The sequence below is a fragment of the Pedobacter steynii genome (assembly GCF_900103665.1).
Taxonomy (GTDB): Bacteria; Bacteroidota; Bacteroidia; order Sphingobacteriales; family Sphingobacteriaceae; genus Pedobacter; species Pedobacter steynii.
The window spans coordinates 461,370-576,712 of the sequence record NZ_FNGY01000004.1 but is presented as its reverse complement, the minus strand read 5'-3'; the positions used below and the strand labels follow the sequence as shown (position 1 = coordinate 576,712).

Annotated in this window: 73 protein-coding genes (2 of these 73 cut by a window edge); 44 read left to right on the top strand and 29 right to left on the bottom strand. The window is 43.5% G+C overall.

Annotated elements, in window-relative coordinates; all coding sequences use genetic code 11:
- The 13 genes from BLQ87_RS14410 to BLQ87_RS14350 form a co-directional block, all read left to right on the top strand.
- Window positions 1-1,208: part of a non-ribosomal peptide synthetase coding region (locus tag BLQ87_RS14410; RefSeq protein ID WP_074607851.1), annotated on the top strand (this coding region is incomplete at its 5' end). The annotated region extends 3,238 nt beyond the left edge of the window; the window shows 1,208 of its 4,446 annotated nt.
- Window positions 1,209-2,624, top strand: a complete 1,416-nt coding sequence (locus BLQ87_RS14405; RefSeq protein ID WP_083361874.1) for an FAD-binding oxidoreductase — start codon at window positions 1,209-1,211, stop codon at window positions 2,622-2,624. It abuts the gene before it with no gap.
- A gap of 130 nt (window positions 2,625-2,754) precedes the next feature.
- Complete coding sequence (locus tag BLQ87_RS14400) at window positions 2,755-4,836, top strand: aminotransferase class I/II-fold pyridoxal phosphate-dependent enzyme (protein ID WP_074607849.1); 2,082 nt, start codon at window positions 2,755-2,757, stop codon at window positions 4,834-4,836.
- A gap of 9 nt (window positions 4,837-4,845) precedes the next feature.
- Window positions 4,846-5,934: a VOC family protein gene (locus BLQ87_RS14395; protein ID WP_074607846.1), complete on the top strand. Its 1,089-nt coding sequence runs from the start codon at window positions 4,846-4,848 to the stop codon at window positions 5,932-5,934.
- 14 nt (window positions 5,935-5,948) lie between these two features.
- The gene (locus tag BLQ87_RS14390) at window positions 5,949-6,653 is read left to right on the top strand and encodes a thioesterase II family protein (RefSeq protein ID WP_074607844.1); all 705 of its coding nucleotides are present in this window, start codon (window positions 5,949-5,951) and stop codon (window positions 6,651-6,653) included.
- Between the two features lie 43 nt (window positions 6,654-6,696).
- The gene (locus BLQ87_RS14385; protein WP_172664916.1) at window positions 6,697-9,159 is read left to right on the top strand and encodes an outer membrane beta-barrel protein; all 2,463 of its coding nucleotides are present in this window, start codon (window positions 6,697-6,699) and stop codon (window positions 9,157-9,159) included.
- 12 nt (window positions 9,160-9,171) lie between these two features.
- Window positions 9,172-10,761 carry an MBL fold metallo-hydrolase gene (locus BLQ87_RS14380; protein ID WP_074607839.1) on the top strand — a complete coding sequence of 530 codons (1,590 nt, stop codon included), beginning with the start codon at window positions 9,172-9,174 and terminating at the stop codon, window positions 10,759-10,761.
- A 115-nt stretch (window positions 10,762-10,876) separates the two neighbouring features.
- Window positions 10,877-11,425 (top strand): RNA polymerase sigma factor, encoded by a 549-nt coding sequence (locus BLQ87_RS14375; RefSeq protein WP_074607837.1) that lies wholly within the window; start codon window positions 10,877-10,879, stop codon window positions 11,423-11,425.
- A 60-nt stretch (window positions 11,426-11,485) separates the two neighbouring features.
- A complete protein-coding gene (locus tag BLQ87_RS14370; protein ID WP_074607835.1) occupies window positions 11,486-12,508 on the top strand; it encodes a FecR family protein in 1,023 nt (340 codons plus the stop codon).
- 89 nt (window positions 12,509-12,597) lie between these two features.
- Window positions 12,598-15,891 carry a SusC/RagA family TonB-linked outer membrane protein gene (locus BLQ87_RS14365; protein WP_074607830.1) on the top strand — a complete coding sequence of 1,098 codons (3,294 nt, stop codon included), beginning with the start codon at window positions 12,598-12,600 and terminating at the stop codon, window positions 15,889-15,891.
- An 11-nt stretch (window positions 15,892-15,902) separates the two neighbouring features.
- The gene (locus BLQ87_RS14360; RefSeq protein WP_074607828.1) at window positions 15,903-17,273 is read left to right on the top strand and encodes a RagB/SusD family nutrient uptake outer membrane protein; all 1,371 of its coding nucleotides are present in this window, start codon (window positions 15,903-15,905) and stop codon (window positions 17,271-17,273) included.
- 81 nt (window positions 17,274-17,354) lie between these two features.
- A complete protein-coding gene (locus BLQ87_RS14355) occupies window positions 17,355-18,605 on the top strand; it encodes a YdcF family protein (protein WP_074607825.1) in 1,251 nt (416 codons plus the stop codon).
- A 98-nt stretch (window positions 18,606-18,703) separates the two neighbouring features.
- Window positions 18,704-19,390 carry a Crp/Fnr family transcriptional regulator gene (locus BLQ87_RS14350; protein ID WP_074607822.1) on the top strand — a complete coding sequence of 229 codons (687 nt, stop codon included), beginning with the start codon at window positions 18,704-18,706 and terminating at the stop codon, window positions 19,388-19,390.
- A 5-nt stretch (window positions 19,391-19,395) separates the two neighbouring features.
- Here the strand turns inward: BLQ87_RS14350 and BLQ87_RS14345 are convergent, their stop codons facing one another.
- Genes BLQ87_RS14345 through nirB form a run of 14 tightly spaced genes read right to left on the bottom strand, consistent with a single transcriptional unit; the run spans window position 19,396 to window position 35,209 of the window.
- Complete coding sequence (locus BLQ87_RS14345) at window positions 19,396-19,812, bottom strand: hypothetical protein (protein ID WP_074607818.1); 417 nt, start codon at window positions 19,810-19,812, stop codon at window positions 19,396-19,398.
- A gap of 9 nt (window positions 19,813-19,821) precedes the next feature.
- A complete protein-coding gene (locus tag BLQ87_RS14340; RefSeq protein ID WP_074607813.1) occupies window positions 19,822-20,385 on the bottom strand; it encodes a molybdenum cofactor guanylyltransferase in 564 nt (187 codons plus the stop codon).
- On the bottom strand, window positions 20,382-20,849 hold the full coding sequence (locus BLQ87_RS14335; RefSeq protein ID WP_074607809.1) for a molybdenum cofactor biosynthesis protein MoaE: 468 nt from the start codon (window positions 20,847-20,849) through the stop codon (window positions 20,382-20,384). Before BLQ87_RS14335 ends, BLQ87_RS14340 begins: the two co-directional genes overlap by 4 nt.
- A 1-nt stretch (window position 20,850) precedes the next feature.
- Complete coding sequence (locus BLQ87_RS14330; protein ID WP_074607805.1) at window positions 20,851-21,084, bottom strand: MoaD/ThiS family protein; 234 nt, start codon at window positions 21,082-21,084, stop codon at window positions 20,851-20,853.
- Window positions 21,085-21,088: 4 nt separating this feature from the next.
- Window positions 21,089-22,051 (bottom strand): GTP 3',8-cyclase MoaA, encoded by a 963-nt coding sequence (locus tag BLQ87_RS14325; protein ID WP_074607803.1) that lies wholly within the window; start codon window positions 22,049-22,051, stop codon window positions 21,089-21,091.
- Window positions 22,051-22,782, bottom strand: a complete 732-nt coding sequence (locus BLQ87_RS14320; protein WP_074607802.1) for a sulfite exporter TauE/SafE family protein — start codon at window positions 22,780-22,782, stop codon at window positions 22,051-22,053. Before BLQ87_RS14320 ends, BLQ87_RS14325 begins: the two co-directional genes overlap by 1 nt.
- 3 nt (window positions 22,783-22,785) lie before the next feature.
- Entirely contained in the window at window positions 22,786-24,270 is a 1,485-nt protein-coding gene (locus BLQ87_RS14315) for a rubredoxin (RefSeq protein WP_074607800.1), read from the bottom strand.
- Window position 24,271: 1 nt separating this feature from the next.
- Complete coding sequence (locus tag BLQ87_RS14310; RefSeq protein ID WP_074607797.1) at window positions 24,272-27,787, bottom strand: nitrate reductase; 3,516 nt, start codon at window positions 27,785-27,787, stop codon at window positions 24,272-24,274.
- A gap of 14 nt (window positions 27,788-27,801) precedes the next feature.
- Window positions 27,802-29,112: a NarK family nitrate/nitrite MFS transporter gene (locus BLQ87_RS14305; protein WP_074607794.1), complete on the bottom strand. Its 1,311-nt coding sequence runs from the start codon at window positions 29,110-29,112 to the stop codon at window positions 27,802-27,804.
- Window positions 29,113-29,162: 50 nt separating this feature from the next.
- Window positions 29,163-30,362: a molybdopterin molybdotransferase MoeA gene (locus BLQ87_RS14300; RefSeq protein WP_172664914.1), complete on the bottom strand. Its 1,200-nt coding sequence runs from the start codon at window positions 30,360-30,362 to the stop codon at window positions 29,163-29,165.
- Window positions 30,359-31,273: a bifunctional molybdenum cofactor biosynthesis protein MoaC/MoaB gene (gene moaCB, locus BLQ87_RS14295; RefSeq protein WP_074607791.1), complete on the bottom strand. Its 915-nt coding sequence runs from the start codon at window positions 31,271-31,273 to the stop codon at window positions 30,359-30,361. Before moaCB ends, BLQ87_RS14300 begins: the two co-directional genes overlap by 4 nt.
- A 3-nt stretch (window positions 31,274-31,276) precedes the next feature.
- Window positions 31,277-32,335, bottom strand: coding sequence for a HesA/MoeB/ThiF family protein (locus tag BLQ87_RS14290; protein ID WP_074607787.1), 1,059 nt, complete (start codon window positions 32,333-32,335; stop codon window positions 31,277-31,279).
- A 2-nt stretch (window positions 32,336-32,337) separates the two neighbouring features.
- Complete coding sequence (gene nirD, locus BLQ87_RS14285) at window positions 32,338-32,679, bottom strand: nitrite reductase small subunit NirD (RefSeq protein WP_074607782.1); 342 nt, start codon at window positions 32,677-32,679, stop codon at window positions 32,338-32,340.
- A 16-nt stretch (window positions 32,680-32,695) separates the two neighbouring features.
- Window positions 32,696-35,209 (bottom strand): nitrite reductase large subunit NirB, encoded by a 2,514-nt coding sequence (gene nirB, locus BLQ87_RS14280; protein WP_074607779.1) that lies wholly within the window; start codon window positions 35,207-35,209, stop codon window positions 32,696-32,698.
- A gap of 280 nt (window positions 35,210-35,489) precedes the next feature.
- On the opposite strand from nirB, the gene cobA reads away from it, so the two are divergent.
- Window positions 35,490-36,221 carry a uroporphyrinogen-III C-methyltransferase gene (cobA, locus tag BLQ87_RS14275; protein WP_074607775.1) on the top strand — a complete coding sequence of 244 codons (732 nt, stop codon included), beginning with the start codon at window positions 35,490-35,492 and terminating at the stop codon, window positions 36,219-36,221.
- Between the two features lie 40 nt (window positions 36,222-36,261).
- Window positions 36,262-36,765 (top strand): molybdopterin-binding protein, encoded by a 504-nt coding sequence (locus BLQ87_RS14270; protein ID WP_074607972.1) that lies wholly within the window; start codon window positions 36,262-36,264, stop codon window positions 36,763-36,765.
- A 25-nt stretch (window positions 36,766-36,790) separates the two neighbouring features.
- On the opposite strand, the gene BLQ87_RS14265 is transcribed toward BLQ87_RS14270, so the two are convergent.
- From BLQ87_RS14265 to BLQ87_RS14255, 3 genes are all read right to left on the bottom strand, one after another.
- Window positions 36,791-38,479 carry a sodium/sugar symporter gene (locus BLQ87_RS14265; protein ID WP_074607769.1) on the bottom strand — a complete coding sequence of 563 codons (1,689 nt, stop codon included), beginning with the start codon at window positions 38,477-38,479 and terminating at the stop codon, window positions 36,791-36,793.
- 20 nt (window positions 38,480-38,499) lie between these two features.
- Window positions 38,500-39,831 carry a xylose isomerase gene (gene xylA, locus BLQ87_RS14260; RefSeq protein WP_074607767.1) on the bottom strand — a complete coding sequence of 444 codons (1,332 nt, stop codon included), beginning with the start codon at window positions 39,829-39,831 and terminating at the stop codon, window positions 38,500-38,502.
- 152 nt (window positions 39,832-39,983) lie between these two features.
- Window positions 39,984-41,462 carry a xylulokinase gene (locus tag BLQ87_RS14255; protein WP_074607765.1) on the bottom strand — a complete coding sequence of 493 codons (1,479 nt, stop codon included), beginning with the start codon at window positions 41,460-41,462 and terminating at the stop codon, window positions 39,984-39,986.
- Window positions 41,463-41,581: 119 nt separating this feature from the next.
- Between BLQ87_RS14255 and BLQ87_RS14250 the strand changes: the two genes are divergently transcribed.
- From BLQ87_RS14250 to BLQ87_RS14215, 8 genes are all read left to right on the top strand, one after another.
- Window positions 41,582-42,616, top strand: a complete 1,035-nt coding sequence (locus BLQ87_RS14250; protein WP_074607762.1) for a LacI family DNA-binding transcriptional regulator — start codon at window positions 41,582-41,584, stop codon at window positions 42,614-42,616.
- 23 nt (window positions 42,617-42,639) lie between these two features.
- Window positions 42,640-46,800, top strand: a complete 4,161-nt coding sequence (locus BLQ87_RS14245) for a hybrid sensor histidine kinase/response regulator transcription factor (protein ID WP_074607760.1) — start codon at window positions 42,640-42,642, stop codon at window positions 46,798-46,800.
- A gap of 123 nt (window positions 46,801-46,923) precedes the next feature.
- Window positions 46,924-49,779 (top strand): glycoside hydrolase family 31 protein, encoded by a 2,856-nt coding sequence (locus BLQ87_RS14240; protein WP_074607758.1) that lies wholly within the window; start codon window positions 46,924-46,926, stop codon window positions 49,777-49,779.
- 108 nt (window positions 49,780-49,887) lie between these two features.
- The gene (locus BLQ87_RS14235) at window positions 49,888-52,992 is read left to right on the top strand and encodes a SusC/RagA family TonB-linked outer membrane protein (protein WP_074607971.1); all 3,105 of its coding nucleotides are present in this window, start codon (window positions 49,888-49,890) and stop codon (window positions 52,990-52,992) included.
- Window positions 52,993-53,009: 17 nt separating this feature from the next.
- Window positions 53,010-54,608 (top strand): RagB/SusD family nutrient uptake outer membrane protein, encoded by a 1,599-nt coding sequence (locus BLQ87_RS14230; protein WP_074607756.1) that lies wholly within the window; start codon window positions 53,010-53,012, stop codon window positions 54,606-54,608.
- A gap of 26 nt (window positions 54,609-54,634) precedes the next feature.
- Complete coding sequence (locus BLQ87_RS14225; protein WP_074607754.1) at window positions 54,635-56,047, top strand: hypothetical protein; 1,413 nt, start codon at window positions 54,635-54,637, stop codon at window positions 56,045-56,047.
- A 119-nt stretch (window positions 56,048-56,166) separates the two neighbouring features.
- Window positions 56,167-57,228 (top strand): helix-turn-helix domain-containing protein, encoded by a 1,062-nt coding sequence (locus tag BLQ87_RS14220; protein WP_074607751.1) that lies wholly within the window; start codon window positions 56,167-56,169, stop codon window positions 57,226-57,228.
- A 94-nt stretch (window positions 57,229-57,322) separates the two neighbouring features.
- Window positions 57,323-58,198 carry a CE1 family esterase gene (locus tag BLQ87_RS14215; RefSeq protein WP_074607749.1) on the top strand — a complete coding sequence of 292 codons (876 nt, stop codon included), beginning with the start codon at window positions 57,323-57,325 and terminating at the stop codon, window positions 58,196-58,198.
- 7 nt (window positions 58,199-58,205) lie between these two features.
- Here BLQ87_RS14215 and BLQ87_RS14210 read toward each other — a convergent pair whose 3' ends face one another.
- Together BLQ87_RS14210 and BLQ87_RS14205 are read right to left on the bottom strand one after the other, a co-directional pair.
- Window positions 58,206-58,724 carry a GNAT family N-acetyltransferase gene (locus tag BLQ87_RS14210; RefSeq protein WP_074607747.1) on the bottom strand — a complete coding sequence of 173 codons (519 nt, stop codon included), beginning with the start codon at window positions 58,722-58,724 and terminating at the stop codon, window positions 58,206-58,208.
- Window positions 58,725-58,745: 21 nt separating this feature from the next.
- A complete protein-coding gene (locus BLQ87_RS14205; protein ID WP_074607745.1) occupies window positions 58,746-59,351 on the bottom strand; it encodes an FMN-binding negative transcriptional regulator in 606 nt (201 codons plus the stop codon).
- Window positions 59,352-59,426: 75 nt separating this feature from the next.
- Between BLQ87_RS14205 and BLQ87_RS14200 the strand changes: the two genes are divergently transcribed.
- The 3 genes from BLQ87_RS14200 to BLQ87_RS14190 all read left to right on the top strand — a co-directional run bounded on the left by BLQ87_RS14200 (window position 59,427) and on the right by BLQ87_RS14190 (window position 63,911).
- The gene (locus BLQ87_RS14200) at window positions 59,427-60,908 is read left to right on the top strand and encodes an aminotransferase-like domain-containing protein (protein ID WP_074607743.1); all 1,482 of its coding nucleotides are present in this window, start codon (window positions 59,427-59,429) and stop codon (window positions 60,906-60,908) included.
- Window positions 60,909-61,041: 133 nt separating this feature from the next.
- Window positions 61,042-62,217, top strand: a complete 1,176-nt coding sequence (locus BLQ87_RS14195; protein WP_074607741.1) for an aldose epimerase family protein — start codon at window positions 61,042-61,044, stop codon at window positions 62,215-62,217.
- Between the two features lie 185 nt (window positions 62,218-62,402).
- A complete protein-coding gene (locus BLQ87_RS14190) occupies window positions 62,403-63,911 on the top strand; it encodes a hypothetical protein (protein ID WP_074607739.1) in 1,509 nt (502 codons plus the stop codon).
- 97 nt (window positions 63,912-64,008) lie between these two features.
- Here BLQ87_RS14190 and BLQ87_RS14185 read toward each other — a convergent pair whose 3' ends face one another.
- The 6 genes from BLQ87_RS14185 to BLQ87_RS14160 form a co-directional block, all read right to left on the bottom strand.
- A complete protein-coding gene (locus BLQ87_RS14185; RefSeq protein ID WP_074607737.1) occupies window positions 64,009-65,694 on the bottom strand; it encodes a sodium/sugar symporter in 1,686 nt (561 codons plus the stop codon).
- Window positions 65,695-65,729: 35 nt separating this feature from the next.
- Complete coding sequence (gene araA, locus BLQ87_RS14180) at window positions 65,730-67,220, bottom strand: L-arabinose isomerase (RefSeq protein WP_074607735.1); 1,491 nt, start codon at window positions 67,218-67,220, stop codon at window positions 65,730-65,732.
- Between the two features lie 34 nt (window positions 67,221-67,254).
- Window positions 67,255-68,628, bottom strand: a complete 1,374-nt coding sequence (locus BLQ87_RS14175) for a glycoside hydrolase family 27 protein (protein ID WP_083361870.1) — start codon at window positions 68,626-68,628, stop codon at window positions 67,255-67,257.
- Window positions 68,600-69,298 carry an L-ribulose-5-phosphate 4-epimerase gene (locus BLQ87_RS14170; RefSeq protein WP_074607732.1) on the bottom strand — a complete coding sequence of 233 codons (699 nt, stop codon included), beginning with the start codon at window positions 69,296-69,298 and terminating at the stop codon, window positions 68,600-68,602. The genes BLQ87_RS14175 and BLQ87_RS14170 overlap by 29 nt, the downstream gene beginning before the upstream one ends.
- Window positions 69,285-70,994 carry a ribulokinase gene (locus BLQ87_RS14165; protein WP_074607967.1) on the bottom strand — a complete coding sequence of 570 codons (1,710 nt, stop codon included), beginning with the start codon at window positions 70,992-70,994 and terminating at the stop codon, window positions 69,285-69,287. The genes BLQ87_RS14170 and BLQ87_RS14165 overlap by 14 nt, the downstream gene beginning before the upstream one ends.
- Window positions 70,995-71,076: 82 nt before the next feature.
- Entirely contained in the window at window positions 71,077-71,787 is a 711-nt protein-coding gene (locus tag BLQ87_RS14160) for an NUDIX hydrolase (protein WP_074607730.1), read from the bottom strand.
- 189 nt (window positions 71,788-71,976) lie between these two features.
- Here BLQ87_RS14160 and BLQ87_RS14155 point away from each other — a divergent pair, with 189 nt between their 5' ends.
- Genes BLQ87_RS14155 through BLQ87_RS34045 form a run of 4 tightly spaced genes read left to right on the top strand, consistent with a single transcriptional unit; the run spans window position 71,977 to window position 79,593 of the window.
- Window positions 71,977-72,936, top strand: a complete 960-nt coding sequence (locus BLQ87_RS14155) for a glycoside hydrolase family 43 protein (RefSeq protein WP_083361869.1) — start codon at window positions 71,977-71,979, stop codon at window positions 72,934-72,936.
- Window position 72,937: 1 nt separating this feature from the next.
- Window positions 72,938-74,920 (top strand): alpha-L-arabinofuranosidase C-terminal domain-containing protein, encoded by a 1,983-nt coding sequence (locus tag BLQ87_RS14150; protein WP_074607727.1) that lies wholly within the window; start codon window positions 72,938-72,940, stop codon window positions 74,918-74,920.
- Between the two features lie 54 nt (window positions 74,921-74,974).
- Window positions 74,975-77,131 carry a glycoside hydrolase family 43 protein gene (locus tag BLQ87_RS14145; RefSeq protein ID WP_074607725.1) on the top strand — a complete coding sequence of 719 codons (2,157 nt, stop codon included), beginning with the start codon at window positions 74,975-74,977 and terminating at the stop codon, window positions 77,129-77,131.
- A complete protein-coding gene (locus BLQ87_RS34045) occupies window positions 77,131-79,593 on the top strand; it encodes a BNR-4 repeat-containing protein (RefSeq protein ID WP_083361868.1) in 2,463 nt (820 codons plus the stop codon). Before BLQ87_RS14145 ends, BLQ87_RS34045 begins: the two co-directional genes overlap by 1 nt.
- A 37-nt stretch (window positions 79,594-79,630) precedes the next feature.
- On the opposite strand, the gene BLQ87_RS14130 is transcribed toward BLQ87_RS34045, so the two are convergent.
- Window positions 79,631-83,680, bottom strand: a complete 4,050-nt coding sequence (locus BLQ87_RS14130) for a hybrid sensor histidine kinase/response regulator transcription factor (RefSeq protein WP_074607723.1) — start codon at window positions 83,678-83,680, stop codon at window positions 79,631-79,633.
- A 515-nt stretch (window positions 83,681-84,195) separates the two neighbouring features.
- Between BLQ87_RS14130 and BLQ87_RS14125 the strand changes: the two genes are divergently transcribed.
- The 12 genes from BLQ87_RS14125 to BLQ87_RS14070 all read left to right on the top strand — a co-directional run bounded on the left by BLQ87_RS14125 (window position 84,196) and on the right by BLQ87_RS14070 (window position 109,464).
- Complete coding sequence (locus BLQ87_RS14125; protein ID WP_083361867.1) at window positions 84,196-87,399, top strand: SusC/RagA family TonB-linked outer membrane protein; 3,204 nt, start codon at window positions 84,196-84,198, stop codon at window positions 87,397-87,399.
- A 5-nt stretch (window positions 87,400-87,404) separates the two neighbouring features.
- On the top strand, window positions 87,405-89,366 hold the full coding sequence (locus BLQ87_RS14120) for a RagB/SusD family nutrient uptake outer membrane protein (RefSeq protein ID WP_083361866.1): 1,962 nt from the start codon (window positions 87,405-87,407) through the stop codon (window positions 89,364-89,366).
- Window positions 89,367-89,380: 14 nt separating this feature from the next.
- Window positions 89,381-90,583 (top strand): DUF5000 domain-containing lipoprotein, encoded by a 1,203-nt coding sequence (locus BLQ87_RS14115; protein WP_074607958.1) that lies wholly within the window; start codon window positions 89,381-89,383, stop codon window positions 90,581-90,583.
- A gap of 30 nt (window positions 90,584-90,613) precedes the next feature.
- The gene (locus BLQ87_RS14110; protein WP_172664913.1) at window positions 90,614-91,864 is read left to right on the top strand and encodes a DUF4998 domain-containing protein; all 1,251 of its coding nucleotides are present in this window, start codon (window positions 90,614-90,616) and stop codon (window positions 91,862-91,864) included.
- Between the two features lie 110 nt (window positions 91,865-91,974).
- Window positions 91,975-92,799 carry a glycoside hydrolase family 16 protein gene (locus tag BLQ87_RS14105; protein WP_074607715.1) on the top strand — a complete coding sequence of 275 codons (825 nt, stop codon included), beginning with the start codon at window positions 91,975-91,977 and terminating at the stop codon, window positions 92,797-92,799.
- A gap of 16 nt (window positions 92,800-92,815) precedes the next feature.
- Entirely contained in the window at window positions 92,816-94,054 is a 1,239-nt protein-coding gene (locus BLQ87_RS14100; protein ID WP_074607713.1) for a hypothetical protein, read from the top strand.
- A gap of 172 nt (window positions 94,055-94,226) precedes the next feature.
- Window positions 94,227-98,345 (top strand): hybrid sensor histidine kinase/response regulator transcription factor, encoded by a 4,119-nt coding sequence (locus BLQ87_RS14095; RefSeq protein WP_074607710.1) that lies wholly within the window; start codon window positions 94,227-94,229, stop codon window positions 98,343-98,345.
- A gap of 199 nt (window positions 98,346-98,544) precedes the next feature.
- Window positions 98,545-101,721 (top strand): SusC/RagA family TonB-linked outer membrane protein, encoded by a 3,177-nt coding sequence (locus BLQ87_RS14090; protein WP_074607708.1) that lies wholly within the window; start codon window positions 98,545-98,547, stop codon window positions 101,719-101,721.
- Window positions 101,722-101,732: 11 nt separating this feature from the next.
- On the top strand, window positions 101,733-103,430 hold the full coding sequence (locus BLQ87_RS14085) for a RagB/SusD family nutrient uptake outer membrane protein (RefSeq protein ID WP_074607705.1): 1,698 nt from the start codon (window positions 101,733-101,735) through the stop codon (window positions 103,428-103,430).
- 111 nt (window positions 103,431-103,541) lie between these two features.
- Window positions 103,542-105,074 carry a glycoside hydrolase gene (locus tag BLQ87_RS14080; RefSeq protein WP_083361864.1) on the top strand — a complete coding sequence of 511 codons (1,533 nt, stop codon included), beginning with the start codon at window positions 103,542-103,544 and terminating at the stop codon, window positions 105,072-105,074.
- Window positions 105,075-105,084: 10 nt separating this feature from the next.
- The gene (locus BLQ87_RS14075) at window positions 105,085-106,932 is read left to right on the top strand and encodes a glycoside hydrolase family 35 protein (protein WP_074607954.1); all 1,848 of its coding nucleotides are present in this window, start codon (window positions 105,085-105,087) and stop codon (window positions 106,930-106,932) included.
- 141 nt (window positions 106,933-107,073) lie between these two features.
- Complete coding sequence (locus tag BLQ87_RS14070; protein WP_074607951.1) at window positions 107,074-109,464, top strand: glycoside hydrolase family 127 protein; 2,391 nt, start codon at window positions 107,074-107,076, stop codon at window positions 109,462-109,464.
- An 80-nt stretch (window positions 109,465-109,544) separates the two neighbouring features.
- Here BLQ87_RS14070 and BLQ87_RS14065 read toward each other — a convergent pair whose 3' ends face one another.
- From BLQ87_RS14065 to BLQ87_RS14050, 3 genes are all read right to left on the bottom strand, one after another.
- A complete protein-coding gene (locus tag BLQ87_RS14065; RefSeq protein ID WP_074607703.1) occupies window positions 109,545-110,483 on the bottom strand; it encodes a hypothetical protein in 939 nt (312 codons plus the stop codon).
- A 136-nt stretch (window positions 110,484-110,619) separates the two neighbouring features.
- Complete coding sequence (locus tag BLQ87_RS33195; protein ID WP_083361863.1) at window positions 110,620-111,321, bottom strand: DUF4240 domain-containing protein; 702 nt, start codon at window positions 111,319-111,321, stop codon at window positions 110,620-110,622.
- A gap of 149 nt (window positions 111,322-111,470) precedes the next feature.
- The gene (locus BLQ87_RS14050) at window positions 111,471-113,828 is read right to left on the bottom strand and encodes a glycoside hydrolase family 127 protein (protein ID WP_074607701.1); all 2,358 of its coding nucleotides are present in this window, start codon (window positions 113,826-113,828) and stop codon (window positions 111,471-111,473) included.
- 270 nt (window positions 113,829-114,098) lie between these two features.
- Here BLQ87_RS14050 and BLQ87_RS14045 point away from each other — a divergent pair, with 270 nt between their 5' ends.
- Window positions 114,099-115,001 (top strand): AraC family transcriptional regulator, encoded by a 903-nt coding sequence (locus BLQ87_RS14045; RefSeq protein WP_074607699.1) that lies wholly within the window; start codon window positions 114,099-114,101, stop codon window positions 114,999-115,001.
- Window positions 115,002-115,139: 138 nt separating this feature from the next.
- Window positions 115,140-115,343, top strand: partial view of a DUF885 family protein gene (locus BLQ87_RS14040; protein ID WP_074607696.1) — the beginning only. It continues 1,569 nt past the right edge of the window; 204 of the gene's 1,773 nt are visible here — the first part of the coding sequence; the start codon lies at window positions 115,140-115,142; the stop codon falls past the right edge of the window.

Genomic DNA, 115,343 nt, shown 5'->3' with positions numbered 1-115,343 from the left:
TAAGAAGTTTAGTGTTGCGTCATGAAATGCTGAGGACGGTATTTAGAAGAGATGAAAGTGGAGAAGTTCGTCAATTTGTACTTTCCGGGCCCGAAGCAGGAATTAGTCTCGTTTTTAGAGATTTAAGGCTGCTGGGTGATCAACAGGAATTATTGGATGAGTTATTAGAGAAAGATGCTTTTGAAATTTTTGATCTGACAACCGGACCACTCTTGAGAACGCATCTTTTTCAAATGGAAGATCACAAATGGGTTTTTGCCTATAATATGCATCATATTATTAGAGACGGCTGGTCCATGAGCATCATGATCAAAGAAACGTTTTTATATTATAACGCCTTATTAAAAGGAGAAAACCTTCAGTTGAGCCCTTTAAGGATACAATACAAAGACTACGCGGTCTGGCAACAAGCAAAGCTGAAAGCCAATTCTTTTGCGGATCATAAAGACTACTGGCTAGAAAAGTTCTCCGGAGAGTTGCCTGTTTTCAGGCCTTCGGAAGCGGAAAACCGATCTGCGGTTAGTCCATATAACGGGGGGACAAGAAATCTGGTGATTGACTCCCCTTCGTACCATGGACTAAAGGCCCTGAGTCAGAAGAATGGGGGAAGTTTATTTATGGGAGTCTTGACTATTGTAAATGCATTGTTGAGTGCTTATACTGAAAAGCAGGACCTTATCGTCGGCACATTGGTGTCAGGAAGGGAGCATATAGATTTAGAAAACCAAATCGGCTATTATGTAAATACACTGCCACTCAGGTTCAAATTTGAGCCCGAAGATAGTTATGATGATTTGTTTAACAGGATTAGAGAAGTAACACTCGAGGGCTTTAAACATCAGGCTTATCCATTTGACAATCTTGTAGATGATTTAGCAGCGGTTGGCCGTAAGGGCAGCGCGCCCCTGTTTAATGTAATGGTGGTTTTGCACAATATGACTGGAATCGTCAGTGAACAAACAAACTTTGGAAAGCTCAAAATAACTGCCTATCCAGGTAAAATGAAGTTCAAAAGCAGATTTGATCTGACATTTGACTTTACTGAAATGCAGGATAAATTATATGTCATCATCAGGTATAACAGAACGGTTTATGGGGAAGATACTATGGATAAATATGTTGGCCATTTAATGTCTTTAATTGACCTGATCTGTGCCGATTCTGCTCAAAGAATAGACTGTTTGTATGATGTAAAAGATAGAATTTAGATGAAAATGATTCAAAAAGAAAAAATAGATTTAGCACATATCGTATCTCTTTTTAAGGAAATATCCGGAGATCAATATGTGTTGACCGATCCTGATGATTTATACCACTATGAAAGGGATCAGACGCTGAACCTTAACTTTAATTTTGACATTCTGATCAAACCGGCTTCTGCTCAGGAAATTTCAAACATCGTGCAGTTGTGCAATCAGTATTCCTTACCTATTACGCCCAGGGGTGGGGGGACTGGTGTTACAGGTGGGGCATTGCCATTGGAGGCTGGCGTTGTCCTCTCTTTGGAACGCTTAAATAAAATTATTGAAATCAATAAAACAGACAGTTATGTGCTCGCTGAGTCTGGTGTGATTACTGCAGATTTATGCGAATCCGTGGAGGAGCATGGCCTTTATTTCCCGATACGTCCCACAAGTAGTTTCAGCTCTTTTATAGGTGGAAATGTGGCTGAAAATTCAGGTAGTATAAATTCATGTAAATACGGAACCACATCAAGGTATGTTTTAAATCTGGAGGTGGTGTTACCTTCCGGGGAAATCATCTGGACAGGAGCGAATGTTTCCAAAAATGTGACCGGGCTGAACCTGACTCAATTGTTTGTCGGAAGTGAAGGTATACTTGGCATCGTCACCAAAATTGTTTATCAGTTGTTGCCCAAACCGAAATCAGAAGTAATGTTACTGGCAGGGTTTAAAAGCCTTGAAGATGCCTGCCATGCAATCCTGGAAATTAAAGGCTCCAGTGTTTTTCCTTCAGGTGTAGAGTTAATTTCTTTAAATGCAATTCAGCTCACTACCGCCTATATGGAGAAAAAATTACCGCTTACGGATCCGGATATTCAGGCCCAGCTACTGATCAGTTTACAGGAATTGAGTGATGCTGAAATGGAGCATTCCTTGCTAACCACCTCCGCCATACTGGAAAAATATACAGAGAGGGATGTCCTGGTCGCAGAGACGCTGCCGGAGAAAAAAGCGATCGCTGAACTTCGGGTCAATATTGGCAACGCATTAACGGCGGATCATAAGTATTACCGCGATATCGATGCCTGTGTACCCGTGTCGGCCTTGTGTGATTATGTGTGGGGGGTTGAACAAATCTGTATGGAAAGTAATATTGAGGTGATTTCCTTTGGTCATGCGATCGACGGAAACTTGCATACGAATTTAGTTTTTGACAAAAAATCAGGGTTGGTCGACCCGCTGATTTTAAATGAAGTTTTAACCAGGATTTATCGTTTCGCCATTAGTAAGGGAGGTGTCATTTCAGGAGAACATGGTATTGGGTTTTTGCAAAAAGAATTTTTGCCCTTACAATTGTCGAATTCTGAGCTTAATTTAATGATTAGCATTAAAAATCTTATTGATCCTAATGGAATTATGAATCCTGGTAAAATTTTTTAACTTACAAATATTTTTGGTAAGTTAGATTGTAAACTATAGGTGATCGAATTCAGATTTGTCTGTAGTAGAAATTTTTATGAATATTTTATGTAGTTAGTCAGATTAATATAACCCGTAGTAAAATTAACGAATGGAAAATCAAATTGTTTATCAAGATTACAAAACCTACTTAAGCGAGGATCATGGAACATGGGGATTACTTATAGACAGACATAAAGCGCTCTGTAGTCAGAAAATTTCAAAAGAATATCTCGAAGGTTATTTAAAACTAAATTTAGATGAAAATCAGATTGTAAATCTGGAGTCTATCAGCGCTAAACTGGAGTCCTTATCAGGCTGGTCGCTGGTGGGTGTTAACGGGTTAATCCCTACGAAGGATTTCTTTTATATGCTCATTAACAAAAAATATCCTGTAACCATTTCTATCAGGAAACCTCATGAACTGGAATTCAGTGAACAGCCGGATATTTTCCATGACATCTGTGGTCATATCCCTATGTTGACCAATGAAAAGTTTATCAAATTTCTAACGGCTTATTGTACCATTGCCTTAAAGTATGCAAATAACGATAGGGCCATTAGTTTATTGGGGAGACTTTACTGGTTTACCTATGAAATGGGGATCATTCTTGAAGATGGGGAGCGGAAGCCTTATGGTGGTGCGATTATCACCTCATCGGAGGAGATTCTGAACATGAATGATGTCAATATTCCTAAACATGCCTTTGATATTGATTTGATCTTTGCCACGGAATTTAGTCCATATAGCCTGCAGAAGGAATATTTTGTGATCAACTCCTTTGACGAGCTCTTCAATTGTCTCGATACCCTGGAGATGAAACTCATCGAACACCTCTCTTTACCTTATGCCGATTGCATGCTAAGGAACTACTCCTTAAATAAAAACATTGGTATAAATTTTAACAATGTGATCGGGTTTTTGAATGATGTACAATATAAATTCCCAAACGCAATCTCATTTGTTGCCGGTCAGCCGGATGAAGATTTTTTTGAAATCGAGAGCAACATATCAAAGTTTGAAGTCTATGTAACTCACCTCATGTCCAGGACGGGGAGAAGCAGAAAGAGCGTAGTCAATGGTATCGGGCAATACAATAAAACAAAAGGTATCATCAGTGATGTCATAGTGGAATACCTGAAGAACGACGAGAACATTGTTTTAAATACGGAAGATATCCTCATTACTGTTGGTGCTCAGGAAGCATTTTCTATCATTATTTCCACGATATGCAATCGGAGTAATGATGTGATTTTGGTGGAGGATCCCAGTTATATCGGCGTGAGTTCTTTTGCAAAAGTCTTTGACTATAACATCGCCGGAATAAAAATTGATGATGACGGAATTGATTTAAAGGAGCTGAGAAGTAAACTGATCGAACTGAATGGTCAGGGTAAACAGGTTAAACTGGTTTATGTCATTCCGGATTATCAAAACCCCTCGGGAACCTGTATGCCAATTGGCAATCGTCTGTTGTTGCTGGAAATGGCGCAACAATATAATTTCTTAATTATTGAGGATAGTGTTTATAACAGTTTTACTTATGCTCAGAAGAAAAACCCAACCTTAAAATCATTGGACCTCAATAACCGGGTGATTTACGTGGGTTCTTTCTCCAAATCTCTGTTTCCGGGTTTAAGGCTAGGGATAATAGGGGCAAATCAAAAGATTGAAAATGAATTGGGGATCACTGTTGCTTTATCTGATGAGCTGGCCAAAGTCAAAGCACAACTGACAAACAATACTTCCACAATTAACCAGGCCATACTTGGAGGCGTACTGCTGGACTTAAACTGTAGCTTAAACGAATGGAGTAAACCAAAATTTGAAAGCTATAAGCGGAAGCGGGATCACATGATTAAATCATTGAATAAATACATCAGGGCATATAAAAATGACTGGGCTTCTGAAGTCAACTGGAATGAGCCTGATGGAGGCTTCTTTATAAAAATGACGGTCCCTTTCCTAATCAACAATGAGAGTGTATATGAGAGCGCCAGCAACTTTAACGTGATTTTCTGTCCGATGAGAAATTTCTACCTGAAGTCAGGAGGGGAAAATGATTTGAGATTAACCTTCTCCAACCTGTCGCTGGATGATATTGATAAAGGCGTGGAAAAACTTGCTTCGTTTTTGAAGTCGAGAATAATGCTGAATAATGAACTGCTAAATGTTGAAAATCACCTTAATTAATCCCTAAGTATGAAAATTTTACAGGAACATCCTATAGACTATATTGAAATATACACGCCAATGGCAAAAGTTTTGGCCTACTGGCATATTCAGGCCCTCGGCTTTAAACTTTTAGCGGTAATGAACCCTGAGTCCGGTAGCCCGGGAATCTCCTCTTACGTTTTACGGAGCCATGAAATTACCTTGGTTTTAACTTCAACTTATCCGCCATATAAATCAGAATATAATGAGATTTCTTCATTTATCGCTCAGAATTACTGTGGTGTAAAACGAATTGCCTTACGTGTTCCTTCGGTAAAAGAAGCCTTTGATTACAGCATCAGCAATGGTGCCTTTCCAATAAAATTCCCGACAAAGACGGATGATGATTCCGGATATCTGGAAGAAGCAGCAATAAAACTTTATGACCATAGTGAGCTTGTTTTTATAGACAGAACTGCTTATGAAGGTGTATTCAAGCCTGGGTATAAAGCCAGTTTAAAAGCCGGTAAAGGAGGCGAATCTCTGCTTAAATCGTTTGATCATATTGCTGCCGAAGTGAGAATCAACGAAAGCCATTACTGGACCAGCTATCTGAGCAAAGCGTTGGGTACAAGTCTGGTTCAAAGCATTGAGCGTGGTGCTGATAATAAAACGGGAATGATCTTAAGCATCAATCAGTCGGCCGATAAAAAGCTAACGCTGGTCATTGCCGAGCCTGATGGATATGAAATGAAATCAAAGGTGCAGCAAAATATTGATGCATTTGGCCCTGGTATTCACCATCTTGCCTTCAGTACAGATAATTTGGTTGAAACGGCAAAATCTTTGGAGAAAAACAATGTTGACTTTGTTTCTTTCCCCCCGTCTTATTATGAGCTGCTTCGGAAAAATGATGATTTTAAGGACATCGATATCGATGAATTGCAACGTATGAATATCCTTTGTGATAAAGAAGATGATACTTATTTATTTCAAAAATTTATAAAACCAATTAGTGACCGGCCATTTTTCATCTACGAAATCGTTCAGCGAATTAATGGTTATAATGGTTTTGCATTGAAGAACATCAATGTGCTGAAAAAAGCAGAAGAACTGGAGATCATGAAAGCCGTTTAATATTTGTTCTTAAGATGAAGAAAATACAGTTGTTTTTATTACACTTTGCCGGGGGAAATTGTTACTCCTTTCAATTTTTATATCCATTATTAAATAATTTTGAAATCATTCCTGTTGAATTGCCGGGCAGGGGAATGAGGATCCGGGAAGAGCTGATCCGGGATTTTGACGAGGCTGCCGGGGATATTTACCAGCAGATTTTCAAAAAGCTAAACGGTAATGATTTTATGCTCTATGGGCATAGCATGGGTGCATCTTTGGCGCTAAGGGTCGCCCATATGCTCGAAGCGGAAAATAAAATACCCAAATCCTTATTGGTGAGTGGCAATACCGGGCCCAATACCAAGAGGTACCAGGCCAGGTACCTCATGAACAATGCTGATTTTATAGAAGAAATAAAAAAGCTGGGCGGTGCTCCGGACGAATTGTTTGAGAGTGAGGATTTATTAGATTTCTACCTGCCTATTTTAAGGGCCGACTTTGAAATCGTAGAAAACAGGGTGTCGAGTGAAGAAGCTGCTGTACTTACACCTATTTATAGCATGATGGGTGATTTGGAAGAAAATCATCAGGAAATTTCTAACTGGGGTAATTACACCAAAACTAAATTTAACAGTAAAATATTCGAAGGGGGGCATTTTTTCATTCATGATTATCCCAACGAGATTGCCGAGATTATCAATCAGGCATATGATCGTGAGCAACTAATTTATAATTAACTAAAAAAGAAGATACCCTTAATCATCCCAAACTATGTGCCTAATGAAAATCAAGAAGATGAAGCGTCAATGTTGCTTAGCCATTCCTATATTCCTGTTTTACCTGATGCTGGCTGCAAAAGATGCACATAGTCAAAGTAACGTTAGGCCTAAATCAGTCATCTCTGGGCTGGTCATTGACGAAACCCTCAAGCCTGTTCCCGGAACGGTGATCAGCCTGTTAAATCATGCAGACTCTGTGCTCGTTAAGGCAGCAATAACGGACAGCCTTGGGAAGTATTTATTTGAGGATATCGCGTTTGGAAATTACATCATATCCTCTAAAATGATGGGATACAGCACCATGTTCAGCAAGTCATTTCAGTTGACGGAAAGTAGGAGCCAGATCGCTGTTGAACAATTCCAGTTAAAAATGGACAGCAGGAGCCTGAAAGAAATCAGTATTGTTGGTCAGAAGAACCTCATTGAACGTAAAATCGATCGGCTCGTGATGAATGTGGAATCAAGCGTTCTTGCAGAGGGGAATACGGTTTTGGAGCTATTGGAAAAGGCGCCTTCGGTAAGTGTAGATCGTGACGGGAATATCTCCATGCGTGGTAAACCAAATGTATTAATTATGCTGGATGGGAAGGCAACGAATGTGAGTTCGGCTGATGTTGCCAATATCCTGCGTAACATGCAAAGTAATCAGGTGGAAAGTATTGAGTTGATCACGAATCCATCCGCTCGTTATGACGCGGCCGGAACAGCTGGGATCATCAATATAAAACGAAAGAAAAATAAAGCAGAAGGCTGGAACGGGGTAGTTCAGGCAGGGGCGGGGTACGGTGAAACTTCCAAGTATAATGGTGGAACGAGTTTGAATTACAGAAACAACCGTATTAATTTTTTCGGTAATTATGATTATGTCAATAATGGCTCAAAGGGAACGCTGGACTTAAACAGAATTGTTAATTTCATGGATACGATAACCCGGTTCAACCAATCAGGAGGGTTGGATCAGCGTAAAAAGGATAATTTATATCGGGTAGGGCTGGATTATTTTGTCAATAAAAACCATACCATTGGCGTTCTGATGACTGGTTATTCAAATCGGGAGACGATTACCAGCAAAACCAATACCCTAAGGGAAAATAATTTCGATCAGCGTGAAGACATGAATTTCCTGGGGAACAATAAGGAGAAATCCTGGAATACTTCATTCAATCTGAATTATAAAGGTATTCTGGATAAAAAGGGAAAGGAACTAAGTGCCGATGTCGATTATTCACATTATTATCACAATCATGACGAGATCATCGACAGTAAGTATACAAGGATAAATCTCCTCCCGAGAGCTCCTTCAAGTGTGATGAATTTTGCCACTTCAAAGATTGATGTCAGGTCTTTCAAACTGGATTATTCTCAGCCCATCAACAAGTCCTCAAAACTGGAAGCAGGTCTTAAATCAAGCTTTGTGAGTTCAGATAACAATTTGCTATTGGCAAGGCTTCAACAAAGTGTATGGGTGCCGGATGTAGATTATACCAATCTTTTTCTATATGATGAAAATATCAATGCTGCCTATGTTAATGTAAATAAAGCGTTTAAGAAAACGGAAATTCAGGTCGGGCTGAGGGGGGAGCAAACGGTTTCCAAAGGGAACTCTGTCACCAATAACCAAGTCGTTAAAAGGAATTATTTCGATTTGTTTCCCAGTCTTGCCATTGCCCAATCCCTTGGGGAAAATCATAGACTTGGATTTACTTATAGCAGGAGGATTGACAGACCAAATTATGGTTCTTTAAATCCGTTTCTGAATTTCGTGGATGAGTATACTTTTAACAAGGGGAATCCTTATTTAAAGCCGCAATATTCAAGCTCATTTGAACTCTCTGATACTTATAAAGGAAAAATAACGGGAGCCATTTATTTCCTGCGAACAAGGGATATCATGGCCCTGGTTACGGAACAGGATGACGCCACACAAAAAACGGTAGCAATTCAAAGAAATATTGATAGTCACCAAATGGTCGGCATGTCCTTGTTCATTCCATTTCAGCTGACTAAATGGTGGAGCATGCAGAATAACATCCAGGCCGGGTATGTGATGATTAAGTCGGAACTAAATGGAGGGCATTTAAACAATACCCAAAAAGTGGCTTCTTATTTCATGAACAGTTCTTTTATTATTGATAAATCATTGCAGGCAGAAAGTTCCCTGCAGTACAATACACCTGCTGCATTTGGCATTTTTAAAATGCGTTCTCAAACGGTATTTAATGTTGGAATGAAAAAAACATTTAACGAAAAATTACAGCTGAGTGTTAACGTAAATGATGTGTTTAATAGCCGGAGGGATCGTGTATCCACCACTTACCAAAATATGAACATCAATTTTACCCAGAAGTCGGAGAGCCAGATTGCCAGGCTGACCTTAACTTATCGATGGGGGAAAAGTACGGTGCCAGAGTCAAGACAACGGAGTACAGGGATTACAGAAGAAAGCAACAGGTTAAAAAATTAAGAACAAGTACAAATGAATCAGCAATTTTATTTAAAACCAAATGTGGTTATCGAACCTCTTGTCGACAAATGGTATGCCTGGCCACATTTAATATCTCCGGCAACAAAAGCGATGAACTTAACGGGCAGGCATTTGAAGATCATAAATTCTTATGTACAATCGCCCTTAATCCATGCATCTGCAGTACAAAATTCAAAGATGAAAGGAGGTCCTTTTATGGACTATGCGGAACCGAGGGTAGCGGAAGTACTTCATTTAAAGGAGGAAACCCTACTGAGGTGTCAGAAGTCTATGGAGTTGTCTGATGCCATAAAAGAACTGGACCAGATGTTGAAAAGACAGGCCAGGGGCTTTTCCTTAGAAAGTCTTTACGATAGGGTGCCTGAAATTCTGAGAGGTTATGTAGAGCTGGTTTACGACCTTAATCATCATCCTTCCTTTCGTTTTTTTGAAGCTTTGTTGTACCAGAGTGAATTTTATGATAAATCATCTCAGAGCATCGCATTGTGGTTAACGGAAAATGACGAACGTCCTTTTTGTTTAAGTACGCCCAAGTTAAAGGATGAAACGGTATTGGAGTTAGACATTTCTTTTGATAATGAGGCGATTGATTTGTTAAGTAAAATGAAGCATCAACCGGGTTCAATCACGGAGATTGCAACGATTTTAAAGATCAGTGAGGAGCATATGGAGCTGTTTAATTCGTTTTTCACGAGTCAGGCGCCAAAAAAATATGAAAAGTATCAGGGTTCAAAGGTAAGAATGCGTTATTTTGGTCATGCTTGTATTTTGATCGAAACCAGTGAAGTGAGTATCCTGATCGATCCCCTGATCAGTTATTATGGATACGAATCCAGCATGGAGCATTATTCTGATATAGATTTGCCGGATGTGATCGATTATGTCTTAATCACGCATAATCATCAGGATCACATTTTATTTGAAACATTACTCCCTTTAAGACATAAAATTAAACAGTTGGTGGTGCCTCGTACCACCAGCGGAGCTTTACAGGATCCCAATCTAAAATTAATGTTCAATGCCCTGGGATTCCATAATGTGGTGGAAATCGACGAAATGGAAACGCTTAATTCCCCGGACTGCAAAATAACGGGAGTTCCATTTACAGGAGAACATAGTGACTTAAACATTAAAGCAAAAATCTGTTACCATGTTTTAATCGGGAAATTTTCCTTTCTTTTTGTGGCGGATTCCAGGGTTATGGAACGTAGATTATATGAACATGTGCAGCGGGCTATCGGTGATGTTGATGTGGTGTTTCTAGGAATGGAATGCGATGGAGCGCCGCTTTCCTGGTTGTACGGGCCGCTGTTGACTGATGATTTCCCCAGAGATATGGATCAGTCCAGAAGGTTATCTGGTTCAGATTTTAATAAGGGTGTCAGTTTAGTTGACATTTTTAAACCTAAAGAAGTGTATGTATATGCCATGGGACAAGAGGCATGGGTAGAATTTATAAGTAGTATTAAATATTCCGAGGATTCTAATCCGATAGTCCAATCCAATTTTTTAATCAATAATTGTTTGGAAAGAGGGATCATTGCTGAAAGGTTGTATGGAGAAAAAGAATTGTTTTATTAAGACAGCATAAAATGTAGATGCTTAGTCGCCTTTCTCAGAAAACAACGCATATTTAAATCAGAATTAACACTATATTTAGTTTTGGCTAATATGCAACAAATAGTTTTGTGCAGAAATGTTGAACTATATCCATCATATAAAAGAAGGGGATCATGTATCTTTTGAAATAGTTTTTACACTATGTCATAAAAAGGTGTATGCCTACTTTTTAAAGAAGACAGCCTCCGAAGATGTCGCTCAGGAGTTAACTCAGCTGGCTTTTATCAAATTATGGAATTTTAAACATACCCTTTCTGAAGAACATGAGCTCGACTTACAATTGTTCCGGATTGCAAAAACAACTTTACTCGATTATTTTAAAAAGCTGAGTAACGACGAGCGGAACCTTAAGCTTTATTACCATAACCTTTCTGAAGAAGCTGTTGACCAGAATCAAAAGTTTGAAACCAATCAGCAATTAGAAGTCGCATTAAGTGTCCTTCCTCCGACACGCAAAAAGGTCTTTATTTTAAGTCGCCTGCAGGGTTACTCTTATAAAGAGATCTCCGAGCAGCTTTCTATTTCGCCGAGAACGGTAGAAAAACACATCTCTCTTGCTATAAAACAGCTTGATGGGTATGCTTATATACCCATGTTCCTCCTTCTGGGGGAACACCTGCGTTAAATTTTAAAAAATATTTTTTACCCGTTACGGGTTTATCCCTAATTCAATCGTATTAGTAGTATGAGTGTATCTGATGAGTTGTTAGATAGGTATTTTAAAGGACAGTGTAGCGCCGAAGAAAAGCTTCTGGTGTCTGACTATTTAAGTAAAATTGACGACTTGCCAGATCACTTGTTAAGCAAGGCCGATTGGGATGAAACCACTGATGCCGGAATAGACAATGCCAAAAGTGAGGAGATGTTTACTGCGGTGAAAAAACAAACCCTGGCTAAGGTGTATCGTTTAAAATGGATTAAACTCACATCAGCAGCGGCAGTTGTTCTTGCTGTACTTTTCGTCGCCCTCTTTAACTGGAAGAATAGCCCATCAGATCTCAACCTGGCCGAAAACAAGATTTCAAATCTTAAAGATGCAAATGCCATCAGCTGGAAATCAATCACAAATTATACAGAAAACAACCAGTCATTTACCCTGCCGGATAGTTCGATCGTCAGCATCTTTCCAGGCGCCGAGTTAAGGTACGCCGTTCCCTTCGTGAAAAATAAGCGGGAAGTGTATTTAAATGGAAAGAGTTTTTTCCAGGTTGCTAAAGACAGCAAACATCCTTTTGTAGTTTATGCCAAAGGAATTTCCACCACTGCTTTGGGCACTTCGTTTACCATTACTGCCTTAGGCAAAAGCAAGTTTATTAAAGTGCAGCTGCATACCGGTAAGGTCCTCGTGAAAAATATAGATTCCGTTCATCGTATCGCCTTGTTTAATGAAGTGCTCCTTCCGGGAAAAGAGTTGGTATACAATAGCCAGATCAATAAAGTGAAGGTTTCGGATTCCAGAACTTTAGTCAGAAAGGAAAACGTGATCAGGGAGCTGAACTTTACACAGGCACCTTTGGTTGATGTTTTTCATAAACTGGAAAAACATTACCATGTTAAAATCACTTACGACCGTGCAGATATTGCCGAAATGTCGTTTACAGGTAGCTTAAAACTAACCCAATCTATAGCTTCTATTTTAGAAGAAATTGCCGAATTAAACAAACTTAATCAAACTAAAACAGCCGAAGGTTACCTGATTAGAAAGTAAATCCAGAACCATATTAAAACAAATTGAACCCATAGCAAAAGGTGGGAAGGGGATTCTTTTGCCAAAAAAAACAACCAAAAAAACAGACTATGCTTAGAAAATTTACTACACATTTGTTCTTTTGCCTGCTGATGTTATCAGTGTCGGCAAAGTCCTGGGCCCAGACATCGGAGATCACAGGGATTGTAAAAGATGAGACCGGGGTCCCTCTGCTAGGTGCCTCCATACTTTTACTCAATACTAAAACCAATGAAAAGAAGGGGATCATGGTGAACGCTGATGGCAAGTTCCAGATCAAAGGTCTTTCTGCAAATGTGCCTTACAGCATCAGCGCCTCATTCATTGGTTATGTCACTAAAACAATAGACAATTATGTGCTTAAGGCGGGCGAACAGGCTACCTTGCTCATCCAGTTGAATCCCACTTCTACCTCCTTAACAGATGTAGTCATTGTGGGCTATGGAAGTCAGAAGAAGAAGGATGTAACGACTTCTATTGCCAGCATCAAAGCTGCAGACCTGGAAAACCAGCCGATTAGTAATGCGGCAGAGGCGATGGTTGGGAAAATGGCAGGTGTACAGGTCTCCCAGGGGTCTGGAACCCCAGGAGGCGCACTCGCGATTAAAGTTCGTGGGGTCGGTACCATCACTGCAGGTTCAAATCCTCTGTATGTAATTGATGGAGTACCCATCTCTAATGATAACATCAATACGTTAAATACAAACGACATTGCCTCTATTGAGGTGTTAAAAGATGCCTCATCTGCCGCAATCTACGGTTCCAGAGGATCTAATGGCGTGGTGTTGATCACTACAAAACAAGGTAAGAATGGCATTTCAACCATCAACGTAAACAGTTATACTGGCTGGCAATCACTGGCACACAAAATTGAGATGATGGATGCTTACCAGTATGCGCAAATGGTGTTAGAATCCAGAAATAACTCCTATACAGATGCAATGGAGTCTATCAATAGAAAGAAAGTTGCCCAGGGATTGCCTGTCGTTAATTTTAGTGTGAACGACAACAATGGCCTCCGTCTGTTTAATACTGCCAACAATACCAATACGGTAATGCCATTGGAGGTCTTGCCCTATTTACAAGGTCAGCAGGGCTTAACGAATACCGACTGGCAGGATCAGGTTTTTAGAACTGCAGCGATACAAAATCATTCCGTTTCAGCGGCAGGCGGCAGTGAGCTCTTAAAATATTATGGCTCACTGGAATATTTTGATCAGGATGGGATCGTTTTAAACAGTGGTTTCAAGCGCTATAGCGGCAGGTTAAACCTGGAAGGAAAAAAAGGTGTGGTCAGATATGGCGTTAATTTCAGTCCGTCCGTCATCAATGAGAAAAAAGTGAATGCCAACGGTGCTTACAATGCTAACGGTGGCGGTATTGTTGCTTCGGCCCTGCATTATTCGCCAATTTTCCCGGTATACAATACTGATGGAAGTTATAGTTTTGCCCAAAACTCCTGGAGCCCTGGTACGATTACCACCTTGCCAAACAACACCACCGCAAGCGGTAACGGAGAAACACAGGCCTGGAACCCGGTCGCATTGGCGATGCTTCAAAAGGACGATGTCGCTGCAACCAGGATGACGGGTAGTGCCTTTCTGGAAGCAGAAATACTAAAAGATTTAAAATATAAGGTTCAGCTTGGTGTTGACCTGTTTAATAGTTCTGAAGACATGTTCAGGCCATCAACCCTTCCGCAATCCAATACTGCCGGAAATCCATTGTCGGATGCAACAGGTTCTTCGCGCACGATAAAAGAAACGAACTGGTTGTTAGAGCAAACCTTAAACTATACAAAAACTATAGGTGACCATAACTTGAATGCGTTAGTCGGCTGGTCTACGCAAAAAGACGATTTAAGCGGGAATTACGCTTTTGCTTCCAAAGGCTTTATCAGTGATCAGGTAGAATTTATAAAAGCAGGTATCGTAACGAACGGAACCGCGACCAGAACACAGTGGGCTTTAGCTTCGGGTATTGCAAGGTTACAGTACAGCTATAAAGGAAAGTATTTATTTACGGGTTCGGTAAGGGCGGATGGTTCTTCAAAATTTGGAAAGAACAACAAATGGGGGTATTTCCCTTCTGCATCCGTTGGCTGGAGATTATCCGAGGAAGAATTTCTTAAAAAATCGGAGTCGATATCTGATCTGAAGCTAAGGGCTAGTTATGGTTTGACAGGTAACTTTAATATCCCAAATTACGCGGCTCAGGGTGCTATGAATAATTATGGTTATGTATTTGGTGGTACTACACCTGGCGTCATTAACGGAGCCGCTCCAATTGCCCAACCTAATGATAATTTGCAATGGGAAAAAACAGCACAATTAAACCTCGGTTTTGACGCTGCTTTCTTCAAAAATCAGCTTACTTTATCTGTTGATGTTTACAATAGCAATACCAACAACCTTTTATTGGATGTTCCGGTTCCCATCTCTACGGGCTTTGCGACGGAGTTAAAAAACATTGGTAAGGTAAACAATAAAGGAATCGATATTAATCTAGGTACACAGCAGCAATTTGGTGCAGTGAAATGGACCGCAAGTGGAAACTTCTCGAAAAATATAAACAAGGTAGTTGAATTGGGACCGGGTAATGCCGATATCATCAAAACAGGCTCTGTAGCCAACGCTTACTTTATCACAAGAGTAGGAGAGCCTATCGGGTCTTATTATTTGCCGGTAGTCTTAGGGGTCTTTAAAAATCAGGCGGAAGTTGATGCCTATCCTCATTATACGGATACTCAGGGCAACTATGACCTGAATACTTCTAAACCAGGTGATTTCAAATTTAAGGATGTGGATGGCGATGGTGTAATTGATTTGACCAAAGACCGCGAAATTGTAGGTAATTACCTACCTAAGTTTACCTATGGCTTTGCTACTTCTGCTGAATATAAGGGCATCGATTTGAATGTATCTATGCAGGGTGTTTACGGAAATAAAATCCTGAATCTTTCCCGCAGGTATTTTGCAAATAAAGAAGGAAATATGAATAATATGGTCAGCTCTCTGGACCGTTGGGTTTCAGAAAGCAATCCAGGCAGTGGCCAGGATGTAAGGGCAAACCGTGCGGCTAAAGGAAGTAATGGTACCACATCGACCTGGCATATAGAAAACGGATCGTATTTGCGCATCCGTAATATCGCATTGGGTTATACACTGCCTGCAAACTTTGTGAAGCGCGCATCCTTAACTAAAGTGAGGTTGTATGTATCGATGCAGAACCCTTTTACTTTTACCAAATACACGGGATATAATCCTGAAGTGACCAATAGGGCTGATGCCACTACAAATGGAGAAGATTATGGCGTATATCCAACCGCTAAAACAACATCAATAGGCATTAATATCACTTTATAAAATATAAACAGATGAAAACATATATCATATCAATCCTTACTTGTGGTTTAATGATAACCGCCACATCGTGCAAGAAGTTCCTGGATTTAAAACCGCTCGATTCCTATACGGAGAATACCTTTTATAACGATGAAAAAGGATTGCAGGGAGGTCTGATCAGCTGTTATGATGCTTTACAGACCGACAGTCTTTATGGGAATAATTTATTGACATTGGGCGAGCTCAGGGGAGATAACCTGACCGATAATGATCCCGGATCGGGAGCAGGTGTCCGCAACCAGATCGAAGTGTTCTCTGAAACTTCTGCCAATAGCATTCTTTCTGGCTCATGGATGGGACATTACAAAGCGATATACCGTTGTAATATCATTTTAGACCGTGCGCCGGCAATTGCTATGAACGAGACGACTAAAAATCAAATTATCGGACAAGCAAAGTTTATCAGGGCATTAAGCTATTTTAATTTAACCCGTATCTGGGGAAATGTTCCTTTGGTACTTAAAGTTCAAAAAACAGAAGAGGCCAGGGAAAATACCCGTGCTACAGCTGCGCAGGTTTATCAGCAGGTGATTGACGATTTAACTGATGCGGCCTTAAAACTTCCAACATCCTGGCCCGATGCCCAGCGTGGAAGGGCAACCAGTTATGCGGCGACTGCGATACTTGGTAAGGTTTACCTTTACCAGAAAAAGTTCGATCTGGTAGAGACTACGCTGAAACCTGTGGTTACAGCGATTTATGCAAGAACAATATTGGATACTGTTCCGCAGACTAAAACTTTCCCCAACAACATAAAAACGAGCAAGGATATCATTTTTGCAGTTCAATATCTATCAGGTGGAGTAAAAGAATTTGTAAATCAGGATAACCGCTACAGAAATAACAACAATACCAATATCATTAATATCCCTCAGGCTTTATTTGAAACAAGTGATAACCGTAAGGCTTTAGTTGCGATAACCGGAACCGGTGGCAGGCCAGGTAAATTTAATACGCCACAGGCCAACAATGAGACGAGTAGTGACTTCCCTGTGATCCGTTGTGCTGATGTTTTACTGATGTATGCAGAAGCTTTAAATGAAACTTCTTATGGAAATACAGAAGCATTTAAAGCACTGAATGCAGTACGTTTAAATGCTGTTGCCTCTGCAAAAACGCCGGCTATATTGACTTCGCAGAGCGCATTCAGGACTGCTGTGTATCTGGAAAGGCGATTGGAACTGGCCCTGGAAGCAGACCGTTGGTTTGATATCGTAAGAACAAGCCAGATGAATGTGATTTTTCCTGGCATCCCGTCTTTTAGAAGTATCTATCCGGTTCCGCAAGTTGAAATTGACAATGTCAATAATAAAAACGGCTATCAGAATCAGGGATATAATTAAATCCTTTAGCTAATTCAGGCCGGTACTTTTAGGGTATCGGCCTTTTATTTTTAAATACGTTTAACTTTATCAGTTACGAAAATGAGATCCCTTTTCCTTTTAATCTGCAGCTGTCTTTGCACGATAAGTATCAGCGCGCAAGTCCAGCAGCCAAACCCACAGTATCTTCTTAAAACTACGTTTAACCCTGTTCAGTATAAAAACTTTTACCTGCTTACCTTGTTCCAGCAAGACGAGACCGTAAAACAGGCGATTAAAAATGATCCTGAGCTGAGTAATTTATTTAAAAGCAGAACCCAGAAAATAGCGGACGCCCTTAAAACATGTGGTAATGACATCGCTTGTTTCGCCGCGGCCTTTAAATTCACTGAAGATGAAATCAGCAGTATAGGCATTCGTTTAAGCCATATTTATAAACAAGGTGCTCCCTTAAATGCCCTGCTGAAGAACGATGTTGTTCCTTCCGGTTGTTATGCCTTATACGGTAATTTGAAGCCGGAAGAAATGCTGGCCAAAGCCTGGGCCCAGGATGCGAAGGCAGTTAACCATACCATTGAAGTCTATGTAGAAGGAGCCAAAGCCAACTACCCAAAAATCGATTCTATAGGATTTAATGTGAAGGATAAAAGCTACCCGGAGCTGGTGAATACAAATGCCTTATTGAGCTTGACTGCTCAAAACAATTTGTTCTTTGAGCCTTCTATGCAGTTTGCGCTGATTGCCCTGGAAATTAACGAAAGAAATGATGCGGGAGATTATGAACCGATGATGAGTACGGTTAACAAAGCGAGTCTTGGTGCTATAAAAAAAACAAATTTTAGCGCGTACCGGTACAGCCTGATATTGGTGCCGGGCGAAGGACCTGAAGCGCCCGACACAGAATTAAGTGCTGGTGGGATGTTGCGTTGCCGGCTGGCAGCAGAACAATACAAGAATGGAATGGCTCCCTTTATCATGGTATCGGGTGGGAGGGTACATCCTTACAAAACCAAATATAGTGAGGCTTATGAAATGAAGAAGTACTTGGTGAATATCTTGCGAATTCCTGAAAGCGTAATCATTATGGAGCCTCATGCCAGGCATACCACGACCAATCTGCGCAATGCGGCCAGAATTATGTTCAGATATGGCATGCCCATGGATAAAATTGCGTTAACGGTAACCGTTAAATCTCAAAGTAGGTATATTGGTGAGGTGATGCCCCAACGCTGTATCAAAGAATTAGGATATGAACCTTATCGGCTGGGAAAACGTTTGTCGGACACTGCACTGGAATTTTTTCCGAATGTGATGTCATTACAAATTGATTTTGATGAACCTATGGATCCATAAAGACGATGAATTTTGCCGTAATAAATAAGATATAGAATGTCCTAACCGAAAACTTTTAGGATATTAGAAATCTCTACTTAACAGGTGCTGTATAATTTATGAAGAAAGGTAAATGCTGTGATCTTGAAACCTGCCTGATGTGCAGAATGGTGCTGAAGGAATGGAAGTCTGCAATCGACAATAACCGTAAAAACTTTATTGCCAAAAAAGGAGAGTTGATTATTAGAGAAGGAGATCCGGTAACAGGGATGTATTTTGTCCAAAATGGAAATGTTAAAGTGCATAAACATTGGGGTGATAAGGAACTGATTGTACGCTTTGCCAACCCGGGGAAAATCTTTGGTCATCGTGGTTTAGGAACCAATACTTCTGTTTATCCAATTTCTGCCACTGCGCTTGAAGAAACATCACTTTGTTTTATAGACCTGGAATTTTTTATAGCTACTTTAAAGGTAAACCATGATTTTGCCTTTAACCTGATGTTATTCTATGCAGATGAACTACAAGAATCAGAAAAGAAAATGCGTAATCTGGCCTTGATGTCTGTTAAAAGCAGGCTTGCAGTGGCCTTATTACAATTAAAAGATCAGTTTGGCCTTAATGAGGCCGGTCAGCTGAATATAGAACTGAGTAAACAGGATCTTGCGGCATTCACCGGCGCAACCTACGAAACGGTATTCCGGATGACCACGGAATTGGTAAACGAAAAACTAATCTCTTTGTCCGGAAAGAACATATCCATTGTAAATGAACTGAAATTAAGATTCCTTACACAGGAATCTTAATTCATTTAGAACTTGTATCCTACACCGATACCAGGATTCCATTTCCCATCTTTACTGCTCGTTTTAGCATTGTAATACAGCGGAACCTGAATGGCGAGGTGTTTGTAAATTGCCGTAATGCCAAGACCCAGGTTGGGGGTAAGTACCGAATTCTTTGGGGCACCAGCTGCTACTTTGTCTTTCTTAATGCGTATGCTGGGGAGTAATCCGACCAATACTGATACTGGTTTTTTAGAGAATTTGATGGCTGGTCCGGTACAATTGATGTAGGCTCCCTGGTCTACATAACCAGCAACGATTACACCCTCAAAAAGGGTAGCCCTGGTCTGTACAGAATTGCCCTTGTTTTGTGACTTTGCGGTTAAAGTCAGGGTACAAAGACTAAAGAAGAGGTAAACTGATTTTTTGTAAAGATCTGTCATATGAAAAGTTTAAATGGTGGCGGTATTATAATTATTGAAAGTTTGAATATTGTTGATGGGAAGGGTTTTGTAATTGCCCTTTTTAATGAGTTTGTGTAGGGAGAAGCCGGGTAAATGACCTTGTTCCAGTTCCTGATATAGTTTTTTTAAAGTGGCGGAAGGGTAGAGGGCACATAAAGGTTCCGTAAGATCTTCCTGCCCATATACATAATAGTCGTAACCTGGAAATTTGAGCGCATGCTCCAGCAGCTCTATTAAGGTTTCTGTATCCATTTCGATCATGTCGCAAGCCAGGAGCAGGAGATCGTCATCCGGGTATTTAAGGTGCGTGCTGAGCAAACCTTGCAGCGGCCCTTTTGCGTGGGTACGATCTACAATCAATTGCTCAGCAGAAAAGAAATGGCCATACGTTTGCATCTGTGCGGGATTAATGGAGATGCTGACAGGGATATTTAACTGTTCCAGTTTCCAGACTGCGTGTGCTGCCCAATTGCCTGATCCAAACGCAATCAGGCCTTTGTCTTTACCCATCCGTTTGCTCTCGCCGCCACATAATACCAAGCCCCTGATCATAAGACTTTAAACTCATAAAGGTGTTTATTTGGATCTCCGGTTTCTGTATGGCAATTACAGTTGCCTCCCCATTCCTTACTGCCGTCGGTAAAATGTTCACATTTCCAGATCGGAACCTCATGTTTAATCCGGTCAATGATATAGCGATTGCTGGCATAGGCTTCCCCACGATGAACGGAAGCGGTAATGACCACCACTGCTGATTCGGTCACTTTTACCTTTCCAATTCTGTGTTGGGCATAGGCAATACTCAGGTTCCAGCGGTTTCTTGCAGCCAGTAGAATTTCTGCAATCATTTTTGTAGCCATTCCGGCATGGGCCTCGTACTCCAGGTGCTTTACGGCTTTACCGATATTGTGGTTTCTGACTTCACCGCTAAATAAAACCACCGCTCCGGCAGTAGGGCAATGTGATTTCTGAAGCAATGCCACCAGGTCAATCTGTTTCTTGGTGATGAAATCCATGTTACCCTCCGCTGCTAGGTGGAATAACCAAAACATGCTCGTTTCCCGTTAAGGGATAATGGTCGGTTACCATTTCGTCCTGTACCGCGAAGCGGCAAAGTTTCAGCACCGCTGTAGCCTCCGGGTTGATCAGGGCGAGCGCTACTCTTAAATCGGCGATGGTGTGGACGCTGGTTTTAAACTCAAACTCCTTTTTGAAAAAGTCCTTTAATATGGCAAATACCTGTATTTTCATTGTTTTATCCTCCTATATGAAGCATGCTTAACTTGCTTCCTGTAAATTTTATACTTTGTTTTTGTGCGAGTGCTTCCCTTAATCGTCGATCCAGATCGGCAGGAGCGGAAACGCCTTTTATTGCGATGGGCTGGTCATTGCTCAGACAGCCGTAAATATTCCCATAGACATCCAGTCGCAGGCGGTCGCAATCAGTACAGAAAGGCTGACTTTCATTGGCAATGATGCCAAATATATTTCCCGCTTCCGTTTGCCAGTAATTGGCCGTGGCGGCCTGTTTTCTTGGGATAGGGCTAAATCTGTATTGTGTACTGATCAGCTGGAGCATTTCAGATTGGGAGAAAAAGTATTCATCCGCCTTTCCGTGTAAATGTCCCATAGCCATGATCTCTAAAAACCGAATGATGATCTGTTGATCAGCGGCGTATTTTAATAAGGGAATCACCTGATTGTGGTTCATCCCTTTCATGATGACCGAGTTTATTTTTACCGCAATGCCGGCATTCAGCGCTGCATCTATTCCTTTGAGTGTTTGATCAAGCCCATGTCTTCTTCCCATCATGAAAAAAGTAAGTGGGTCTGTTGCGTCCAGCGAGACATTGATCGCGGTCAGTCCGGCAGCTTTTAATGCAGGTACTTGTTTTTGAAGCAACAGCCCGTTGCTAGTCAGGTTCAGATCGGTAATGCCTAGTTTTCGGGCGCCTTTAATCAGTTCCGGAAGTTCTTTATATAATAGGGGTTCACCTCCTGTAAAACGAATGGTACTAAAGTTCAGACGTTCATGTAACTGAGCAATCAGATTCATCAATTCCTTTGCGGTCAATCCCTTACCCTTGCTTTCTGTATGGTTTTTCTGGTTCTCTTCGTTGCTGTAACTGCAATAAGTACAAGCCATATTGCAGGTGTTGATGAGGCTGATTCTTAGTGTCTTAAAAGTTCTTCCCAAATGGTCTTTTAGCTGTTCCATCACATAAAAAATAAAAGTTTAACGGATGCAATGGTCAGTACAGCGCTCAAAAGATACCGTACCGTGATGTTTTGAAATCGGGTGCTGCCAAAATAGGCACCGGTAATTCCGCCGGTAGCGGCCATAATAAACCAGGTAACGGCAGAAGGTGTGATCATCAGTGCTGCAGAACTCCCCAATAATCCACTTAAGGAATTTAATACGATAAATAGGGCAGAGGCCGCGGCCGCCTCCTTTACATTAGCCCAGCCCAGCAAAATGAGTACCGGGCTCAGGAATATGCCTCCGCCAATGTTGAGCATTCCGGAAAGACCACCGATGAGTGTGCCGATCAGGAGGGCAGGCAGGAGCTTTACCGGTTTAGGGTTTTCGGTTTCATTCGGCTTTATACCCAGTAGCTTAATGATAGGCAGGACCAGGGCCAACCCTAATAAATAATGGTAAATATTGCCTTCGAGCGAGTATTTTGAGCCAATAAATGCTGCTGGAACGGAGGTGATGAGAAATAACCGGCACAATTGCCACCTAAAATACCCTGCTTTCCAGAAATGATAAAATCCCATGCCAGCCACCAGGATATTCAAGACGAGTATCAACGGTTTATAGGTACTCACCGGGATGGCAAATAAAGAAAGTACGGCAATGTAGCCGCTTGCGCCACCATGGCCAACGGAAGCGTAAAGAAAACCTACAAGGTATAAAGTAAATGCGATGGTGATGTCTTGTTCCATGACTTAAAATGTATTTAGGGTTTCTTTAATGATCGGGGTAAATTCAGTACGGGCAGACTCGCAGAGCGGGCAGCAGTAATCGTCTGGAAGCCCGGAGAAAGGCGTTCCTGCAGGGATATTGAAGCTTTCTTCTCCCCAGGCCTCATCATAAATACTCAGGCAATGCTTGCATTGATGAACGTAGCTGAGTTCCGGTTCAATAGGGTTGTCGGTTTCATAATAGTGGTCTGCCTGTTCTCCTGCAGCGAGGGTTTGTTGCTGATAGTACGCTTCGCAAAGCCTGGTTAGCTGAGGAAGCAGGTCTGCTTTGCTGATCCCCCTGACATAGGCGTGGTAATGTTTAGAATTGGGGTTGAAGTCGGTGGTGTGCAACAAATCAAAACGGGCATCATTGTGATCTTCCTGCGTTTGCTTTTTAATGATCACAGAACCGAAAAGCCCACTCTTTGGATTGATTTTAATGGCAAAGCAAAGCTTGAATGTTCGCAGGTCAGCGGCGTTAAATCCGGCTACCAATTCGTGTTTTAGTTTTAATCCTTCTTCGCAAAGGTCTTCTGTCTGCCAGTTTAGTTCGTTGGAGGCGTGACGGACGTTCATCCGGTTTTTATCCAGTATGGCGTTCCATAACTTACGGTCTGCAGGTTCTACTCCTTTGATAATGATTGATTTCCATGGAGTGGTGTGGATCTGGCCGATTCGTGTTTTACTGCAAACTTTGCAGAGTTCTTTCAAAAAGACAATGGGAAACAATTCGTTTCTACGGTAAATGCCCAGCCAGTATTTTTCGTTGTATTTATTAAAGCCTTCATAATAGGGGAGCTGGAAATCGGGTAGCTTAAGCGGGGAGGCAGCTTCCTGAAATAGAAAGCTGCCACTGGCCCTTACCATTGTTTCAAGTTGTCTTCCCTCAATCTCCGGCTGATCAAAGTATAAACTTTTCTGGGTTAATATGGTGTTTTCAATCGCTTCGCTCAGTACTGCGATGTCTTCTGAATAAACCAGGGAAGACCAGTAATAGATGATATTGGTTTTTGGGAAGCGGATGTACAGGTGCCAGTAACTGCCGATATCTGAGGAGATAAAGTTTAAATTTCCGCTGAAAAAAGGAATCAGGTTCTGGCTGTCATCAATCAGGTTTATTTTGAGTCCTGGCGTATAGCTAAACGTGTCTAGTATGTCCTTATAAACCCCTTCGCGCAACCAGTTTGAGCTGTTAAATAAATCTTCTGCGACATAGGAGCTGACGATATTTGGGTGCCGGTCTGTATCTGTTTCAAAATCGGTATCGGAAATGAGAAAACCATGTTCAATATCTTCCAGCTGAGCGGATGTTGCTGAAAAATAAAGCTGCTGCCGGGTGCCAAAGCGCAGGTTTTCTACTCCGGATTTTTCCAGCGTTTCCAGCATCACCGAAAGGTCACCTACAGAGACGATTCCTCCGGGAAGGTTAACTTTGATCTGATGGGTTTTAATTTCCGTGTTTTCCATGTTAACTTATTTTTTCTGACAATTGTGTTTGTAAGGCTTCCTGAAGAATTAGTTTCACTTCCGGTTTGCAGGATCCGCAACCCATCCCAGCACCCGTTGCTTCACAAAGCTGTCCGAGGTCCAGGCAGCCGGAAGCGATTTTCTTTTGCAGATTTCCTACACCAACATTATTGCAGCTGCAGACCAGTTTTCCGCTCACGGGTTCGGTCTTTTTTCCGCTTCTCAGCAATTGCAGTCTCTTATCGCTCAGCTCTGTTTTGTTGGCAATCAAATCTCTGAATTCCAGGAATTCACTCTTATCACCGATTAAAATCGTTCCTACAAGCTTGTCCTGATGGATAATGCACTTTTTGTAATAGCGTTTGGCCTTATCGATAAATACAATTTCTTCATAGTTTACCTGGTCGGGGCATTCGGATAGTCCAATACTGCAGAGGTCAAATCCATGGATCTTGATGATGTTCATAAACAGACTCCCCTGGTAATAGGTACTGATGTCGCCATTATGGAATTTAGCCACGACTTCCGCCTGTTGTTCCGCAGCTGCAGTGATTCCGTACAGTGTTCCTTCAAATTCTGCAATTTCTCCGATAGCGTATACCGAGGGATCGCTGGTTTGTAAGCGTTCATTCACCAGTACCCCACGTTTGCAATCCAGTCCGCATTCCCGGGCAAGCTCAATATTGGGTGTGGTACCGATGGCGAGTATAACGGCATCACAATTGATCCGCCGGCCACTTTTCAATTCAATTCCGGTTAATTTCGACCGCCCGTAGTAAATCTGTACTTCGTCGTTGTAATAAATGTCGCAGCCCTGATCTACCATTTCTTCATGTAACAGCTGGCTGCCCAATGGGTCCAGCTGGCGGTTCAGGAACCTGGATACCCGCTGAATAATGGTAATCTGTACACCTGTTTCACGCAAAGAAGCCGCCATTTCCAGACCGAGCAATCCGCCGCCAACAATGGCTACATGTGCATTTTTAGGGATGTGTTTTTTGAAATTATCGGCGTCATTGCGGTTGCGCATGGTAAAAATACCAGGTAAGGCAGGTGCGTTTTTCGGCAGGGTAGCCCGGCTTCCGGTGGCCATGACTAAAACGTCGTAAGGCGTTTTTCTCCCGGTAACATCTCTCACGTATTTTTTCTCCCGGTTGATGGCTTCAATACCGATGCCTCTTAAATGACTGATGTGATGTGCTGATTCTTCATCATCTTTCATCTTGATCAGTTGTTCCCATTTCTGTGTTCCGCTGATATAATCGGGCAACATGACGCGGTTGTAAAAGGGAAGGTTTTCCGTACTAAAGACCGTAATCTCGTCTCTAGTGTTGATTTCCCGATAGGACCTGACAAAGCCATGGGATCCCGCGCCGGCACCAATAACCACAATGCGCTGGAAATCCTTTTTATATTTTTCTATGCGCACCGCACAATATTTAAAATCCGGCTCTTTTGATATGGGGTCAATAATGGTACTGGTAATGTTGTTGGCACGGTTCAGGTCGCTGCCCAGAATTTTCCCCCAGTGCATCGGAAGAAAGACTACCCCTTGTTTTATCGTTGCCGATACCTTTGCTTTTACCTGTACTTCTCCACGTCTGGAGCTGACCACAAGGATCTGCTGATCTGTAATATCGAGCAATGCCGCATCCGCTGGATGAATTTCCAGAAAGGCGTGTTTAATGTGCTGCTTCAGTTTACTGACTTTTCCGGTTTTCGACATGGTATGCCATTGGTCGCGGACTCTTCCCGTAGTTAAAATGAAAGGGAAATCCTCATCAGGTAATTCACTTTTCAGTTCATCTGAAGGACTGTGTATCATGGCTTTTTTAGACGCTGTATGAAACAGATGGTTTGTAAACAGCCGTTTTGTTCCGCTCTTTGTTTTCTTGTGATAAGGCCATTGTATGGTCTTACTGTTGTCAATCTGCTGGTAATCTAATCCGCTGATATTGATGCTGGTTCTGTAGGTCAGCTTTGCATGTTCTTTGTAGATGTCTTCCATGCATTTGTACTCAAAGCCTTTATAGCCCATTTTTGTGGCAAATCGGCAGATGATCTCTGCATCGGGCAAAGCTTCCCCGGGAGCATCGATCACTTTTTGCAGGTGACTGATTCTTCTTTCAGAATTGGTCATGGTACCTTCCTTTTCTGTCCATGCCGCTGCGGGTAAAATCACATCGGCATAGGAGAGGGTTTCCGCCTTGTCTGTGATTTCCTGAACAACCACAAATTTTGCCTTTTTTAAGGCTTGCTCTGCGAATCTTGCATTGGGCAGGCTGGTTAAAGGATTGGTACAAAGGATCCATATGGCTTTCAGTCTTCCGTCATTCAGCGCTTCAAACATTTCGGTTGCGGTTAGTCCTGCTTTATCTGAAATGCTAGCTCCACCCCAGAATTTTTGTACTTCCAGACGGTGTGCCTCATTGTTGAGGTCCCGGTGTGCGGGCAATAGATTTGCAAGGCCGCCAACTTCACGGCCACCCATGGCATTGGGTTGCCCGGTTAAGGAAAAGGGACCGGATCCGGGTTTTCCAATGTGTCCTGTAATCAGGTTCAGGTTAATCAGACTCAGGTTTTTATTCACCCCAATGGAACTTTGGTTTAGTCCCATCGTCCACAGGGTTAAAAATCCTTTGGCATCAGCAATATAACTTGCTGCCAGTTCTATCTCCGCCAGCGTAAGTCCGCAGATCAACGCAGCTTCTTCTAAGGTTCTTTCAAACACCCTTTTTCGATAATCCTCAAAACCACTTGTATGCAGGTTAATGAAATCGATGTCTATCTTCCCTTTTTCAATGAGCGCTCTTCCGATGGCATAGTTCAGCGTAACATCCGTGCCGGGATTGAGCTGAAGGTGGAGGTCTGCCAGTCCGCAGGAATCCGTTATCCTTGGATCGGCTATGATCAGTTTAACTTCAGGGTTTGCGGCTTTATGGGCTTCGATCCGACGCCAGAGAATGGGATGACACCATGCCGGATTGGCCCCGGTTACAAAAAAGCAATCGGCCAATTCAATGTCTTCATAACAAACAGGTACACTGTCTTCTCCCAAGGCCATTTTATAGGCGGTAACGGCGCTGCTCATGCACAAACGGGAATTGGTGTCTATATTGTTGCTGCCAATAAAGCCTTTGATCAGTTTATTAATGACATAATACTCTTCAGTAAGGCATTGACCGGAAGCATAAAAGGCCACGGAATCAGGCCCGTATTTATCAATAAAAGTCTTAAATACAGCTGCGGTACGCGTCAGCGCATCATCCCAGCTTACCCTTTGCATCGGCATACTTTTGCCATAGCGCATTTGCGGATAAAGTAAGCGGTCGCTTTTGTCATTTACAGTGTACTGAAGGTTGAGTCCTTTGCTGCAAAGCATGCCACGGTTTACCGGGTGATCGGTGTCGCCTTCTACCGCAATGTTGTCATTTTTATCCAGTGTTACTTTTACGCCACAGCCCACCCCGCAATAGCAACAGGTACTGGTAAATACTTTATTTGTGTGCGCTGGCATAGATTGAGGTTAGATTAAGCTTGTAACAGTTCAGGTTTGATCGTTTCTCTTTTTGCTGAGCCTTTGACCTGGAATTTTGTGATAAAGACCATCAGGCCGATGACGGCTACACCAATCCCGATGTAGTGAAAAGCGTCTGCATAGGTCAGGTGTTCTGATTTAAACAGGAAGCCAACCAGCATTGCGCCAATGTTTCCTCCGGCACCTACGATGCCACTTACTGTTCCAATGGACTCTTTATTGATAAATGGCACAATTCCATACGTCCCGCCATTGGCCATTTTAAGAAAAAGCGCAAAAAACAACATGGCGGCGATGGCCATGCCAAGGGTTTGTGATTGCGCAAAAAGGCTGATTCCAATCCCTTCAAGGATCAGCAGTGCACCCAGTAACAGTCCTTTCCCGCGTAGGCCATAAGATTTTCCTACTTTATCACTCACATAACCACCCAATGCCCGGGCAAAGATGTTCATGCCACCAAATATGCTGGCCATGGCGCCGGCCATGATCATGGAAGCCCCAAACTGATCTGTGAAAAAGGTAGCCGCTACATTGTCAACTGTAATCTCGATTCCGAAACAAGCGGCGTAGGCGAGGGCAAGTACCCAGGTCCGGTAATCTTTTAGCGCAGTGACAAAAGAACCTTTTTTTGCGGTTTTAACATTGCTTTGTTCCAGGTCTTTGAAGTTGCCGGCAGGGGTATCTTTGGTGTACTTATAATAGATAAAAGCCATGACCAGCAGGATCACACCCGGAACAACCATGGCTAGTCGCCAGGAGTCTGCCTGACTCACAAAGCCAAGACCAGCAAAGCCTGCAGCAATAAGTGGCATGATCAGGTTGGTCACTCCTCCACCCAGGTTACCCCAGCCTCCGGTTACCGCATTGGCAGTTCCCACCACATTGGGTGCAAACATCATTGAGGTATGGAACTGAGTGATGACAAATGAAGCGCCGATAATTCCGATGATGAACCTGAATAATAAAAAGCTTTCATAGCTGTTGCTCAATCCGATACACATGACCGGAATGGCGCCCACAGCGAGTAAAATGGTATAGGAAAGGCGCGGACCCAAAGTGTCACAAAGTTTTCCAATGATTAAACGGGCAATTATTGTTGCAGAGACAGAAGCAATGATGATGTTGCCAATCTGGTCTTTGCTTAAATGCAATTGTTCGCGGATCAGTGGCATTAACGGGGCAACACCAAACCAGCCAAAGAAACAGAAAAAGAAGGTTACCCATGTGATGTGAAAGGTTCGCATTTGAATGCCTTTGGCTGAAAAGATGTTGAGTTTACTTAGTGGCTTAAAGTCAGCAGTCATGGTTTGTTTAGGTTTAGGTTCTAAAATGTGGTGATTTACGGCTCTGTTTTTTATTTATTTTGGTTAAATGGATAGAAGGTGATAAAATCGTTTTTGTTGAGTTGTGTTGAATCTGCTGGTTGCATGGCAAGGCCATCGGCATAAATAGCAGCAGTTACATCTCCGGATCCATTGAAAGGAATTCCGTTTAATCCGCCGGAATGGTCAGCTTTGGCGGGAAAAAACTCGGTTAGTGTGTGTTTTTTCGTTCTGCTTTCCAGGATTGGAAGCAATTGGCTGGGTCTGGCCTCATAGCCAAAGCAGCGATATAGATAATGTTCTACAAAAATGGTAAATGTGCTGAGGCAGGAAAGCGGGTTTCCCGGCAGGGCAAAAACCAGGGCTCCGGATGTTGCTTTTCCCAACAGGATTGGTTTTCCCGGGCGGATACTCACTTTATGAAACAGGGTTTTTACATCTAGCTCTTTCAATACGGCAGGCACATGGTCCGCATCCCCGGCAGAAACGGCTCCGTTAATGATCACCAGCTGGGCTTCCAGTGCAGTGCTTAACAGGGTTCTTAACTTTTCTTTATCATCGCTGACATGCGCACATAGCACAGGGCGGATTTTCCATTGGTTGAGCAATGATCTTAAAAGGTATTGATTGCTGTTGCGAATCTGGAAAGGACCGATGCCGGCCGCGGGACTCACTATTTCATCGCCGGTGGTAATCAGGGCTACTTTTGGCAGTTTGTAAACCTGCAATGTTACTTTGCCTACAGTTGCCAGTAAAGCAATGACTTGTGGGCTACACTTTACAGGAGCGGTCAGGAGTAAGGTGCCCCTGTTGCTGTCTTCTCCCTGCCGGGCAATGTTCTGATAATTTTTCAGGCCGTCGGAATATAAAATTACCTGCGCTTCAGATTCGGCTGCATCCTCTCGTCTGATAATGATGTTTGCTGCTTCAGGTGTAGCGGCACCTGTCATGATTTTATAACAGCTGCCTGAAGTCAGTGGAGATTTCGCTGGCTGACCGGTAAATATGGTTTCCGTGATCTGATATTTTCTGATGCCTTTTTCCCAATCGCTTTGCATGATGGCATAACCATCCATTGCAGCCCTGTTAAACGGAGGGTAATCGCGGTCTGCATAGATGTTTTCTGCGAGTATCCGCCCATCTGCTTCTTCCAGATGGATGTTTTCTTTTTCAAAAGAACTGGAGATTGCTGAGAGGATGGAGATTGCTTCTTCAAAACTTGTCAGGCTCAATGTCCACCTCCCTTCATCATTTTTCGGGCATGGAAGATTCCCGGTAATACTGCTTCCAGGGACTCTCTTGCGCCACTGCTGCTTCCTGGCAGGGTGAGGATCAGGGTTTGCGAAATGGAGCCCGCTACGGCCCGGCTCATCATGGCCATGGGGGTTCGCATTTGTCCGAAATTGCGCATGGCTTCTGTAATTCCATCTGCATCCCGTTCCAGGATTTCGGCAACTGCGCTTACGGTATTGTCGCGCGGACCAAGTCCTGTGCCTCCGGTTGTAAATATAAAATGTACATCTTCGGCCACCCATTTTAGCAATTGTTGCTGGATCAGCTCTTTGTCGTCCGGCAGGATTTCGTAGGCTTTTACATTTGCATTCACCTGCTCCAGCATTTGCCGGATCATTATTCCGCTTTTATCTTCCCTTTTTCCGGCAGCTGTTGAGTCTGAACACACCAAAATCGCACAGATTGGAGGAGTGGAGAAGTACTTTTTCCGGTCAGTTTTACCACCTGTTTTCTGCAGTAGTTTAATGCCTCCAATCTCCAGTGTGGTGTCCACAGGTTTAAGCATGTCGTAGATTTCCAGTGCTGCAACAGATACTGCGGTCAGCATTTCCATTTCAATCCCTGTTCTCCCTATAGATTTAGCCTCCCCATTTATGGTGATTCCCGGTCTTGGACTTTCATTGATTTCAAAGCTGATGTCCATGCTGTCTATGGTTACAGGATGACAGTGCGGAAGCAGCTGAGGGGTAAGTTTTGCTCCTAAAAACCCGGCGGCTCTGGCTACATCGAAAAGATTGCCTTTAGGGAGTTGGTTGTTTTTAATGAGCATCAGGGTTTCCGCGGTGCAGTAAATCACCGCTACCGCTTTTGCTGTTCTCAATGTGATCTGTTTACCGGTGATGTCGCGCATAGCTTAGGTGTTTTTTATCTCGCAATTGAGTGTGCTGATTCCATTTTTTAGGCTAAAGGCATTTTCATAGCCTTTGGCTCTTAGTTTTTTTGCTGCCTGTAAGCTTCTTATCCCCGTTTGGCAATAGAAATAGAAATGTTGGCTTGCATCGTATCCTTTTAAGTCAAATTGTTCGAGTTCGGGTAATGGAATGTGTTTGCCACCGATATGTTGCACTTTTCTTTCTTCCATTGTTCTGACGTCGATGAGCGCTATGCCTGTTCTCTGTGTACTTTCTCTAAAGGCAGCTGCCGTTAGTTCAATGGCTTTGGGGACATGCTTAAATCTGGAATAACTTTTAGTTTTTGATTGCTGATCTGCTGAATAAGTAACTCGTGTCGTTGTCGTGTCTAAAGCTTCAAAACGGAGGAGTTTTCCGCTGAGCACTTCTTCCTGATTTAGCGCGATTTTAATGACTTCATTGGCCATCATGGTTCCAATAATATTGGTGGTGATCATGTAGGCGCCACTTTCTGCGCAGGAGGGAAGCGCTTCTTCCTGATCCGGTTCCCGAAAAAGGCAGCGAAGCGTAGGAGAGTTCTGATAGTTGAATACGGTTAAATGTCCTTCTGTTTGAAATATGGCGCCATAAACCAGGGGTTTGTTTTTGACTACACAGGCATCGTTAATCAGGTATCTGGCCTGAAAATTATCTGTGGCATCGACCACAATGTCGTAGGCTTTTACCAGCGACAGGATGTTTTCTTCGTTGATGAAAAAACGGTGCTCATGATAGCGCAGGTAAGGATTTCTGGATTTGAGCGAAGCAATGGCTACCGCCGTTTTATACCTGCCGGTGTCCGGATAACTAAAAAGCGTTTGCCTTGAAATGTTCGAACTACTGATCAAATCTCCATCTGCCAGGCCGATATTGCCTATTCCTGAAGCGGAGAGGGCAGTAAGACAGGGGCAACCCAAACCTCCGGCACCAATCACAAGAACTTTCGCATGTGCTAGTTTTTGCTGTCCCTTCATGGCGATGAAATCTAGTTTTAAGTGACTTTTGTAGTAGTTTTTATCCATGCTCAGGCAAATCCAATGTAGACCATTCCGTCCTCCACTTTTACAGGATAGGTTTGTATGGCGCACTCGTCGCCGCTAAGGCATTCTCCTGTTGACAGAGAGAATGTTTTTTTATGAAAAGGGCAGGCGATTTTAGGATCTTCACCTGCTGAACCGATCATGCCACGGCTGAGGGCCATTTGTTGGCGGTGCGGGCAAAGATTTTGTGTCGCATACCACTCATTGCGGCGTGTAAAATAGAACAATGCGATCTGCTCGTCACCGCATTTTACACATACTCCGCCATTTTCTACCGCGTCTTCTACACGGCAGGCTGCAAACCAGTTTGTTGTTATTTCTATCATGATTTCTATTTTTGGATTAAGCCAATGTCCAGTCTGCTGCTTTTTTCTGGCCCCGCATTTCATCAAATCTTACACTTGGATCTTTTTCTTCAGGAGCGTTCACGAAATGGTTAAAGCGTTTTCTGATCTCCGGATCTTCAATTGCTGTTTTCCATTCACACTGATAGCTGTCTACCAGAGCCTGCATTTCCAGTTCCCACTGCGCCGCCATACCGAGGCTGTCATTTACGACTACATTTCGCAGGTATTCCATGCCACCCTCCATTTTGTTCAGCCATGGGGCGGTCCGTGTTAAAGGATCGGCAGTGCGGATATAGAACATCAAAAAGCGATCTATATATTTAATACAAGTATCACTGTCTACGTCTGTAGCTAATAACAAGGCGTGTTGAGGTTTGCTTCCTCCGTTGCCGCATACGTAGAGGTTCCAGCCCTTTTCGGTGGCAATGATTCCAAAATCTTTACTTTGTGCTTCAGCGCATTCCCGGATACAACCACTGACGGCTGATTTCAATTTGTGAGGAGCACGTAAACCTCTGTAGCGTTCTTCTATCCGGATTGCATAGCTTACGCTATCGTGTAAGCCAAATCTGCACCAGGTACTGCCTACACAACTTTTTACGGTTCGCAAAGCTTTGCCGTAGGCATGTCCGCTTTCAAAACCAGCGTCAATCAGTTCTTTCCAGATCAAGGGAAGGTCGCTCAGGTGTGCGCCAAACATATCTATGCGTTGTCCGCCTGTGATTTTGGTGTAGAGGCCATACTTTTCTGCCACCTGACCTATAATGGTTAGCTTTTCGGGTGTAATCTCTCCTCCGGGGATACGTGGTACAACAGAGTAGGTTCCGCCTTTCTGAATATTTGCCAAAAAACGGTCGTTGCTGTCCTGGGCAGTATCATTGCCTTTTTTGAGAATCATGTCGTTCCATAAACTCGCTAAAAGCGATGATACCAATGGCTTGCATACTTCACAGCCATCACCCTTGCCCAGATTGTCCAGCACCTGCTCGTAACCTTTTAGGTTATGTATTTTTATAAGATCATAGAGTTCCTGCCTGCTTAAATGAAAATGCTCGCAGATGACGTTTCTAACGTATTTGCCATTTTGCTTCATGGTATGGAGCATCAGGTCTTTTACCATCGGGATACAGCCTCCGCAACCTGTTCCTGCTTTGGTGCAACTCTTAATGGCATCAATTGATTCGCAGTGTTGTTCGGTTACTGCGTTGCAAATCGAACCTTTACTGATGCCTTCACAACTGCAGATCAGGGCCTCGTCGGGAAGTCCGGCCAGTCCGGCATTTTCTGTTGCTGCACTGCCGCCTCTTGAGCCCAGGATCAGATCCTCAGGATTTGGCGGAAGCAATATTTTATTGTTTACGGTTTGCAGGAGCATATTGTATGCTTCGGCTTCTCCTATTAATATGCCACCAAGCAGGTGTTTTCCGTCATTGCTAATGTTAATGCGTTTGTAAATGCCTTTGTGGCTGTCTTCAAAAAGTATGGTTCTGGCATCTGGTTCTGTGGTAAAAGGATCTCCAAAGCTGGCTACATCCACTCCGATCAGTTTCAGCTTAGTGCTCATGTCAAAGCCTTTAAAAGTTTTAGTGTCATTGCAAAGTTTTGCAGCTGCAACTTCGGCCATCTCATAACCAGGGGCAATTAATCCATAAATGTTATGGTCAAACAGCGCGCATTCGCCTATGGCAAAAACTGATGGGTCGCTGGTTTGCATATACTCATTTACGATGATGCCACCTCTTGTGCCAACTTCAATGCCTGATAACCTGGCCAGTTCATCTCTGGGTCTGATTCCGGCAGAGATCACGAGCATATCAGTTTTTAATTCGCTGCCATCATTAAATTTTAAAGCGCTAATGCGGTCAGCACCTTCAATACTGCTTGTTCCTTTGTTGGTATAGATATTCAGACCTAATGCACTTAGTTTGTTTTGCAGCATCCCACTGCCGGCAGCGTCGATTTGTCTTGGCATTAGCCGGGGAGCAAACTCGATCACGTTGGTCTCGCTCAGGTTTAAATCGATCAGGGCCTTTGCTGCTTCGAGTCCTAATAAGCCACCGCCAAGAACGGCGCCTGTTTTAGCATTGAGCGCATAATTTTTTATCAGATCCAGATCTTCAATGGTACGGTATACAAAAACACCTTCCTTGTCAATTCCCGGGATGTCGGGTACAAAGGGGGCAGAGCCTGTGGCAATGATCAGGTAGTCGTATTCCAGGGTAAGCCCTTTAGAGGAATGAATAGTTTTGCCGGTTCTGTCGATTTCTTTTACGGGATCATTCAGGTACAGCGTGATTTCTTTTTCCGAATACCAGTCTTCTTTACATAAAGAAAGGTCGTCTGCAGATTTTCCATTGAAGTACTCACTTAAATGAACCCTATCATAGGCTCTTCTTGGTTCTTCTCCAAAAATTATAATGCTAAAATCACTGGATTTGCTTGTTATTTTCTCACAAAACTTGTATCCCACCATTCCATTTCCAATTACAACGATTTTTTTCTGTTTCATGCCTGTTGTTTTTGTGTTATTTGTGTATTAATTAGTTTGTTTGATTGTTTTTGCTCTTATTTTGTGATTTTTATTTGGGTTATTGTTTTTTAGTGATGTTTTTGTCTTTGTTTGTTGTGTTATTTGTTTTATTATTTTGTTTTGTATGATTTTTGTTGTGTAAATATATGATTTTATGAATATAAAAGTGTGATTATATGATTTTTGTCATTAAATAATATATTTTTGATCAATATTGTTGGTGTATTTTTATTTAACTGCCTAAATTTTTGGTTTAATTATGAAAAAAGAGTGTGATTTTGGACTTTTTGTAATGGGTGGTGGTCCTGGGGATCCGGAATTGATCACTTTAAAGGGATATCGGGTATTAAAAAGAGCAGAAGTGATACTTTATGATAATTTAATCAATAAAGAGCTGCTTGATATCGCGCCGAAGGACTGTAAATTGGTTTATGTGGGTAAACAACCTTATGGAAACTATACTCCGCAGGAGGTTATTCATGAATTGATTAAAGAATATACAGAAACTCACCGGGTGGTCATCCGTTTAAAGGGAGGGGATCCCTTTATTTTTGGAAGGGGCTTTGAAGAAGTGCTCTTTGCTGAAAAACATGGTATTCCTGTACATTATATACCCGGCATTAGCAGTATGCAGGCCAGTGGGTTAAGTGGTATTCCTTTGACACATCGTGGGGTCAGTGAAAGTATGTGGATCATTACCGGTACCAAGAAGGATGGCAGTTTGTCTAATGATTTACGTTGTGCGATGAATAGCGCTGCGACTGTTGTGATTTATATGGGAATGAAGAAGCTTGCCGAAATCGCAGGTGTTTACAAAGATGCCGGGTTGGGTGGGACGCCTGCGGCAATCATACAGCATGCCTCGTTGCCGCAACAAAAAAAGGTGGTGTGCAGGGCTGAGGATTTGCCGGCTGCTGCTGCGGGGGCGGGGTTGACTTATCCGGCAATTGTTATTGTCGGTGATGTGGTTGGAATTAAAGGTGCAGCATAAATTTTACCTGTTATTATTCATTTTAACTTTTAATATCCTTATGAAAACGTATAAAATTCAAGTGTTTTTTTTTATTTTATTAAATGTCTCGCTTTTATGTCAGGCGCAAAATAAGGTAAATACAGCTGTTGTGAAAATAACAGGGGAGGTTTCTGGAGCTTTAACTATAGATGAATCGATGTTGCAGGAGTTTAGGCAGGTCCAGGTTGTTCGAAAAGATAAAGAAGGGAATAGTCATCAGTATTCAGGAGTATTGCTATTTGATCTGTTAGAAAAAGCAGCAGTAAAATCAGGCGCCGGCTTAAAAAGTAAAAATCTAAACAAGTATGTTCTAGTGGAGGCGGGTGATGGTTATCAGGTGGTTTTTGCCCTTTCGGAGCTGGATGAGAACTACTCAGGTAACCGGATTATTCTTGCTGATAAAATAGATGGAAAGGCTTTCTTTGTTGAGGAAGGACCTTTTCGAATCATTGTTCAAAACGATAAAAAGCCTGCCAGGTGTGTCAGGCAGGTGACTGCAATAAAAGTTAGGGTTGCTGATTAAACAGCAATCCTAACTTTATTTATTCCTACCAGAAAATGCTGTAAAGTGCGATCAGCACCCCGGCAATGATTAAAGCGCCTGCAGCAAAACCAGCATTGGTTTTAAACATGCTACGGTCAACTTCCAGTCCTTTAGGATTTACCCCATTTCTGTTTTCAAATAAACTGATGATGACCATACTGATCACGCAGATGATAAATACAAAGCCCATTCTGTCGAGGAAAGGGATCTCATACAGCATACTGCCGTCTTTTTGTTCTGCCAGTTTCGCAAATCCAAAATTGCTTAACCATTCCAGGTTGCAGAAATTAGGAAGCGCCTTAAACCCTACAGAAAGTAAAAATCCTCCGATGGTTGCGAAAAGTGCTGCATTGGAAGTGGTTCTTTTCCAGAAAAATCCCAGGATAAACATCGCAAAGATACCCGGCGATACAAATCCTGTGTACTCCTGAATAAATTGAAAACCTCCCTTTTTGTCAATTCCAAGTTGAGGGGCGATGATAATGGCTAGCAACATCGCTACAATCACTGTAATCCTGCCTACTACGACCTGTCTGTGTTCGTTCGCTCCTTTATTGATGACCTTATTGTAGATGTCCAGGGTGAAAATAGTAGCAATACTATTTGCTTTGCCGGCCAGTGACGCCACGATAGCTGCAGTTAGCGCGGCAAAAGAAAGGCCTTTTAATCCTGAAGGAAGCAAGTTTAATAACACCGGATAGGCAGAGTCTGCATTTAAAGATCCATCTTTTACCATGGCAGTTTTAAAATCTCCATAACCCTCTTTGTACAATACATAAGCGGCAATTCCGGGAAGGACCACAATTACCGGCATCAGCAATTTCAGTCCGGCGGCAAAAAGTAATCCCGATCTGGCGGTCTTTAAATCCGCGCCTAAGGCCCTTTGTGTGATGTATTGGTTGCAGCCCCAATAATTCAGGTTTACGATCCACATCCCTCCAATGAGTACCGTTAAGCCGGGAAGGTCCATGTAATGCGGGTTTTCCTGACGGAAGATCATATGGAAATGATCTGATGCTTTTTCTTTAACCATCGCCAATCCGTTCAATACTCCTGAGCCGCCAAAATGAGTAGCCACCAGTTCTAAAGCAAGATAGGTTGTTGCCAGTCCTCCTAAGATGAGAAAGAAAACCTGAATGACATCTGTATAACCGATCACTTTCATTCCGCCAAGGGTGATGATGATCGCGAATACGGCGAGAACATACATGCAGGCGGTGGTATTGATTCCGGAAATGCTGTTGATGGCCAATGCCCCAAGATATAGGATCGAGGTGAGGTTAACCACCACATACAGCAATAGCCAGAAAACAGCCATGATCATGGCTACGGTATTATTGTACCGTTGCCCGAGGAACTGGGGCATGGTGTAAATTTTGTTTTTCAGGTACACCGGAATGAAGAATATTGCTACAATGATCAGGGTAGCGGCAGCCATCCATTCGTAGGTAGCAATAGCAAGGCCCATAGTGAAGCCGGAGCCACTCATGCCGATAAATTGCTCAGCTGAAATGTTTGAGGCGATCAGAGAGGCTCCAATGGCCCACCAGGTTAATGAGTCTTTTGCGAGAAAGAAGTCTTTGGAATTCTCTTTATGGGCCTTTTTCTTATGGTAAACGGCAAATCCATAGACCGCAACAATGAGGAGGTAGACGAGGAAAACGATATAATCGTATGTGCTTAATGAGTTCATGTGGATTATGTTATGTAGTTTTAAATGAATCTGTTAATGATGTTTTCAAGAAGTTCCTGCTGACCGCTGATGCTTTCCGGTTCTCCTTTTTCAACGGCATAATTGCGTAAAGCTTCCAGGTCCATTTGGCCATTTTCAAAATCCAGGCCGGCACCCTGGTCAAATGAGGCATAACGTTTGGTTCTGATTTTTTTATAGTCAGATTGTTGCAGGATTTGGTCTGCAGTAATCAAGGCTCTTGCAAAAGTGTCCATTCCGCCAATATGTGCATAGAACAAATCCGCAGGTTCGGTAGAGTTTCTTCTGATTTTGGCGTCAAAGTTGATTCCGCCACCCTGAAGACCATTGGCTTCCAGCACAATCAGCATGGCTTCTGTCAGCTCATTGATGTTGTTTGGAAACTGATCGGTATCCCAGCCATTTTGGTAATCGCCTCTGTTTGCGTCCATAGAACCCAAGAGGCCTGCATCAGCAGCGACTTGTAATTCGTGCTGGAAGGTATGACCGGCAAGTGTGGCATGGTTTACCTCAATGTTCAGTTTGAAGTCTTCCAGCAGACCATATTGACGAAGGAAATTGCTCACCGTTGCCGAATCGTAATCGTACTGGTGCTTAGAGGGTTCGCATGGTTTGGGTTCGATAAAGAAGGTGCCTTTAAAACCTTGTTTACGGGCATAATCTTTTGCGGTATGCAAGAACTTCGCCAGGTGCTCCTGTTCCCGTTTCATATTGGTATTCAGCAGGCTCATGTAGCCTTCACGGCCACCCCAGAATACGTAATTTTCCCCACCGAGTGCAATTGTCGCATCTAAAGCTGATTTCACCTGTGCAGCGCCATGGGCTAAAACGTGGAAATCGGGATTTGTCGCCGCGCCATTCATGTACCGGCGGTGAGAGAATAAATTTGCGGTTCCCCAAAGTAGTTTTACGCCACTTGCAGCTTGTTTTTGCTGTGCATAATCGACGATTGCCTGTAGCCGTCTTTCATTTTCCTTAATGTCGTTGGTATAATCTACCAGATCCACATCATGGAAGCAGTAATAGGGGAGGTTCATTTTGGTGATGAATTCAAAGGCGGCATCCATCTTATCTTTTGCCCTTGCTACTGCATCGGATTTTTCATTCCATGGATGAATAATGGTGGCTTCACCGAAAGGGTCTCCACCGGTCGCAACAAAGGAATGCCAGTAGGCGCAGGCGAAGCGTAAGTGCTCCTTCATTGTCTTTCCTGCAATCATTCTGTTTTCGTCATACCAGCGAAATGCCAGTGGGTTATCTGAAGCTAATCCTTCAAATTTTATGGGTCCGATTCCTTTGAAAAATTCCTTTTCTCCTGTCGTTACTGTAGTCATTTTGGTTCTTTTATTTGGTGGTTTTATATCTGGTTTAATTTGGTATTTAAGGGAGGTGCAATCGGCGGATTGGCTTCTGTTTTACTATTATCTACGGTTTCTTTAAAGTTAAATGTAATTATAAACGATTGATAGTCAGATTTAAGTGTTTGTTATATGGTTTTTGACTCTAAGTTTGAAAGCCAGTCCTGATAAACAGGTTCATAACTGAAAGTTAAGCGGGGTTCTGTATATTGAATAGGCTTAATCAGGCTAAAAGCTTCGGCTGGCCGGGCATAGATTTTGGCACCTATGCCAGCGCCTAGTGCGGCGCCCACACTGCCGTCATTTTCGTACAACTCTACAGGTACACCTGTGCTGTTAACGAAGGCTTCCAAAAAGAGTTCACTTTGGAAAAGGTTCGCTTTTCCGCAGCGGATGACATTCGGATGCAGGCCATTGCTGCGCATGATGTCCAGGCCATAACGGAACGAAAAAGCGATTCCTTCCTGTGCAGCCCTGAAGATATGTGCATTGCCATGCAGGTTAAAATCGATGTTTTGAAAATGGCCACCAATTAACCGGTTATTGAGCATGCGTTCCGCGCCATTTCCAAATGGTAAAACCTGTAAGCCTTCCGCGCCAACAGCTACCTTTTTCGCTGTTTCATTCATCTCTGCATAGGAGATGCCTGATGCCAGCAAGTTTTTAGTCCAGCGGTTCATGCTTCCTGTGCCATTGATGCAGAGTAAGATACCTAGTCTTTTCTGTTCTGGTGTATAATTGACATGGGCAAATGTATTGACCCTGGATTGCGGATCATAGGCAAGCTGATCACTCAGGCCATAAATTACTCCCGATGTACCTGCCGTTGCAGCTATTTCTCCCGGCTCCAGGACATTCAGGGAAAGTGCGTTATTTGGTTGATCTCCTGCTTTATAGGTAACAGGGATTCCTGGTTTTAGACCTAGAAGCTGTGCGACGTTTAAGCTTAGCCTTCCATGCTCTGAAAAAACAGGTTTGATTTCCGGGATCAATTCCGGATCAAAACCATAATGATTCATTAATGCGGCGGATAAGGTGTCAGTTTTAAAATCCCAGAACACGCCTTCCGATAAGGCAGAGATACTGGTCGTGATGCTGGAGCAGAGCTTCATCGCGATAAAATCGCCGGGAAGCATCACTTTATCGATTTTTGCGTAGACCTCAGGCTCATTTTGCTTTACCCAGGCCAGTTTTGAAGCGGTAAAGTTGCCCGGAGAATTGAGCAGATGACTTAGGCAGTATTCATGACCCAATTCATCAAAAGCAACATTTCCAAGTGTCACCGCCCTGCTGTCACACCAAATGATGCTATCCCGCAGGAGCTGTTGTTCCTTATCTACGAGTACTAAGCCGTGCATTTGGTAGGCAATACCGAGTGCTGAAATGTCCAGCGGATTAAAAATGCCTTTCTTTTTGCAGATTCCGAAAGCCTGCTGCGTATGTTCCCACCACATTTCCGGACTTTGTTCCGCCCATCCCGGTTGCAGCGCCTGAATTGTGCTCTCTTCTTCAGGATATTGTGCAGTAATAATGGCTTTTTGTGAAGTTGAGTCTACAATGGCCACCTTAACAGAAGAAGTGCCGATGTCTATTCCTAGTAATAACATATCGTATTGTGGCTATGGCTTTTAATGGATGAAGATTTGGTTATCAGAAAACGAATTTAGGAGAATGTTTGATAAATGCAATCGATTGCCTAAAATATTTTTGTATTTTTAGGCTGCCTATGAAGCGTCAGAAAAGAACAACGATATACGATATTGCCCAAAAGCTCAGTTTAGCAGCCTCGTCGGTTTCAAGAGCATTGAGCGATAGCAATAAGATTAATGCAGAAACCAAAGCGTTGGTATTGAAAACAGCCGCAGAGATGAATTATCAGCAAAATGCGATGGCTTCCAACCTAAGGAAAGGGAATAATCCGACAATTGGCGTCGTTGTGCCCCGGATCAATCAGTATTTCTTTTCCAATGTGATCGCCGGATTAGAGGAGGTAACCTTTAAACAGGGATACAACCTGGTCATTTGCCAGTCTAACGAGCTCCATGCCCGTGAAGTAGAAGGGGTAAATGCTTTGGTGAACCAGAATGTCAGTTGCATTGTCATTTCCATTGCCGCTGAAAAGGGGAGTTTTGATCACCTTCAGCAGGTATTGGACCGGAATATTCAGCTTATTCAGTTTGACCGTGTGGTAGAAGAATTAGAGACTTTTAAGGTGCTGAACAACAACAAACAGGGGGCTTATGAAGCGGTTGTACACCTGATCGAGCAGGGGTATCGCCGGATTGCTTTATTGGAAGGGCCTCAGGAGCTTCACATCTTCAGAGAACGTAAAGAAGGCTATATCGCGGCCCTGCAGGAGTATGGTTTTCCGATCCTTTCTGAGTTAATGTATGCCAATGCCTGGACAAAAGAACTGGGAGCGCAGGCCACGACCCAGTTACTGGACCTGCCAAATCCACCGGATGCAATTTTTGCTTCCACCTCCGACTTTGCCGCTTTAGGGGTGCTGGAAGTCGCAAATAATAAAGGAATCCCGACCCCGGAAGCATTGGGTATCTGCGGTTATTCTAATGAACCCTTTACTGAAATTACCAGCCCGTCTATCACCACCATAGATCAGTTTAGTGTAGAAATGGGCAGGAAAATAGGCAACCTGCACTTTCGGGAAATGGAGAACTTCAGTCCGGAAGGCAAAACAAAGACGCTAAATGTAAGGCCAAAACTCATCGTAAGGAACTCGACCCTGCGGAAATTGCAATAGAAACATACCAAATATAAATTTTAATGGGACAGCGAGGGTTACTGATGATACTGATCTTATTGTTCATTTCCATGAAAGGCGCAGCACAGCCCGGACCGGTTCAGTTTTCCCGTATGGATTTGTCCAATGGCTTGTCACACAATCAGGTAAATGCCATACTGAAAGACGGTAAAGGCTTTATGTGGTTTGGAACACTTAACGGACTCAACCGTTACGATGGACAGGTCATGAAGGTTTTTAAGCATAATCCCAGAGATACCACATCCATTATCGACAACTTTATCACCAATATCTATGAGCTTCCGGGTAATAAATTGTATCTGCAAACGAGGAGTGGGCCGAATATCTATGATCCCGAAACGGAGCGTTTTATCAGGAACGTCGGTGCCTGGTTTAAGTCGCTGAATATCCCCACAAAAAATGTTTCGGATGTGTTCAAAGACGAAGATGGTAATTTTTGGTTCAATGCAAAAGAACAGGGTGTATTTAAGTATGAGGTCTCTGCTGCAAAGACCCGATTAGTTAAGGATTCGTTCGTTACTGCGATTCAACAGGACAGGAAGGGGAGCATCTGGCTGGTTCATCGTGATAAGACCATTACGCAGCTGGATAGAAAAACAGTTAAAGTAAAACAGCGCATTCTGGTGTTTAAGAAAGTGGATCCGGCAGATTTTCAGGAATTTAAACTGTTTGTAGATCAGGATGCTGACTTGTGGGTATACACGTTGAACAATCAGAGGGGAATCGATTATTATAGTCCTGCCAGTGGCCGGCAGCATTTTATAGATAAGGGGCAGCAGGCATTGAACAGTAACCTGATCAATGGAATGATAGCGGACGGGCATGGTCAGATCTGGATCGCTACAGATCATGGCGGGGTCAATCTGCTGGATAAAAAGAACTTTAAAATGAAGTATCTTCTTCATAAAGATGACGATCCCAAAAGCATCGGGCAAAATAGCATTCTGAGTATTTATAAAGATAATTCCGGGATTATATGGGTGGGGACTTTCAAAAAAGGACTTAGCTTTTACCACGAGAAAATCCTTAAATTTCCTCTTTTCAAGCATCAGGGGAGTAGCCCAAATGGCCTTAGCTACGACGATGTGAACCGTTTTGCAGAAGATGAACATGGAAATCTATGGATTGGTACCAATGGGGGCGGATTGTTTTATTTTAACCGTAAAACCGGTCAGTTTAAACGATATCAACACCAGGCGAATAATTCCAACAGTCTTAGTAATGATATCATCGTGAGTCTTTATGTGGATCGGACTAAGCGATTGTGGATTGGAACTTACTTTGGTGGTCTGGATAGTTTTGACGGAAAGGTTTTTACGCATTATAAACACCAGTCTGCAAATCCGAAAACTCTTGCAGATGATCGGGTGTGGGACATTTTGGAAGATCGAAAAGGAAATTTATGGGTGGCTACCTTGAGTGGTGGCCTGGACCGTCTGGACAGGAGTACGGGCATCTTTCATCATAAGCGTGCCGGAGAGAAAAATAGTGTGCGTTCCAACTTTCTTTCCAGCCTGATCGAAGATAGGAAAGGAAACCTCTGGATCGGAAGTTCTGATGGCGTAGATCAATTGAAAACGGATGGAAATTTTGTTCATTATGAATATGAGGAAGGTAATGCCAGTAGCTTAATTAATAATGTAGTATATGATTTGATGGAGGACAGTTATGGTTTCATCTGGATCGCGACAAGGGATGGTTTGAGCAGATTGAATCCAGCTACAAAACAGTTCCGGAACTTCGATGTCAAAGATGGACTTGCAGAAAAAGCAACTTTAAAAATTGTAGAAGATCATCAAAGAAACCTATGGGTAAGTACGGCAAACGGACTGTTTAATGTCATCGTTAAGCGACAGCTTCATCATGATTTTTCTTATACGTTTCATAAATATGATGAACATGATGGACTTCAGGGAGCTGCGTTTAATGCAAATGCCGGATATAAAACGCGGGCAGGAGATTTAGTGTTTGGTGGGGCAAATGGCTTCAACCTCTTTCAGCCTGCTCACATTAAAACTGATCACAGCAAGCCAGGGATTACCTTTACTGACTTACAGATTGACAACAAAAGTGTGGGTATAGGGGAGGATTTTGGCGGTCGCATTATTCTGGATAAATCGATTACTATTACTACAGCCATTGAGCTGAGGTATAGTCAGAATGGCTTTGCGCTTGAATTTGCTGCGCTCAATTATTTCAATCCTCAGAAAATTCGTTACCGGTATAAATTGGAGGGCTTTGATCCGGACTGGCAGGAAACCCAGCCCAATAGTCGCCGGGCAACCTATACGAATATTGACCCGGGCACTTACGTTTTTAAAGTGATGTCTACCGATGCCACGGGAAATTGGGTGAATAATGAGGCTACGCTTCAGCTTATTATTCTTCCACCATTCTGGAGAACATGGCTGGCTTATGTTGGATACGTATTGCTGATAGGGGGGGCTTTGCTGTATATCAGGCACCGTGGAATTGAACGTTTAAAGAAGGAATTTCTGCTCAGACAGGAGCGTCAGCAGGCACATCGGATGCATGAACTGGATTTAATGAAGATTAAGTTTTTGACTAATGTAAGCCATGAGTTCAGGACTCCGTTGTCATTGATTATTACGCCTTTGGAAAAATTGATAGGACAGAATGTCATACCGAAAAAACAGGAAATACAACTGATACACCGCAATGCAAAGCGGCTGTTGAACCTTGTTAATCAGTTGCTCGACTTTCGGAAAATGGAGGTACAGGAACTCAGTATTCAGCTTAAAGCCGGCAATGTGATTTTCTTTATTCAGGAGCTTTGCCTCGCTTTTAATGACATTGCTGAACAGAAGCGGATCGCTTTTGCCTTTCATACTACGGCAAGGCAATTAATCGTAGCCTTTGATCATGATAAAGTGGAGCGGATCGTCTTCAATTTGTTGTCCAATGCTTTTAAGTTTACACCTGAAGGTGGAAAGGTAACGGTAGCGCTGATGGTTACCCCGCAGGAGCAGGAAAAAAGCAGCTTAATTCTTAAGGTAACAGATACCGGAATTGGTATGGAGCCGGATAAAAAGGAACGGATATTTGAGCGTTTTTTTCAGAATGATATGCCTGATTCTATAGTTAACCAGGGCAGTGGAATTGGCCTGTCCATTACTAAAGAGTTTGTAAAGTTACATGGGGGTACTATACATGTAAATAGTGTTTTAAATGAAGGTTCTGTGTTCGAGGTTTCCTTGCCTTTAGCAGCCCTTCCCGAGTCCGAAGCTGCACTTGAAACCAGTCCGGATCAGGAACTATCTGCTCCGGAAAATGAACATCCGGACCCCGTTGCGAACCTGCCGGTATTACCAGAGGAGCTGGGGGAAGCGCAAGGTTGGGTCAGGGACCCGGAATTCGTTTGGAAAAGTAAAAAGCAGATCATTGTGCTGGTAGAGGATAATGAGGATTTCCGGTTTTACCTGAAAGACAACCTCAGCACCTATTACCAGGTGCTGGAAGCATCGAACGGTAAAGAAGGATGGCAGAAAATCCTGTCTGTTCATCCTGATCTGGTGGTTAGTGATGTGACCATGCCAGTGATGAACGGAACGGAACTTTGTCAAAAAATCAGATCTGATAAACGCACCGCTCAGCTACCTGTAATCTTGCTCACTGCTTTAAGTAATGAGGATCATCAATTGATTGGTTTAGAGACAGGCGCCAATGATTACATCACCAAACCATTTAACTTTGAGATCTTGTTGTCCCGCATTAAAAATATCCTTCAGCAGCAAGCGCTGGCTAAAAAGACCTTTCTTAAACAAGTCGAGTTTAAGCCTGCTGAAACGGGAATAGAATCTATGGATGATAAATTCATGAGGCAGCTGGCCACACAACTGGAAAAGAACTTGTCCAATGCGGCTTATTCCGTTGATCAGCTTAGCTCAGAACTGAACATGAGCAGGGTAGGTCTGTATAAAAAGATCCTGCCCTTAACCGGGAAATCTCCGATCGCCTATATCCGTTTTTACCGGCTCCAAAAGTCAAAAGCCCTTTTGCTGAAATCTCAACTCAGCATCTCGGAAATTGCCTATGAATCAGGCTTCAGTAATCCCAAACATTTTAGCCGTTATTTCAGACAGGAATTCGGTGTCTTACCTTCAGTTTACGCGCAGCAGAAATCCGGAGAAAGTACGGCTTAGTCAGATAAAGGCCATTTTGTTAACATTTCAATACCTATTTGTTATCATTTGAGTCCCCTTGATTGATTTCGTTTCGTATACTTTTAATCTCAATTAACCAAGTATAAACCGTAAATCTTTCGAATGCATAAAATTAGGGTCACCGCCGTAATCTTTATTGGCACAGCCTTGCTACAGCTCAATGTTAAAGGGCAGGAAACTGCAAGTTATGTTAAGACCAGTGCTGGAATTGAAGTCCAGCTCCCAAATTCTTTAACCGGTATCAAAAAAATCCGGTTGGAGCCCGTATCAGATCAGGTCATCCATGTGACCGCTACCGAAAAGCCTGAATTTAGTCCGCAAAGGAGCCTGATGGCCTTAGACAGGGCGAATGGAAATGTCGCTTTTGCCACCGTTGCAGACGATCACCGGATCATTCTAAAAACGAATGCTTTAAGTGTTGAAATTTCCAGGAAGACCGGTCTGCTGACCTATCGCGATGCCGGTAATAAGTTATTACTGAAACAGCGTGCTGTTCCTGAAGCGGCATTGTTACCTCAGGTCTTTAGCGGATCCCCCTCTTACCGCGTTGCACAGGTGTTTGACGCTCAGGAAGAAGAAGCCTATTATGGCCTGGGGCAACACCAGCAGGGGATGATGAACTATAGAGGACGTAGGGTGGACCTCATCCAATACAATACGGAAATTGGCGTACCATTTGTCATTTCTAACAAAGGATACGGGATCCTGTGGGACAATAATTCCATTACACGCGCCGGTGATATCCGGGATTATCAGCCGCTTTCTGCTTTAAAGCTTTATTCTAAAGAAAACAAAGAGGGCTGGATTACAGCCGGCTATGCCAAAAGAACATCCCCTAAAAATATATTGTTTACCAATGCAGTGTCTGAGCTTTCCATAAACTGGCTCACAGATCAGCATAAGTTCCCTGACAGCATTAAAATGGAGGAAGCGGCAGTCAGTTACGAAGGTTACCTCGAAAGCGGCTTAGAAGGCCTATATCAGCTTCAGTTGAAATATGCCGGATATATTAAAGTCTGGTTTAATGAGGAGCTGGTGGCGGATTACTGGCGACAGGCCTGGAATCCAGGCTCCGCAACGCTCGACCTCAGGCTTCAAAAAAATAAAAAGGTCAGATTCAGGATGGAATGGATTCCCGATGGCGGAGAATCTTATCTCGGTTTAACTTGTTTGCCGCCAATTCCTGAAGCATTAAAAAATACCTTTGCTTTGCAATCTGAATCTGGTGCAGGCGTTGATTATTACTTTATCGGTGGTGAAAATGCAGATCAGGTCATTTCTGGTTATCGCAAGGTTACCGGAAAAGCGGTGCTCTTGCCAAAATGGGCAATGGGTTTCTGGCAAAGCCGGGAACGTTATAAAACGCAGGATGAACTCCTCTCAGCAGTAAAAGAATTCCGCGACCGGAAGATCCCGCTGGACAATATTGTGCTGGATTGGTCCTACTGGAAAGAACCGGAATGGGGCAGTCAGCAGTTTGATCCGGCAAGGTTTGCCAGTCCGAAGCAAATGATCAAAACCTTACATGATCAGCATGTGAAACTCATGATCTCGGTCTGGCCAAAATTTAACAAAGGTTTCGATATCTATCATGATTTTGATAAACAGGGATTCCTTTACCAGCGAAACATCGAAGATGGCCGTCGTGATTGGATTGGGAAAGGATATTCCAACACTTTTTATGATGCTTTTAATCCAAAAGCAAGAGCTGCATTCTGGGATTTGATGAACAAAAGGCTGTACAGCAAAGGGATTGATGCCTGGTGGATGGATGCCACAGAACCGGATATGCACTCTAACCTGCCGGTTGAGGTCAGGAAAGAACTGATGAATCCCACCTATGCAGGTTCTTCGACCACCTATTTTAATGCCTTTCCATTGGTCAATGCAAAAGGGGTATATGAGGGACAGCGGGAACAGAATAAAACCGACCGTGTATTTATCTTAACCCGTTCTGCTTTTGCTGGTTTGCAGCGTTATGCAGCTGCAGCCTGGAGTGGCGACATCGCCTCCAGATGGGAGGACATGAAAAGCCAGATCAGTGCCGGGGTTAATTTTTCACTTTCAGGAATGCCTTACTGGACGATGGATATTGGTGGGTTTTCTGTGGAAAAACGCTATGAAAACGCAAAAGGAGCTGATCTTGAAGAATGGAGGGAGCTGAATACCCGATGGTTTCAATTTGGCGCTTTTGTGCCATTATTTCGCGCACATGGGCAGTATCCCTTCCGCGAAATCTATAACATCGCTCCCGAAAGTCATCCTGCCTATAAAAGCATGCTTTACTACAACCAGCTGAGGTATCGGCTGATGCCCTATATCTATGCACTGGCAGGGAATAGTTTTCAGCAGGATTATACCATTATGCGTGGTTTGATGATGGATTTCCCTAAAGATCTAAAGGCCTCCAACCTGAATGATGCCTATCTCTTTGGCCCTTCATTGCTCATCAATCCCGTTTATAAATATAAAGCGCAATACAGGAAAGTATACCTGCCGGAAGGTCAGGGCTGGTACGACCTGTACAATGGAAAGTACTTTAAAGGTGGGCAAGAGCTACAGGTGGCGACTACTTATGAAAGGATGCCCGTATATGTTAAGGAGGGTAGTATCCTGCCCACTGGACCAGCCTTGCAATATACCGATGAGAAAGCCACAGATACGCTGACGGTATTTGTTTACACGGGAAAGGACGCGGTTTTCTCTCTTTATGAGGACGAAGGCGGAAACTATAACTACGAAAAAGGGGCCTTTTCTACCATTCATCTAAAATACACAGAAAGCACAAAATTATTGGAATTGTCTGAACGCAAAGGAAGTTTTGAGGGCATGTTGCCAAAACGCATCTTCAGAATTGTGGTGATCAGCGCTAAAAAAGGAAAGGGGCTGGACTTTAATCAGAAAGCGGACTACAACCTGATCTATACAGGAAAACAACTGTCTGTACAACTTAAATAAAATAATCCCGCCAGCCATGTGCTTTGCCTGGCTGGCGGAAACGGAGCAAAACCTAATACTAACCAAATATAAAATGAATCAATTATTTACTAAATCTTAATGAACAGCATGGAAAAGAAATTCACTTTCAAATGGAAGCGCATCTTTTTACTGATGCTCTTCTCTGTGCTGACTTTCGGTCAGCAGGCACTGGCACAGCAGCGTCAGATCAATGGAAAGGTAAACGGAGCAGCCAATGGGCTGCCTATTCCTGGAGCTGTGGTAAAAATAAAAGGCAAAAGTGTTGGTGTAAGTACCAATAACCAGGGTGTTTACCGCATCAGTGCGGAAACCGGCGATGTTCTGCAAATCAGTTCCATTGGATTTGTCGCCAAAGAAGTCAAAGTAGAAGCCGCGAATGTCATCGACATCAACCTCGAAGATGACTTGCAAAACCTTTCGGAGGTGGTCGTGGTGGGTTATGGCGTGCAACAGAAAAAACTCGTTACCGGGGCTACGGTTCAGGTAAAGGGGGAAACTTTGCAAAAACAAAGCAGTACCAATGCTTTACAGGGATTACAGGGACTTACTCCCGGGGTGCAGATTGCATCAACCTCCGGACAACCGGGCGAAGGGATGAAAGTGACCATCCGGGGATTGGGAACGGTAGGTAACTCAGGACCGCTGTATGTCGTGGATGGGGTTCTTACCGGCGACATCAGTTATCTGAATCCTGCAGATATCGAATCTATTGACATCCTGAAAGATGCCGCTTCGGCGGCGATCTATGGTTCTCAGGCCGCAAATGGCGTGGTCCTGGTGACGACCAGACAAGGGAAGCGGGGACAAGCCGCGCAGATTACATTCGACATGTATGCTGGTATTCAGGACGTAGCAAGAAAGGCGGAGCTGCTCAATTCCTCCAAATATGCCGCTATGATGAACGAGGCCGCAATCAATGGGGGAAAACAACCGATTTTCAGCAATGCGCAGATTGATGCACTGGGAGCGGGAACCAACTGGATCGATGAAATGCTGGTAAAAAACGCGCCGACACAAAATTATGTGCTCGGTGCTTCAGGAGCTTCCGAAACTTCGGTATATTTTCTTGGTCTTTCCTATACCGGACAGGCAGGCGTGGTGGGTGGAAAAAAACTATCCAACTATGAACGCTATGGTTTTAGAATCAATTCTGAACATAATTTTTATAAAGACATTCTTAAAATCGGTCAGCATCTGACTTATTCCGACATAAAAAATAACGGGATTGGGGTAGGTAATCAGTACAACAACTCTTTACGTGGAGCATTTAATACCAGTCCGTTTGTTCCGGTTTATGACGATCAGGGTAATTTCTTTGACAACAGTAAATCGACCTGGAATAATGGAGAGGCAAATCCATACGCTTTAATGGTACTCAATAACAAGAACAGGCGAAACACCCAAAGGCTGCTGGGCGATATTTATATGATCGTTGAACCCATCAAAAACCTAAAGTTCAGGACAAGTCTGGGCATGGACTATAGCGCCGGGGAAAGCAATTCATTTAAACCGATTTACAACCTTTCCATCTATGCCTACAATACCGTAACCAGTGCAAGCCAGACGATGAACAAAGGCAAGTCTTTGATGTGGGACAACCTGTTGAGTTATAAGTTTGACCTTAAAAAAGACCATGTTTTTGAAATCATGGCAGGGAGTTCTGCTTATCGTGCTGATGGTTCCAATATTTTTGGAACCAATACCAACCTGATTTTTGAAGACCTGGATCATGCCTGGCTGAGCAATGCGCTCAATAAGAACAGCGCAGGGATCACCATTGGCGGAGGGCCTAATGATGCGGACCGGAGGCTTTCTTATTTTGGCCGGTTAAATTACAATTACAAAGAAAAATACCTGATCAATGCGACTTTCAGGGCTGATGGTTCTTCCAGATTTGCTGCTCAAAACCGCTGGGGCTATTTCCCCTCCGTTTCCGCAGGCTGGGTCGTAACCAATGAACGTTTCCTTGAAGGGCAGAAAGGATGGCTCGACTTCCTGAAAGTCCGTGCCAGCTGGGGACAGGTAGGAAATCAGAATATTGCCGCCTTCCAGTATTTATCTCCCATTACCTTCGATAAGGTGAATTATATCTTTGGAGACAAAGAAGGGGTACTTACTCCAGGAGCCTATCCAAGCAGATTGGGCAACCCTAATGTCAGATGGGAGACTTCTGAACAGACAGATCTAGGATTTGATGCCACATTACTCAAAGGAAAGTTGAGTGTAAATTTTGATTGGTATAAGAAAACAACCAAAGATTGGTTGATCTCGGCACCGATTCTTGCCACAGCAGGGGCATTGCCACCTTTTATCAATGGAGGTAATGTGAAAAACTCTGGTGTAGAACTGGCGATATCTTATAAAAGCCATATCAACGATTTCAATTACTCGATCGGGATAAATGGTGCTTACAATAAAAATGAAGTGGGTAAGATCCCCACAGCTGATGGCATCATTCATGGGTCGACAAATCAGTTGTACGACAACTCATCAGAATTTTACCGGGCTGAAAACGGATTCCCTATCGGATATTTCTGGGGATTAAAAACGGCAGGAATTTTCCAGAATGTGGAGGAGGTGAGCAATTATAGGGCTGCTAACGGCAAAGTGATTCAGCCTTCGGCAGCTCCCGGTGATGTGAGGTATGTAGATCAAAATGGAGATGGAATCATCGACAATCTGGATCGCGGGATGATAGGGAAACCTAATCCGGATTATACTTTCGGAATCAACCTGTCTGCAGATTATAAAGGGTTTGACTTCTCCCTGGTTGCTTCCGGTGTTACAGGCAATGACATTGTCCAGTCTTATCGTAATCAGTCCGGACAATACGGTAATTATACGACCAGAATTCTGGACCGCTGGCATGGAGAGGGAACCTCGAATACGATTCCCCGTGTGACAGACGACAATAGAAACTGGACCTCTTTCTCTGATTTATACCTCCAAAAGGGAGATTATTTAAGAATCAGCAATGTCACTATTGGTTATGATTTTGGAAAGGTGCTGAAAAAGAGTTACCTGAAGCAACTGAGGTTGTATGCTGCAGCATTGAATGTATACACTTTCACCAAATACGATGGTATGGACCCAGAGATCGGCTATGGAACAGAAGGATTTGCTTCTGGAATTGACATTGGCTATTACCCAAGACCAAGGACCTTCATGTTTGGTGCTAACCTTAGATTTTAAATCCAGAACAGAAAATTATGAAGACGATAACTATAAAATTAAGCATCTGCGCAGTTTTTCTTTTAATGATGGGCGCATGTAAAAAAGGTTTTCTTGATGCGGAACCCATGACTACAGCAACAGATGTCAACTACTATAAAACACCAAAAGACGCACTTTATGCCTTGGTTGGTTGTTATGATGGGTTGCAGATCATTTGGTCTGACGGTGTTGCTTTGCCGGTTGCAGCAGAGGTAATGTCTGACAATACTTTTGGTGGTACCGGAAATTCAGACGGATTCGGCTATCAGATGCTGGATGAATTTGATAAATCACGTTCCCCTTCAGATCAGAATATGTTTGGCCGCAATTGGATCCTATATTACCAGGCATTGTATCGTTGTAATGTGCTGATTAGTAAAATGGATCAGATTCAATGGGGTAATGATGCTCAATTGAGAAAGACCTATGAGTCGGAAGCGCGCTTTTTGCGGGCATATCTGTTATTTGATATGGTCCGTTTATGGGGGGATATTCCCTTATTGACAGCACCTTCAGCAGAAAATGTTTCCCAGGCAAATCCTGATGAAGTTTATAAAGTAATTGCCAATGATCTTGTTTTTGCAGCAGATAATATGGCTGCAGTTGCTTATCCTGCGCAGGCAGTTGGTAGTCACGGTAGGGTCACTAAATACGCTGCTGAAGCGTTATTGGGGCGGGTTTTTCTATACTATACAGGTTATTATTCAAAAGCGGATCTGGTTGGAGTCGTGGATAAGACAAAGACACTGGGCTATTTAGAGCATGTCATCAGCACAGGTGGTTATGGCCTGATCCCTGATTTTGCAAAGCTATGGCCGGCAGCTTCGCTGGATGCTTACGCAGGTGAAGACAATAAGGAAACCATTTTTGCCATCAAATATACCTTTACCAGCGATTACAACGGAAATACAGATGGTAACCATTGGATGGTGTTTGGGGGATTGAGAGATCAATCGTTTTACCCTTATGGCAGTGGCTGGGGTGCAGAAACCGTGAATCCTAAGTTGTGGAGTGCCTATGCAGCCGGTGATACCCGAAAATCAGGTTCCATCATTTCTATTGCCGATGAAAAGATTCCATTTGTCAGTCAGAATAAGCAAAGGGAGTATACGGGATATTATATTAAGAAATACAGTCCGATGATTGGTCTGGATGGTAAACCCTTGCCGAATGCCAATGGTAATCCAAATTTCTCCATTGGGCAATATCAGGATTATGTGTCGATCCGCTATGCCGATGTATTGCTGATGGCCGCAGAACTGGGCAGCCCCAATGCACAGACCTATTTCAACGAGGTACGGCAACGTGCTTATCAGGGTGCATTTACGCCATTAGTCCTGACTCAGGACAACATGATGAAAGAACGCAGACTGGAATTTGCCTTTGAAGGCATTCGTTATTACGACCTGCTGCGTCAGGGTGTGAATAAAGCAGCGCAAGAGATTGCAGAAAGCACGACACTGTTAAATGGTGGTCAGCCGGTTACTAAAACGATCTCTGCAGGCAACATCATCCTCACCAAAGGACTGCAACAGATTCCTCACAGCGAGATCACTTTGTCTAACGGAACCTTAAAACAAAATGCGGGTTGGTAGCCGCTTCATCATTTAATCGAATAGAAATGAAACGATATATAAAACTTTTGATGATTTCCTTATTGCCTTTTCTTTTCTCCTGTAAAAAGGATAAACACAGCATGGGAGAAGTTCTCGATAAATCTGAAATCAAATTTTCAGTCCTGCAGGATATGAAAGCAGATGCAGGAGGAAATACGGTGATCTTGAAAAATATGACACCCGGTACATTGCCTATGTGGGATTATGGCACCGGAACCTCTACAAAAATGACCGATACGGTGAGGTTTGCTTTTGCCGGTGATTATGTAGTTCGCTTTTCTGTTGCTACAGGTGGGCGTGTGGTTAAACTGGATTCTGTGGTGGTTAAGGTGACGCAGGATAACCTGAACTATGTGAATGATCCGTTATGGACAGCGCTTACAGGTGGTGTGGGCAAGGAAAAAGAATGGGTACTGGATACGGAAGCGAAGTTTTTCAATGGGCCTATGTACTTTTATGGGACCAATATTGGCTGGCTTAAAGCTGGTGGACCATGGAAAGATGGTGCAGTACAAACCGGCTGCTATGGTGGGGATTGCTGGGTCTGGGAAGCAGGTTTAGGGGACATGTACCCAAATACGATGACTCAGGGCAATTATGGCTCGATGACTTTCAGTTTAAAAGGAGCTGCGGTTTTTAAAGCGGTTAAGCCGATGGAAAACATCAATAGCCAGACCGGAACTTACTTTTTAAATGTTGCCGGAAAAATACTGACCATTAACAATGCCGCGATCTTAAGAGGATATAAACCGGCCAAAAACGGCATTACGGGGATCAGCAACTGGACGAATTATAAAATCCTGTCGCTGGATGAAAATACGATGCAATTGGGCGTCATAAGGGATAAAGATGTAGATGGTGAAGGGTCTGCAATGCTTGTTTATAATTTCCTGACTAAAGCCTTTTCGGATAATTATGTACCCCCTGTGACCGGCCCTGATGAAGGCTTTGACCCGACATTCAAAACCGGGGAACTATTGACTACGCTCACCGGAACAGGGACTGCCGGAAGGGTGTGGAAGATTGATGCAGAAGGGAACCCTATAGACTGGATTGCTAAAGGTAAAGGTTGGACCAAATCTCATAATGATACCCGCGACTGGGGATGGAACAATGCCCTGGATGCGGTTGCTAAAGATTCATGGATATTGTTTAGTCGGACCGGAGGATCGAAATACACCAGAAATCAACATGGTGTAGTCAGTTCAGGAACTTTTACGATTAATGAACAGACGAACGAAGTCATCTTAAACGGAGAATTGTTGATCCAGTTTCCCGGAAGCAGTATTACACCGCTGAAAAATACATTTAAAGTAGTAAAAGCATTTCCCGGTAAAATTGAAAGTAAAGGCATTTGGTTTGGTACCGACTATAATACCGGAAAAGACGAATGGTTTGCTTTCCACTATATACTATAAATATATGCGACCGATATATTAATTTAAAACCTTTCAGGAGCCTGTTTCAATCAAGGGCTCCTGATTTTTTTATTTTACATCTCCTAAATTTATAGATTTAGGGAGAATATCTTTTACATATGTCGGTTACAAATCTATTTCTTGTTTTAATTAGCGGACTGGGTGTGCTGCATGGTTTTTTCCTGGGCATTTACCTTTGGACCTCTTCAAAAGGCAAGCGCATTTCTAATAGAATACTTTGCCTGATGCTGTTTGTACTCAGTTTTCGCATTGGTAAATCGGTGATTCTCGAATTTGCAGACCATATTGATTTGCAACTTATATTTACCGGTCTTGCAGCTTTGATGTTGATCGGTCCTCTCTATTATCTATACGTCTGCTCCGTCTTGAAAAAATTATTTCGGTTACAAAAAAGCACATTTTTACATTTTATACCCTTTCTGGTAGCATTTTCAGGGGCCTTAATGATCAGTAAAGAATGGATTAAAACGACCCCAACCTGGATGTTTATCCTGATGTTTTGTGTGTACTATGGCCATTATTTTATTTATTTATTCATGAGCTTTCGTTACATAAACAGGGTCAGAAAGGAAAGCGGAAATACTTCATATATACAATGGTTACTTCTTTTATGTTATGCGTTAACGGCAATCTGGGCCGTTTATGTACTAAATATTGTGGAAGATAAAATCCCTTACATTATAGGGCCGGTATTGTATTCTGTAATTGCCTATGGAATAACATGGATCTATATCAAAAAGGGGTATATGAATGATCAGTCGGCAGCTAAATATCAGACAACGCCATTGAGCCCAACGGAGACAACCGAGATTTTTGAAAATATAAAAAAGCTGCTGACTGATGATGAATTGTATAAAGATGCTGATCTTAGCCTGGCAATATTGAGTCAGCGTTTAAAAGTCAGCACCCAAAAGGCATCCATGGCGATTAACCTTTGCTATCAGTCAAATTTTAATAACTTCATCAATCAATACCGCATTGCTCATGCTTGCACCTTATTCGCAGATCAAAGTTTTCAGCATTACAACATTTCTTTTATCGCCTACGAATCCGGTTTTTCCAGCCTGAGCAGTTTTAACAGTGCATTTAAGAAAGTTACAGGGAGCACCCCATCGGTCTTTCGCAAAGAAGCGGAAAAGTATAAAATGCAGTCTGTCTAAAAAACATCAGCGGAATTACCATTTTGACTGACGAAATGATCATCTAAGAAGATGTGTTTTTCATTTTAACCTTGTTTTACATCAAAAACATAAGATGAAAAAAATGATTCTTCTGGCGTTCATTGCCATGGTTACTTTAAGCACAGTTAGTGCACAAATGCAGTCGTTTAAATTTAAACAGGCTAAAAGGAAGTATATCGTATATCTTCCGAAGACTTACGACGCAAAGAAAACATACCCGCTCCTCTATAATTTTCATGGGGGAGGAATGACGGCAACCGAACAAATGTTTTATTCAGGAATGAATAAGACAGCCGATAAGCTTAATTTTATTGTGGTTTACCCCAGCGGCATTAATGCAGATTGGAATGTAGGGTTTGAAATGTCTTATTTAAATGGGACTGATGATATTGGGTTTATTAAAGCCCTGAATGATACGTTAAGGCGTCGTTACAACATTAATACCAAGGCAGTATTTGCTACGGGCCTGTCAAGAGGAGGATTCTTTTGTCATCGTCTCGCGACCGAAATGCCGGAAACCTTCGCTGCAGTAGCTTCAATAGGAGGGGCTCTGCCTGACTCTGTAAAATACTATAAACGTTCAGACCAAAAAATTGCGGTGATGCAGGTTTCAGGAACAGCTGATCAGGTGGTGAATTACAACGGAAAAGCTGGTGCTTACAGTTCGGCATTGTCGACCTTCGATTATTGGATCTCGCATAACCGACTTTCCTTAAAACAGAAAAAGGAAAGGTCAATTGACCGGGATAAAAAAGACGGCACCTCGATACTGATTACTGAAGTTGCCGACCAGGGTACGGAGGTGATGCTGGTCAGCATTCAGGAAGGCGGACATACCTGGCCGGGGAGTGATCCTTTTAATATTGGCTTCCCCCTCGGGAAAACAAGCACTGAGATCAATATCAATGAGCTCATGTGGGACTTTTTCAGCCGGAACAAGAAGCCCTGATCATGCTTTAGAGCTCCCGTCTCATCATGATGTCAGTCTGCTCATCGTCGCCCATTTTAAAGATGTGCTGACCGAAGGGAACAAATCCATTTTTCGTATAGAATTTTATAGCTCTTGGGTTTTCTTCCCAAACACCCAACCAGACAGAGGATTTTTTTAATAGTCCGGCCACTTCCAGCGCTTTTTCATACAGCTGTTGTCCGACTTTCTTACCATGATAGGCGCTTAGCACATAAATGCGCTCGATTTCCAGTGAATTTTCATCCTGCAGCTCAGTCTGTGCCTGAGCTGTATTTACTTTCAAATACCCGATCGGACTTTGATCTTCCCATGCAATATAGAACCGGGAATCCGGATGGTTGAGCTCTGTAATCAGTTGCTCCCGGCTGAAATGCTCATCCAGATATTTTTTCATATCGGCCCCGGTATTGCTTGTTGCAAAGGTTTCAAAAAATGTTGCCCTCCCGATTTCCTGTAAAGTTTCTACCGCTTCGATAGAAGCTTTACTGATTTTAATGTTTTCCATAATGTGCTTTAATTTCCTAAGTTATAGCTTTCTGATGTAGGCTGCCAGGTCAGTTTCAACGGTATTGACCATTTTTTCCAGATGCTCAACGATCCGGTGGCGCTCTGCCTTGGATTTATTCTGGCTTAATTTCTTTTGTCCCTGCAGGTCGGTTACTTCCAATTCGAAAGCCACAATACCCCTCATCATTCCCTTTTTGAATTTGTCGGACAGACTGTCCCATTGTGCTAAATAATTTTGGTCATAAAACCTGATCATCTCTTCCAGGACCTTGATTTTGGAACTTTCATCTTCCAAGACTTTTGCCTTGCCATAGGCATGTACAGAAATGTAATCCCAGGTGGGAACACTTTCGGCTTTATCATAGTGAAGGGGAGAGATATAGGCATGTGGTTCTGTAAACAGGACCAAAGAAGTATTGGCTTCGATATATTTCGCCTGTTCATTGGCAAGGGCAAAATGAGAGGTTAAGACCAGTTTATCTGAGCTTTCGTTAATATAAAATGGCAATTGTGTTGCAATGGGGATCTGCTCCTTATTGGTAACGATTGTTGCAAAACTGTACTGCTTCATAAAAGCAATCTTTTCTGCCTCATCTTTAAACTGAAATTGATTTGGTATGTACATAAATTAATCCCTTTCCTTTTGTTTCCTCAAAAATACCTTATAATTGGATTACCTTTATAGTCCAATCTTAATAAAATGAGTAGTCCAATTGTCCAGCAGCTTTTCACTGAAATCTCATTTGTCACTTCTTCCGACAGGTCCCTTTATCTTCAGCTTTCCGATGCGATCTTATCCTTCATCAAAAAAGGCAAGCTACGTTCGGGACAGAAGTTGCCGGGATCAAGGGAAATCGCCGCCTTATTGCAAATCAACAGAATCACAGTCACTAAGGCCTATGAAGAATTGCAAACACAAGGCTGGTTGGAAAGTCTGGTTGGCAGCGGCACGTTTGTATCTTCACACATCGTGGACCATGAGCCGGAAAATCTGGGCGGAAGCCTGGTACCTGCTTCATTAAAGAAGGCTGGTTTTGCAATACCATCCCTAAACTATCTTGCTAGCGTTTCCGACACGCCAATTACGGAACTTCATTTAGACGATGGCTATCCTGATCCGAGACTGGCGCCATTAAAGGAGTTTTATCGGGCTTACCGGACCCAGTTGACACGAAGCGGATTATATGATAAGTTTGGGAGCTACAGCAATTCTGCCGGCTCTGGTTATTATAGAGAAGCCATCGCAAATTACCTTAATGAGACGCGGGCTTTACAAGCAAAGGCAAGTAACGTTCTTTCCGTAAGGGGAACGTTAATGGGCATTAACCTGGTCTGTACGGCACTGATTAAACCGGGTGATGTCATTGTTTCGGGTATTCCAGGTTGGAAAAGAGCGGAGCATAATTTTATTCATGCCAGGGCAAAGCATATCGGTATCAAGGTAGATGAATATGGAATCGTGGTTGATGAACTGAGAGAAATCTGCAGGAAACAAAAAGTAAGGATGGTTTACGTCACACCGCATCATCATTATCCGACTACAGTATCGCTCCGGATCGATCGGAGGTTAGAATTATTACGACTCGCTAACGAATATGGTTTCATCATTTTTGAGGATGACTACGATTATGATTTTCACTATAAGCACCGTCCGCTATTACCCTTAGCGAGTGCCGATGAAAATGGAATGGTTATCTACTGTGGATCATTCGGAAAAAGCTTTTCCCCTGCTTTTCGTATGGGATACCTGGTCGCAGCAGAAAACGTGATCCAACACCTCGCCAAGGTTCGGATTTTGTTAGATAGGCAGGGAGATCACATTTTAGACAATGCGATGGCTGAGCTGCTAAACGACAATACGACACAACGCTACCTCAGGAAGGCATTGTCGGTATATGAAAAAAGACGGGATCTTTTTTGCGACTTGCTAAGTACTGAATTAAAAGGTCTGGTGAATTTTACCATTCCTGAAGGAGGCATGACCGTCTGGACGGAATTTGATCCTTCAATAAACCTGGAAACCCTGGCAAAGAATGCCTACAGTAAAGGTTTGTATATCTCCGATGGTAAAGGACATCAATATCCTGATTATAAAACCAACGGCATCCGTTTGGGTTTTGCCTCTTCATCTAAAGAAGAATTGATAAGGGGTGTTGCAATTCTCAAAGGTTTGGTACCGTAACAGCAGCGGATATTGTTTGCTTTTAAGGACCGCATAAAATAGGGCAGGACTGAGGTTTGAATATTAAATGTTATTTTGACATTTAATATTCTTTTTCTACATTAGAGATGCAATCAAATATAGCAAGAAACGTATGAACAACAGACTTTATCCTACCTGCTTAGCCCTCATTTTTGCTGGGCTTTTAAGTGGATGTACCAGCTCCTTAAATAAAAATCCTGCATTCAGCGATACTTCTGCAGTATCAATGTTCTCTCTTCCCGATTCCGGAGCTTTTAAGGGGGAGGTAAAAGGAAAAGTAGTGAGCCTCTATACTTTGGTGAATAAGCATAGTGCAAAAGCAGTAATTACCAATTATGGTGGACGCCTCGTGTCTTTATTGGTTCCTGATGCTAAAAATGGTTTCACAGATGTGGTATTGGGCTACGACAGCCTGAAATCATATCAGAAAAAAGGAGAACCTTTTTTTGGTGCCTTAATCGGCCGGTATGGAAACCGAATTGCAAAAGGGAAATTCAGTCTGGATGGAAAAGCTTACCAGCTGGAACTGAATGATGGCGTAAACACCCTGCACGGTGGTTCCAGTGGTTTTTACGGACAGGTCTGGGAGGCTAAAAAAATCAATGAACAGACCTTGGAACTGAGCTATTTTTCTAAAGATGGAGAAGGGGGCTATCCAGGCAATTTAAAGGTTAAAGTAACCTATGAGCTGACGGACGACAATGAAGTTAAAATCAGTTATCTTGCAACAACCGATAAAAACACGGTGGTTAACCTGACCAATCATGCCTATTTTAACCTGAACGGGGCAGGCGATTCGACGATTACCGATCATTTACTGAGTATCGACGCAGATACCTACACACCGGTGGATGAAACCTTAATTCCGACCGGAAAAATTGAAAAGCTTGCAGGTACACCATTTGATTTCAATAAGCCAACTTTGATTGGTGCCAGGATCAACGAAAGCAATCAGCAATTGAAATATGGAAAAGGCTACGATCATAATTTTGTGTTAAGAAAAGCAGCAGGCTTGCAGAAAGTAGCCACAGTGAGCAGTCCGAAAACGGGTATCGTAATGGAAATCCTGACAGAAGAGCCTGGCCTTCAGTTTTACAGTGGTAACTTTTTAACCGGAGCAGATCATGATGGAAAAGGGAAAAGCAGTTACCCACACCGTTCTGCATTTTGCCTGGAGACACAGCATTTTCCAGATGCACCAAATCAACCGGCCTTTCCGTCAACCACATTGAAACCAGGACAGGAATACAAAACAGTAACGATTTATAAGTTCTCACTTAAGAAATAGTTGGCTAAAACAAGCAAAAAAAGGGGTATCCACCTGGATACCCCTTTTTTTGTGCCGTTTCTCTAACGTGTAGACGAATTGTAGATGACAATCCGGTAACCTGTAGCTTGTTGAATTTGCCGGTTATTTTTAGGAGCTGTAGCTTTACCTGAGTAATAAGCCTCCTTCAATTTTAACAAAAAGAAATGGATAAGAAATACGACTTTACTATTGAGAACTTCACAAGAATCATTAACTCAGACAGTGTTCCTGCCCATGATCGCAATGGACTTGACCTTGAGTTCGGCAATGCGGAAATTACCATAAAAAAGCCTTATATCGATACTGAAGGCCAGACGATGGGCAACAGTATCTTTATCTGGCAGGACAATGGACTGTGCATTTCCATACGGATAGAAGCTGGTTTTTTGTTTACTTTTTACAGGGAAACTGAAAAAGAAAGTTTTAAAACCCTTGAAGCGGCCAGCCCGGATGTCATTAAAGAATTTGCCTGGCAAACCTGGACTGGAATTGTAAATTATATAGATGATGCGGATGCCGGAGGGATCACTTTCCATGACTTCCAAAAGCAATTCGGTATTTACGCAATACCTTATGACCTGGAAAGACTATTTAAATTTGAAAAGGAGTATGGCGGAGGGATCTATGCAGACGGTTTCTGTCTGAACCTGATTGACAATACCGGATTAGAGACCTATTCAGAAGAAGAAAGTTTTCTGAATTCTTTTATAGAGTTTGCAACAGCCACAGCTGGAGGAAGTACTTACGCCATTTGGGTGATTAATGAAAATCTGGAAAAATGCCCGGTTGTGGTTTTTGGCGATGAGGGCGGAATACATTTAGTGGCAAAAAACACAGCAGATTTGGTCCGACTGCTCAGTTATGATGTGGAAATTTCCGTAGACTGGAAATCCGCTTATTTTTATAAAGATGAGGAACAAGATGACCAGAGCGAACACCGGGAAGCTTTTTGGGCCTGGTCTAAAGCAAACCTAGGACTGGAACCTATACAAACAGATGAAGAAGCGGCGGTCATCATAAAAGAAGCCAATGATCAGTTTGCCGATAGTCTGTATGATTTTTTAATAAAATACAATATTGATGTGGAGGAGGGCTTTGAAGCCCTGCGGGAACACCGGAGTTTTGAAGCATTTGAAAAGAATTTTCGGGGAAAAGAAATCCCTCAGGAATTGATTTCGCTCTATGCTTTTCAGGAGAACCATGCCAATTACTCACAGTATTTTCTGCTGAGGGGATATGATTTATCCGTTTTGAAAACATGGAACCAGAGCGATACATTTATAAGCGCGGTGATACCCTTTGCGAGGGCGACGAGTTTCGGTGCGCTTTACGCGTTATGGGATGAGGGAGTAGGGAAAGAAACTAAAGATATGCCCGTAATTGTGTTAGATGAAGAAAACGGAATAGATATCGTTGCTGAGAACGTATTGCAACTCCTGCGCCTGCTTACGTATGATATCGAACCTGTACTGGATGGCGAATGTATCAGGCTCAGCAACGATAGGGACAGTTATGCCTTGAGCAATAATATGGATGCTTATGTGACCTGGCTATCCGATAATTTTAAAATAGCACCTGTGGAAGAACCTTTTGAAGAAATTATAGACCCTGCTCAGGAAAAATTTTCTGATGCATTTTGGTATTGGGAAAAGGAAACGACAGATAAAGCCTGATCTGCAGGTTAAGCGCCTAAATAACAGGCAATAAAAAAAAGGAGATCCGAAAAACCCGGATCTCCTTTTTTCGTAGCGTTCTACAGGAGCAGATCAGCTACCAGAACTTCACATACAATGCTGCAATGAGCAATAGCGTGACCACGATCAGTGCCATTGTAGATGGCGCAACTTTGAACATGGATTTATCCAGTTCGAAAGCTTTAGGATTTACTTTAGGTCCGGCCAGACTCATCAAAATCATAATGGCCATTGTAAAGAAGAAGGAGAGGCCCATACAGATATGGAATGGAATCTCGAAGCCACCTTTGCCATTTGGATAAGCTGTATACAGGAAGGTATCATTGCCCAACAAGCCTGGCGCCATTTCATTGAAGAAAACGGAGAACAGAAATCCAGCCAGTACACCCGCAATGGCTGCACTACCTGTTGTTCTTTTCCAGAACATACCCAGGATAAACATCGCAAATACACCCGGACTAATAAATCCCGTGTATTTCTGGATAAAGGTAAAACCTCCTTCACCGCCGATGCCCAACAAGTCATTCCAGGTGAAGAGCACTGCCAGGATCATCCCCACAAATACAGTTGCCCTGCCCACGAGAACGAGGTTTTTTTCTTCTGTACCTTTCTTAAAATACTTGGCGTATATATCCAGGGTGAAGATGGTAGAAATGCTGTTTACCTTCCCCGCAAGTGAAGCCACAATGGCTGCGGTTAATGCGGCTACAGACAGTCCTTTAAGGCCAGTTGGTAAAAAGGTAAGTATCGCAGAATAGGCCCCGTCTTTGCCGCCGATCAATTGAGGCAAATGCCCGCCTTTGTACAATACATAAGCCGCAATACCCGGCAACATCACGATCAATGGCATCATCAGCTTCAAGAGACCCGCAAAAAGAATCCCTGTCCTTGCGGTTTTAAGATCTGCGCCCAATGCACGCTGGGTGATGTATTGATTACATCCCCAATAGTTGAGGTTGATGATCCAGATACCAGCTACATAAGAAGCCAATCCAGGGAAAGTCAGGTATTTACTGATCTCATTTTGTGTCGATTCTGCAGTCGGTTTCGGGATGATCATTTTGAAATGCTCTGGAGCATGGTCCATCAAAACTTTGAATCCGGCAATGGCGTTGGGGCCGACACCGAATTTCTCACCCACAACCGTTAAGGCAATGTAGGTGGTTACCAATCCTCCAAAGATCAGTACCGCCACCTGAATCACGTCGGTATAAGCAACGACTTTCATCCCTCCTAAGGAGATGATCAGTGCAAATACCGCAAGTCCGATCATGATCACATGGAGGTAATCTCCACCCGTAAGTCCGTTAATGGCCACAGCACCCAGGTAAAGAATAGAGGTCAGGTTTACAAATACATATAAAAACAACCAGAAAATGGCCATGATCAGGGCAACAGATTCATTGTACCTGGTCTTCAGAAACTGAGGCATGGTGTAGATTTTGTTCTTAAGGTATACCGGAATGAACCAAACGGCAACGATAATCAGTGCAATCGCAGCAATCCATTCATAAGCGGCTACAGCAATACCGAGAAAGAAACCTTCGCCACTCATGCCAATAAATTGCTCGGCAGAAATGTTGGAGGCAATCAGGGAGGCACCTATGGCCCACCAGGTCAGCGTTCCTTCAGCAAGAAAGAAGGCTTTGGCATCATGCTCATTTTTTTTACGCTGTCGGTAGATGTAGTATCCATAACCGGAAACGATTAAAAAATAGATGATAAAAACTACATAATCTGTAGTTACTAAATTGTTGTTCATATGGCTCTATTTGGTTATTTTGAACAAGTGTCTGCTTATTTATAAAAGATTTCGTTCCATTGCAGTTCATTTCTAAACTGGTTGATCTTCGTATCGGCACCGATGTTGATATACTCTATGCCGGCGATATTTGCGAAATCAAGTAAATGTGCAGTGGTTAGATTCTGACTATAGGCGGTATGGTGTGCACCGCCAGCATAGATCCAGGCAGCACAGCCGGTCTTCATATCAGGAAGGGGTTTCCATAACACCTGTGCGACTGGTAATTTTGGTAATTGGTGTTCAGGTGCTACCGCTTCCACTTCGTTTACAAGCAAGCGGAATCGATTGCCCATATCGATAATAGAAGCGTTGAGGGCATTTCCTGCGGCAACACTGAAGATCAGTCTGGCTGGATCTGCTTTGCCGCCAATGCCTAATGGATGTACTTCCAATCGTGCTTTTTCATTGGCCAGGGAGGCATCAACTTCCAGCATATGTGAGCCCAGTACCATAGAATTAGCCGGATCAAAGTGATAGGTATAATCTTCCATAAAGGCGTTGGCTCCAGGCAATCCGGCTCCCATTACCTTACAGGCACGCACCAATGCGGCGGTTTTCCAGTCGCCCTCTCCGGCAAATCCATATCCTGCGGCCATCAGTCGCTGTGCGGCAATACCAGGCAGTTGAATCATGCCATGTAAATCTTCAAACGTATCACTGAAGCCTTTAAAATTGCCATCTTCCAGGAACTTTTTCAGACCAAGCTCTATTTTTGCCGCTTCATAAACAGAAGAATGTCTGTCGCCACCAGGGAGCAGGTCAGCGGATATAATGTAACTGGCTTCATATACTTTCAGGAGCTCCTGGATGGATTCCTCGGGAATGCTGTTGATCACCGCAACGAGGTCACCAATGCCGTAAGTGTTGACTTGAAAGCCAAACTTCAGTTCGGCTTCTACCTTGTCGCCATCCGTAACGGCTACATAGCGCATATTGTCGCCAAATCTCGCAAATTTAGCGCCTTGCCAGTCGTGCCAGCCGGCAGCTGCCCGTGTCCAGGTATCAATTTCTTTCAATACTTCGGGGTCTTGCCAGTGGCCTACCACTACTTTTCGGTCTTTACGCATCCGGGTCACCATAAATCCAAACTCACGGTCGCCATGTGCGCTCTGGTTCAGGTTCATGAAATCCATATCGATGGTATCCCATGGAATGTCGCGGTTAAACTGGGTATGCAGGTGAAGTAAAGGTTTTTGAAGGATATTCAAGCCCCTGATCCACATTTTAGCGGGAGAAAAGGTATGCATCCAGGTGATGACACCAATACAATTTGCCGTGATGTTAGCTTGTTGTAAGGTTTCAAATATCTCCTCTGGTGTTTTTACGATGGGTTTATAAATGACTTTAACAGGGATTTGTGGCGCGGTATCCAAAGATTCGGCCACCTGTTGTGCGTGCTCGGCTACTAATTTCAGTGTTTCTTCTCCGTACAGGTGCTGGCTCCCGGTAATGAACCAGACTTCTAATTCTTTTAAGTTGATCATATTTCTTAGCTTGTCTTTTATATAGGTTGTTTGATTATTTAATTGCAGAGAGACGGAAAAGACCTGCTCCGTGTTTATTGATGGTTGCGCTAAAGGTCCCCTTAACGATGCCTTTGTCGGTTTTACTCCAAAGGTCTCTGAGCTTACAAGGCTTGGTAAAGCCAAGGTCATTCAGGTTTACAGAAATCTTTAGGGCTTGCGGAGCATCGCCAGGATTAAAAAGGGCGACATATTGATCTCCGGTTTTTGGATCCTCTGCTACCCAGCAGACACCCTGTTCGTTGCGAAACAATTGTCTGTTGTTACTACTGTGGTTCAAGACATCGAGCACTTCCCTGTTGGTTAGCAGGGAAAGGGTAAAAGCATCATTGCCGGGTAGGTCACCGCCAAACATCAATGGAGAACGGAATATGGTCCAGAGTGTCATCAGGGTATATTGTTCATCTTTGGTAAAGGCGGTCATTCTTGGATTTCCACGCTCGGCACGGATCCCTATTTTCCCCAGAGGAAGCATGTCGCCATCCGGCCAGGCACCCGCTGCTCGGTATTTATTCCAGCGCTCAAAGACCTCAAAATGATCTTTTAGCATTGGCCAGTTGTCCCAGAAATCATCTACTGTACGCCACATATTGGCATGCTCCTGAACATGCGGAGCACTTGCGATTGGTGTTTCTCCGGGTGAGGTACTCAGGACGATTTTTCTCCCCGTTAATGCAATCGCTTTACGGATCATTTCTACCTCTCCCGTGTGGTAAGGTCTGGAAAGGTCATCTACCTTAATGAAATCTACACCCCATGAAGCGTATAGTTTAAACAAGGAGTTATAATATTCCTGTGCACCATCTCGGCCGGCCACTACGGTATACATATCCCGCAACCACAGGCATTGTAATTCAGTGCTGTAAATGTCTTTAGCGGTAGCCTTACTGCCCAGAATCGGCAGGTTGCGTTTTACCGCTTCTACCGGAATACCCCGCATGATGTGAATCCCGAATTTCAGTCCTTTTTTGTGGATATAGTCTGCCAGCGGCTTAAATCCTTTACCACCTGCAGCGGAGGGAAAACGGTTCACTGCGGGTTGAAACCTGCCGTATTCATCAAGCACATAATCGGGATTGCTTTCATTGTATCCATGTGCTTTGTCATTACCTACATACCAGCGGATGTCTACGACTACATATTCCCATCCAAATGCTTTCAGATTTTTAGACATATAATCTGCATTGGCTTTTACTTCAGATTCTACTACAGTAGGGCCAAAGCAATCCCAGCTGTTCCAGCCCATAGGAGGCGTTTTCGCCCAGTCATGAAAATCCTTTTGCTGTGCATTTACGGTGACCAGCGCTCCCATCAGAAACGCACAGGCCAGTGCTATTTTTTTACTGACCATAATAACTGTCCGGACCATGTTTACGTTCAAAATGTTTCTTAATTAATGCTTCCTTTAGTTTTGGCGATTGCGGGTTGATCTGATTGGTTAGCAGCGCCATTTGTGCTACAGACTCCAGCACGGCACTATTATAAACTGCTTTTTCTGCCGTTTTCCCCCAGGTAAAAGGAGCATGATTTCCAACCAGAATCATTTCTACATCATGGTGACTATAGCCAAGTTCTTTAAAGTGATTGATGATCTGGAAACCGGTTTCATATTCATAATTTCCCTTGATCATCTCGTCATTCATTGGCGGTGCGCAGGGGACATCCACTGTAAGGTGATCGGCATGGGTGGTCCCAAAAATAGGAACATCCATTTGTGCCTGAGCCCAGGCCGTAGCATAGGTAGAATGGGTATGTACAATGCCGTTGATTCCATCCCAATGTTTGTAAAGTACAGCATGGGTTTGGGTATCTGACGATGGCCTGAGTGTGCCTTCTACGGTATTTCCCTCAAAATCTACGATCACCATTTTTTCTGGTGAAAGATCTTTATAAGGCACACCGCTTGGCTTGATGGCAAAAACACCCTCATCTCTGTCGGCCGCACTGACGTTTCCGAAAGTAAAAAGCACCAGGTTTAACCTGGGTAGCTCCATGTTGGCCTCATAGGCCATTTCACGTATGATTTTATAAATGCTCATGATACATCGGTTTGATCTCTTTTTGATGATGGTGCTCCAGGTAATTGCCTAGCGCCAGATATTCCTGATATTGCTTGCGGTATCGCGTTTGTTTTTCCTGGTTTGGCTGATATTCTGCTTCAAATCCTGTCCCCATGGCTTCCATTGCAGCTTCAATATTTGGGTGAATTCCTGCTGCTACTGCAGCAAACATGGCTGCTCCCAATGCGCAGGTATGTTCAAACCGGTGAATTCTGATCGGCATTTCCAATACATCAGCCATCATCTGCATGATGTAAGGCGACTTTTTGGCGACTCCGCCTATGCCGATAATCCCTTCCACGGGTACACCCTGATCTCTGAACCGGTCAACAATACATTTTGCACCAAAACAAGTTGCTGCGACCAGCGCCCGGAAAATTCGGGGCGCATCGCTTCCCAGACTTAAACCGGTGATGGCGCCTTTGAGTTCCTGATTGGCATCGGGAGTTCTTCTGCCATTTAACCAGTCAATGGCCAATTCGGCATCGTCGCTATCAGGCAATAGTTGAGCCTGCTCACTTAAACGGGAGATGATTTTCGCTTCCAGCCCCGCTTTTAAAGTAGCTGCTGTCGTTGGATGAATCAAATCGGATTCTGAAAGGAGCAAGTTTAATGGCCAGCTGATCAGGTTTTTGAACCAGGCATAGACATCTCCAAAAGCCGACTGGCCGGCTTCGAGTCCCATCATTCCGGGAATAACAGAACCGTTTACTTGTCCGCAGATACCTTGTACCAGCTTGCCATCCAGATCTGCTGAAGGGGCAATGAGAATGTCACAGGTGCTGGTACCCATGATTTTACAAAGGTGATAGGGGGCAATCTGTCCGCCTACCGCACCCATATGTGCGTCAAATGCACCTACACCAACGATAACCTCTGTGGAGAGGCCCAGGCGGTTTGCCCATTCTTCGCTTAATGTTCCTGCCGGTTCATCTGAAGTATAGGTGTCCTGGAAAAGTCTCTCTCTGAATCCTGACAATAGGGGATCTAGCTGGCTAAAAAACTCCTCTGGTGGAAGGCCTTCAAACTGTTCCGCCCAAAGCGCCTTATGGCCTGCGGCGCAACGGCTCCTTTTCATCTTCAACACATCATTCCCGCCGGTCAGTAGGAAGGGAATCCAGTCGCAGTGCTCTACCCATGAAAAGGTAGCATCGCGGACAGCAGCGTCTGCCCTGAGTACATGAAGGAGTTTTGCCCAAAACCATTCGGAAGAGTAAATTCCGCCCACATAGCTGAGGTAATTGGTCTCAAATTTGGCAGCATGTTCATTGATCTCTGCGGCTTCCCTGATTCCGGTATGGTCTTTCCAGAGCACGAACATGGCATTCGGATTTTCTTCAAAGCCTGGAGTAAGCGCCAGAGGCGTTCCGGTTTTGTCAACAGCTACCGGACTGGAGCCCGTGGTGTCTACAGAAATTCCTTTTATGGCGTTCGCTATTGCTGCGCCGCCGGCTTTTGCAATACAATCTTTAATGGTATGTTCGAGCCCTTCGATGTAGTCCAGGGGATGTTGCCTGAACTGATTTGAGGAAGGCTCGCAGTACAGGTTTTTTTGCCACCTTTTATAATAATAGACAGAAGAGGAGCGCTCGGCTCCATTTTCGGTATCTACAATTACGGAGCGCACAGAGTCGGAGCCGTAATCAATACCGATGACATATTTGGTTAGTTTCATGGTCATTATAATAAACGTCTAATTAACGTTTATTTTTTTGACAAATGAAAATTATTGTGAAATTTCTTTCAGACCGGCCGGATTACATACTGATCAGATGCTCGGGATTTGGGATGAAATTTAAGAAGGACTGGAACTTGGCCTTGTATTTATTTTTATCCAATGTATAATAAAAAGCACCCCGTTTGGAACTGGATTTATCTTTTTCACTGAGTTTGATGAGCAGGTCTGTAGAATTGACTTTACGGATAAAATTCCTGTTGTCGATTTTGGTATTGTATACCTGTTCGTAAAGATTCTGCAATTGAGGAATGGTGAATTTTTTCGGTAGCAATTCAAACAGAATAGGGTGCAGGGCTGCTTTGTAGCGAATTCTTTTTTTAGCTTCTTCGACCATAATGTCGTGATCAAAGATGAGGGAGGGGGCATCGTTGATCAGGAACCATTCCGCATGGTAGCGGTCGCTGATCTGTGTTTTGTATTTATTGATGTCTATCAATGCAAAATAGGCAACTGATATGGTCCGCTCTATCGGATCTCTTTCCGGACTTCCATAAGCCTTGAGCTGTTCCAGGTATAAATCTTTAAGCCCGGTCAGCTGATACAGGATGCGCTCTGCTGCACCATATAAGTTTTCATCGGCCCCCACAAAACCACCCATCAGACTCCATTGGTCTTTTGCAGGCTGGAAGCCTCTTTTGATGAGTAATATTTTCAATTGTTCGCCGTCAAAGCCAAAGATGATGCAGTCGACTGCAACCAGAACGCGCGTCTGTTCAGAATAGGTAATCATAGAGTAGATGTATTTATCAAAAGCAATTTATAAAAATTTAACTCAAAGCTACAAAAATAATAATCGTTGATTTGACGTTTAATATATAATTCATACATTAGCAGGGCTGGGAATGATCGCCCGGCAGGTTCCTGATTGGACACAACCAGGTAATCAGGCAACCCAATAACCAACGAACCGGAACCAAGTATGGATTTTTTAAAGTACCAGCCAGCTCTGCTGATTTTAGCAATTCTTGCTCCTGATTTTTCAAATGCTCAGGTGATTAAAAAAGAGGGCAACCCAATCGTCACCGATAAGTTTACGGCAGATCCTGCAGCAATGGTCTATAAAGACAGCGTTTACCTGTACGCGGGACATGATGAGGCGCCGGATTCGAAAAATTATTATGAAATGAAAGAATGGCTGGTCTATTCCTCGGCAGATATGCGCAGCTGGAAAGCACACCCTTCTCCGCTGAATGTAAAAGCTTTTCAATGGGCAAAAGGGGATGCCTGGGCTTCACAGGTCATCGCACTTAAAGGTAGATTTTACTGGTACGTTGCTGTAGAGCATCAGAATGGAGGGAAGGCCATAGGTATTGCGGTGGCAGATCATCCGCTTGGCCCCTTTAAAGATGCGATTGGTAAAGCTTTAGTCAGCAATGAAATGACGACTTCCACTAAAATTACCTGGGATGACATTGATCCTTCAGTGTTCATTGATGACGACGGACAGGCCTACCTTTTCTGGGGAAATACCGCCTGCTACTATGCAAAACTAAAAGAAAACATGCTGGAATTTGACGGCGAAATCAACACCATCCAGGGCTTGCCCAAATTCACAGAAGCACCTTGGATCCATAAACGCAAAGACTGGTACTACCTTTCCTACGCGGTAGAATTTCCGGAAAAGATCGCCTATTCGATGAGCAAAAATATCAATGGACCATGGGTGTATAAAGGCATTTTAAACGAAATCGCAGGTAATTCGAATACGAACCACCAATCCATCATCCAGTTTAAGGGAAAAGATTATTTCATTTACCACAATGGCGCCATTAATCCCAACGGCGGCAGTTACAGGCGTTCTGTTTGCATCGACAGATTATACTATAATAAAGATGGAAGTATGAAAAAGATCATCATGACTACTGAAGGCATAAAATAATATGAAATATAAAAGCAACTTAATCGCCCTGCTTTTGGCCGGGACATTTTTTAGTGCAGGGGCACAACAACCTGAAGTTATTGTGGTCAATGCGGCTAAATCCGAAGGGAAAGTGTCACCAACCATGTGGGGCGTGTTTTTTGAAGACATCAATATGGGGGCAGACGGCGGTATCTATGCCGAAATGGTAAAGAACCGCTCGTTTGAATTCCTGAAACCCCTGATGGGCTGGTCCGTAAAAGGAAAAAAGATCGGGGAGGGCGACCTGCTCGTACAGAACAGGCAGGGAGCAAACCTTGCAAATCCAAGGTACCTGAGGGCGACAATCAAAGGAGCTGCAAAAGGAGAAGCAGGGATCAGTAATGAAGGTTTCAAAGGAGGTATGGGTGTAAAAAAGGGCCTGAAGTACGACTTCTCCCTGCTGTACAGACAGCAAAGTCCGGGAATCACCCTCCATGTGGAACTGCTGGATGAGGGAAATATAGTATTGGCAAGAGGATCAATGAAACCGGCTGATGCTTCAGGACAATGGAAAAGCCAGGAACTGAGCTTTATAGCGGATGCCACTGCAGCGAAAGCCAAATTGAACATCTGGTTTGAAGGAAATGGTGTCCTGGATATGGACATGATCTCCTTGTTTCCTGAGGATACCTGGAAGGGCCGTAAGAAGGGCATGCGCAGGGATATGATCCAGATGCTGGCAGACATGAAGCCAGGTTTTATCCGTTTTCCGGGTGGTTGTATTGTCGAAGGAATTGACCTGGCCAACAGGTACCAATGGAAAAAAACAATAGGACCGATTGAAGAACGTCAATTGATCATGAACCGCTGGAATGTGGAGTTCAACCATCGCCCGTCCCCTGATTATTTTCAAACCTTTGGACTCGGATTTTTTGAGTATTTTCAATTGGCCGAAGACATCGGCGCAGCCGCATTGCCGATCCTGAACTGCGGAATGGCTTGTCAGTTTAATACCGCTGAAGTGGTTGCTTTGGATCAGCTGGATCCCTATATCCAGGATGCCCTGGACCTGATCGAGTTTGCCAACGGCGATGCTGCTTCTGAATGGGGAAAAGTTCGCGCATCAATGGGACATGCGGAACCATTTAATATGAAATACTTAGGAGTGGGCAATGAGAACTGGGGCCCTCAGTACATTGAACGTGCAAAAGCATTTCAACAGGCCATTAAAGCAAAATATCCGGAGATCAACCTGATCTTCAGTTCTGGTACAGGCCCCGATAATGACGAATTCCGTTACCTGGATAAAGAACTGCGTGGAATGAAAGCAGATATTATAGACGAACATTATTACCGTTCTCCGGAATGGTTCCTTAAAAATGCAGCACGATATGACAATTACGATCGTCAGGGGGCAAAGATTTTTGCAGGAGAATATGCTGCTCATATCAAAGGAGACGCAACAGGAAGTAACAAAAACATATGGCAGGCAGCATTGGCCGAAGCGGCCTTTATGACCGGACTGGAACGCAATGCAGCGGTGGTTAATATGGCCTCTTATGCGCCTTTATTTGCGAATACCGAAGGTTGGCAATGGGCACCAGACCTGATTTGGGTAGATAATATGAGTATATATGGAACGCCAAATTACTATGTTCAGAAGCTTTTTTCTACCAATAAAGGCACACAGGTTTCACCTGCTTTAGCGGATGGAAAATCACTTTCCGGTCAGGATGGTTTATACGTTTCAGCAGTGGTCGACAGCATTAAAAAAGAGGTCATCGTTAAACTGGTCAATACCAATACAACGGAAAGAACTAAACAGGTAACTTTTGAGGGAATAAAGAAATTGGCTGCGGAAGGAAAGTTAACAACGGTTAAAGGAGATCTTCTGGACCAAAATTCAATAGCAAAACCTTCAAACATTGTTCCCTCAGAATCGATGCTGAAATTAAAAGGGAAAAATACAACCCTGAAAATGCCGGCAAATTCTTTTATGATGCTTAAAGTTAGCTATAAATAACGGAGCAACAAATAGCGGAGCAACAAATAAAGGATAGCTGATAAATGAACCACAATGAATATAAAATTTAACCGTAACTGCCATAAATTATTACTGAGCTGCCTTGTTCTTGTCCTGACATCTTGGTCTGCGCTGGCCCAGAAACAAAAAAACACAGCTTATCTTTTCACCTATTTTACCGGCAACAGCGGCGTGGAAGAATCTATCCGTTTTGCAATCAGTAGTGATGGGTATACCTACAGGGCACTAAATAACGATCAGCCAGTGATCAGCTCTGCAGTAATCAGTTCAACAGGGGGCGTACGTGATCCCCATATTTTACGTGGAGCAGATGGTAAAACTTTCTATATGGTGGTTACCGATATGGTTTCAGCCAAAGGCTGGGACTCGAACAGGGCGATGGTTCTGTTAAAATCTACGGACCTGATCAACTGGACTTCAAGTATCGTCAATATCCAGAAACGGTTTCCTGGTCAGGAAAATTTATTGAGAGTCTGGGCACCTCAAACGATATATGATCAGAAAGCGGGTAAATACATGGTCTATTGGTCGATGAAACATGGCGCAGATCCGGATAAGATCTACTGGGCCTATGCAAATAAAGATTTTACAGACCTGGAAACAGCGCCCAAACAATTGTTCTTTAGTCCAACCAACGGTGCCTGCATTGATGGCGACATCATCTTTGACCAGGGGAAATACCATTTGTTCTTTAAAACTGAAGGTGAGGGACTGGGCATTCGTGTTGCAGTTTCAGATCAGCTAAAAGAAGGGTATGTATTGCGTGAGGGTAACGTGCAGCAGACAAAGGATCCGGTAGAAGGTGCGGGGGTATTCAAACTCAATAACGGGGAAGGGTATATTCTGATGTATGATGTATACACCAAAGGCCGATACCAGTTTACCAAAACAAAAGATTTGAAGCAATTTACCGTGGTGGATCATGATGTGAAGATGGATTTTCATCCCCGTCATGGCACGGTGCTGCCCATTACTACGCAGGAAGCAAATGCATTGCTGAAAAAATGGTATAGACCTGAAAACCTGCTGAATTCTTTCCAATCTGCAGCAATTAAAAGGAACAATGTGGTGGTCGATACGACGAACTCAACACTTTATTTGCCGGTAAAGCATGGCAATCTCCTTAAATCATTCGATCCGGGTTTTGTGATTTTTCCAGGTATGGACATCAGCCCAAAGGCACCCTATGATTTTACAAAAGGCCCGGTAAAGCTAAAAGTCAGCTCGCCCGGAGGTAAACCGAAAGTCTATGAAGTTAGCGCTTCAATAGACCTGAATCCGGTCCTGAATGGCTATTATGCAGATCCGGAGATTCTCTATTCCCATAAAACAGGAAAATACCATTTATATCCTACCAGCGATGGTTTTACGGATTGGGCCGGAAACTATTTCAAAACATTCTCCTCCTCAAATCTGGCAGGTTGGAAAGATGAAGGTGTCATCTTAGATCTACCCAGGGATGTAAGCTGGGCAAAGAGAAATGCCTGGGCGCCGACGATCGCTGAAAAGAAGATCAATGGCAGTTATAAATACTACTATTATTTTACTGCTGCACAGAAAATAGGCGTTGCGGTAGCGGATGATCCTTCCGGTCCCTTTAAAGATAGCGGAAAAGCACTCATAGCAGGAAAACCTCAGGGCATTAAAGGTGGACAAGAAATAGACCCTGATGTATTTACGGATCCTAAAAGCGGAAAGAGCTATTTGTACTGGGGAAATGGTTACATGGCTGTGGCCTTATTAAATGATGACATGATCTCCATAGACTCTTCCTCTGTTAAAGTGATCACTCCTGATGAAACCTACAGAGAAGGAACTGAAGTGTTTTACAGAAAGGGTAAGTATTATTTTTTATGGTCTCAGAACGATACCAGAGATGCAGATTATGGGGTGAGGTATGGAATTTCGGATACACCAACGGGCAAAATTAACCTGCCTGAAAATAACCTGATCCTTTCCAAAGATGTAAAACAGGGGATTTACGCAACAGGGCACAATTCAGTGATCCAGGTGCCTGGAAAAGACGATTGGTATATCGTTTACCATCGTTTCACGCGTCCGCATGGATTGGGAATGGGACAATCCGCGGGTTATCATCGGGAAGTATGTATTGATAAGTTAGAGTTTGATACAAATGGAAACATCAAGGTAGTACAACTCACATTGAAGGGCATTTACTTAGCGGATTGATGAGAAAGCATATCCTCGCATTATTGCTGGTCCTGTTTGCGTCGCGACTCTTCGCACAAAAGCAGATAGAACAACAAACACAACAACGCACGCCGCAAGAACAAGAAAGAGTATTGCAAGAACAAGAAAAAGGACTGCAAAAACAAGAACAGCAGCAAGAAAAACCGGTCAAAGTAACCTTGCTAAATCTCCTGAAAAAGGTAAATAACCATTGGCAGGCCAATCATAAACCAGAAGTCCGGGCATTTTGGGACGAGGCGGCTTACCATACCGGCAACATGGAATTGCTTGCCATCACCGGCGATGAAAATTACAGATTGTATTCCGAACGCTGGGCGAATTATAACCAATGGATGGGCGCCAAATCTACCGATAAATCGACCTGGAAATACCAATATGGTGAAAAAGATGATTACGTACTTTTTGGCGACTGGCAAATCTGTTTCCAGACCTATATCGATCTGTATCACTTAAAGCCCGAAAGCCATAAAATAGCCAGAGCCAAAGAGGTGATGGAATACCAAATGAGCACTGTTGCGAAAGATTACTGGTGGTGGGCAGATGGGTTGTACATGGTGATGCCGGTAATGACAAAGTTGTATAAAACAACCGGCGATAAACGCTACCTGGAAAAGCTACACGAGTATTTTGAATATGCAAACCACATCATGTACGATCAGAAAACAGGTTTGTATTATAGAGATGCCAAATATGTATACTCTAAACACAAAACCTTAAATCATAAAAAGGATTTCTGGGCAAGAGGGAATGGCTGGGTCTTTGCCGGTCTGGCAAAGGTCCTGAAGGACCTGCCTGCAGATGATCCGCATTACAATTTATACGTTTCCAAATACCAAACCCTCGCTAAGGCCATTTTAAAAAGTCAGCAGGAGGAAGGGTATTGGACCAGAAGTATGTTGGATAAAGACCATGCACCAGGACCAGAAACCAGTGGTACGGCCTTTTTTACCTATGGCTTATTCTGGGGCATTAACAATGGTTATCTGAAAGAAAAAAACTACCTGAATGCGGCACTGAAGGGCTGGAAATACTTGTCGGAAGTGGCATTACAGAAAGATGGCAGTGTGGGCTATATTCAGCCGATCGGTGAAAAAGCGATTCCCGGACAAATCGTAAATGCAAATTCTACCGCCAATTTTGGCGTAGGTGCTTTTTTGCTGGCGGGTGCAGAACTGTATCGGTACCTGGATAAAAAGCCGGTGATGAGCACCATCGCAGAAAATGGCTGGGCCAACAATTCTGTAAATGTTGTCGTCTTCCGGAAAAACTCACTGGTTACTTTTAAAAATACACAATACGCCGCTTATTATGATGCGGATCAATACCTGGTAGTTGCCAAACGCAGCATCAATAAAAAGAAATGGGAGGTTTTGCGGAGCGTCTATAAAGCCGATGCAGGAGATGCACATAAATCCATCAGCATTATAGTGGACGACCGCGGCTATCTGCATGTAGCCTGGGGGCAACACAACAACGGACTCAACTATGTCAGAAGCATTACCGCCGGTTCTTTAGTTTTGGGAACACCGGAAGCCATGCTGGGTACAAAAGAAAACAAGGTCAGTTATCCGGAATTTTATAAACTGGCTAAGGGAACACTCCTGTTTATATACCGGGATGGGGGATCAGGAAACGGGAACCTGATGATCAACAGCTATAACTCCGGAACGAAAAAATGGCAGAGGATACAAGATAACCTGATTGATGGGGAAGGGAAACGCAATGCCTACTGGCAAACGGCAATAGACGATAAGGGAACGATACACCTTTCCTGGGTATGGCGCGAAAGTCCGGATGTGAGCAGCAATCATGACCTCTGTTATGCACGGTCTAAAGATGGCGGACTAACCTGGGAAAATGCGGCAGGGCAGGCTTACCAACTTCCAATCCATCATAAAAATGCAGAATATGCAGCAATGATTCCCCAAAAAACGGAGCTGATCAACCAGACTTCCATGTTTGCAGACGATGCCGGAAATCCGTACATCGCCGGATACTGGAAAGATAAAGGTTCAGCGGCTCCACAATACCACCTGGTCTATCACGATGGTAAAAGCTGGCAGGTAAATACATTGGACTTTCGCAGTACAGATTTTTCCCTGAGCGGCGCAGGTACAAAACGTATCCCTATATCCAGGCCACAGGTTGTTGCCTGGAAAAGTAAAGACCTCTTAAATGTAGCCTTGATTTTCAGAGATCTGGAACGTGGAAATAAGGTTTCCCTTGCTCTTTGCAGAGATTTACAACAAAATAACTGGGAGATTACCGACCTTAGTCAAAGTACGGTGGGCGATTGGGAGCCGAGTTATGATACCGAACTATGGAGAACTAAAGGAAGATTAGACCTCTTCCTGCAACGTGTGGAGCAGGTAGACGGGGAGGGGAAAGCCAATAACAAACCAAGCCTGGTTCAGGTCCTGGAATGGAAGCCAGTCCCATGATTAATCAAAGCAATTAATCATGGGAATTGATTAGTCCTCATTTGCTCAATTTGTAACCTTTCGCAAATGGTTTGCGGTATTTCTTGATATACTCCGAAGGCCGCAAACCAAATAATTTCTGAAACTGCTCCCTGAAATACTTAATGTCGCTAAAGCCGGATTGAAAGGCCACCTGATTTACATTATGCTCGGAATGGATGAATAATTGAGCCGCACTTCGCAATTTGATGTACCGGATGAATTCATTGATGGTTTTTCCGGAAATGGTTTTTACTTTTTTGTATAAGGCGGAATGACTCATGCCCACTTCATCAGCGAGGATTTTGATGCTAAAATCCGGATTATTCAAATGATTTTCCGTGATTACTATACATCTTTCTAAAAATTCTTTATTCTCTTTTGATACTCTGGAATTGTCGGATTGCAGGGTGATCTCGTTGTAAAAATAGTTTTGCAAAGTGCTTCTGCTTTTCAAAAGGTTAGCCACCCTGGCCAACAACATCTCTTTATCGAAAGGTTTGGTAATGTGATCGTCTGCACCCCCTTCAATCCCTTTCAGCTTAATTTCTGCTGAAGAACTGGAGGTCAGCAAAATCACAGGAATATGGCTTAAATGAGGATCTTCTTTAATCTTTGTACAAAGTTCCACGCCGCTCAGTTCCTTCATCACTACATCGGTAATCACAATATCCGGCATGTTTGCGCTGACCATAGCCAATCCTTCTTCCCCGCTTGCTGCTTCGTACACGATATAATCAGGCATAAATAGTTGCCTGATGTAAGTACGGATTTCCTCATTGTCATCTACAATGAGAATCCCTGATTTGTCGGTGCTAAGTTCATTTGATACTTCCGCCGGCACTGGGTTCACAACAGGTAAATGATGATACTCTATGATTAGTTCCTCCAGAAATACAGGGGTCTCATCGGTATGTTCATGAATCTGCTGACCAGGGAAATGAGCCTTGCCTTTTAACAATTTAAGGAGAAATTCTGTCCCTTTTCCAGGTGTACTGGAATAGCTGATTTTTCCAAAATGCTGGTTAACAAACTTGTTGACCAGGTAAAGACCGATGCCAAATCCCGGCTTGGAAGTCTGGTTTTTCTCTGTCGCCTGATAGAACCTGGCAAATAACTTGTTTCCAACCTCCGCGGAGATACCAGTTCCTGTGTCAGTAATGTGAATGGCGACTTCATCTTCTGCCTCTTTGATGGACATTTCAATCTTACCGCCATCAGGACTGAATTTAAAGGCATTGGAAATCAGGTTAAACAAAGAAATCTCAATTTTCTCCCGGTCCATATACAGGTCAATATGTGCTGCGCTGCTGGAAAAACTAAACTGTATATTCCTTGATTTGGCCTGCTGACTGAAGCAAAAATAAACCTCTTTGCAAAAAACAACCAGATCGGTTTTTGTGATCTTCAGATTTTCTGCGTCGGACTTCCTGAAAAGCAACAACTGATCCACCAAACTCAATAACCTTCTTGCGTTTCTGTAAACAACGGTTAACTCCTTGGCGTCTACCTGAGTATGGTGATTCAGAATGTCCTTCAGCGGATTGATGATCAGGGTGAGGGGCGTCCGGAACTCATGGGATACGTTGGTGAAAAATCCCAGTTTTTTTTCATTAAGCTCTTGTTCCTGGGCTACTTTCAAATGGGCGAGTTCTACCTGGTACCGCAAAGCGGTTTGTCTTTTCTGATAATTCAGATAAATATAGATGGAGCCGGCAAAGCCAATCGCATATAAGAAATAAGCCCAGTAAGACCTCCACCATGGTGGCATCACTTCGATGAGCAATATCCGTTCATTTTGGAGCCATTTGCCTTCCGCATTGGTCGACTTAATCCTCAACCGGTAACTGCCTTCCGGTAATTTAGAGTAATTGACAGTTCTGTTGATCCCGGGATCGTTCCAGGTATTGTCCCAGCCTTCCAGGTAATAGGCATAGGAAATTTTGTTAGGGGAGGAGTACTCCAGGGCAGCGAAGCCGACAGAAAGTACGGCCTTATCGTAGGGCAGGGTGATTTTCTCTACCTCGAATACGCTTTTTTTATCTTCAAAGCTGTCGTCCTGCTCATAGGGGATGTTGTTGGTTCCAAGATTAGTAATGAGTAGTCTGGGTTCAATCGAATGCGGCTTGATTTGCTCCGGCCGAAAGAGGTTGAAACCTTTAATGCCACCAAATAAGAACTCTCCGGATTTGAGTTTCAGCGCTGCATTGTAATTAAACTGATTGCTTTGCAGCCCATCCATTTCATGGAAATTTTTAAACTGCCCGTTCGAAGGGGTAAAACGGCTTAATCCGCTAAAGGTGGAGATCCAAAGGCTGCCGGTATCATCTTCCAGGATGTTCAACACGGCATTGCCACTTAATCCGTCTTTTTGAGACCAGGTTTTATAGACGCCGGTCTTGCGGTCAAATAACAGCAAACCGCCACCTTCAGTGCCTATCCAGAAATGACCTTTTTTGTCCTCATAAATCACCCTTACTGCCGTATTCATGGGGTACGTCCTATGCTTTCTGTTTTTAAGGTCTACCCGGATCAGGGAGGAGAAGGTACCCATCCACAATACGCCTTGCCGGTCCTCATTAATGGAGATCACATTTTTAAGTTGTGCATCAAATAGCTCAAATTTATTTGTCGCCGTATTGAGCTGGTAGGTTCCGCCATCAGAGCAGGTCCCAACCCAGATGTGCTTAGATTTATCCTCGTAAATGCTCCAGGCATTTTTATCCATAATCCCGGTTTCAGTATTGAAGCAGGGATAGTATTGGAAATTACCCGTAGCCGGATTGAACCGGTTCACTCCTCCACCATAAGTGGCCATCCATAGGTTGCTTTTTTCATCTCTCACAATACCGGCAACGTTGTTATTGCTTAAGGAATTCGGATCAGAAGGCTTGTGGACATAGCTGGTAAATTGATTGTTCTGTCGATCCCAGTAACTTAAACCTTCTCCGTCTGTACCTACCCATACATTACCTTGAGGATCTTCACAAAAGGACAGAATGAAGTTGCTGATCAGTCCGCTGGCTTTAAAAGGGGTGGAATTGATGGTCTTAAACCTGGTTTTATGTTTATCTATGATATTGATCCCACCCCTTAAGGTACCAATCCATAACCTTTGGTCTTTATCCTCAAAAACAGTGTTAACCGCACTGCTGGTTAACATTCCCGGTTCCTTCCCGGATTTTAGATGAGCTGATTTTTCTTTCTGAATGTCATAGCTGATGATCCCGCCTCCATCGGTGCTGATCCATAATTTATGTTCCTTATCTACAGACAAGTCAAGTACCGTGTTGTTTAGTTCAATCCCGTTCTTATGGTTATAGGGCAGCAATGTTTTTGATCCAATCTGATATTTATAAAGACCGGACTCATTTCCAATCCAGATATTGCCCAGACCATCGGGGGCCATACATTGAACATCTATCGCAAAATCCTGTACAGGGGTAATTTGTTTTGTTTTCGGACGATACAAACACAGACCATATTCCTGAATATAAAGCCAAATGTTTTTATGCTGGTCTATTTTTATAGATTTTACATGATAGGAATTACTTTGATATTTGCCGTTTTTATAGGGAATTTGCAGGGCGATATCTTTATCCTTTCCATACTCCAGCAGGCCTTGTCCATCGGTTGCGATGTAAACCTGATCCTGTTCGTCCCTGACCAATCCATTGACCGCATAAGAGATGTCCCGGAAACCTTTTTGATGCCGAAACCTGATCATGCTGAACTTACCGCTGGCCACATGGTATAAGTTAGCCCCTTTTTTTGTGCCTATGATGAGGTTGTGATGGGTATCTTCCTGGATGCATACAATGCGGTTGTCAATTAAGGAAGTTTGATCATTCAGCTTATTCCTGAATACCTGAAATTTGTAACCATCATATCGGTTTAATCCCTCATAAGTTCCGAACCATAGGAAGCCATATTTGTCCTGATAGATACTGGTGACGGCATTGTTTGACAAGCCATTTTCAATTCCCAGATAATATAAATACGGATGATTAACGGCGCTCGAATAGAGACTGCTCAAAAGAATGAGAACAAGACAAAAATATCCCTTCATGAAAATGTTTAGTACCCCCTGATTTGGTTAGAATTAACTGACACAAGTTAATCAATTTTGCCTGAAATGAGCCTTAAAAACGAGTTCACCCCTTACATTTTACCATTATACCCCCCATATTTATGCTGCTGCCGTAGTTAGATTTGTATACAACCAAACTATAAAACCATGAATACCCTCACCACAAACCCCTCAGGCTTTCCTGTTCATTACTTACCCGTTTTTCTAATGATATAAACTAAAATACAGCAGGCTACAGGCGATATTTTTTTGCCGGATTTAATAACTGTTATATTGACGTTTAATATGAGCCCTGCCTGGTCTCCTTTTTTGGGGATACCCGCCTCTGATACGCAATACCTAAACCAAAATAAATAATTAACAAACCAACCAAACCAGTATGAAACGAACCGATGGAAGTCCAAATGCTTCCAAATTAGAAAAGCCCTGTTCCAGGCTCAGAATTTTGCAGGATGCAAACAGAAAATTAACTCACCAAATCAAACAAAGCAAACATGAATAAAACGCTACTTAAATACAGCTGGTGTCTTTGCTGTTTCCTTATGGCCTTTACTTTTGCCGCATCTGCACAAACGGAAGTAACCGTAAAAGGCTTCGTAAGAGACAGTATCGGTGGTATTCCTTCAGCAACAGTAAGGCATACAGATTCAAAAAACGGAGTATCTACAAATCAGTCCGGCCAGTATACCATAAAGGTCCCTAAAACCTCAAAATTAATATTTTCTTTTGTGGGTTATAAACCAAAAACAGTCGCTGTTTCGGATTATAAACCCAATTCGGAAGGTGTTTACACGATTTCAGTCACCTTGTTACCGGATGCGAGTGCCTTAGAAGAAGTCACTGTGGTCGGATTTGGAACGCAAAAGAAAACGAGTGTCATCAGTTCCATCATTTCCATTAACCCGAAAGAACTAAAGGGGCCAACCAGTAACCTGACCACCATGCTTGCAGGTAGGGTAGCAGGTATGGTGGCTTACCAGCGTAGTGGCGAACCGGGGGGCGATAATGCCAATTTCTTTATCCGCGGACTGGGAAGTTTCGGTGCAGGAAAGCAGGATCCTTTAATCCTGATTGATGGGATTGAATCGAGTAACAACGATATGGCACGTTTACAGCCCGACGACATTGCTTCATTCAATGTTTTAAAGGATGCAACTGCTTCTGCGGTTTATGGTGCCCGTGGTGCCAATGGGGTGATCATCATCATCACCAAATCAGGAGTCGATGGAAAAACGAAATTCAGCTTCAGAACTGAAACCTCATTATCGGGTAATGCACGGAACTTCCGCTTTGCAGACAATATTTCTTATATGAAAATGGCAAATGAGGCCTCCTTAACCAGGAACCCATTGGCCATACTTCCATATCTGCAGACTAAAATTGATGCTACTGCAGCCGGTGAAAATGAATTGCTGTATCCAAATAATAACTGGATCGACCTGTTGATTAAAGACAGGACGATAAACAACCGGTACAACATCAGTGCAACAGGAGGAAGTGCAAAGGCACGCTACTATGTTGCCGGTACTTATAATGTAGACAATGGAGTTTTGAAAGTTGATAAGCTGAACAATTTCAACAGCAACATCAAGATGAAAAATTACTCGATCAGGTCCAATGTCAACTTAAACATCACTGCGACTACAGAAGCGATCATCAGGGTATACGGCCAGTTTGATGACTATCGCGGCCCGGTTGGTGGCAGAGACGAGAACGGTAACCGCATCAACGGGGGAGAGAAGATCTTCACTCAGGCCATCGGCTCAAATCCTGTAATGTTTCCTGCAGTATATCCAGCCAGTTATTCTCCATTTACCAAACACCCTTTGTTTGGGAATGCCAGAACCATTGGGGATGGAACCTATATTAACCCTTATGCAGAAATGGTAAAGGGTTATGAAGACAGAAATGCTTCCACGCTCCAGACGCAACTGGAACTGAAACAGGATTTAAACTTCTTTACCAACGGACTGAGTGCCAGAATGATGGCCTATGCACGCAGGTATTCATTTTTTAATGTCAGCAGACAATACAGCCCTTTCTATTATTCCGCGAACGTTCAGCCCGACGGACAGCTCACTTTATCTCCGCTTAACGATGGAGGGATTGGATCATTAGTCCCGGTAGGTACAGAATATTTAAGCTATGGCGAAGGCGATAAAGACCTCAACTCCACTTTTTACGTGGAAACAGCGCTGAATTACAACCGGACATTCAATGAAAAACATGCGGTTACAGGGATGGTGATCTCTACCATGAGGAATTACCTTTCGGGAAATGCAGGTTCCTTACAACGTTCCTTGCCTTCCAGGAACCTCGGGGTTTCCGGCAGAGCCACTTATGGTTACGATAACCGGTACCTGGCGGAGTTTAGCTTCGGTTACAACGGTTCTGAACGCTTTGCCGATAACAACAGATATGGCTTTTTCCCTTCCTTCGGTCTGGGTTACGTGATTTCCAATGAAAAGTTTTTTGAGCCGCTGAAATCATTCATGCCGAGTATGAAGCTAAGGGCAACCTACGGATTGGTGGGGAACGACCAGATCGGAAAGACGGAAGACCGTTTTTTTTACCTGTCTGAAGTGAACATGAACGATGGCACCTATGGCGCGCGTTTTGGCGAGCTTTTAGAAGGCTATAGAAATGGAATTTCACTATCCAGATATGCCAATAACCTGATCACCTGGGAGCGGTCCAAACAGATCAACTTCGCACTTGATTTTAACATAAAAAACGCATTGGATGTCACTCTTGAAATCTACAGGAATACCAGGTCGAACATCCTGACCGAGCGTACCTTTTTACCTTCAAGTATGGGCCTTCAGGCTCCGGTAAGGGCAAACACGAACAAAATGCAGAGCGAGGGTGCCGATATCTCAGTGAACTATAATAAGAGTTTTGGCGATGGGATGTACATTCAGGGCAGAGGTAACTTCACTTATGCAAAAAACAAAATATTAGTCTATGATGAACCGGCATTTTCGGATAAGGAAGCCTACAGATATCACGTAGGACGCCCTTCTACACAGCGCTTCGGTTACATTGCTGAGCGTCTCTTCACTGATGATCAGGAGGCGATGAACTCCCCGCAACAGTTTGGTGCCGTAGCGGGAATAGATTACCGTGGAGGAGACATCAAATACCGTGATGTAAATCAGGATGGCGTCATCAGTGATGCCGATATGGTTCCTCTGGGGCTTCCTGAATCACCGGAAATCATTTATGGTTTCGGCGGAACAGTTGGGTTTAAAGGTTTCGACCTGAGCGCATTTTTTCAGGGATCTGCCCGCTCTTCCTTTTTTATCGACTCCGAAAAAATCGCCCCTTTTGTTTTCAGAAACGGAAACCAGAACGGCCTGTTAGATGTGATCAAAGAAAGTTACTGGTCTGAAGAGAACCGTGATATCTATTCCTTATGGCCAAGATTGAGCCAGACCCTGGTTTCCAATAACAACAAAACCTCTACATGGTGGATGCGCAATGGCTCATTTTTAAGATTGAAGACCGTCGAGCTGGGCTATTCTCTAAAAGATAAGACCGCAAAAAGACTCGGATTATCCAGTCTCCGGATGTATGTGAACTCCTCAAATCTTGCTGCCCTCAGTAGTTTCAAACTATGGGATCCTGAAATGGGAGGAAAGGGCTTGGGCTATCCGATCCAGGTGGTATATAACATTGGTATCAACGTAGAACTTTAAGAATCATGAATAATTTAAACCTAAATAAAGCCAGTAAAATACGCCCCTATTTAATGATAAGCGTGTTATTGCTGACGGCTTTCTCCTCCTGCAAGAAATATCTGGACATCATACCGGATAATATCCCGACCATTGACAATGCCTTTACTTTACGCAATGAGGCCGAGAAATACCTGTACACCTGTTATTCTTTCCTTCCAAAAGAAGGAGATCCCACCTACAATATCGGATATATGGCCGGTGATGAGGTCTGGATCCCCTATGACCAGCGGGAATTTGGTCCCAATGCCTGGCAGATTGCGAGAGGTTCGCAGAATGCAGCTGATCCTTATTCCAACGCCTGGAGTTCCCGAAGGGGAGGTGGAGGCCCGCAAGATCTTTACGGACTATTCACAGGTATCCGCAACTGCAATATCTTTTTAGCAAATGTGAAGGATCCGACTAAGGTGTTAGACCTCAGGCAAGATGAACGGGAACGCTGGATTGCAGAAGTACAGTTTTTAAAAGCCTATTATCATTTTTACCTGTTGCGGATGTATGGTCCTATTCCATTGGTAAAAAGCAACATCGACATCAGTGCGGCAGAAAATGATGTCAGGGTTAAAAGAGCGCCTTTTGATGAAGGTGTGACTTACATCACCAGCCTTTTAGATTCGGCTGCCACAACTTTACCCCTGATCATCGGCGATCGTGGCTCGGAACTGGGGCGCATCACAAAACCAATTGCTTTAGCAGTTAAGGCCAAGGTTTTATTAATGGCGGCAAGCCCCTTGTTTAACGGGAATAGCGATTACATCGGTTTCAAAGATCAGGATGGGATCAATCTTTTTAATACCAGTTACGATGCCAATAAATGGAAGCTGGCCTCCGACGCAGCGAAAGCAGCGATTGAATCAGCCACAGCTGCAGGTTTTAAACTGTATGAATTTCCGGTTTCTGCATTTAAACTTTCTGATACCACTAAAAGACAAATGTCCATCCGCAATGCATTTACTGAAAGATGGAATGCTGAGCATGTATGGGCGAATCCTAATTCTTTAGCCGCAGAAGGCCTGCAGAGAAATGCAATGGCGAGAATCAGCACCAATATTGGTGTCGGTACTGCCAGACAGCAATTGAGTGTACCGATAAAAATTGCTGAACAGTTCTATACCGTCAATGGTGTGCCCATCAACGAGGATAAAACCCTGAATTTTAACAATAAATATTCCCTGAGAACTGCGATTAGAAGAGAACGGTTTCATGTAAAACAAGGTTATACCACTGCGCGTCTCAATTTCGACAGAGAGCCGAGGTTTTATGCTGACCTTGGGTTCGATGGTGGGGTATGGTATAAATATGATAGCCCTACGAGTTCAGATTCAGCTACTTATGTTTTAGAAGGGAAATCTGTTCAGCTTGCCGGTGCCAATAATTACGGCTGGTATAATGAAACCGGATATTTCATCAAAAAGGTGGTCGACTGGAACATGGCAAGTACTTCTTCCAATATTTCCTATCGTGCCTATCCATGGCCACAAGTCAGACTGGCAGATCTTTACCTGATGTATGCTGAAGCTTTAAATGAGACGCTGACTGCGCCTGATGGGGAGGTTTTTGACTATATCAACCGGGTTCGTAAGCGCGCGGGCTTGTTAGATGTCCAAAAAGCATGGACAGATTATTCAAGCAATCCAACAAAATTCGGAAATCAGGCAGGAATGCGCGAAATCATCCAGCAGGAACGCTTAATCGAGCTGGCATTTGAAGGGAGCCGATATTGGGATATTCTGAGATGGAAAAAGGCCACCGAGATGTTCAATCAAAACATCACCGGCTGGAGTGTATCTCAGGGTACAGAACAGGAGTATTATAAAGTCAGAACCATTTACCCTCAGAGTTTTATTGCGCCAAGAGATTACCTGTGGCCGATTAGGACCTATGATATCACTGTTAACCCAAAACTTACGCAAAACCCAGGATGGTAATTAAACTGAAGAACATGAGAAATAATAATATGATAAAGCTGGTCTCCTTTTTCTTGGGACTGATCATACTTAACCAAGGTTGTAAAGAAGATGAATTGTTGCCTTTAACAGACAATCAGACCCCACCAGGTATAGTGTCGAATATAAGTGTGGAAAATGGTCCTGGAAAGGCCAAAATCACCTATTCTTTACCAAATGAAAAAGACCTTTTATATGTGAAAGCAGTCTACACGCTGAGCAGTGGAAAGGAATACGAGGTCAAGTCGTCGATTTACAACAGCTCACTTGAAGTTGTTGGTTTCGGTGATACAGACGAACATACGGTTAAACTTTATTCGGTAAACCGCAGTGAAGTAGCTTCCACACCTGTGGAGGTTAAAGTTAAACCGCTGGAGAATGCCATCTGGTCTGTATATAGAAGCCTGGGAGTAATCGCTGATTTTGCTGGTATCAAGCTGACGGCAAAGAATACTTTTCAGTCTGATCTTGCCATTGAAGTCCTGGTTCAGAAAGAGGGGAAATATGTTCCCAGCGCGAAAAATATCTATACCAAAGTGATTGATATCGATCAGTCGGTACGTGGTTTTGATACGGTCTCACAGAAGTTTGCGATCACGATCAGAGACCGCTGGCTCAACTATAGTGATACTTTATATGCGACGCTGAAACCACTGTACGAGACGGCACTTCCTAAAACAGACTATCGTCCGATTACCTTGCCTACGGATGCGACACAGGAATATACCTCTACCAGTCTGAGTTATATGTGGGATGGAAATATCATGGACTGGCCAAGGATCTCGCTGACAAAGACGACGATCCTGACGCCTCAATGGGTCACCTTTGATCTGGGGAAACCAGCCACCCTGAGCAGGATCATGATCTGGGATTATCCTGAATACCTGAATGCCGGAAGAACCTACTATTATGGAGGTGGTGTAAACCAGTTTGAAATATGGGGCTCTGATAATCCACCAGCCGATGGCAGTTTTAACAATTGGACGCTAATGGGAACCTTTCAGGCTAAAAAGCCATCAGGAAGTGCTTACGGTGTGCAGACAGGAGAGGACTACGCTGCAGCAAATGCAGGATTCAGTTACAGCCTTAAAATTGGCGCACCTAAAGTAAGATACCTCCGCATCAGGAACAATAAAAACTGGCAGGGTACCACCTTTATGTCGGTGGCGGAAGTTCAGGTTTATGGTGATCCAAGATAGTTAATGACCCAGAAATTTAATCTTATAAAGATGAAAAACAACATATTAAGTCGCTTGTTTAAGCAGCCTCGCTTATTGCTGCTTGCGATGATGACCATATCCCTGGCCTCTTGCGAAAAGGCGGATAAGTACAAAGAATTCGTTAAAGATGGCGAGATTTCCTATATCGGTAAACTGGATTCTGTGAAGGTTTATTCGGGAAAAAACAGAGTCATGATCAAAGGCATGATCACCTCAGACCCTAAAATTGTAGAATGCAGGGTCTTCTGGAACAATAAAAAAGATTCGCTGGTGATACCGGTGACGAAAGAAATGATCGCTGATACGATTCATAGATTTGTCAATATTGCCACTGAAGGTTTTCAGAACTTTGTGATTTATACCTACGATGCGGCAGGAAACCGTTCGATCCCGGTAAATACTTCCGGGCGGACCTATGGAAGCCGATACCAGGCAGGGTTGACAAACAGAGACATTACCGCTGCAAAGACAGATGAAACTACAGGCATCACTACGGTGGATTGGCTGGGGATGGATCGCTTAACAGGGGTATTTGCAACAGATATTACCTATACGAAACTCAACAATCAATCTGCTACGGTCCGGATTCCTATAGATTCTTCCAGGATTGCCTTGAAGGATTTCAAATACGGTTCTACCATCAATTACAAAACCCTGTTTTTACCGGACACGATCAGCGTAGATACCTTCTATTCAGCGGTCAGCACAAGGCAGATCGTTGCACCAGCATTCCTTAAGATAAACGTGACCAATACCTATCTTAAGAATGCGGGTGGTAATTTTTCCAGATCTAGCTGGGATAATTCCAGATGGGGTTTAGTGGCCGACTGGACCACAAGCGCGGGAGCGAAAAACGTGAACAATACTTACGGGAGTTATGAATTCAGAAACGGTTCAGGGATGATTTCTTTTGAAGCAGGCTGGGGACTTCCGGGGATAACAGACGCGTTGATTTATCAAACGGTTAGCCTGCCTGCCGGAACCTATTCTTTTGAAGCAAATGGTCTGGATCAGAATGCTGGAGGGACAAGGTACATTGCGGTAGGCGCAGGTAGCTCATTGCCGCTGGTTGCCAATATTCCAACTGCTGCCATTAAATATGGGATCTTAAACCCTCAACCGGCCACTGCCACGGTGAAGTTAGAATTTACCTTAACGCAAACCACCCAGGTATCGATCGGTTTCGCCGCTACGATGGCGGCCAACGGCTACTATACCAAAATTGGAAACGTTCGCCTTTATACCATTCAGAACTTGTAACCTGTTCTGAATCAAAGGATCTGGTCGTTCAGTACATCCGTCAGTACACCAGCTGAACGACCAGATTCCTTTTAATCTCTATTGAAAACTAATCTCCTTATTTATCAATCATGCGCTACAAAAAGATCTATTTCATCAGTTTGATGTCCCTGCTTTTCTGCACAAAACAAGCTGTAATTGCACAGCAAAATGCAATGCCCTCAGCGGCATCCGGCCCTCAAAAACCAATCATTTTACTTGACTCGGGTTCGTTTAACAGTCCGGATAAGTTTAAATCACGCTGGAATATGTTCTACCCCTGGGGTACGGACCACAATGGTGCTGCGAGGATGTATAAAAAGCAGGTTTCCATACTTTCCGGAGGCGTGCTGCAGATTAAGGCGAACCGCCACGAAACCTGGGAAGGTAACAGCACTGCCGATCCCAAACTAAGGATCTTCTACCATTCCGGTGCCGTTCATCTGAAAGATAAAATAATCGTCAGCGAAGCGAAACCCAGATGGATCATCAGCGGCGATTTTCAGGTGCCTTCAAACAAGGGGACCTGGCCTGCATTCTGGATCACAGGCTCAGAAAGCTGGCCACCGGAGAGCGACATTATGGAGTTTAAAGGCACAGATACCACCTGGCAAAACACAGCTACCGGACCAGACTGGAAACACCTGTCCTGGCAAAATAAGTTAAGCGCAGTTCCCAAGCCTCAGGACTGGCACAACTATAAAATTGTAATGGAAAAGACCTCGTCGACCGATGTCAGTATTGCCTATTACGTCGACAATGTGAAGACCGATACCCATACCGCAAACTTTGTCGGCAAGCCTTTCTGGCTGATCATCAATATGCAGATGGGAGGGGATAGCGGTACCGCGCCAAGGTCTTTGAAGACCGCGGTCATGAAGGGAAGAAATGTGTATGTAACTGCCTATTCTAATTAAATCATTAATAAACATTATGAAAACTAAATTATTGATATTCAACGTTGTAATTTTGTTAATTGTAGCGGAAAGTTGTAAGAAGGGAGCGCTTCCCATCAAAAAAGAAAACACGGAATCAGTACTAAGTACCGCCATAATTCCGACCTTAACAACCGCTGCATTTACCAGTATTACCACGGTTTCCGCAACCACCGGAGGAATGATCTCTGCCAATGGCGGGGCATCCGTTACGGAAAGAGGAATCTGTTATGGCCTTAGCCCTAATCCGACCATCGCAGACCTGACCGTTGTACCTACCAGCGTGTCCGGTTCAGGTGAATTTGTGGCAAGGCTGAGCGGACTAACGGCCTCTACCAAATACTATGTCAGGGCTTTCGCTAAAAATAGTGCAGGCATTGCTTATGGCAACGAAATGGAACTCAATACCGCAGATGTAGTCAGCGCGACCTTCTCCTTTACCCCGATGTTTATCATCGGATCTACGCTGGCCGCAACAGATGTCGAGGTGCTGACCGATGGGGGCAATGCTGTGACTGAAAAGGGAATTTGCTGGAGTACTACCGCGAACCCAACCATCAGCAACAACAAGTTAAAACACAACAGCACCGGAACGGGTAAATTCCGTACAATGGTCAAAGGATTGAATGAAAAAACAACGTACCATGTGCGCGCCTATGCCATCAACGCAAAAGGCGTAAGCTATAGTGCTGATGTTACCTTTAAAACGATCCCTGCAGGTAAAATGACTTATACCTTCAATAAGGCAACAAACCCTACTGCAGAGCAGTTGGCGGCCTACGACCGGCTACAAATGCCCATCGATAGTGCCAGCTGGTATATCAAAAATTTCACCTCCGCAACCAAACATGTTTACCTGAACTATGATCCGGGAGTACCCACTGCCGATGCCAACAATGAAGGCTGGATGAGATTTGGTGCGAGTACAGGAGTTCAGAACATCAGGACCATGCTGCATGAAATGAACCATACGCTTGGAACAGGAACTTCAACCTGGTGGTCGGGGAAAATTATAGCTGGCAAATATCAGGGCGAACATGTCAATGCGCTATTGAAAAAAATCCAGAACAGCAACGTTGATGTACAGCTGAGTGGCGATACGCAACATTGGTGGCCTTATGGTTTGAACCAGAATTCCGAGGTGACTTCAAGCTGGGATTATGTCTACAACTGTCTGATTATCGAAGCGATGAGAAAAGACGGAATGACTTCCTATAGCGGTGCGTATACGCCATAGTAAACCGTTTGATTCCTAAATAATACGCTTAATAACCCCTGTTTTCGTCAGCATACTGCTCTCTCTCAAATCACCCTGAGGAAAGAAGTATGCTGGCGATTTCGTTTATTATAGCCGGTCCACCGACTATTTTGTTACATTTGAATCCTAAAAAAACAACAGCCAGCCAAAAATGCGTTTACTACAAACTCTTATTCTTGTTGCGTATTTTTTGGTTCAGTCGCTAAACCTTAAAGCGCAGTCATGGCCAGCAGAGAATGGCAAATCTCCTTATGGCAATTATGCGCTTAAAACTTATACCATTTCTGATGGTCTTCCTTCTAAAAATACAACGGCTACATTCAAGGATAAAAGAGGCTTTATCTGGGTAGGTACCGAAAACGGTCTTTGTCGTTTTGATGGTTACACCTTCAAAATATTTTACCATAAGCCTGGCGACAGGTCCTCGATCAGCAACAACTTCATCAGTACCATCGTAGAAGACCGCAAAGGCAGGCTATGGGTAGGCACCATGGACGGATTAAACGTGATGGATCCGCTGACGGAAAAATTCCAATCCTTTTATCACAACGAATCCATTGCTTCCTCCATCAGCAACAACAAAATATGGTCTCTGCTTTGCGACAGACAGGGCATCATCTGGGTAGGGACCGATGATGGCTTTAACAGGTACCAAGAAGCCACGAAATCCTTTACCGTTTATCAGCCCAATCAAAAATCGCCGAATGCAATGGTCGGTAAATCTGTCAATTCAATTATTGAAGACAGGGCGGGTAAGCTGTGGCTGGGGAACTGGAGTGGGGGATTAAACAGCTTCGATAAACGCACACAGCAATTCAAAAACTTTCAACAAAAGCAATTGCCGGGATTTAAGAATCCGAACGATGTATGGGCAATCGCCTACGATGAAAAAGATGCGATCTGGATAGGGACCTATTGGAACGGTTTATTTCGTTTTGACCTTAAAACACAGACTTTCAGTGCGATTAAAGCTCCGGATAAAAACAATACCGGCATTTATAGCATACTTCCGGTCTCGGGCAATACTTTACTGGTTGGCGGAAGCAACGGCTTTCATTGGCTGGATACCGAAAGCAACAAATGGGAGCCGATAAAAAATCTGGTCAATTATGCCTTTGGCGATGCTTACAAAGACCGGGATGGCATCATCTGGATCAATGCAAAGAACGGTTTTCTAAAGATAGATAGTAAACAATACAAGTTTGACCTCAAAGCGCTTAAACTTGGGGATGCGGAAGTAAAAAGCCTTGCGAGTAAAGACAATCAGATCTGGGTCGGAACGAATAAAGGACTGTATACCTTCGATTACAAATCCGGAAAGCTGTCGGCATTTAAGAAAAACGGAACGCACAACAGTCTGGAAAGTAACGACATCAGTAAGCTGTATTTCGATGCTAAGGGAACGCTATGGATCCTTACCGAAGATGGATTTGACAGCTATGACCCAGAGCGGAAAACATTTTCTCATCATGACCACCATTCCGCTTTAGGGAGCCTGTTCAATGAGGATGTTTTTCGGGATATCCTGGAGGTGGAGCCCGGAATCTATTACCTGGCTACCGATGCGGGGCTTAAAATTTACAATAGTCATAATAATACTTTCAAACATTATTACAGCAATAAGAATGATCCATATGCTTTGAGCAATAACCACCTGTATTCTTTGTTAAAAGATCAAAAAGGATACATCTGGATCGGGACTTACGGAGGTGGTCTGAACCGTTTTAATCCGCGGACGGAACGTTTCCAGGTTTTTCGCACTGCAGAGCGCTCCAATGGTGGAATCAGCAGCAACATCATCAGAGGTTTATTTCAGGATTCCCGGCAAAATATCTGGATAGCTACACCAGACGGGCTGAATAAAGTGGAGGCTAAGGACCAGAAATTTGTGGTCTATTCAACAAAAGATGGCTTTGCCAGCAACGTATTCAGGGACATTACAGAAGACCGCAACGGCAACATCTGGGTAGTTACGGAAAGCGGACTCTCCAAATTTGATCCCAAAGAATTGAAGGTGCGGAATTTTGACGAAGCTGATGGAGTGTACGTGAACTCCGTATTGGGGAACGATGGAAAAGAGATTTACCTCGCCGGAGCATTGGGCCTGATCAGGTTTGATCCATTGGCTATTCCATTCAATAAAATCATCCCACCTGTTTATTTTACAGATTTTCAGTTGTTTAACAAATCGGTAGTCCCGGATCCGAACGGGCCATTAAAACAAAACCTGAACCTCAGCACCGAACTGACGCTTGATTATGAGCAAAGTGTGTTCTCCTTTGAATTTGTTGGGCTCAACTACCGCTATCCGGAAAAAAATGAATACGCTTATAAATTGGTTGGCTTTGATAAAAAATGGAACCATGTAGGAACACAAAGAAAAGCCACTTATACGAACTTAAATCCGGGCACTTATAAGCTCTGGATCAGGGCATCAAATAATGATGGCGTCTGGAATGAACAGGGAAAGGTGTTGGTCATCAGCATTCGTCCGCCATGGTATTGGACCTGGTGGGCCTACACGCTGTATGCAGCCAGCATTGCGCTGCTCATTTACCTGTACCTGCTTTATCGGAATAAACAGGCCGACCTGAAATACAAAATAAAAGTAGCGAGCATAGAAAGTGAAAAGGAAAAGGAACTCAATGAAAAGAAACTCTCTTTCTTTACGAATATCTCCCATGAGTTCCGGACCCCATTAACCCTGATCATCAATCCGATCAAGGAACTGCTGTACCATGACGATAAAAACGTGGATACGAGCAACCTCAATATCGTATACAGGAATGCAAAACGACTGCTGAGTCTGGTAGATCAGCTTCTGCTCTTCAGGAAAGCAGATGCCCAAGCGGATAAACTGAAGGCAGCAGACCTGGACATGGTCAACCTTTGTAAAGAAGTGTACCTCTGCTTTTCCCATCAGGCCAATTCAAGGGGGATTGCCTACGATTTTGTGAGTTCATCCGATCACATCTGGATCTATGCCGACCGCGAAAAACTGGAAATTGCCATATTTAATCTGTTGTCAAATGCGATTAAATTTACACCGGAAGGGGGGAGTGTAAGGCTTGAAACCCTGGAAATAGATGATCAGCTGACGATTAAGGTGATCGATACCGGTTGTGGCATCCCTGAAGCTGCAGGTGAGAAAATTTATAACAGATTTTACCAGGAAACAGATGAAAACAGTTCTTTGAGGACTGGCTTTGGCATCGGATTGTTCCTGGTCCGTAATTTCATAGAAAACCATGGCGGTTCCATTACCTATACGAGTGTACCCAATCAGGGAACTACTTTTGTCATCAGCCTGCAGAAAGGAAAAGACCATATCCATCCCGATCAGGTGATTCCTGTTTCGGAAAGCAGTTCCATGTTGCTGATGGAGCTGGCAGAAGAGGAAGGCAACACAGGGCCTGAAGAAGAACAGGTCATTGCTGAACCGCAGGAAGAAGCGCTGGCTTCAGAAAAGAAAACCATACTGATCATTGATGATAATAAATCGATCAGGGATTATTTGGTCAGTATTTTCAAACCTTATTATCATTTGCATGTAGCCACAAGCGGAGAAGAAGGGATGACGATGATCAGGGAGTTATTGCCCGATTTTATCATCAGTGATGTGATGATGCAAGGCATCAGCGGAATAGAAATCTGTAGCCTGGTGAAAGAAGATGCGGCTTTAAGCCATATCCCGGTAGTGTTGCTGACCGCCAGTTCTTCTCCGGAGATTAAACTGAAGGGCCTGGAAATCGGTGCAGACGATTACATCAGCAAGCCTTTTGATAAAGACCTGCTCGTAGCCAGAGTGGCCGGAATCCTGAAAAGCAAAAACAGTCTGCAGAAGTATTTCTATAACGAGATCACCCTAAACCCGACCACCTCAAAAATCTCTGCGGAATACCGGGACTTTCTGCAGGAATGTATCCGGATTGTAGAGCAACACATCACCGATCCCAATTTCAATATTCAGGTCCTTGCAGAAGAGATTGGCATTTCCCGTTCCAGCTTGTTCAATAAAATAAAGTCCATTTCCGGAAGGTCGTCCAACAGCTTCATCCGTTTCATTCGTCTGAGAAAAGCAGCGGAAATTTTTATCAATACAGACAACACCATTTCAGAAACGATGTTTATGGTTGGCATCAACGACATTAAGTATTTCAGGGAACAATTCAATAAACTGTTCAACATGAATCCTTCAGATTACATTCGGAAATACCGGAAGAACTTTTCCAACAACATCACCCTGAGCAAAGAGCTCAAGAAAAAATAATCCGGCTTTCCTGCAAAAAACGCATTTTTACCCCTCACATATTCTCAGTTTGCCCCCCTGAATTCTGTTTAAAACCATCGAATTTAGCTTCTGTCAACAGGATACCTATATCTGTAACCGGGCTGTGCGCACAGTCAGATTTCATCAGATTTTAGGGCTAACAGTTGATGAGCTAATCCTAAAACCAAATATAAACGATATGAGAAAAGTTATACAAAACGTGTATACTCCGTTTTGGCTGATGACAAAAAGGGCTGTTGTAGTAACTGCTATAAATGCGTTGCTGCTTTCTGCCCAGTCCACGCAAGCTTCCGAGCGGCTGACGGTCAATTTTCGCCAAAATGTAGTAACTGGAACTGTCTACGATGAAAAGGGAGGTACATTGCCGGGGGTCAGTGTACTGGTAAAAGGTACGACAACCGCGGCTATTACCAATGCACAGGGAAAGTATTCCATTAAAGTTCCCGCCGACAATGCGATTCTCGTATTTAGCTATGTGGGTTATACCAACCTGGAACTTCCGGTTACAGGGAAATCTGTGCTCGACGCAAAACTATCACCCGATTCCAGATCCTTAAACGAACTCATCGTGGTGGGTTATGGTACACAAAAGAAGGAAACCGTAACCGGGTCGATCTCTCAGATCAAAGGCGCAGACCTGGTAAAAAGTCCGCAACCCAATTTATCCAATTCACTTGCAGGAAGGTTCTCCGGGGTAATCGTCAATAACAGAGGTGGAGAGCCTGGCTATGATGGTTCAAACATTACCATCCGCGGACAAGCGACTACAGGTAGCAATAGTGTCCTGGTAGTGGTTGATGGAATTCCCGGACAAATCGGCGGACTGGAACGTCTGGATCCGAACGACATCGAAAGTGTTTCTGTGTTAAAAGATGCCTCGGCTGCGATTTATGGTAACCGTGCGGCAAACGGGGTTATTCTCGTAACGACCAAAAGGGGGAAAACAGGAAAACCTTCCATCAGCTATAGCTTTAACCAGGGCTTTAGCTCGCCAACACGTTTACCAAAACTGGCAGATGCGGCAACCTATGCACAACTGATGAATGAGATCAATTTCGATTCCAGTCCTTCAGGAGGCATGAACCAATCTTATAGCGAAGCGCAAATCCAGAAATTCAGAGACGGTTCTGATCCTTTGCTTTTTCCAAATACAGACTGGGCAAAAACCGTCCTTAAAGATGTCACCAAACAAAGTCAACATAGCCTGTCCGTAACGGGAGGAACTGAAGATGTGAAATATTATGTTTCGCTCGGGATGATCAACCAGGACGGCTTGTATAAAAACGGCGTAGCCAATTACAAACAATACAATTTCCGTTCAAATGTAGATGCCAACGTGAGCAAACGACTTAAAGTAGGTTTATCGCTTGCGGGAAGAGAAGAAAATAGAAAATTCCCAATCACAGGTGCGGGCGATTTGTTCCGTTCCATTTACAGGGCCAAACCAATTGTAGCTGCATTCTATCCGAATGGATTTCCTACCAGAGGGATAGAAGGGGCAAACCCTGCTGTACTGGCCACAGATTTAGGCGGAACCAGCAATAACCCTACACAGGTATTGAATGCGATCCTGAAAGGCAGCTACCAGATCCCTGGGATCGAAGGCTTGTCGGCAGATGGATTTTTCTCTGTAGATAAATCGAATGTCTTCACTAAAACTTTTAATAAACCGTATCTATTGTACGAATACCAGCCAGGCTCGGATACTTATAAGTCTGACATCTATGGCGGTAACAACAAAAAAGCGACACTTAAAGAGTCTCAGCAAAGAGAATACCTGCTGACTTCCAATGTGAAGCTGAACTTCGCACGTCGCTTCGGTCTTCACGACATCAATGCTTTTGTAGGTTTTGAACAAAGTAAAAACAACATCGAGTATTTTGATGCAGAGCGTTTCAATTACCTGTCTACCCAGTTGCCGGAATTGTCGCAGGGTGGAACAGCAGCAACAGATTTTCTGAATTCTGGTTATAGCTCTAATTATACCCGCAGAAGTATCATCAGCAGAATTGCCTATGCTTACGACGACAAATACCTGTTTGAAGGTCAGCTTCGCCGGGATGGATCATCTATTTTTGCGAAAGGGAAGCAGTGGGGATCTTTTCCATCAGTTTCTGCCGGATGGCGCATCAATAAGGAAAGGTGGTTTAGTGAAAATGTGAAGTTCTTTGACGAACTGAAACTGAGGGCTTCCTATGGTTCATTGGGAAATGACAACGTGAAAGGATTCCAGTTCTACGACAATTACATTTTGATCAACAACGGATTTGTCGCACAGGCACCGGGTGGAACCCCAACGATTCAACCGGGAGTAGGGTTATCTAAACTGGCCAATCCGGACATCACCTGGGAAGTATCTAAAAAACTGGATATCGGTATCAATGCCACCTTCTTACAGAACTTTACATTGGAGGCGATCTATTTCAAACAACAAAGGTCTGATATCCTGGCAGCAAGAAATGCTTCTCTTCCTGGTTCATCGGGAATTGTGAATCCTTACAATGACAGAAGTGCAAATTATAACCCATTGGTTCCTTCAGAAAACATTGGTAAAGTAAATAGCGAAGGTTTTGAAGGTACATTAGGTTATGCCCACCGTGGATCTGAGTTCAACTGGGGCCTGTCTGGTAATATCACTTATGCCAAGAGCAAAATCATCTTCGTTGATGAAGCATCCGGTACTTTGGCTTACCAGAGAGAAACCGGAGGTCCTTTAAACAGTTACCTGTTGTACAACAGCATCGGGTTGTTCCGTACACAGGCAGACCTGGACAATTACCCACATGTTCCGGGTGCAAAGGTAGGCGACCTGAAATTCCAGGATTTTAATGGTGATGGTGTCCTGAATGCGGACGACATGACGCGTCAGAAATATGGCAACATCCCTCAGATCATTTATGGTTTTAACTTCAATGCTTCTTATAAAAACTTCGACCTGTCGGTGTTATTTGCAGGCCAGACACAGGTAAGCCAATATGTATTACCGGAATCAGGCAGCATCGGAAACTTCTACAGCAGCTGGGCCGACAACAGGTTTAGTCCGACCAATCCGAACGGCAGTTATCCGAAAGTGACCGAACGCGCATCCAATGCGATCAGTGGCGGAGGGTATAGAAATACCTTCTGGCTAAACAACGCTTCTTTCCTGCGACTTAAAAACGTGGAGCTGGCGTATAACCTGAAAGGGGAGTTCCTGTCGAAGATCAAGATTTCGGGAGTCCGGTTATTTGCGAGTGCATTCAACTTGTTTACCATCACCAAAGTAAAAGATTATGATCCGGAAGGAAACAGCGAAAGCGGTCAGTTTTACCCGCAGCAAAGGATCATCAATTTAGGTGCAAACGTTAAATTTTAAATCCTGTCAAAATGAAGTACAAATATAGCATACCAGTTTTTATTCTAATAGGCGGTGTACTGGCACTGAGTTCATGTAAAAAAGATTTTCTGGACGTAACGGCAACAGACCGGATTCCTACCAATACACTGGAATCGGATACAGCCGTATTTGAAGCTTTTGTGACCAACGAATACATTGGAACAAAGCTTCAGGATAAAGAAGCCGATGGTACAAATCCAGGGTTTGGCCGTGGCTTTGAATACAGCATGTGGAGTTCGTTAACGGACGAATCGATCTACAACAATGACGATGCCACCTGGATCATCCAGAGAGGGCAGCTGGCACCGGAAAGTCTGGGTGCATTGGGCGTGATTTGGGGCAGAAGTTACCGCAGTATCCGTGAATGTAATTACGCATTGACGGTGCTGGCAAAGATCCAGATGAGTGCTGCACATAAAACGATGCTGGAGGGTGAAATCAAATTCATCAGGGCATTCCGCTATCAGGACCTGATCAGAAACTACGGAAAAGTAGTGCTGATGGGCGATAAGGTGATGGGATTAAAAGACGACTTACAAGATCCTGCCTTGTTTAAACGGGCAACGATCAAAGAAGGGATCGATTATGTGGTTGCTCAGCTGGATGATGCCGCATCAAAATTACCTCAGGACAATAGCGGCAGCTGGGTTGGGGGAAGAGCCACAAAAGGTGCAGCGTTGGCGCTGAAATCCAGGTTAACCTTATATGCCGCAAGTCCATTGTATGCAGCAGGGACCTGGGAAGCTGCCGTTACAGCGGCACAACAGGTGATCTCGCTAAACAAATACAGCATTTATCAGGGCGGTTACGGGAATATGTTCCTGATCAACCAAAGCACAGAATCTATATTCGAACGGGTTTATACCAAAAATGCTAACCATGTACACCTGGAAATTGCAAACGGGCCAAATGGTTATGGCGGATGGGCAGGAAATACGCCTACGCAGACGATGGTGGAGGCCTATGACCTGACCAACGGCTTGCCTGCAAATGCAACTAATCCTTTATATGATCCGGCAAAACCTTATGAAAACCGAGATCCACGTTTTAAGGCGACCATATTGTACAATGGCGCGGCTTACCGGGAACGTAATATCGAAACCTTTATCCCGGGCGGAAAAGACAGCAGAGACGGAAACGACAACTGGAACACGACCAAAACCGGTTACTACCTTAAAAAGTTCATGAATGATGCTTATCCATTGCAAAATCCATGGGGCAATGCGGGTTTTCAACCCTGGATCTATTTCAGGTATGCGGAGATCCTGCTCAATTTTGCAGAAGCTGCGAATGAAGCCTATGGTCCTGATGCCGTTCCTTCCGGGGCTTCCTTCAGCGCGCGTCAGGCCATCAATATGATCCGTTCCAGAACAGGTGTAAACATGCCGGCAGTAATTGCTGTGGGACAAGATGCTATGCGTACGGCGATCAGACATGAGCGTCAGATCGAACTGGCATTTGAAGAACACCGTTTTTACGATGTCAGAAGATGGAAAATTGCAGAAGTGACAGAAAACCTGCCTTGCCGTGGAGTCATCATCACTAAAAATGGCGACGGCAGTTTCAGTTTTGCCAGTAAGATCGCGCTGGACGGACGCAAGTTTGAGCCCAAGCATTATTGGTTACCGATCCCAAGAGCTGAAATCCTTGCTTCGGGCAATAAGCTGGACCAAAACCCGCTTTATTAGGGTTTTTAAATACAGAGGCCTAAATACACACACTTAAATACACACGCACTTGAATACCTAAACTCCGGAAAGCCTGGCTTTCCGGATGTTTTTTATCCCAATTGAGAAGATATGTATAAGATTAAAAATCGGGTCATGGTGAAGATGACCTTTGCAGTTTTGCTGCTGCTGCCGGTCCTGACCAAAGGTCAGGATGTTCTTCCGGTTAGGATCCGGATAGACGCTGCTCATCCGATGCAAACGATAGAAGGATTCGGAGCTTCCGATGCCTGGACCTGTCAGTATGCCGGCCTTTGGCCCGAAGAGAAAAAAAAGAAAATGGCCGATCTGCTATTTAGCAATGACTTTGATGCCAAAGGAAATCCGGTCGGAATCGGACTGAACTTATGGCGTTTTAGCATCGGTGGCGGAAGCGATCAGCAAGGGACTGAAAGTGGGATCAGAGATAAATCCCGCAGACAAGCCTCCTTTTTAAAGCTAAACGGAACCTATGACGAGGCGGCAATGCCAGGGCAGATGTGGTTTATGAATGCCGCAAAAGCAAGAGGGGTAAAGAAATTTCTGGGTTTCGTGAACAGTCCTCATGTTAACTTCACCAAAAACGGAAAGGCTTTTTCCGGCGATGGTAAAAGCAACCTCGATTTCAGTAAGAAAAATGCCTTTGCTCAGGATCTCCTGAAAACCATTCAAATCATAAAAAAGCAGACTGGCATCACCTTGGATTACCTTAGCCCCGTAAATGAGCCCCAATGGAAATGGGATGAAGGCAAGCAGGAAGGATGTCCTTACACCAATGCCGAAATCGCAGAACTGGTGAGAACATTGAGCCCGGTTTTAAAGAATGGCGGAGTAAATACTAAAATACAAATTGCCGATGCAGGGCAACTGGATTACCTGACGGATCATAAAGACACCCCTAAAAGCCAGCAGATCTCTTATTTTTTCAATGCCGGATCGCCGGGATACCTTGCTAATCTGTCTAATCTGGACCGGAGCATTTCAGGACACAGCTATTTTACCACCAGCTCTGAAGAACGCTCCATCCGCATCAGAACAAAAGTAGCTGCCGAAGTAGAAAAGGTGAAAAATCTTCGGTTTTGGATGTCAGAATATTGTGTGCTTGGCGATAGCCTGTTGAAAGGAGAGGGCAGGGATACAGGAATGACCACGGCATTGTTTATCGCAAAACTAATGCACCATGATTTCAGCTATGCCAATGCCACTTCCTGGCAATGGTGGCTGGCCATTTCAGCAGGAGATTATAAAGATGGATTGGTGTACATCGACAGGGATAAAAACAAAGACAAAAACGACGGGACCGTTGTAGAAAGCAAAATGCTTTGGGGAATGGGGAATTATAGCCGTTTCATCCCTGAGGGAAGTCGCCGGTTACCAGTGAATATGGAAAATGGCGATCAGGTGTATACCTCAAGCTATAGCCATGCGGGTAAAATCATCACCGTCATTGTCAACACCCGAAAAGAAGCACTTTCCCTGGAAATCACAGGAATCAGCAAAAAACAAAGAAAAATTAAAACATACACGACCTCATCCGGACTAAGTCTGGCGGCTGGAACGGTCAATTCCAATTCCATCCACATTCTGCCGGAATCGATCACCACATTGATAACCGATGCACTATAATCAAACCCAAATGAAAATTTTAAGATCTATCTTTTGCATACTAGCCCTTCCTTTAGCGATAGTAACCAATACCGAAAAAGCCAATGCGCAGCAGCATACTTTCGCTCTGGGCGACAGCACCTTTCTGCTGGACAATAAACCTTTCCAGATCATCTCCGGAGAGATCCATTATCCCCGGGTTCCAAGAGCAGCCTGGAGACAGCGCATGAAAATGGCCAAAGCCATGGGACTGAATACAATAGGTACCTATGTGTTCTGGAACCTGCATGAGCCGGAAAAGAACAAGTTCGATTTTAGCGGCAACAATGACATCGCCGAATTTGTAAGAATTGCCAAAGAAGAAGGCCTTTGGGTGATCCTGAGGCCCAGCCCTTATGTTTGCGCAGAATGGGAGTTTGGAGGATATCCGTATTGGCTGCAAAATGAAAAAGGCCTGGAGGTAAGAAGCAAAGAAAAGCAGTATCTTAAAGAATATGAAACCTATATTAAAGCAGTAGGTAAACAGCTGGCTCCTTTACAAATCAATCATGGTGGTAACATCCTGATGGTACAGGTAGAAAACGAATATGGCTCTTACAGCAATGATAAAGAATACCTTTCCATCAATAGAGAATTATTTAAGGAAGCCGGATTCGACGGATTGCTGTACACCTGCGATCCGGAAGCAGACCTGAGCAATGGACACTTGCCGGGCTTATTGCCCGCCATCAACGGACAGGACAATCCGGCCATCGTGAAAAGCAAAATTAAAGCCCTGAATGAAGGTAAAGGCCCATTCTTTATTGCCGAATGGTACCCTGCATGGTTCGACTGGTGGGGAACGCCTCATCATACCGTTCCTGCAGAAAAGTATACCGGTAAACTGGATGCGGTATTAAAGGCAGGTATTTCCATCAACATGTACATGTTCCATGGAGGCAGTACCCGCGGCTTTATGAATGGCGCCAATTATAAAGAGACTACGCCCTATGAACCGCAGATCAGCAGTTACGACTATGATGCTCCATTGGATGAAGCCGGTAATGCAACAGACAAATTCATGAAGTTCAGGACGGTGATTCAAAATAACCTGCCAGCCGGACAAACACTTCCAGAGGTTCCGGCAGCAAAACCTTCCATGACCATTCCGGCGATTCAGTTTCAATCTGCGATCAAAGTCGCTGATCTTTTAACGAATCCTGTACGCAATCTAAAACCCATGACTTTCGAAGACCTGAATCAGGCCTATGGATTTGTCTGGTACCGCAGTACCTTAAACGGAGGCAAAACAGGAACGCTGAAAATCAAAGAACTGAGAGATTATGCGGTCATCATGGTCAATGGAAAACGTATAGGTACCCTGGATCGCCGAAATGCTCAGGACAGCCTGTCGATCAGTTTGCCGAAAGGAAAAGTAACACTGGATATTTTGGTAGAAAACCAGGGAAGGATCAACTTCGGACCTAACCTGCTTAAAAATAAAAAGGGAATCACTGCATCTGTTAGTTTTGCAGGTACTGAAGTTAAAAACTGGACGATGTTTAAACTGCCTTTCCTTACGGTTAACCAATTGAAATTCAAGTCCGCCTACAAAGCCGATCATACCCCTGTAGTCAGAAAAGGAACATTTACCCTGAACACCATTGCCGATACTTATCTGGACATGCAGAAATGGGGGAAAGGTATGGTTTGGGTAAACGGTAACAACCTTGGTAAATACTGGGAAGTGGGACCGCAACAAACGCTTTACCTGCCTGCAGAATGGTTAAAGAAAGGAAAAAATGAAATAGTCGTATTGGAACTGAACAAACCGGAGCAAACTACTTTATCCGGATTGGCCAAACCGATCCTGGACCAGGTAAAACCGAATGTGAAATAGTACATCCGGGGGGAGGGTTAAGATACAACCTCATCTGGTTAAATTTTGAGCATTGATCAACCGGCCGGTTCTATACTTTTACATTCACATCTATAGACCTGACCTCATATTTCAAGAAAACACACGATGAAACCAACCAAGATGAAATCATTACTCCTGATACTGACTGCCGGAACGACGGTACTCCCTGCAAGTGCACAGCAGAAAAAAGACTATCCCATACAGCCTGTTGCTTTTACGCATGTGCATGTAAATGATCAGTTCTGGGCACCAAAGATGCAGGTGAATGCTGCGGTGACCATTCCTTATACTTTGCAGAAGTGCGAAGAGAACGGCCGGATCAACAACTTCCGGATGGCGGCACATGAAGTTGAAGGAGGGACACTTTCTCAGTTTACCTTTGATGATACCGATGTCTATAAAGTCATAGAAGGGGCATCGTATGCGATGCAGGTGAAGAAAGATCCGGCAATGGAACGTTATATCGATTCCCTGATTACCATCATCGGCAAAGCACAGGAAAAAGATGGTTACTTATATACCTTCCGGACGGCAAATGTAAAGAAGCCCCATGAATGGGTGGGTAGCAAAAGGTGGGAAAAGGAAGAAGACCTGAGTCATGAACTTTACAATTCGGGGCATTTATATGAATCTGCGGCCGCTTATTTTGAAGCAACAGGAAAACGTACATTATTAAATATCGCGCTCAAAAATGCCGATCTGCTGGTCAGGGATTTTGGTCCGGGGAAACTCCAGATCTATCCTGGCCATCAGATTGTCGAAATCGGCCTTGTTCGCCTGTATCGCATTACGGGAAATCAAAAATACCTGGACCTGGCCAAGTTTTTCCTCGACGTAAGGGGCCCCAAAGGCGATGCCTACAATCAGGCGAATGCCAGGGTCGTTGATCAGAAAACCGCTGTGGGCCATGCCGTTCGTGCCACCTATATGTATACCGGAATGGCAGATGTTGCCGCGCTGACTGGCGATCAGAATTACCTCAATGCCATCGATAAAATCTGGGAAGATGTGGTCTATAAAAAGTTATACATCACAGGTGGCATCGGCGCTACGGGTAATGGCGAAGCCTTCGGAGAAGCGTATCAGTTGCCAAACATGTCTGCCTATGCGGAAACCTGTGCGGCCATTGCCAACATTTACTGGAACAGCAGAATGTTCCAGCTGCATGGGGATGCAAAATATATGGACGTATTGGAAAGAACCCTGTACAATGGGTTGCTTTCGGGCGTATCATTAAGCGGCGACCGTTTCTTTTACCCAAATCCACTGGCTTCTATGCATCAACACCAGCGCAGTGCCTGGTTTGCCTGCGCCTGCTGTATCTCTAACATGACACGGTTTTTGCCTTCTGTTCCAGGTTATGTTTATGCACAGAACAACAACGACCTTTATGTGAATTTGTTTATGAGCAATACTGCTGATGTGAGCCTTAAGGCCACTAAAGTGACGCTTACTCAATCCACAGGCTACCCATGGAATGGAAAGGTAGACCTAACGGTTAACCCTGCAAAGTCATCCACTTTTGCCCTTCATATCCGGATCCCCGGCTGGGCGGTACAGTCGCCGGTACCAGGCGACCTTTATCGCTATATGGATGCTCCTAAGGCTGCTTTCAAATTGCTGTTAAACGGTGAACCTGCAAATTATAAAATGGTCAAAGGTTATGCGGTTGTAGAACGCAAATGGAAAAAAGGCGACCAGCTGACGCTTGATCTGCCAATGGAGGTAGAAAAGGTACTGGCCAATGCAAAGGTAAAAGACGATGTGGGCAGATTTGCTTTTCAGCGCGGACCAATCGTGTATTGCCTGGAAGGACCGGACAACAAAGATGGCCTGGTTCAAAATATCATGGTCGACAAAAATGCAAAGGTAACCACTGCATTTAACAAAGATAAATTAAACGAAATCCAGGAGATCTCGGTAGAAGGAACAGGTACCAAAAGACAACTGAATTCAGACGAACTGATTGAGGTAAAGCAAAACGTAACTGCCATTCCATATTATGCCTGGGCCAACCGCGGACCAAGCGACATGACCGTTTGGATTCCTTATGAAGCTTCTTCCGCACGTCCGCAACCTGCACCCACCATTGCTTCGCTAAGTAAGGTGAGTTCTTCCTCAGATAATCCGCGTTTGCTGGAGGCGATCAGAGATCAATACGAGCCGGCAGATTCCAAAGATACCAGTTATCCCTATCTGCACTGGTGGCCAAAAAAGAACAGCAAAGAATATGTGCAATATGATTTTGCAGCAGCACAAACCGTTTCGGAATCAGCAGTTTATTGGTATGATGACCAGCCCTGGGGAGGTTGCCGCATCCCGGTTTCTTATCAGGTACTGTACCTGAAAGCCGGGAAATGGGTCCCGGTTGAGATCAGCAGCGATTCCGGGATCGCTAAAGACCAGTTTAATGTGCTGAAGTTTAAACCGGTAAATACCAAAGCCCTGAAGCTGGAGATTCAACTACCAGTAGAACAATCCTCAGGGATTCACGAATGGAAAGTGAAATAAAAGAGAAATGGCCGGCATTTATGCCGGCCATTCTTTTGCAGTACTATCGTATTTATACTACCTAAAAATATAAGATGTTTTTAATTTAATAGTTTGCCGGTTCTTACATCTAATTTTGAAGTCAAACTCTTTTTATCTCCATTATAGCTTAAAACCTCTGCTTCAACTGTTAAAATGTTATTTTCGACAACTTGCTTTTTGATGGTGATTCTGTCAGATTCAACAAGAGAAGGGAAAAGATATGCACCAAATATTGGCTTTTCAAGATTTGAAATATCTCTTTTTATTACGAAACGGGGCTCATTTAGATCTAAAAATTCAGTCATAGACAATGGAACATAATTTCTGTTTTTTTTGCTGAAAAAGCTTCCTTTGTACGAGACTACTAACATATTGTCAGCTGAATATATATCATTTGTCGTTGATGAATTTCCATTTGGCAAGCCTAAACTTGTTTTGGATATAATCACTGTATTATTAAACCAAGGGCCAATGAATGGGGTGTAAGTAGACTTTTCATCAAATTTTACCTCCGTATATTCATTTGTAATTGCGCGGGCGTTTGTGTTTATCCTGATTAAAGATTCAACAAATGGAGTATGATCAACCTGAGCGTTTCCATCTCTAAGTTGCTTGTTGAGATAAATGGTTCCGTTTACTTCAATAATATCAAAATAATTTATAGAGTTCAATTTTATAGTTGTCCCATAAGGCCCTTTTATTTCAGTCGGATCATCATCAAAGGTTTTCGTGGATAATTCATTCCCACTGCGGTCAAAATAACCCAACCAATATTTCTGGTTTTTTTCGCCCACCACCAGGTAAGCACCTTTACTGTCTTTAAAAAGTTGCGATTTAATAGATAGACCTTGCTTATCACTAGGTTTCAATTTTAACCGGTTGACCAAAGAATCATTGCCTAAACTTACCTTATTTTCATTTGTAGGGCTTGACTCATTCTTGCTGCAGGCGGTAATAATAAGGATAAGGCTAAATAATGTTAGTAATTGTCTTTTCATTGAAGCGTGTTTATTTTTTATTTATTTTAATTTCCAATATTTATACATTTTATATGCAAAGGCGCAAATGTAAGTACAACAAATGAATTTTAGTGCTGATCTGATTGCTTCTTTTCTTTAGGATAGGAATATTGATTTATGCCAGCCAGCCTTTTTCGTTGCTATAGGTTTCATAGGAAAGCCTGGTATACAAGTTCTCATCTTCCGTTCCCATTTTTTGATTATAGGCTTCATCTGCCAGATATAGCAAAGCCTCAAAATCCATTTCTTCCGGCATTTCGGTGGGGTTATTGACCACAAGCTGATAATATTCTTTTCCGTTTGCCACCACACAACATCGTACATAAAGGAAATAATCCACCGAAAAATGTTTGCCATCTTTATAAGAATCCGGACCGATATTGGAAGCATAAGCAAGACCATCGAGCTGATGTAACTTTTCCGAGAGAATTTCAGCGAACTCCTGAATGTCTGCTACTTCCATTGCAACCAGTTTCTTTAACGCTGGTTTTAATACCGCGTCATCGTCTCCTGTCTTTTTCCAATTGAAAGCGGCGATGACCTCCCAGAATACTTCTTCGTCCATCGGCCTGTAGGTTGAAGCTGCTTTTTCGGGAATGGCCTGATCCGCTGATAATTCTTTATAACCGCTACGCTGCTTGTCCAGAATCAGTTTTTCCACTTCTTTGCTACAACTATTTTCGTCTGTAAACTGCTTCGTATTTTCCCTTGGTTTTGCGCCCACTTTACCAAATGTAACCGTATAGCTTGTGCCTGATATTTCGACCGTCCAAAGTTTGTTCGATTCTCCTTCCTGATTTAAAAACGTTCTCTTCATTGGTAAATAGTTTTATTGCTTGTGCGCCTAAAATAGAACTAAATTTCCTGGAATGAAAATAGAAATGACCAGCCAGATGTCCTGGCTGGTCATTTCTACATTCGGTATTTTACCTTATTACCGAATTGATCCCGTTTATTGCTGAACCGCTATTGCTTAACTGCGCGGATCACATAAATTGGTCCTGCGCTGTTTTTTGCTTTCGGAACCAGTTTCACCGTTACTTTATTTTTGCCATTGGTCAATGTTGCCGGTATCGGGTAAGAGATCTCATAAAAGCGACTTTCCTTATACTTGTTCAAATCCTCTGTGGCAATCAATGTTCCATCCACAAATACTTCGAAGTTCCGGCCCCGGTTGTCCATTCCCCAATAGGAAGCGATAAGCGTGTTGGATAGTTTCGGATCTGTTTTCATATCAAACTGAAGGAACCCTTCCTCTCCGGCCATCCTCCATTTTTTCCCATGTTCCTCACCACTCTGCGCTTTCTCCGATAAGAAATTATGGTCCCTTTCCGGTTGCATCTCTCCAAATCTGAAAAGATCCGTCGTCCTGTCGTCCAGCTCTTTTTGCATGCGTTTTTGTTCTTCATACAGTTTTTGCTGTACGACCCATTGTTCAGGCGTAAATACATCCCAATAAACACTGTAATGCTGATTTTCTGTTTGGTTGAAAGGGATGAGTGTCACATCATGAGGTTTTGCAACTCCCGTCGTTTTGAAGCTGAGTTGTTTCTGATCTACCATTTTTAACCATTCTTTCGGGTCTTGTTCCGCACTTACAAATACCGGCACACCCTTTACCGGATCTGGTTCCGTTAAACCCAGGTCGCCAGCCAACAGTACCGGACCATAGAATACCGCCCTGCGGTTAGGGTTGTCTGGCATGGCCTCCGTATACAATTTTTCAGGCGTGGTATATTCAATTTTATCGTTGTTTTTCCAGTTTCTCCGGATCACGTAATAACCGTTTTCTTCCGTTACTTTTTCTGATTTTCCGTTTACCAGAATTTTAGCATCAGGCGACCATTTAGGTTTTCTGATTCGGATGGCAAAGTTGGAAGCCTTAGCCACAGTGATCAGCAAGCTGGTTTTATCTCCATGAGGCAGGGCCGATTCCTGTGTGATCTTCAGGCCTTTTTCCTTCCAGTTCAATACCGAAGGAATAAACAGGTTTACATATAAACTCCCATCTGCGCCTTTAAAGTAAATGCTTTCATTATACTTCACATGGTTTTCCATCCCTGTTCCTACACAACAGGTAAAGCTATTGAATTCATCGCTGTATTCTTTTTTTCCGCCCATGCGTAAGGGCACAAAATAGCACATCATACCGGTATGGTGATTTTGAGAAGCAAGGATATGGTTGTACAATCCTTTTTCATAATAGTCGAAGAAAGTAGAAGAGGGATCAAGTGTGAACAGATGTTGGGTCAGTTTCAGCATATTATAGGTATTGCAGGTTTCCGTGGTATTCTCCGTCAGCCGGTCGTTCAGTTGATCCGGCTCTGATAAATACTCATAATTGCTATTACCTCCGGTTACATAAGAATGGTGGTTGACTACTGTTTTCCAGAAAAAATCTGCGATCGCCAGATCTTTTTTATCACCCGTCAGCTGATACCTCCTGGCACTGGCAATAACTTTCGGAATCTGGGTATTGGAATGTTTCCCCGGCAAAATGTCTTTCTGTTCTGCCAGTGGATCCAGAACCCGTTTGTCATAGAATTTGTAGGAAAGCGCCAGATATTGCTGATCCCCGGTAATGGCATATAGATTTACCAGGGTTTCGGCCATGCCACCATATTCACAAATGAGCATTTTCTGGATTTGTTCCTCCGTCAGGTGGTTAATGGTGGCAGCTGTCCATTTGGCCAGTCCTTTTGCGGCGGTTAAAGCTTTTGGATTCCCTGCATACAGGTAGGCATCTAATAAACCAGCCATGATTTTATGGACGGTATACCAGGGTGCCCACCCACCGTTCAGGTCGAAACCCCGGGTTTCAATATCTCCTTTTGCAACTCTGGCCCAAATCGTGTCTTCATTGGGAATCGCGCCTATGTATCCGGTTTTACGTGCCTGTTGACCAGCAATGAGTTCATCTACGATGTAATTGATTCTTTTCAACAGTTCCGCATCTTTTGTCGCCGCATATTGAAAGGAAATGGCCGACAAATAATGGCCAAGGCTATGCCCCGCCAGACCGTCGGACTCCCAGCCACCGTATTTCTTTGCCTTTTCTGATAAGCCGGCATTGGCCCTGAAGCCAGATAATAAACGATCTGACTCTATTTTAAGCAGATACGCTACATCTGCATTCATGGCGGTTTTGAAGGGGCTTTCTAAAAGCGATACTTCCGAAAGCTGGAATGCATAGGCTTTAATGGGGACGGCATTTTTAACGGCCATCCTGGGATCGTTCAACCGCGGTACATAGGATTGGGCAAGCGCTGATGAAGTGTACAGCAATGCCGCCGCTATCAGATTGGTGCAAAGGGTTCTGTTCATAGTGTTTAATTGGTGTCTATCTTAACTGTCATAAAATTAGGCAATTAAGCCGTATGGGATATTGCCTGATTTCGCCGATACTGCTTGTATTTTAGCAATTGTATCAGGCAACTAATTTCCTGCAATTAATAAGCGTTAACTTGACGTATATTAGCATGTGTTGACCGTATTTTAACTTGTTTACTGTTGAATTCTTCGGTAGTTGTTAATATCTGTACATTAATCTCAATTGATGCTCAGCAACCAAACTGCTAACTAAAACAACCGACCATGAAAGTGCTTCCTTTTACTTTGCTTGTACCGGATGATAAAAGTGTAATATCCGAACAGATTGAGCTACCTTATTTTTATCAATACCTTCACCGTCATGAGGAATGGCAGATCACCTGGGTAGAGCGGGGAGAGGGTACCCTCATCGCCGGCAATAACATGCATGCCTTTCGTTCCGGGGATCTTTTTTTAATCGGCGCAAACCTGCCTCATTTATTTAAAAGTAATCCCGAGTATTTTATGGGGGATAAAAATAAGTGTGTGAAGGCCAGATCTGTCTTTTTCAATCCTGACGGACGCCTCGCAGGCCTGTTCAAAATGCCCGAGTTGAACGCCGCCAGTTCCTTTTTGAAGAACAACAAGCATGGCTTTAAAATTCCGGAAAGGCATACTGCGTTGTTATCTGAACGGATACAAGAGCTGCATGAAGCTACAGGATCGGCTGTTTTATTTGCTTTTCTAAGTTTAATGGAGGGACTTCAAGGGGTAGAAGAAGGCGCAGAGCCACTTTGCCCTGACTTTTACGCTTCCAATCTTTCAGAACACGAAGGCATGAGGCTCAGCAACATCATTAACTTCATTATGCGCAACTATAACAACCGCATAGACCTGGAGGATGTGGCCAACGCAGCTTACATGACCCCTCAGGCTTTTTGCCGCTATTTTAAAAAACATACCGGACATACCTTCATCTCTTTTTTAAATGAAGTGCGGATCAATGATGCCTGTAAAAGCCTGGTCTCTGATGATAAGCCGGACTGTATTTCAGGTATTGCTTATAAAGCAGGTTTCAATAGCATCGCCAACTTCAACCGGGTGTTTAAGAATTTAATCGGGCGCTCGCCAAGAGCCTATATAGACGAATACAATAATGTAAGCCGGATCACCAGCATTGCAGGCTGAACAAATCCTGCCAATTGCTACAGATATTAACTCGTTTTGACCGTATTCTAACCAGTTTACTGTAGAATTCCTGACTGGCAGTTAATAGCTGTACATTGATACTCAACACCTAAGACGAACCAAAACAAAGACCACCAAATGAATAAACCATACCAATTATTGCTGATGATGTGCCTGCTGCCATCAGTTATTTTTTCGCAGGAAAAAGGAACACCCAGTCTCTATGAGCAAACCAGCGAAATGGGAACCACCATCATTACCTATCAGCAGGATGTCAAAGCCATTCGGGATTTTTACTGGCCTTACGTGATTGACGGCACTTATCCGGAGATTGCCCGGGTC

Coding starts and splice junctions, on each gene's coding strand:
- xylA (WP_074607767.1), bottom strand. CDS start 39,831: ATGACTACAGTAACGACAGGAGAAAAGGAATTTTTCAAAGGAATCGGA.
- BLQ87_RS14390 (WP_074607844.1), top strand. CDS start 5,949: ATGAAGAAAATACAGTTGTTTTTATTACACTTTGCCGGGGGAAATTGT.
- BLQ87_RS14125 (WP_083361867.1), top strand. CDS start 84,196: ATGAATAAAACGCTACTTAAATACAGCTGGTGTCTTTGCTGTTTCCTT.
- BLQ87_RS14385 (WP_172664916.1), top strand. CDS start 6,697: ATGAAAATCAAGAAGATGAAGCGTCAATGTTGCTTAGCCATTCCTATA.
- BLQ87_RS14365 (WP_074607830.1), top strand. CDS start 12,598: ATGCTTAGAAAATTTACTACACATTTGTTCTTTTGCCTGCTGATGTTA.
- BLQ87_RS14145 (WP_074607725.1), top strand. CDS start 74,975: ATGAATATAAAATTTAACCGTAACTGCCATAAATTATTACTGAGCTGC.
- BLQ87_RS14120 (WP_083361866.1), top strand. CDS start 87,405: ATGAATAATTTAAACCTAAATAAAGCCAGTAAAATACGCCCCTATTTA.
- BLQ87_RS14375 (WP_074607837.1), top strand. CDS start 10,877: ATGTTGAACTATATCCATCATATAAAAGAAGGGGATCATGTATCTTTT.
- BLQ87_RS14105 (WP_074607715.1), top strand. CDS start 91,975: ATGCGCTACAAAAAGATCTATTTCATCAGTTTGATGTCCCTGCTTTTC.
- BLQ87_RS14290 (WP_074607787.1), bottom strand. CDS start 32,335: ATGGATAAAAACTACTACAAAAGTCACTTAAAACTAGATTTCATCGCC.
- BLQ87_RS14400 (WP_074607849.1), top strand. CDS start 2,755: ATGGAAAATCAAATTGTTTATCAAGATTACAAAACCTACTTAAGCGAG.
- cobA (WP_074607775.1), top strand. CDS start 35,490: ATGAAAAAAGAGTGTGATTTTGGACTTTTTGTAATGGGTGGTGGTCCT.
- BLQ87_RS14095 (WP_074607710.1), top strand. CDS start 94,227: ATGCGTTTACTACAAACTCTTATTCTTGTTGCGTATTTTTTGGTTCAG.
- BLQ87_RS14100 (WP_074607713.1), top strand. CDS start 92,816: ATGAAAACTAAATTATTGATATTCAACGTTGTAATTTTGTTAATTGTA.
- BLQ87_RS14230 (WP_074607756.1), top strand. CDS start 53,010: ATGAAGACGATAACTATAAAATTAAGCATCTGCGCAGTTTTTCTTTTA.
- BLQ87_RS14310 (WP_074607797.1), bottom strand. CDS start 27,787: ATGCCAGCGCACACAAATAAAGTATTTACCAGTACCTGTTGCTATTGC.
- BLQ87_RS14220 (WP_074607751.1), top strand. CDS start 56,167: ATGTCGGTTACAAATCTATTTCTTGTTTTAATTAGCGGACTGGGTGTG.
- BLQ87_RS14350 (WP_074607822.1), top strand. CDS start 18,704: ATGAAGAAAGGTAAATGCTGTGATCTTGAAACCTGCCTGATGTGCAGA.
- BLQ87_RS14335 (WP_074607809.1), bottom strand. CDS start 20,849: ATGGATTTCATCACCAAGAAACAGATTGACCTGGTGGCATTGCTTCAG.
- BLQ87_RS14315 (WP_074607800.1), bottom strand. CDS start 24,270: ATGGAAAACACGGAAATTAAAACCCATCAGATCAAAGTTAACCTTCCC.
- BLQ87_RS14225 (WP_074607754.1), top strand. CDS start 54,635: ATGAAACGATATATAAAACTTTTGATGATTTCCTTATTGCCTTTTCTT.
- BLQ87_RS14065 (WP_074607703.1), bottom strand. CDS start 110,483: ATGAAAAGACAATTACTAACATTATTTAGCCTTATCCTTATTATTACC.
- BLQ87_RS14340 (WP_074607813.1), bottom strand. CDS start 20,385: ATGATCAGGGGCTTGGTATTATGTGGCGGCGAGAGCAAACGGATGGGT.
- BLQ87_RS14090 (WP_074607708.1), top strand. CDS start 98,545: ATGAGAAAAGTTATACAAAACGTGTATACTCCGTTTTGGCTGATGACA.
- BLQ87_RS14150 (WP_074607727.1), top strand. CDS start 72,938: ATGAAATATAAAAGCAACTTAATCGCCCTGCTTTTGGCCGGGACATTT.
- BLQ87_RS14360 (WP_074607828.1), top strand. CDS start 15,903: ATGAAAACATATATCATATCAATCCTTACTTGTGGTTTAATGATAACC.
- BLQ87_RS14270 (WP_074607972.1), top strand. CDS start 36,262: ATGAAAACGTATAAAATTCAAGTGTTTTTTTTTATTTTATTAAATGTC.
- BLQ87_RS14235 (WP_074607971.1), top strand. CDS start 49,888: ATGGAAAAGAAATTCACTTTCAAATGGAAGCGCATCTTTTTACTGATG.
- BLQ87_RS14355 (WP_074607825.1), top strand. CDS start 17,355: ATGAGATCCCTTTTCCTTTTAATCTGCAGCTGTCTTTGCACGATAAGT.
- BLQ87_RS14345 (WP_074607818.1), bottom strand. CDS start 19,812: ATGACAGATCTTTACAAAAAATCAGTTTACCTCTTCTTTAGTCTTTGT.
- BLQ87_RS14330 (WP_074607805.1), bottom strand. CDS start 21,084: ATGAAAATACAGGTATTTGCCATATTAAAGGACTTTTTCAAAAAGGAG.
- BLQ87_RS14395 (WP_074607846.1), top strand. CDS start 4,846: ATGAAAATTTTACAGGAACATCCTATAGACTATATTGAAATATACACG.
- BLQ87_RS14265 (WP_074607769.1), bottom strand. CDS start 38,479: ATGAACTCATTAAGCACATACGATTATATCGTTTTCCTCGTCTACCTC.
- BLQ87_RS14130 (WP_074607723.1), bottom strand. CDS start 83,680: ATGAAGGGATATTTTTGTCTTGTTCTCATTCTTTTGAGCAGTCTCTAT.
- BLQ87_RS14210 (WP_074607747.1), bottom strand. CDS start 58,724: ATGGAAAACATTAAAATCAGTAAAGCTTCTATCGAAGCGGTAGAAACT.
- moaCB (WP_074607791.1), bottom strand. CDS start 31,273: ATGCGCGACATCACCGGTAAACAGATCACATTGAGAACAGCAAAAGCG.
- BLQ87_RS33195 (WP_083361863.1), bottom strand. CDS start 111,321: ATGAAGAGAACGTTTTTAAATCAGGAAGGAGAATCGAACAAACTTTGG.
- BLQ87_RS14305 (WP_074607794.1), bottom strand. CDS start 29,112: ATGACTGCTGACTTTAAGCCACTAAGTAAACTCAACATCTTTTCAGCC.
- BLQ87_RS14185 (WP_074607737.1), bottom strand. CDS start 65,694: ATGAACAACAATTTAGTAACTACAGATTATGTAGTTTTTATCATCTAT.
- BLQ87_RS14250 (WP_074607762.1), top strand. CDS start 41,582: ATGAAGCGTCAGAAAAGAACAACGATATACGATATTGCCCAAAAGCTC.
- BLQ87_RS14380 (WP_074607839.1), top strand. CDS start 9,172: ATGAATCAGCAATTTTATTTAAAACCAAATGTGGTTATCGAACCTCTT.
- BLQ87_RS14085 (WP_074607705.1), top strand. CDS start 101,733: ATGAAGTACAAATATAGCATACCAGTTTTTATTCTAATAGGCGGTGTA.
- BLQ87_RS14240 (WP_074607758.1), top strand. CDS start 46,924: ATGCATAAAATTAGGGTCACCGCCGTAATCTTTATTGGCACAGCCTTG.
- BLQ87_RS14405 (WP_083361874.1), top strand. CDS start 1,209: ATGAAAATGATTCAAAAAGAAAAAATAGATTTAGCACATATCGTATCT.
- BLQ87_RS14200 (WP_074607743.1), top strand. CDS start 59,427: ATGAGTAGTCCAATTGTCCAGCAGCTTTTCACTGAAATCTCATTTGTC.
- BLQ87_RS14165 (WP_074607967.1), bottom strand. CDS start 70,994: ATGAAACTAACCAAATATGTCATCGGTATTGATTACGGCTCCGACTCT.
- BLQ87_RS14045 (WP_074607699.1), top strand. CDS start 114,099: ATGAAAGTGCTTCCTTTTACTTTGCTTGTACCGGATGATAAAAGTGTA.
- BLQ87_RS14190 (WP_074607739.1), top strand. CDS start 62,403: ATGGATAAGAAATACGACTTTACTATTGAGAACTTCACAAGAATCATT.
- BLQ87_RS14370 (WP_074607835.1), top strand. CDS start 11,486: ATGAGTGTATCTGATGAGTTGTTAGATAGGTATTTTAAAGGACAGTGT.
- BLQ87_RS14215 (WP_074607749.1), top strand. CDS start 57,323: ATGAAAAAAATGATTCTTCTGGCGTTCATTGCCATGGTTACTTTAAGC.
- BLQ87_RS14325 (WP_074607803.1), bottom strand. CDS start 22,051: ATGGAACAGCTAAAAGACCATTTGGGAAGAACTTTTAAGACACTAAGA.
- BLQ87_RS14205 (WP_074607745.1), bottom strand. CDS start 59,351: ATGTACATACCAAATCAATTTCAGTTTAAAGATGAGGCAGAAAAGATT.
- BLQ87_RS14075 (WP_074607954.1), top strand. CDS start 105,085: ATGAAAATTTTAAGATCTATCTTTTGCATACTAGCCCTTCCTTTAGCG.
- BLQ87_RS14110 (WP_172664913.1), top strand. CDS start 90,614: ATGAAAAACAACATATTAAGTCGCTTGTTTAAGCAGCCTCGCTTATTG.
- BLQ87_RS14320 (WP_074607802.1), bottom strand. CDS start 22,782: ATGGAACAAGACATCACCATCGCATTTACTTTATACCTTGTAGGTTTT.
- BLQ87_RS34045 (WP_083361868.1), top strand. CDS start 77,131: ATGAGAAAGCATATCCTCGCATTATTGCTGGTCCTGTTTGCGTCGCGA.
- BLQ87_RS14170 (WP_074607732.1), bottom strand. CDS start 69,298: ATGAGCATTTATAAAATCATACGTGAAATGGCCTATGAGGCCAACATG.
- nirD (WP_074607782.1), bottom strand. CDS start 32,679: ATGATAGAAATAACAACAAACTGGTTTGCAGCCTGCCGTGTAGAAGAC.
- BLQ87_RS14115 (WP_074607958.1), top strand. CDS start 89,381: ATGAGAAATAATAATATGATAAAGCTGGTCTCCTTTTTCTTGGGACTG.
- nirB (WP_074607779.1), bottom strand. CDS start 35,209: ATGAAACAGAAAAAAATCGTTGTAATTGGAAATGGAATGGTGGGATAC.
- BLQ87_RS14155 (WP_083361869.1), top strand. CDS start 71,977: ATGGATTTTTTAAAGTACCAGCCAGCTCTGCTGATTTTAGCAATTCTT.
- BLQ87_RS14050 (WP_074607701.1), bottom strand. CDS start 113,828: ATGAACAGAACCCTTTGCACCAATCTGATAGCGGCGGCATTGCTGTAC.
- BLQ87_RS14080 (WP_083361864.1), top strand. CDS start 103,542: ATGTATAAGATTAAAAATCGGGTCATGGTGAAGATGACCTTTGCAGTT.
- araA (WP_074607735.1), bottom strand. CDS start 67,220: ATGATCAACTTAAAAGAATTAGAAGTCTGGTTCATTACCGGGAGCCAG.
- BLQ87_RS14245 (WP_074607760.1), top strand. CDS start 42,640: ATGGGACAGCGAGGGTTACTGATGATACTGATCTTATTGTTCATTTCC.
- BLQ87_RS14255 (WP_074607765.1), bottom strand. CDS start 41,462: ATGTTATTACTAGGAATAGACATCGGCACTTCTTCTGTTAAGGTGGCC.
- BLQ87_RS14160 (WP_074607730.1), bottom strand. CDS start 71,787: ATGATTACCTATTCTGAACAGACGCGCGTTCTGGTTGCAGTCGACTGC.
- BLQ87_RS14175 (WP_083361870.1), bottom strand. CDS start 68,628: ATGGTCCGGACAGTTATTATGGTCAGTAAAAAAATAGCACTGGCCTGT.
- BLQ87_RS14070 (WP_074607951.1), top strand. CDS start 107,074: ATGAAATCATTACTCCTGATACTGACTGCCGGAACGACGGTACTCCCT.
- BLQ87_RS14195 (WP_074607741.1), top strand. CDS start 61,042: ATGAACAACAGACTTTATCCTACCTGCTTAGCCCTCATTTTTGCTGGG.